The organism is Streptococcus sp. Marseille-Q3604 (genome assembly GCF_916619785.1).
Taxonomy (GTDB): Bacteria; Bacillota; Bacilli; order Lactobacillales; family Streptococcaceae; genus Streptococcus.
The window spans coordinates 855,343-970,685 of the sequence record NZ_CAKAKM010000002.1 but is presented as its reverse complement, the minus strand read 5'-3'; the positions used below and the strand labels follow the sequence as shown (position 1 = coordinate 970,685).

Genomic DNA, 115,343 nt, shown 5'->3' with positions numbered 1-115,343 from the left:
GATTAACTTTTCTGAGCCAGTAGATAGCTCAGGGCAAAAACAGTTAAAGGAACAAACATATACCATTACTGGTTTTGTTAATTCCTCTGAACTTCTCTCTAGGAACCGTCTTGGTAATGCCAGCGCTGGTACGGGGAAACTAGATGGCTACGCCATTGTGCCAGAGACGGACTTCACCTCTAATGATTACATGATTGCCCGCATCCGCTACAAGGATTTGGAAAATGTTAGTCCTTTTAGTGAGGAATACGCAAATAAGATTTCTGAACGAAAGGCTGAACTTAAGAAACTCTTTAAAGATGAACCTGAGAAACGCCTAACTGAGATCAAGTCTCAGTCTCAAGCTCAAATTACTCAAGCTAAACAAGAACTTGAAACAGCTCTCGCACAGACCCAGCAAATGGCTACAAGCAACGCTGCTGAAGCTGCTAGTGTCAAAGAAGCTACTACCAAGATTGAAGCCAAGCAAAAAGAACTCGAAGAAAGTCAAGCAATGGTTGATAATTTACCAGCGCCCAGCTATCAATTCTACTCGCGTCGAGAGATTCCGGGTTCCGAGGGATATGTTGCTTATGAAAGTAATATTAACATCATTCACGATGTGAGTAACATCTTCCCTGTCGCTCTCTACTTTATGGCAGCTTTGGTTACCTTTGTAACCATGGGACGCTTTGTTGAAGAAGAGCGTGGTAAGGCTGGTATTTTCAACGCCCTAGGCTACAGTAATTCGCGAATTATCCATAAATTCGTCATTTATGGTTTGATAACGAGTATTACTGGTACAACCGCAGGTGTTATTACCGGTCATACACTACTTCCGATTCTAATTCACAACACTTATAAGAGCGATTTGCAGCTTCCTGCTTTTGAATTGCACTTCTACTTAGGACTTACCCTTGTGGCCTTCCTTTTAGGTCTCTTATCTGCTGTGCTACCTGCCTTTGTGGTCGCCAAGAAAGAGCTCTGGGAAAAACCTTCCCAACTCCTCCTTCCAAAACCACCTCGAGCAGGAGCTAAGATTGTCCTAGAGCGCATCACACCGCTTTGGAAACGTCTCAGCTTTACGGAAAAAGTTACCATGCGTAATATTTTCCGCTATAAGCAACGGATGTTTATGACCCTCTTTGGTGTCGCAGGTTCTATTGCACTTCTCTTCGCAGGTTTAGGAATTCGATCTTCTGTATCTAACCTTAACCAGCAACAGTTTGAAGACATCATTCACTATGATATGATTGTTGCCAAGCAACCAAATGCGTCAAGTGCTCTGGATGAGGAACTCACTAAACTCCTCGATGGCAAAGACGTCAAAGAATACTTGAATGTCCATTTTGAAACCTTGCAAAAAATTGCCGGTACCAATAAGGACACCCAAGAAATCTCAACCCTTGTCTTTAACGACCGTGACGAAAAACTCATTGACAGTTACGTTAGCTTACATGACCGAGACCGCAATAAGACTCTAAGGCTATCTAATGACGGAGCAATTATCTCTGAAAAAATGGCAAAACTTCTAAACCTCAAGGTCGGAGATACCATTACTGTGCAAAACAGTCAGGATGAATCTGTCAAGATTAAGATAGCTGGTATCACTGAAATGTACATGGGGCATTTTCTCTTTATGAATGCTAGCTACTACCAAAAAGCTTTTGGGACACCTTCAGTGAATAATGCCAACCTTGTTACTCTCGCTGAACCAACTAAGCAAAATGTTGAAAATATGGCAGCCAAATTCATCAACTTGCCAAATGTTTACGGTGTTGTTCAAAACAATAACCTTAAACTGCAAATCAGCACTATGGTCAATTCATTGACACAGGTTATTGGTATTTTGATTACGGTTTCCATTCTCCTTGCTGTGGTTGTTCTCTATAACCTAACTAACATCAACGTTTCAGAACGTATCCACGAACTTTCAACCGTTAAGGTTCTTGGTTTCTACAATAATGAAGTATCCCTCTACATCTATCGTGAAACTATTTACCTGTCTATCATCGGTATCTTCGTAGGGTTTGGTCTTGGACAAGCACTCCACCAATATATGGTAAGCATCATTCCGCCAGATCGTATCATGTTTGATCCATCGATCGGATTGGCTACTTACCTTCTACCAGCTGTTCTTATCGGCTTCATTCTTATTATCCTTGGCTTCGTTGTTAATAACCGCCTAGCCAAGCTTAATATGCTCGAAGCTCTAAGTTCAGTTGAATAAGCTAAAAACGCCTGAGAAGTAATTCTCAAGCGTTTTTTTATATTCGATAAATTTATTTCGTTTTAGTCTTAGCCAACTCCAAACAGTAGGTCTTTACATGACAATGAGGACAAGTCAACTTACGAGTCCTTGGTGTATGTCCGGCAATGGCAAATTCTTTAAAACTTGGATCAAAGGTCCTATGACAATTAGGACAAAGGTATTCAAACTGCTTTCTATAGTGAAACATCACTAAATTCACTACTATAATATAAGCAGGACAGACAACAAACAAACCTCTAGGATCCTTAAAATAATAAATGACTATCAGTAGGGCTATGATATAAAGAAGACTCGCTAGACTGATGCTCCCAAATATTCTCAACTGCAAATGACGCCATGATTTTTGATTTTCCATAAGACGTGAAATGTCTGACAAATCTTCCAACGAAAGTTGATGTCGTTTAGCAGTTGCTTTTTGCAAGTGACGGGCACGTTTTAGTTTGACCTCTATTTCCTCTGAAGACTTTTCCAAGCTCTCGATTTGATCTGTCAACAAAAGCTCTAAAACCTGTTCCCTATTCTCCTCTTGCAAGAGTTTTTTGATTTGATTAATTGAGAAATCCAAATCTCTTAAGAAACAAATGACTTGCAGGCGTTCCAAATCTGAGTCGTGGTAGATTCTCCGACCACCTTCTGTGACTTCAGATGGCGTCAAAATACCACGTTGATCATAGTACTGGACAGTCCTAACAGACACTTCTGCTGCCTTAGCCAACTCTCCTGTTGAAAACTGCGACATCTCAGTCACCTCCTTTTAAGATTTTCTATCAAAGGAGGACTTTGGCCACCCTTGATACCTAGATTCTACCTTATAACGCAAGGTAATATGCAAGCCCTAACCCTAGAGGATTTTCTTTTCTTACAGAAAAAGTTAGCTATCACTCTTTACACCCTTTACAGCTTCTGTAAAGCCCTAGTCGAAAAGGCCACCCAAACCTAAGGCAGCAAAAGGATTGTTACTGACTTCTTCCTGTTGCTCCAAAAGTTTGGCATTCTCATCTAATTCGAGAAACTTCTCGTAAATCTGTGCGGTCATACGAGCATCCTCCAAGCTGTTATGACCGTGTCCCTTGATTCCAAAGAAATCTGCCACACTAGTCAACTTGAGGTTAACAATACCGTTCAAATCAGAAGCACGACGGTCAAAGGCCTCATCGAAAACATCTAAAGCATATTGCTCTTCCAAATCTAAACCATTTTCAGCTAGAATAGGCAAATCCGACTTAAGGGCATTGTAACCGATAAGTGGTGTATCACCAACAAATGCCTTAAAATCCGCTAGAACGGACTCTAATTTCGGTGCCTTGGCAATCTTATCAGCTGTAATCCCTGTCAAACCATTGATAAAGGACTGCAAAGGAACATCCGAATAGACGAAAGAGTCAAACTGTCCCACTTCCTCATGCCGGTCCATCTTAACAGCTGACACCTGGATGATATGGCTAACGCCATCCACCGTGTTGAATTCCAAATCAAAGGCAATATAAGTTTCTACATTTTCCATCTTTATCTCCTACAATAGTTAAAGCTGAGACTGAGTCCCAGCTTCTTTTTTATTTTCCAAATAGACGTCCAAAGAAACCTTTTTTAGAAGCTTCTTCTTGTTTGGTCTGGATTTCTTCCACTTGGGCCTTGGCTTCGTCAACCTCAACCTTAGCCTCATCAAGTTCCAGTTTAAGCTCTTCCTTGTCCTTCATAGCAGTCAAGGTCAATTGTTGCTGTTGATCGATTTGCTTGTCCTTTTCGGCGATTTGAACGTCTTTGACACGCAATTGGTCATCCATGTTAGACAACTGCTCGTCCTTAGCCTTCAACTGAGCATAGAGACGGGCAATCTCAGAGTTTTTCTCGTCTACAAGAATCTCCAGCAACTCACGTTGTTTTGTTTCTTCATCGATTGGCTCATCGTCAAAGATGGTTTTCTTGTAAATTTCCTCCAACTTAATTAAGCCACTGCGTTTAACGACAGTAACCCCTTTAGCATTTTTTTCTAGATCTTCTTCTGGAAGTTGTTTGACACGATTATTGACTGCTTGACGACTAACACCAAGGATTTCAGCAATCTCGCTGACTGTCTTTTCAATACTCATAATAGCCTCATTTTCTCTTGAAATGTCTTACTATGAGAATATCACAATCACTCCTTTCTGTCAATTTGACTAGTTATTCTGGATACCTGAAGGACTTTTTTCCTTTCACTCTTCAAACAATTTACTTGATAGGAAGCTAAGCTTTTGGTAAACTATGTGTGGGTATAAATGTATATAGAAGGAAAGTCTTTGACTTAAACAATCGGTACTTCCAAATTGGGTTTGGTCGGTATCAGATCTGTTGTATCTAGGAATGGTGGGAACAATTCCACAAGGTTTGGGATTTTCATTCTTGCTCCAATTTTTGATGGTATTCGAGCAACCTTGGTTGCAAAACGACTTGATATTGAAGCATAAATCACATTATCTTCAACGGTTTGACTGTTGGAGTTTTTTTATTGTTACTTTACTCGCATACTAAAGCCTCATATTGCCATCCGAGATTGAAAAAAGCCCTAAATTATGCCATAATAAACAAAAGCAAAATAGAAAGAACGAGTCCTATGAAAAACTTCCGTGATGATATTAAGGTCAATGATTTGGCCCAGCCCTTCTTAGAGCCAATCGTCGAACAAATGACCACTGTATTCGATTCTGAGATTGAGCTAGACATTTACAACCTTGGTTTGATTTATGAAATCACTGTCGATGAAAATGGCCACTGCTACTTCCTTATGACCTTTACTGATACTGGTTGTGGCTGTGAAGAGACTATGCCTTATGAAATCGCTGAAAAGCTAAAATCCATTGACGGTATTAACTCTGTCAAGGTGGAAACCACTTATTCACCGGTCTGGAAGATGACACGCATCAGTCGTTATGGACGTATCGCTCTTGGTATCTCACCTCGAGGCGGAAAATAAAAGGAAAACCGGTTGGACATTTCCAACCGGTTTTTTACTAGAGTAACAACAGACAAACCATTACTTGTCATCACACTGCCAACAACTGTCTTAGAAATTAATATCAAAAAATCACATCGAACAAATGTCCGGTGTGATTTTGTTGATATCATTTCATTAGGCTTTACCTGATTTATCCATATTCCAGAAGTCGGTAACGGCACCACGTGACGCTGAAGAAACGATGTGAGCGTATTTACCGAGGACACCACGGCTATAAAGTGGTGGCAACTCAGTTTCCGCTTTACGTTTCGCCAACTCTTCGTCTGAAACGTGCATCGTAATTTCTTTGGTATCTTGGTCAACTGTAACCATATCACCTGTACGGAGGTAGGCAATAGGTCCACCAACCTGAGCTTCAGGAGCAATGTGACCAACAACGAGTCCGTAAGTACCACCTGAGAAACGTCCATCTGTCAAGAGGGCAACCTTGTCCCCTTGACCTTTACCAACGATCATTGAAGACAATGACAACATTTCTGGCATACCAGGACCACCCTTAGGACCTACAAAACGTACAACAACTACATCGCCATCAACGATTTCATCAGAAAGAACTGCTTCGATGGCATCTTCTTCTGAGTCAAATACTTTAGCAGGACCAGTGATGTTACGAACTTTAACCCCTGATACTTTGGCAACCGCACCTTCTGGAGCCAAGTTACCTTTCAAGATAATCAATGGACCATCAGCACGTTTAGGATTTTCAAGCGGCATGATGACTTTTTGACCTGGTGTCAAATCATCGAAGGCCTCCAAGTTTTCTGCAACAGTCTTACCAGTACATGTGATACGATCACCGTGAAGGAAACCATTCTTAAGAAGGTATTTCATAACGGCTGGTACACCACCAACATTGTAAAGATCTTGGAAGACATATTGACCTGAAGGTTTCAAGTCAGCCAAGTGAGGCACACGCTCTTGGAAATCGTTGAAATCTTCAAGTGTCAAATCAACGTTAGCTGCATGAGCAATAGCAAGCAAGTGAAGTGTCGCATTTGTTGAACCACCAAGTGCCATTGTGACAGTGATGGCATCTTCAAAGGCTTCACGTGTCAAGATATCTGATGGCTTAAGACCTAGTTCAAGCATCTTAACAACTACACGACCTGCTTCTTCGATATCTGCTTTCTTCTCAGCTGATTCTGCAGGGTGAGATGATGATCCTGGAAGGCTCATCCCCATTACTTCGATTGCTGTCGCCATTGTGTTGGCAGTATACATACCACCACAACCACCAGGGCCAGGGCAGGCATTACATTCAAGATCTTTAACCTCTTCTGCGGTCATATCACCGTGGTTCCATTTACCGATACCTTCGAAAACAGAAACCAAGTCGATATCCTTACCGTTAAGGTTACCTGGTGCAATGGTACCACCATAGGCAAAAATCGCTGGAATATCCATGTTAGCAATGGCAATCATAGAACCAGGCATGTTCTTATCACATCCACCAATAGCAACAAAGGCATCGACGTTGTGACCACCCATAGCTGCTTCGATTGAGTCAGCGATGATATCACGAGATGTCAATGAGAAACGCATTCCTGGTGTCCCCATGGCAATACCATCTGCAACAGTAATCGTACCAAATTGAACTGGCCAAGCACCCGCGTCTTTAACACCTTCTTTGGCAATTTGACCAAAACCGTGCAAGTGGATATTACATGGTGTGTTCTCAGCCCAAGTTGAGATAACCCCAACAATAGGCTTTTCAAAACTATCATCCGTCATCCCAGTCGCACGAAGCATGGCACGGTTAGGTGATTTAACCATACTATCGTAGACAGATGAACGGTGTTTCATGTTATTTTCAGACACGATATTTTCCTCCATAGTTAATAACTATTCTAATTTAAACTTCTACTCCTATTCTAACATAAATTATCTAAAAAAACTGACCATTTACAAACTATTCTCCCTTTTTAAATTATGCTAAAATAAAGGCATGAAACATTTTGATACTATCGTTATTGGTGGGGGGCCTGCTGGCATGATGGCGACCATTGCCTCAGCCTTCTACGGCCAACAAACCCTTCTAATTGAAAAAAATAAACGTCTCGGAAAGAAGCTGGCTAGTACTGGTGGTGGACGTTGTAATGTTACTAACAACGGGACTTTAGACGATCTTCTAGCAGGTATTCCAGGTAATGGCCGTTTCCTCTATAGCGTCTTTTCACAATTTGATAACCACGATATCATTGCTTTTTTCGAGGACAATGGTGTCAAACTAAAGGTTGAGGATCACGGACGTGTCTTCCCTAAGACAGATAAATCACGGACCATCATCCAAGCTCTGGAAAATAAGATTCAGGAACTTGGTGCTAGCATCCTCACCAATACAGAAGTTGTCTCCGTCAAAAAGGTTGATGAGCAATTCCAAGTTAAGTCTTCGGACCAGACTTTTACCAGTGATAAACTCATCGTTACAACTGGAGGAAAATCTTATCCATCGACTGGTTCAACTGGTTTTGGACATGATATTGCCCGCCATTTTAAGCTCCAGGTCACTGATCTTGAAGCTGCGGAAAGTCCACTCCTAACCGACTTCCCCCACAAGGCCTTACAAGGAATTTCTCTTGATGATGTCACTCTGTCCTATGGCAAGCACAAGATTACCCATGACCTTCTCTTCACCCATTTTGGCCTATCTGGCCCAGCTGCCCTACGTCTTTCCAGTTTTGTCAAGGGTGGTGAGATAGCCCATCTAGATTTTCTTCCTAACCAAAGCCAAGAAAATCTCAAAATCTACTTTGAGGAGAATCGCGAGAAATCTGTTAAAAATACTCTCAAAGGTCTAGTGCCTGAGCGTGTCGCTGAATTCCTAGCAGAAGACAAGGCTGATAGCAAGGTTAAACAACTGCATCCCAAAGACTTAGAAAACATTATCAGTCAGCTTAAGGGCATGGAAATTCCAATCACAGGTAAAATGTCACTTGCCAAATCCTTTGTGACTAAAGGTGGCGTTGACCTTAAGGAAATTAATCCCAAGACTCTAGAAAGTAAAAAAGTCCCTCACCTACACTTTGCAGGAGAGGTCCTTGACATCAATGCCCATACTGGTGGCTTTAACATTACTAGCGCCCTCTGTACTGGTTGGGTAGCAGGGATTCAGAGGCCTTGGGACTAAGGATTGAGTCCTCCTATCATAAAAAGCTGTTAAAACCATCTTCTTTTTTATTACTATACCTAAAAAGTGTCCCTTCTAAAACGGAAGGGACACTTTGTCTATTTCTCAAAGGAGAGGAGGGGATTCGAACCCCCGAGCCCCGTTAAGGACTACACGCTTTCCAAGCGTGCGCACTCGGCCTCTATGCGACCTCTCCACATCAAACGATTAGCCATCAATAGGCTAATCGTTATTTTTAATCAAGTTTTCAAGAGTTAATCTTTAAACTGGGCCTCTACTCGATAGATGACCTGACCTTTTTCTGAGAACTTACGCTCGTATTCAGTCATGACGTTGCCTTCATAATCACTGGCATGAAGGTCCAACCAAACTTTGTTGAGAACCATTCCATACTGTGAAAAGCTCGCCAAACTGTATTCAAAAAGTCCACGATTGTCTGTCTTAAAGTGAATCTCTCCATTTTCAGGCAAAATTTGCTTATAAGTATCTAGGAAAGTCTTGTATGTCAAACGACGTTTCTCGTGGCGACTCTTAGGCCATGGATCTGAGAAATTCAGATACATCATATCCACTTCGCCATCTTCAAAATAATTGGTCAAGGCTGAACCATCCACGCGCAAGAGTTTGACATTTTCAGCACCCGAAGCCAAAACCTTATCCAAGGCATAGCTCAATACAGACAGCTGAATATCAATACCAATGTAGTTGATGTCAGGGTTTTGTTGGGCCATACCAGTAATGAAGGCCCCTTTACCAGATCCTACCTCGATATGGATAGGATTGTCATTACCAAAAAGCTCATGCCACTTACCTTTAGCAGCCTCCGGCTCAAGGATAACGTACTGAGGATGGTTAGCTAGGTGTTCCTCTGCACCTTTACGTTTTCTAACTCGCATGTCTACTTTCTAATATCTGTGCAAGGTCTCTCTGAATTTACGAAGTTCATAAATTTCTCGGTTGGCATGTTCCATATCACGACTATCAAAGAATTTTGAAATCTGTGTCAAATATGAAAACTGCCCATACCAATAAATCTTGTCCATCACAAGGTCGTTGTTCTTATAGCCATAGTATGACAACCACTGTGGCCAATGTGCCAATGGAATGTAATGGCTGAGGATCTGCGCCACATCATACATACGATCTGTTAGACGTACAGAATCCCAATCAACCAAATAAATCAATCCTGAGGTTGTGATGACAAAGTTACTATGACGAGCATCTCCGTGAACAATTGTTGCAATTTCCGCACGAAACTCTGGAAGATGACGTTTCAAATCTCTAACAACGTCTTGAAGGAAGCCATTTTCACGCAATTGGTAAGCGGCATTTTCCTCCCACTCGTGTAGAAGATCGAAAGGATTTTCAATATGATAATCCAACTGCAAGAGTTGATTAACCAAGTGTTTAGAGCGGTGCAAATTACCAAGAATTTGGATAATCTGTTTACTGTTCATGTCATGTTTGGTCAAAATACGACCATCAAGCCACTCCTGTGCACTCATCATGTCACCATTTCCCAGACGCTTAGCCCACAAGAGCTGTGGTGCAATCTGTTCCTTGGCAAGAGCTGCCAAGATTGGTGTTGTATTCATCTTCACAAAGACGCGATCTCCGTTTGGGTAAGTTCCCATATAGGCCTTACCACTATTTCCTTTGAGAGGAGTCAGGCTCAAATCTTTATCTGTTGATGTCACCTAGGCATCTCCTTTTTCTTTAGTCATTCGTTTCTATTTTAACTTATTTAATAGGTGTTAGTCAATCATCTTCTTAAGCTTGGCTGGTAGGTAAACAAGGCTCAGAACTAGCATCATTCCAACCAAAATCAGGCTAAACTTAAGGTCGAAGAGACAAATAGCCTGTACCAGAGTCATCCCAAGTACAATCTGGCTAATCAAGCGCTTAAGATTGCTTACCTGCATGTCTTTTCCAACTGGCATAAGGTTAGCCATTCTCTGATAAGCAAAGTGCGATTTAAGTGCCGTGAGCTGAAAGAGCAAGAGGTAATCAAAAACAACCACAAGCACCATAGCCAACCATTTTTCAGGAACCAAAAAGATAACTAGAAGTGTTAGGGCAAACAGGCGTAAACTAAGGGCAAAGTAATCCCCAGAACGCAAGAAGGCTCTTAGGTAAAGATTGTACCAAGTATGTTCCTTGTCTTTCTTTGTACGTTTGAGAATACCATCCAAATAAGCACGGCGTTTAACACTCGACGTAATCCCTTTAACATTGGTAAAGAGTGAAAAGAACTTCAGAATCGATTGTTGACGCTTATTTTCCGCTGCAATAGCCTCAGTCCAATTCAGTCCAGACTGCTTATAAAAAGGTTGAGCCTTTTTCTGAAAAATGAAGTACTTAAGAATAGCCATAGCCACAGCTACAAGGATAACTCCCCAAACTGGAAGTCCCAAGGCTAAAAAGAGAGGAATAACCAAAATAAAAATCAGGGTTTGTACTATTAACCAAAATCTAAAAGCACGTCCTGTTGCCTTCTTAACATGGTCTAGTACCTCTTCTTCCTTAACCAAAAGGTAGTGCTTGTCCGCAGGTTCTAGATAAGTCGCAATATTCCCCCAGAAAGGTAATAACAGACAAAGCACAAGCAAGCCAAGAATGATTGCCCACGGATTTTTTGGAAAATGCTTCAGCAACTGGGTATACTGAACCAAGACAAAGCCTAGCAGAAAGAGAAGAACCAAGATAAAATGATCATTAAAAACGTAGCGACTATACTTAGCACAGCGGGCATTGAATCGCTTGCTACGCTCCTTAAATAGCTTAGCTATCATGACAATTCTCCCTTAGTTAACTGCATGTAGATATCGTTAAGACTAGCACTATCGTCGCCAAAAGTCTGACGGAGCTCCTCGAGAGTCCCCTGTGCTAAGACCTGTCCATGGTGCAAAATCACAAAGCGATCACACATTTTCTCAGCCGAATCCAAAACGTGGGTAGACATGAGAATCGCCTTACCATTCGCTTTTTCCTCAGCCAAAAGCTCAATCAAGTCCGAAATCGCCAAGGGATCCAAACCTAGGAAGGGCTCATCAACAATGAAAAGACTTGGATTCACAATAAAGGCACAGATAATCATGACCTTCTGCTTCATCCCCTTTGAAAACTGAGTCGGGAACCAATCTAGCTTTTCATCTAAACGAAAGAGCTTAAGGTACTTGTCCGCACGTGCCATTCCTTCAGTCACATCAAGACCATAGGCCATCAACACCGTTTTCAAATGTTCACGAAGCGTCAATTCTTCATAGAGGCTTGGCGTTTCAGGGATGTAACCAATCTTCTGACGATAGCTAGCTGAATCTTGCTGAATGGTTAACCCATCAATGGCAATCTGTCCCCCATAAGGTGTTAAGAGACCAATAATCTCGTTAATTGTTGTTGATTTCCCAGCACCATTAAGACCGATAAGACCAACTAATTCGCCATCAGCCACCTCAAAAGTCACATCTTTTAGGACGGGAATATTAGCGTAACCACCCGTCACCTTTTCTAATTTAAGCATTATCTTTTCTCTCTTTGGTATGATATAATCTATTATAACAAAAACTCATGGAAAGGTCGTTATTATGGATAATTGTATTTTCTGTAAAATTATATCTGGAGAAATCCCTTCATCAAAAGTCTACGAGGACGACAAGGTTCTAGCCTTCCTCGATATTTCACAAGCTACAAAAGGACATACCTTGGTTATTCCTAAAGAGCACGTTCGTAACATCTTAGAAATGTCTGCTGAGACTGCTGAGACTGTCTTTAGCCGTGTTCCAAAAATTGCTCGTGCCGTGCAAAAAGCAACTAGAGCAATCGGCATGAATATCCTTAATAACAACGAAGAAGTTGCTGGACAAACCGTCTTCCACGCTCATATTCATCTCGTTCCTCGTTACGGTGCAGACGATGGTATCCACATGGGATTTGACGAACACGAACCAGACTTCGCTGCCCTGGCTGACCTTGCTGACAGCATCGCTAAAGAGGTAACAGAATGAAAATTGGACGCTTTCTAGCTCTTGGAGCCCTCGCCTACGGTGCCTACTACGCCTATAAACGACGTGAAGACATCAAAGAGGAAATCCTAGACCTCAACCAATCACGAGAAAATATCTCCTACGATTTGGACAATATCAAACGCAACCTTGACATCATCAAGGAACAAAACCTTGTTCTTGCTGACATTAAGCAAGACCTCAACTATAAAACACGTGTCTTCAAGAAAGACCTCGAACCCCGACTCAATATCATCCAAGAACGCTTGCAAAAGTATCAAGGTGATGATAAAGAATAAAGGTAAGTAGCCTGTGCTACTTACCTTTTTTATCAATGATGAAAACTTATAAAAAGTTTATGGATAGTGTAATAGTCACTCAATGTTCCTTTTTTTCACAACAGAAAGTACCATTCAATAATAAAAGGCACCACTAATCAGATTAAAGAGAACACTACTAAACCTATTTTCATATAATTACTATTTCTTTTTTAAAGCATTAATAATAGAACGTGTTGCTGATTTCGTTAAGCCTTGATTTTTAGGATGTGTCCTTAAATAGGAATGGACTTTGGTACCAGTATCTGAACGTGTGTAACCATTTGTATTAACAATCTTATTACTTAACAGTTTATCCAATAAATCCATTCTGCATCTCCTCACAATTAGTAATTAAAATTTATACTAAATGAATTCATTGTATCATAGTTACCATTCTGTATATTAGCAGTCCACCCAATATTTTCACCGCTCTTCATTTTATTCTTATAGTAGTTTGCTTTTTTTGCTTTTTTTGCTTTTTCGTCTGATTCCTCAACTTTCTGTCCTGGATTAACTGCAACAAATTCTGATATAGATACTGACTGCTTTCCTTTCGGATTAATTCTAGATTGTGACGAACTAAATGGCTTTGCTTCAATACTATTGTTAATTACAAAAGTTGATTCAATATTAATTTCTTTATCCGTTAAGTTATCAATAATAATATTTCCACCAGTTCTTGTTATTTTAATATTTTTATCACTATATAGTTCTTCCGCTTTTGCTACTGTTTTTTTCGAACCCATAATACTTTGTCCTACTTTTGACGTATTATTGCCATTAGTAGAATTTTCATTCGAAGAATCTCTAATAGCCAAAAAAATATTAACAATGTAAATATAAATCCAAAAACCGCTAATACATAAACGCTAACATTAAAAATTTACTTTAACATATCTTTTCCTCACCTTTATTTTTGAGTTTCAATTGTCACTTTTGCCTCGTGGTCCAAAGATTTAATCATTGTAGAGTAGTACTTCTCGGCTGACTCCTTTAATAATTTTTTATTGTCCTTTATAAAACCTTGTTGTTCCTTATTTGAAAAACCTTCTGCAACAGCCTCACCAGTATCTATGTCTTTAGTCGAATAACTAAGAATCCCTCCACTAGTATCGTAGAGTGTATAAGGTTTGTCTTTATCTAATTCAACACCAATAACTTCAAATTTGGGTAATGTAACTTGATAATTATGATTACCATTATCTTTAATGGTTACATCATTCTTAATACCGAATTTTGCCGTATAATTTAGAATAATGAGTGCTTTCTTTTCTGAACCAGGTATTACAAAGTTACTACCAAATAACTTTGTATTATTTTCTATTGACTTAACTTTTTGAATAGATGCATTGAGTAAAACTAACTCACTGACCTTTTCCAAAGATTTTACATTTACTATGATTTCTGTCTTTGGTTTTTGATTACCAGATGACTCACTCCCTTTATATACGCTAAGAAAAATGAATCCTACGACAATCACTAATAAAATCGCTAAAATACCATATATTATCTTTTTCATACTTTTTTCCTATTAACTCATTTCTTCAAAAACAACTGGATTAACAATCCTGCAATCACAATACCAGCTGCAATTAGGGGGTTCAACATTGCTATTCCTACAAGAAGTAGAATAGCCAAAATCCATAAAACTACTTTTAACATTATTTCTCCTTATCAAATAACAAAAGATTGTAATATTAAACCCAAGAAATCACTAACTAAAATTTAATTTTACACAAAAATTATATAGCGATATGAATGCGTTGTCAACGCTTTCTTGAAAATAGAATATATTTTTAACTATTTACCATATTATCATAATTTAAACAATTTTATCTCATTTTATATTTAAGAATAAATATAAAAGTCACAGCTATACACAATACAAGACTTTCCGCTGTGCTAAAAGTGAGAGAAGCAATAATGTTTCCCTCACTCGGAAGATTTGAGACCCAGGCTCAAATCTTAGAAATGGAATTCCGTTAGGAAGTAGCTTCCGTCCGTAGCACCCAAGGAAAGTCTTAAATAAAAAAGAAAAAAACAGAGATGTCTACTAACATCTCTGCTTCATAAATAGGATTAGGAGGTTTTATGCCTTTTATTTAGCATCTTTTTCTTTGATAACCAAGACACCATCTTCCATATCAGCTTCTAGGTGTTTAGCATCAAGGTTATCCAAGTGGAAGTCTGTGACTTTGTCACGGATTTGTTGTTCAACCACACGACGGAGTGGACGAACACCCATGACTTCGTCGTAGCCTTCTTCAGTCATGTATTCTTTAGCAGCTTCGCTAACTGCCAAGTCAATGTCTTTCTTAGAAAGCGTCTTGTTAACTTCAACCAACATAAGGTCGACAATCTTAGAAAGATCTTCTTTGCTCAAGTGTGAGAATTCGATGACAGCATTGAAACGGTTAAGGAATTCTGGACGGAAGTAAGGTTTCAAACGATCCATAAGTTCTGGTTTATCAGCATCTTCTGTCAAGTTAGCTTCGTAACCAAAGCCTGCGTTTGAAGTTGCGATAATCACAGTATTCTTGAAGTTTACAGTGTTACCTTGACCATCTGTCAAACGACCATCGTCCAAAACTTGGAGGAGAAGGGTGATGACTTGAGGGTCAGCCTTTTCAATTTCGTCGAGAAGAACGATTGAGTATGGGTTACGGCGAACACGTTCTGTCAAAGTATTGCTATTGTCATCATAACCAACATAACCAGCTGTTGTACCAATCAATTTAGAAACGGCTGTGCGGTCGCTGTATTCTGACATGTCCAAACGGATAATGGCATCTTTGGTTCCGAACATATCAAGAGCCAATTGTTTAGCCAACTCAGTTTTACCAACACCAGTAGGTCCTACAAAGAGGAAGCTACCGATTGGACGGTTACCTTCGTCAAATCCTGCACGGTTACGACGGATGGCACGTGCCACTGCTTCAACGGCTTTATCTTGACCGATAACTTTAGTTTGCAAACGGTGGCCCATATCTTTCAAACGTTCGATATCAGTTGCTCCCATTTGCGATACTGGGATACCAGTCATACGTTCTACAGATTCAGCCACATCGTTAACAGTTGCAGTGACTTTAAGGTCTGCTGTATGGTTAGCAATTTTCTTTTCAAGTTCTTCAATACGAACCTTAGCGTTTAGAGCTGCTTCGTAGTCTTCTTTGGCAGCTGCAGCTTCTTGTTTAGCTTTTTCTTCTTCAATTTCATGTTCAACAGCATTCACATCAGTCACTGGGTGTTGAGCAGCCAAGTGAGCAGCTGTTACATCGACAAGGTCGATAGCCTTATCTGGCAAGCTACGTTGTGGAATGTATTGTACAGAGAAATCAACCGCTGCTTTCAAGACGTCATCTGGCAAGATAACATTGTGGTGTTTTTCATAAAGATCACGGATACCTTGGAGAATCTTGAAAGTATCTTCAGCAGAAGGAGCATTGACCTTAACTTCGTTGAAACGACGAGCTAGGGCAGCGTTCTTCAAGATAGTGTTACGATATTCATCTTGAGTTGTTGCACCAATCACTGTCAATTCACCACGTGAAAGAGCTGGTTTCAAGATATCAGCAAGACCTTTAGACCCTTGACCATCGCCAGTGCTTCCGGCACCAAGAATTTGGTGGATTTCATCGAAGAAGAGGATAATGTTTCCAGCTTCTTTGACTTCGTTTACCAAGTTTTGAATGTTTTCTTCAAAGCTACCACGGTATTGAGTACCAGCTTCAAGTCCAGAAATATCAATTGAGATGATTTCCTTGTTCTTGATAGCAGCTGGGACATCACCATTGACGATGGCTTGAGCCAAACCTTCAACTACGGCTGTTTTACCAACCCCAGCGTCCCCGACAAGGACTGGGTTGTTCTTGGTACGGCGAGCCAAGATTTCGCAAGCTTCTTGGATTTCTTTGTTACGTCCGATAACAGGATCCAATTTACCTTCGCGAGCTTCTTCAGTCAAGTTACGACCAAGTTTAGCAAGAATACCATCTTGTTTAGGTCCTTTACCTTGTTGTTGAGTTGGGTTCACTGCTTCACCTTCATTACCAGGCAATTGACCTGTTTGACGGTAAATCGCAAATTCTTCAGGTGTCACTTCACGACCGTTAATCATGTAGCGACGGTTTTCTGAACGGTAACCACCCATGTTACCCATCAATTGATTGAAAAGATCGTCCATATTGTTAAAGTTGTTGTTCATATAATTACCTCGTTTTGTGTTTTCTTGTGAATTTTTTTAAGTGTTATTTTTATGTTAATGTGTTTTTTGACTTTTACTGACCAAAACCCTAAAAATTTTTAGTAGCTTCAACTACTCTTCTAATAATCTCAGGTTTTGCTCTTGGTAGGAGACTGAGAACTTTCACAGTCTTAAATAAATTGTCATTTAGCATAAGAGCCACCTTCTTTCTGTGAATCTCTCAATATAGCTAACTTCCAAGCCTCTTTCAGAAAGAAACTTGTAGATTAAGGAAACCTTTTTCCTTATAGCTTTATCATATACCTTTCATTTGACCAGGTCAAGAATTTAGTTTTGACTTTTACTGACCTTTCAGATGAAAATTTTTGCAGACTAGCTGCAATCCTTTTTATTGGTATATGGGCTATTGACACAGCCTTCATAAGGATTTCATTTCCTTATGTCTATATTGTACAACATTGGTCAGTAATAGTCAATAGTTTTTTGACTTTTTTTGACCTTTGTCATAAACTTTTTTGCAGTCAAACCAAAATAACTTTATGACAAGTATTTAGGCAAGCACTGCAAGATTTATAAGGAAGCTAAATCCTTATGAGATTATCATACACCATTAGTCAGTATAGGTCAATAGTTTTGTTTGATCTTTTTTGACCTTTTGGAAAATAATTTACGGAAAGTAAAAAAGCCTACCAAAGGTAGACCTAATAATGATCTTTAAAAGAGAGAAAGGCGACACTCTTACCATCAATCATATAAATCAAACGATTTTCAGCATCAATTCGCCGAGACCAAGCTCCTTGAAAGTCATACTTCAAGGGTTCTGGTTTCCCAATACCTGAAAAAGGATCCCGTTGAATGTCTTTAATCAGCTTATTGATTCGCTTAAGTGTCTTCCTATCCTGATTTTGCCAATAACAATAATCCATCCATGCATCTTCAGTGAAAGTGAGTAACATTTTCTACTCCTTTAGTGCATGCTCTTGAGTCTCTCCAGCGCGTACCTGAGCCATTCCTCTTAAAACCTTGTCTGATAGTTCTTTATTTTGAACAATACGCAATGTTTCTTGAATGCTATCCCACTCACTCTTTGAGACCACTACAATATCTTCATCAGGATTTTTATTGACTACAGCTAGAGGTTCAAATTCATCATTAACCTTTTTCATATAATCCTTCAAATGATTTCGAAACGTTGAATAGACGACTGCTTCCATTAGCATACCTCATTTTCCTCTTTTCTTTTATTATATACCAAAAGTATAAACTTGTACAAGTTCCTGACAAGTTTATACTTTCTACAATATTTATTCGAAAAAAGATTTAAAAAGCCTACCAGAGGTAGACCTTCTATAAAACTATTTTACTCTAATAGGTACACGTCCAAAGTTTTGTTCGCAAAGCTCGGGGTTACCTAATTGATAAACATTATCCGCTCGTTGTGTAAGCATATCCCAAGGTTCCCTTCCAATCCGAGCCACTATATCCACAGTCTTTTTCACAGATTTAAGATGAGACTGCCCTTTTTGAGAAAATCCAAGGACATGAATGGATTCAGGCAGAGGGTTGTCCACAGCTCCGACAAGGATATAGGTCAAAATACGACGTACACGAGCCTTTGTATAGCGTTTAGTTGCTACCTTATCCACTAGTTCCTCCACAGAAGAAATCTCACGGATAGCAGCTTTTAAACGTCTAGCAATCTCTTCATTCACTTGGAAAATACTAGTCAAATCGGGGTTTGTAAGAATCTGATAAACCAGCAATTGGAAATAATTATCCCAAGAGACCTGTGGAGATGTCTGAAAAAGTTTACTATCGGGCATGAACTTATCCACAAAATCACTATCTTGCTTGTGGAGACGTAGGCTGGTCGCTGAGGCGAAAGATACTTCCTTATCTGAGGAATGATAGCCGGCTCCTTGTCTCTGGATAGGATTCAACTTAATACCCTTACCAGCACAAGCTTTGGCATAGGCTAAGCCTAGGATATGATTGGGTGTATTGCCAGTAAAGGCTACACCAGCAAACTTTTCCCACATTTTTTGTGTCTTCTGTGGATAAGATAGGTCACTCGGCAAGTTTTCCACAAAGGCTTCCATGTCCTCTGACTTTTCAGCATAGACATTTGCTATTGCCTGGTAATCTAGGACTTCTTCCGTGCCAAAAGTAAGGCTATCAATCCCCAGTCGGGACAAGATATGGACGGCCCCAGCAGCAAAATAATCGGCAGACTGGACTGACGTCAAGAAAGGCAACTCAACCACGAGGTCTGCCCCATTTTCCAAAGCCATCTGAGTCCTAATCCACTTATCCACAATAGCTGGCTCACCTCGCTGGACAAAATTCCCGGACATGGCAACGATTTTTACGCCTTCAGCCTGATCCAAGAGATACTTGTGGCCGTTATGAAAAGGATTGAACTCAGCAATAATACCTGTAACTGTCATAGGCTCTTATTTTTGGGCCACAAAGAACCAACGGGCACTAGTTTCAGTCGGTTCCTTGTCCTCGAAATCAGCGTAAAGTTTGAAGGATTTGAAGCCAGCCTGCTCCAGCAAGATATCATAAGTCAAGACCTCATAGGTGCGTTCCTCATGGACCTCATCATGACGGCTAAAGCTTCCATCTTCCTCTTGGACAAAGAAAGTTAATTCATGGACAATAGAATGCGGAGCCGCATCCTCATAGGTATCCCAGAGCATAGCAAAGTCTTCTGCATTTTCATGGTAGGAATAGCCCGGGAACACTTCATCCGTCTGATAGGTTGAATGCACATCAAAGATGAAGACGCCATCCTCATTAAGAGCATTGTAAACTTCCTTGAAGACGTCCCCAACCTCAACTTCATCCTGCATATAGCAGATTGAATCTGAGTAGCAGGTCACAAAGTCATACTTGCCCGCTTGCGATAAATCCAACATGTTGCCTTCAATAAAGTCAATTTTCTGTTTGGCAGAAGAGGCACGCTTCTCCGCAATCTTCAACATATCAGCACTCAAATCGAGTCCAGTTACATCGAAACCAGCTTGAGAAAAGCGTACAGACTGAATTCCAGTTCCACAAGCCAATTCAAGTAATTTCTTTTTATCCTTAGTCTTTGGCAAATGACGGAGGGAAAAATCCGTCCACAAATCGTAAAGACTATCATCCATAACAGCGTCGTATACCGCCGCGAAAGTTTCATAAGTAGCCATAAATCAAGATACAAAGAGCGTCAAAAGCACAGAGAAAATAGGAAACTTTCTGACGTATCGCCGGATACAAGGAAAGTTTATCTTTTTCTCACTGCTTTTAGCTCGTGTTCAGTTGACAAGCCAACTAAACACAAGGCTCTATCCTTCCTATTAAATCTTTAGTTTAAGCAACAAAACCCAGTTGTCGCCAACTGAGTTCAATTTTTATGCCAAATAAGCTGACACATCCACCATTGGTGCTTCGTGCCATAGTTTTTCAAGGTTATAGTGAGCACGTTCATCTTCTGTAAAGATGTGAACAACGACGTCGTTAAGATCCAAAAGAATCCAACCACCCTTGTTGTCACCTTCCATGTGACTAGCATCAAGGCCAGCTTCTTTCACTTTCTCACGGATGTTGTCAGCAATAGCTTCCAACTGACGGCTATTCATTGCACTCAAAATAACAAAGTAATCTGTTAGGCTTGTAAGGCCGTACAAATCAAGGGCAACAATGTCTTCAGCTCGCTTTTCATCAGCAGCTTTGACAACCAATTCAAGTAATTCTTCTTTAGTCAATGATATTCTCCAGTAATTGTTATTAATCTTTTAAGTAATGCACAAAAGCATTATAGGTTTCCAAGGTTTGCGGGAAAATCGGCAAGGTCTGATGAGCCAAGTGTTCCACGGTATGAACTGTCTCAAAAGCAACGGCCTTATCCAAGGATTGCTCTGCTACTTGTCTAGCTTCCTCTACCAAAGGGAAATTACGGTTATGCTCAATATAATCAGCCACATAGACAATCTTATCTAGGGCTGACATTTCATGGCTTCCGACGGTATGGATTTCAATACTGCGTAGAATCTCAGGATCAGTCAAGCCCAAATCTTCTTGGATTTTGTAAATCCCAACCATGCCATGCCAGACATTGTTTCCCCATTTTTTCAATTCAGGATCAAGCTTATATTTATCAATAAGCCCCAAGAATTCCTGATCTGGAAGTTCCTTGGCATAATCATGAAGCAAACCAGCTAGGCCAGCTTTCTCAGTATCATATCCGTACTTTTCAGCAAGAGCAATAGCAGCTCGCTCAACACCCAGAACATGATTGAAGCGTTTAGGGCTCATGACCGCTCGAACTTTTTCAAGAAGTTCTTCACGAGAATAGTCTAGGTATTTTTCATAGGTCATTTATAGAGCCCCGCTTTCTTGATGTAGGCAAGTACAGACTGTGGCACCATAAAGTTAGGTGTGCGATCCTTCTTAATGTAGGCTCTAACTGCACTCGAACTAATATCCATAAGGGGCACATCCACCCAAATAACTGGGTAAGACGTTCCAGCCTTATACTTAGGACGCTGAACACCAACAAATTGTACCATCTCGATAAGTTCATCAATACGATGCCACTTAGGTAGGTATTCGACCATATCCGCTCCAATAATAAAGTAATAATCCGTATCAGGATTGGCTTCCGTCAAGAGCTTCATGGTGTCATAAGTATAGCTGATTCCCTTACGTTCCAACTCAATGGTTTCGATGTCCAATCCTTCGATACCGTTAATAGCCAACATAAGCATATTAAGACGGTGTTTTTCATCAATAGTCTCTTTTTTATCGACATGAGGTGGCTCATATTCAGGCATGAGAAGAACTTCATCGAGACCTAACTGCTGACGCACCTGATCAGCAACAACCAAGTGGGCATTATGAACAGGATTGAAATTTCCACCTAATATTCCCACTTGCTTACGGCCTGTATCTTTGATTTCTTCCTCTAGTTGAACCTTTGTAAATGGGGTTACGAGATCTAGTGCCATGTACGCCTCCTCTTTCTCAAGCATTATACAACTGACTTAAGGCTAGCTTTAATGCTTCAAAAGTGTTTCTATACCTTAGTTTGTCCTTCATCGAGCAAAGTCAGTAACTATTTTTGGATAGCTTTGACCTTTGGTGACAACTTACGATTTTCTTTTTTAGCTGATTCTTTATAGAGAATCAAGATACGTCCAATCTTAAGGACTGTATCACAACCAATTTCTTCTTCCAAGATTTCAGCAACCTCATGAATATCTTCCATAGTATTTTGGAGTAGGGTTACTTTAATCAATTCACGGGCATCAAGGGCGTTGCGAACGCTAGTTTTGATGTGGTCGTTAAGACCGTTTTTCCCGATTTGTACAATAGGTTTAAGTGTGTGTGCTTCCGATTTGAGGAAGGCACGTTGTTTTGATGTTAATGACATGTTTATTCCTTTTAATTTTTTTGCTGTTTTTCTTAGGTGATACGGACGCTAGCAAACCTTCGGTTTTATAGCTAATTTTTGAGCCTAGGGTCTCAAAAATTCCGAATCCAAGTAACATAAAATGTAACTTGGATTACTATCACAGCGAAAAACACATCGTTTGCTCATGACGTAAATCTAGGCAAACTTCATGTTCATTGAAAAGACTCTTTTATACTTTTAACTACTTTATTAAGTTTAAATAATCGCTTTTCGTACGACGACGCCAACGCCTTCTGGTGCCCAGGCAGCAACGATGGTTGGTTGGTCAGCTTTTCCTTGGACACGAATCCATCCTAGTCCTGAGAAGACAATATCTGTCTTATCTTTGACAGTGAATTCGTGACGGACAAGTTTTGGAAAATCGGCAAGATCCTTTGGCCCAGGAGGCATGAGGAGACTTCCAACATGCTTATCATAGAAGGCATCTGCGCCTTCAAGTTTGGTACGATGAAGCTTCAAGTTATTATCAAAGAAGGCTGTAAAACCTTGCTTATTCCCATCAATAAAGTCAAAACGTCCAAGACCACCTAGGAATAGGGTTTGGCCTGCATTTAACTGGTAAGTTTTTGGCTTAATTTCCTTCTTAGGACTAACGTACTTGAGATCCTTCGCTGACAGATAGTGTGCCATCTGGTGGCGATGGATGATTCCTGGTGTGTCAAAAATGTAAGTACCGTCATCCAGAGGAATTTCAATCTTATCAAGGGTTGTTCCTGGGAAACGAGAAGTCGTGATAATATCTTTATCACCTGTAATTTCCTTGATAATCGCATTAATTAAGGTTGATTTACCAACATTCGTAACACCAACAACATAGACATCACGACCCTTACGGAGTTTTTCAATACGTTGAATCAACTCTTTAATGGCGTGGTGATTTTGGGCAGACGTCAACATGACATCCACCGGACGCATCCCTTCTTCGTGGGCACGTTCTGTCAACCATTGGGTTACCTTACCATCTTTAACAGATTTAGGCAGGATATCCTTTTTATTTCCAACCAAGAGCACATCATTACCCGAAACAAAGCGTGATAAGCCTGGTATGATTGATCCATTAAAATCAAAAATATCAACGACATTGACAACGAGAGCATCACTATCACCAACTTCATGAAGCAATTTTAAAAATTCATCATCTGTGATGTGGACATCCACAATCTCATTGTAATGACGAAGACGGAAACAGCGTTGGCAGTATAACTCACCTGTTTCTTCGGCCTTTTTAATAGAGCTAGCAGGTGTGAAACCTGCTTTTTCTTTATCTTCTGTTTGAATTTGAGCTCCACACCCAATACAAAATAATTCTTCCATTAAATTCCTTTGTTGAAGGTCATTGGACCATATGCTTTTTCAATCTTTTTCCACATGCGACGTTCACGCCAACGGTTAAACTTGGTTACCCAAGCATCTGATTTCACCAAAGGCTTGACCAAAATCGAGCGAATTCCAGCTCTGTGGCTAGCTCTGATGTCAGTCATTAGCTGGTCTCCCACCATAACAACCTCGTCTCGGTTAAAGTGGTAACGCTCAATCGCTTCATTAATGCCTTTAGTGAAAGGCTTCATGGCACGACTCACGAAATCCACATGGAAATTGGCAACCGCACGTTCAACACGTTCATATTTATTGTTAGAGACCACAACTACCGGAATATCAGCCTCTGTCATCTCATCCAACCAAGCACGTAGCTCAGGAGTCCCATCAGGGTTGTTCCAAGCAATCAAGGTATTGTCCAAATCGACCAAGACGGCACGAATACCGTGTTCACGTAACTGGTCAGGTTTCAAATCATAAACAGCCTCCACCATAAAATGGGGCCTATAATCGTCTATAGTCATTTTCTCTCCAAAATGTTAGTTTACCTCTTATTCTACCATATTTTTAAGGTTTATGTGTGGGACTTAAGTCCTATTTTTTAAGAACATCCTTTACATAACAATAAAGAAAAGAGCCACAATCACTCAGGCTCCAATATTATCTTTGAATTTTTTCTTGTTTTTTAAGGGCAACTAAATTCTTAAGCGATATGATGATAACAGCAAGAACAATTAAAAACATTCCAAGCACATCAATGGCAAAGAAGTGGTCACCCATGATTAAGACCGTTAAAATGACCGATGCCACTGGTTCTACCGATGCCAGAAGACTTCCTTTTACAGCGCCAACCACGGTTGTTCCCTTGAGGAAAACTGTATAAGCAAAAACTGTCCCAATGAAGACCAAGCCAAAGAGTGCTAGAAGATTTCCACTAGTCAAGGGTCGCTCGTACTTCCAGGCTTGGATAACAATCGGAAAGATTAAACCACCGAGCAACAGGCCTAAACCAATGACAATCAAACTTCCCCATTTTTCAATAGCCTTAGCAGGCAGTAAGATATAAAGTGCATAGGTCACCGCCGAAAAGAGACCCCAGAACAAGCCCAGAGGTGTAATCGCCAGCTCCCTTATCTGACCATGCGTTGCGATGGTAAAGGTTCCCACAATAGCCATGATAATCGCCACTAGCTCTGCTGCTGTTGGGAACCTACGATATTTTGCACATACAAAAGCCAGGATGATAACTGGGGTGACATACTGCAAGACCGTCGCTGTCCCAGCATTAGTGTATTGAATAGCACTGAGATAGGCGTACTGATTTAGTACCAGACCAAAGAGAGCAAATAAGGCGATACTTACTAAGGTTTTTCTATCTTTAATAGCTTGTACTAATTTGTCTCGCTGCCTAAAAAAGACCGAAGCCGTTAGTAAAATACCAGACAAAAGCAAACGTAAACTCGTCAAAAGATTGACATTAACACCATGAGCCATTAGGTATTGACCAGAAACTCCTGAAAATCCCCAGGCAATTCCTGCAGTTATGACCATCAGACTACCTTTTAGCGTCTTTGACATAGTCACCTCCCAAATCTATTTGTTTCTGTTATTGTAACACAAAAAGGTCGAAACAAAACGGTTTCGACCTTTATCTATTCATTCGACCTTTATAAACTTATTCTGGTTGAACCAAGATTTTAATTTGAGATTTATCTTGGGTTAATTCAACAAAACCTTCTTCAACGATATTCTCCAATTTAATTTTCTTAGTAACCAATTTATCAGCAGGGAAGTAGCCTTGTTCCATCAATTCCAAAACTTTAGGGAAGATGTGACGGTAGGCAATAATTCCTTTGAGAGATTTTTCTTGGATGGCGAATTCATTTGGATTGATGCTGGCTTCACGTTCCCAGATAGATACGACCATACATTCTCCAGCTTTATGAACAGCTGCAAGGGCTTGGCCTAAGACAACTGGAACCCCAGTAACTTCATAAGAAACGTCTACTCCACCACCTGTCAAACGATGGATAGCTTCTACGACTGTTTCCCCTTCTTCTGGGCGAACTACGATTGCCCCCAATTCTTCTGCTTTGGCTTGACGTTCAGGAGACAATTCAACCGCATAGATTTTTGATGCGCCTGCTGCACGAAGGGCTTCAACAATCAAGAGACCAATTGGTCCCAATCCAAAGATGACTGCTGTATCCCCAGCTTTCAAAGCAGATTGACGGACTGCATACACAGCTACAGCAGCAGGTTCTGTAAGAGCAGCTTGTTCATAGCTCAAGCTATCTGGAATCACATGGACAAGATCACCATCAAGGACACAGTATTTCGCAAAACCACCATCTGCAGCGAGGCCGACGAAGTTCAAGTTTGGATCAAGGTTATAATCGCCAATCAAGTTGTGCTCTGCAAGAATTGGTTCGATGGTTACACGATCGCCAACTTTGACACGAGTCACATTACTTCCGACTTCTACAATCTCACCAGAGAATTCATGTCCCAAAGTAACCGGTGCTTTTTGACCAGAATACACATGTTCTTCTGTTGGAATGAAGATTGGTCCATCCAAATATTCATGCAAATCTGTACCACAGATTCCTGTGAACTTGACTGCCACTTTTACTTGATGAGGCTGTACTTCAGGTACTTCCACTTCTTCGATACGAACGTCTTTCGCTGCATGCCAGCGAGCTGCTTTCATAGTAGCCATATGATGATCTCCTTGTTTTCACAATTTTTGGTTTTCTTTTCAGGAAACATTATACATCAAATTGTAAACGTTTTCTTTTTACTTGTCAAGGAAAAACTGGACAAAAGAGATTAGGGAAGCACCCCATAAGATACTTCCCTAATCTCAACTTTATTTGTGTTATTTCTTTTTGATTCGAGACACCTCTAGCCACCAACCTACAACCCAGCCAAGGACTAAAAGATAATTTTCAAGTGCACCTATGGCGTTGACTGAGTGATGATGTTGAAGATAGCTAAGGAAATGATTAGTCCCAATCCCGAGGCCTCCAATAATCAAAGCTATCAGTACAGCTCTCAAATAAAACCAATCGTATTTGAGATTAACGGCAATCAGGATGACAAGGACTGCCACATTCCAGATACCAATCTCCCTCTGCCAGCCAACTGAAATACCGTACCCCGAATGACTTCCCATATAAGTTGGGAAGAACAGCTGAAAAATAATAGCACCAGTCATGGCGAGAATGACGAGGATAAATAGGACTCTTAAGAATTTGTTCATGGGGTTGCTCCTAAACTCTTTTTTTAATGTTCCCAACTAGTCTAACACAAATATTGCAGATAAAAAACCAACCTTTCGGCTGGTTCTTTATCTATTATTCTTCTTTCAACTTCGCCAATTCTTGGGCAAGTAACTTGAGGGCTACTTGTGGGTTGGCTTGACCTTTGGTTGCTTTCATGAGGAAGCCTGTGAAGGCCTTGTCAGCGTTACGTTTACCTGACTTGAAGTCGGCTACGGCTACTTCATTGTCTGCAAAGACTTGGTGGATGATTGGGATCAAGACTTCAGGGTCTGAAATCTGTACCAATCCAGCTTTTTCGACGTATTCACGCGCACCTCCACCGTTTTTCGCCAAATGAACGAAGACTTTCTTAGCAATCTTAGAAGAGATGGTTCCATCTTCGATGATGGCAATCATTTCGACCAAGTTTTCTGGTGTCAACTTGATTTCTTCAAGCGTTTTACCTTCTGCGTTCAAGAATTGAGCGACTTCACCTTGGAGCCAGTTAGACACTTGTTTAGCGTCTCCGCCAAGGGCTACGGCTGCTTCAAAGAAGTCAGATGTGACCTTAGTAGCTGTCAATTGGTTGGCATCATAGTCAGACAAGCCAAGCTCTGCCACATAGCGAGCACGGCGGTCTTTTGGAAACTCAGGCAATGATGTACGCATTTCCTCAATCCAGTCATCTGAGATTTCAAATAATGGTAGGTCTGGTTCTGGGAAGTAACGGTAATCCGCTGCCCCTTCTTTGACACGCATAAGGATAGTGCTCTTGTTGGCCTCATCATAACGGCGTGTTTCTTGACGAATGACACCACCTGAACGCAAAATTTTTGCTTGACGCTCCACTTCGTATTCAAGACCTTTACGCACGTTTGAGAAAGAGTTCAAGTTCTTCAACTCCGTCTTGGTACCAAATTCCTCTTGACCGTAGGGGCGAAGGGAAATGTTGGCATCGACCCGCATCGATCCTTCTTCCATCTTGACGTCAGAAATACCTGTGTATTGGATGACTTCTTTCAAAGCTGTCAAATAAGCATAGGCTTCTTCCGGAGAACGCATATCTGCTTCAGATACAATCTCGATCAATGGAACCCCTTGACGGTTGAGGTCTACATAAGAGAAACCGTCTGTTCCGTGGGTGTTCTTACCGGCATCTTCTTCCAAGTGGGCACGTTCAATCCCGATTTTCTTAGTTGAGCCATCTTCCAATTGCACTTCAATCCAACCGTTGTAACCGATTGGTTCGTCAAATTGCGAAATCTGGTAGGCCTTTGGATTATCAGGGTAGAAATAGTTCTTACGGTCAAAGTGCATGTGCTGATGAATATCCATATTCAGGGCCAAAGCAGCCTTGATACCAGCGTCCACAACACCCTTGTTCAAGACAGGAAGCACCCCTGGGAAAGACCAGTCAATCACATTGGTATTGGCATTTTGCTCGTTCCCAAAATGAGCAGAGGTTGGTGAGAAAATTTTTGAGTTTGTATTCAATTCAACGTGGACTTCAAGTCCGATGACTGTTTCAAAGTTCATTAATTGTCACCTCCGAAAATAAGGGGTTGTTGCTTGTGATAGTCCGTTGTTGCTTCAAAAGCAGCTGCAGCTTGGTAGATGGTTTCTTCCGAATACTTAGGACCAATCAACTGCAAACCAACTGGAAGTCCTTGCGCAAAACCAGCAGGAATCGAAATCCCTGGAAGACCTGCCAAGTTAACTGGAATGGTCAACAAGTCCGCCAAGTACATGGCAACCGGATCATGGTTAAGCGAATCCAAATCAAAGGCCACGCTTGGAGCTGTTGGACCAAGGATGAGGTCGTAATCCGCAAAGACTTTTTCAAAATCTTGGATAATAAGACTACGGACTTGACCAGCTTTCTTGTAGTAAGCATCGTAGTAACCAGATGACAAACTAAAGGTTCCAAGCATGATACGGCGTTTGACTTCATCACCAAAGCCTTGGCTACGAGTGTTCACATAGATGTCATCCAAATTCTTGGCATCTTCCGCACGGAAACCATAACGAATACCATCGAAACGTTGCAAGTTTGATGAAGCTTCAGATGAAGCAATGATGTAATAAACGGCAACCCCGTATTTAGAATGAGGCAGGCTGACTTCTTCGACAGTTGCTCCCAATTTCTCAAAGTGCTTCGCCGCATTAAGGATAGTTTCTTTGACTTCTGGGTCAATTCCTTCACCGAGGTATTCCTTAGGAAGGGCAATCTTCATGCCCTTGATGTCTTGACCAATCTTAGAAGTAAAATCGGCTACGCGTACTGGCGCTGAAGTTGAATCTTTGGCATCTTCACTGGCAATGACATTGAGCAATTGGGCATTTTCCTTAACGGTTTGTGAGAAGGTACCAATTTGGTCAAGTGAGCTACCAAAGGCAATAAGACCGAAACGTGAAACAGTTCCATAAGTTGGTTTGAGACCAACAATCCCGTTGAAGGCAGCTGGTTGGCGGATAGAACCACCGGTATCAGAACCAAGAGACAAACGAACTTGCCCTGAAGCGACAGAAGCTGCTGAACCACTAGAAGATCCACCAGGCACCTTGCTGTGGTCCCAAGCATTTTTAGTCGCCCCATAGTAAGATGTTTCACCAGATCCACCCATAGCAAATTCATCCATGTTGGTCTTACCGATGACAATCATATCTTTGGCTTTTGCATTGGCAACAGCTGTCGCATCAAAGATAGGCTCGTAGTTGTAGAGCATTTTTGATGCCGCAGTCGTCAAGATACCATCTGTTGAGATATTGTCTTTGACAGCGAGTGGAATCCCTGACAGGAGGTTATCTTTATCGATTCCTTTTTCGTCAATAGCCTTAGCTTGGGCAAGTGCTGCTTCTTCAGCCACCGTCACAAAGGCATTGACTGCTTCTTCACGCGCCTTGATATCCTCAAGTGTCGCTTGGGTCAATTCGGTTGCTGAAATTTCCTTAGAGACAAGGAGGTCGTGCAACTCTTCAATGGTTTTATGGTTGAATGACATTAGGCATCTCCTCCATCTTCTAGGATAGCTGGTACCTTAATGTAATAGCTATCTTTTTCAGGTACATTTTTAAACAAGCGGTCACGGTCTGTCCCTTTTTCAGCAACATCCGGACGCAATACGGTCTTACGATCAGCCATAGTCGTTGTTGGGGCCACACCGGTTGTGTCCACTTCTTCCAACAATTCCACCATGTCGACAATTTTAGACAAGGTTGTCGCAAACTCAGCTGTCTCTTCTGGAGAGAATTTCAATTTTGAAAGATTGGCAACGTGGGTTACCTCTTCTTGCGTAATTTTCATCTTGCTTCCTTTCGTGAAATGATGATTTTTCAATACGTTCTATTTTACCATAATTAGGCCTATTTTGCTTGGAGGATAAAAAAACTGTAGTAACTTTTTTGTCACTACAGTTTACAGAGATAGAGCTTTTTCAAAACACTTATCGTATGGCTATCAAGAGCTTTCTCCAAGCCTCTAGGATTTCTGGTTTCAAATACTGTTTTGCCAGGTCATATGAGACTTGGTGCATAGACTCAAGATCACTTTCTAAGGCAAATACAATTTTGTCTGCCATCTGAGAAACAAGTAGGTTCTCATCCATAGTTTCGCTATAAGGAACCAGAAAGCCGTTTTTACCATCTTTGATGAAGGTTGGATTGCCATAACGGGCGTCAAAACCAACCAAGGCTAGACCTGCTCCCACAGCTTCCATCAGAGTCAAGCCAAAGGTCTCCCACTGAGAGGCGGTGACATAAAGTTCATACTGTGGGTAAACTTCACGCAAATCCGCATGTCCTCTAAGTTGGATGTAATCATTCGCCCCAAGAGTATCAATCAGATCTTGTAGATTCTCTTGCTCGCCACCTTTACCGTAGATGTCAAAGTGAAGATTTGGCTCTTTTTCATGAGCAAGGGCGACTGCTCTTATAGCTAAATCCAAGCGTTTACGTGGGTCCAATCGCGAAGCGGTCATCAAACTAAGAGGCTTCCTCTGCTCCTCTGGAAAACTAAGGTTATCCAAATGTCCCACTGCTAGGTCATGAATACTAGCATCTGTTACACCTTGCTTTTTCAAGGTATTCTCTAAAACAGCCTTTTGTGCCTCCGTAGCTGTAATGAAGAAATCAAAACGTTGGGCGTACTTAAAGATGTAATAATACTCATAGTAGAGGTCGCCATTTTCAAACTCATGCTCTGAATGAAAAACGAAGCCTAACTTTGCAGGTGTATCCAATTCATAAATCGGTCGCATAAACTCCATCAAGGAGGCCCTATCCAGCAACAAGGTATCCGCAGTTGTCAGTGGAAGTCTTGCTAGAAAACGACGCATGACCTCTGTTTTTGTTACTAAAATCTCAGTTCCCAACCTATATAACCAGCTGGTCCCTTGCTTGAGTTCTTCAAAGGCGATGCGACCATCTTTATTGTGATAACTTCTCCTGATGATAATGCCTTTTTCAAAGTATTCTGTGACTAATTTACTTGTTCCATACCACTCACGCTTTAAAAGCATACCATTGACGTGGTAATCCACATACCGCACACAACCTTTTTGGTAGGAATCCATCTTAAAGACTAAAGAAGTGCCATCAGAACAGATATAAACAGAGTCTGTTTCGCTTTGACTCTTCAAATCTAGACGGGTCAACTTAAATTTTTGCTGCAAGGCCCCCACTGTCAAGGATGGGATATGACTGTCTTGATCTGTAAAGCTAAGATAGGCATGGAGGAGTTCCTCGTAGCGATGCCCTAAAGAAAGATAATAGTCTAATTTATAGGGTTGTGGCCAGGTCGTAAAGACAAACTTAGCAGGCTCATTTAATTCACGTAGCATCAAAGCCCTCGACGCCTGGGCCACGTCCACACCATTAGGCTCAAAGCCCACCAATAGGTTAAAGGTGTAAATTGTCATCTTCTTCCCCCTCCAATCTAGTAAAGAAAGCTAAGATTTCTTCCCTCTCAGCAAGTTTCAAAACCTCTTTCTGACTTTCAAGAACCTTAGGATAAAACTCTGGTTGCTGTAAGAGTTGTCGGAAATCTTGCTCTAGTTCCTCTAAGGAAGTATAGACCGTTGGTAAGTCCTTATAGTAGTGACGATGAACCGTTGATTCCAAGCCATAAAGTAGCTGCCCATTTTCAATCGCATCCAATGTTGCATCAGACACTTCACTTCCATAATTCAAGTCTAAATAAATGAAACATTTCCTTAGTAGCTCTTGATATTTCTCCTGACGAATCCCTGGGTAAAGATGGACATTTCCCTTATCTTCGAGACAAGTCAATTTAGGTCCCATACTAGTTTGGGCTCCGATGTGAAAGTCAATATCCGGAAAAGCATCAACCAAGTCAGCAAGTCCCTCAATATTTTCAGAAGCAGTCATCACCATAGCCTGAGGCACAAAAGTCTGAGAACCTTCTTGTTTAGCACCAGCTAAATAAATCATGCCTGACCAACGTTCCTCTTGTGGATAATAATTAGTAATCAAAACATGATTCACTTGACTTTGAATAAACTCAAGACCATCATGACTGTCGGAGCAATAGACCAGACGATTAGCATTCAAGGTCTGCAAAATCGGGATTAGATTGGAATCCATACAGATGATAGCTTCGTCTGACTTTAGGATTTGATTCAAAACAACCTTAGTTAATTCTTCCCTACCCGAGAAAATCCTATCTCTTCCTTCAGATCCCTGATCAATCAAGTACCCATCTTGAATATAGTGAAGCAAGACCTCTTCTTGATTACGATTAAAGTAAATATCCATAATGCCCTGTCCCTGATCATCCAGAAGACGCTGTTTGGTACGCCAGCCATAGCGATTATAGTCGTCTATCGCAACAACTTTTTCCCCTTGTCCAAACCATTGGACTTGTTTGACCGTACGTTCCTTTAGATTGTCACGAAAAATGACACTAGCACGACGGTCTTGACCATCAAAAATATAGGTCGTAATCCCCAAAGTCCACAATTCCCAATATAGAGGAACGGACAAATCGTTAAAAAAGAGTGGTTTTCCTTGATAATCTTCCTCAGAGGAGTAAATAAATGATGATGCTAAACTAATAGTGTCCTTATCAATATCCGTTTCAAAATTCGTGTAAAACACACGCGACTGAATACCAAAGGAGTCTAGTGATCTTCTCAGTTTTTCCGTTGCCTGACTGGGTTCTTGTGCAATAATGAGCATAGTTATCCTTTCTGACTAATCCAAGCTATAAATAGCTTAACCCTCGACCTTTATTGCTCCAAAAATCTCAAGTTAACCTGTGCCGTCATATAGGTCTCAGTATCTTGAAGATTAGCTTCTTCCATTTTTTCAATCGCCCGTTTTAGACGCGTCTTATAAATATAACGGTGCCAGGTCAAATCATAGCCCAACATACCTAGCAAAGCTAATTTTTCATTTTTGGCTTCCATCTCATCTAAAACACGCTTTTCAGTCCAGACCTGTGACAGCGTATCTTTACGTCCCACTCGATACCAGTAGATACATTTTTCAGTATGGACAACACGATTTGCTTTTAACAATAGTTTATACATAAGGAAGTTATCTTCGACATTCTTACCAACAGGAAAACGAAGATCCTCGAATAAGGAAATCTTGTAGAGTTTCATCATGGCACAAGCCCAAGCCATATCTCGTGTCTCTTGAATGGCATCCTGATCTATGATGTCTCTTCCTTCATAGAGGGTTTCAGAATAATCGTTCTCCGTTACCTTAATCAAAAACTTACTTGTACTCTCATTGAACAAGTTATAGTTGGCAATAGAAACATCTGCTTCATACTTTTTAAGCTGAGTGTATAAGGTCTCCACATAGTCCTCTGTTACCCAGTCATCTGGGTCTACAAAAGTGATGTAATCACCTGTGGCTAAGTCAATTCCTGTATTTCGGGCTGCAGATAAGCCCCCATTAACTTGTCGCACATAGCGAATACGCGAATCTCTCTTGAAAAATTCCTTGCAAATCTCCTCTGAATTGTCAGGAGAACCATCATTGACAAGAATGATTTCAAGGTTTGGATAAGTCTGATTCACTATCGTTTCCAAACACTGCTTCAGGTAAGCTTCCACATTATAAATGGGAATCACAATACTCACTACTTCTTTATTTTCCATGGTCTATCTCTCAATCGTATCTATATAGTCTTGAACTACCTCTACCATTTGGTCTACTTGGTCATTCTTGAACACTTGATTTTTTCCAGTGTGGTCATGATTGGTCCCTTCAAAAGAGAAAATTGGAAGACCCAACTGATGAATCGTTTCTGTGATATGATCAACCTCGTCAAATGGGTTGATATCCAAATAAAAATCTATTTTTCCCAAAACCTTTCGACTAGTCAATGGATCAAAGGACGGATAGAGAATAAGGTTTGGATACTGCTCCAATTTCACCAAATTAAACCCAAAATGAGAATGAGCCAAAACATGAAAAGCTACATCTGGAAGAGCCTGCAGCAAATGTTCCAATTCAAAGATGTCTGCCGTATTAGTATAAATAGCCGTATGGTATGGAAAATCACCTACCATATCACTAAAGCTAAGCTTTAAGGATGGCTTTCTCAATAAGATGTCTTCCCAAGATAGGGCATAATAAAACCACCAAATATCTCTGAAACGGTTGAAACGCTTAGAGGTCCAAGGTTTATTGTGAGAGGTGTAATGAATAACCGCTGGCACCCCTTTAAAAACATCATACCAATCCAAGTCCCCATATCTGTACTGATCCTTGTCAGAGCCTACTTGGAGATTATAAGTCCATGGAAGTTGGTGCCAGGCGTCTTTAAAATAAAGATTCAAAATCCCTTGATCGCCATAAACATTTTGGTGATGTTCCTTAGTTAATTCAAAAAGAGACTCTGTCACCTTGTGTTGTCGCCACCAATCGATGTCAATAACCATCAAACCAGCGTTAAAACCATCTGTCGTCGTCGGACGATCCACTACCGCTCCAATACCAAATCCGCCCAGATTCACTTCAAAAAGTGGTGACAAATCCTGCGTGAAGATCATATCACAATCCAAATAGAGAACACGATCTTCTTGAACAAACTCGGGAATCACATAACGGAAAAAAGTCGCATAATGAATATGCGCACTTGGAAGCGAAAATTGTTTAAAGCTTTCTGCAGACACACGACAATTAAGAATTTCAGAATCAATAGCTTCTAAACGACGATTCATCAACGTAAACCATTCTGTTGGTAAATTCTCATTTAGCACATAAATTTTCCACTGCCCTTGATGTGCACACAAAGATTTAAGAGCTACCTCTAACTTTTCCATATAGGATAGCTCAGCTACAAATACAACTGATTTTTTACCCATGTTTTCTTCCTCTCAAACTCTAACAAGAATATCATTTTTTAGAAAACATTACAATTTCTATCCCTTACAAAAAAGCCAACCCTAAGGCTGACTTTAAATGGAGATCAATTTTCTCTTAGTGCTCCTTATATGCGTAAAACAGGATTCAGACTAGCACGTGGCTTAAAACACCGAACACCTCTCAACTCATAGACTATTCTACAGAGGCACCGTTACTTGCGATAACTTCTTTGTACCAGTTAAATGATTTCTTCTTAGAGCGTTTAAGACTACCATTACCATCGTTATCTCGATCCACATAGATGAAGCCATAACGTTTCTTCATTTCACCAGTTCCAGCAGAAACAAGGTCGATACAGCCCCAGGTTGTGTAGCCCCAAAGCTCTACACCATCTTCATTAATAGCATCACGCATAGCCTTGATGTGGGCTGCCAAGTAGTCGATACGGTAATCGTCTTCAACATAACCATTTTCATCTGGCGTATCCACAGCACCAAGCCCATTTTCAACGATAAACATCGGTTTTTGGTAACGATCCCAAATAGCATTGAGCGTAATACGAAGGCCTAGTGGGTCAATTTGCCAGCCCCACTCTGAAGCTTCCAAATAGGGATTTTTAATAGAGGCAAAGATATTTCCAGCAGTCTTTTCATTAACTTCTGGATCACCTGAAGCCACACGACTTGCATAGTAAGAGAAGGAAATAAAATCAACAGTATGCTCTTTAAGAAGGGCCAAATCTTCTTCCGTCATCTCAAGCTCAATGCCATCACGTTCCCACTGTTTCTTAGCATAATTTGGATACTCTCCACGAGCTTGAACATCAGTAAAGAAATAGCTACTACGGTCTTCTTGCATAGCTGCCCAGTAGTCACGTGGATGGGCTGTATTTGGATAATATTGACCTGCTGCCAACATACAACCGACCTTATTTTCAGGGTCAATCTCATGAGCCAATTTCGTCACCATAGCTGAGGCTACCAACTCATGGTGAGCAGCCTGATATTTAACCTGCTCCTCATTCTCACCCTCTTCAAAGCAGAGTCCTGCTCCCATAAATGGGGCATGGAGAATCATGTTGATTTCATTGAAAGTGAGCCAGTACTTAACCAAACCTTTAAAGCGTGTGAAAAGGGTACGGCAAAGATTTTCATAGAAGCCAAGCATCTTACGATTACGCCATCCTCCATACTCGGTAATCAAGTGCATTGGACAATCAAAGTGTGTGATCGTCACCAAAGGTTCAATGCCATGCTTGTGACATTCCTTGAAGAGGTCCTCGTAAAAGGCAAGCCCAGCTTCATTTGGCTCAGCCTCATCACCCTTAGGAAAAATACGTGACCAAGCAATAGAAAGTCGATAAGTCTTAAAGCCCATTTCACCAAAGAGAGCAATATCTTCCTTGTAACGGTGGTACATATCGATGCTTTCCTTAGCTGGATAAAAATAACCATCCTCAAAATTAAACATCTTGCGACGTCCAGTGATAATGGAAAGGCGATCCTCACCAATTGGCACCACGTCAACATTGGCTAAACCACGCCCATCAGCATCATAGGCACCTTCACATTGGTTGGCTGCTGTCGCTCCACCCCACAAAAATCCATCAGGAAAAGTTAATTTTTTAGTCATTATTCTACCTCTTATGATTTTATTTCAGTAATAGTATATACTAATCTGGAATCGCTTTCTTATAGTAAACTACGAAAAACTGATACTATCCTATGATTTTAGACAAAAAATTGAGAGTGGGACAGATTCCCACTCTCAATCCTCTCTCCATTATGACAATGATAAAAAAGAGTAAGAACTAACTCTTACTCCACAATTGTTGCTCCAAGCACATTTTTAAAATGCCCGATAGCAAAGTCATGAGCTTCAGGTGTCAAGGAGGCTGTTGCACTCTCTACCACCTCGATATCATAGCCCAAATTATAAGCATCAATGGCCGTATGTAACACACAAATATCTGTTAAAACTCCCGTCAAAACAACTGTCGTCACACGACGCTCACGTAAACGAATATCTAAATCCGTTCCGGAAAAGGCTGAATAGTGTCGCTTGTCCATCCAAAAGACACGATGGTCGTCCTTGATGGCATCATATACACTAGCTAACTTACCATAAAGTTCTCTCCCAGATGTCCCTGCAATGTTGTGAGGTGGAAAGAGTTTAGTCTCAGGATGGAAGGTATCTCCTTCATCATGTCGATCCATGGCAACAAAGATATAATCCCCATTGTCATAGGCTTCTTGAGTTACCTGAGCAATACGATCTTCAATGGCTTGGGCAGGCTTACCAGCCGTCAACTTCCCATCATCTGCCACAAAATCATAAGAGTAATCAATTGATATCAATGCCTTTGTCATGCTACTTTCTCCTTTTAAAAAAGTGGGGCAGGTCCTCCTACCTCACTCTCTTTCAGTATTCTTCTTATTCGTATTCTTTCAATTTGTCGTAGATACCTTCGTTAAGGACTTTAAGATAAGTCCCTTTCATACCGAGTGAACGGCTCTCAATAATACCAGCTGATTCCAACTTACGAAGGGCATTAACGATAACTGAACGCGTAATTCCAATACGGTCAGCGATAACAGATGCTGTCAAGCGACCTTCCAAACCGTCCAACTCGTTCAAGATAGCTGAAACTGCCTTGATTTCTGAGTAAGACAAGGTATTAATAGCCATGTTAATAGCTGTTTGTTTACGAATCGTTTCTTCCAAGTTCTCTGTTTGAAGGTTCAACAACTGCAACCCAACTACCGTAGAGGCTATCTCAACCAAGATAAGATCTTCATCCACAAAATCATGATCGTTACGCCAAATGATGAAAGAACCAAGACGCATACCACCACCATAGATAGGGGCAATTGTAGTCAAACCATCTGGGAAGTCATCTTTTGACTCCACTGGGAAAATGGTCAAGTCACTGTCAATACCAATGTTTTCTTGAGTATCATAAACACGGCTGATACCACGTGTGTATTCTTCTGGAAGTTGTTTAGCTTCAAAAAACTCTTCCACTCGATCATTGTTGGTTTTGTACTTCATGGCAAAACCAAGGAGAGCACCACCACCATTAACGATAGCAGCGTTACAATCAATGATATCCGCCAATTGAGCAGCCATGTTGTTGTATGGAAGATCTCCTTCCAAGCTGTCTACTGAGCGTTGCAAGATAGATGTAATTTTACGTGTTTTAGCCAGCAAATTTGCCATATTTATTGTCTTCACTTTCTATTGTAGTCATAATAATATCAAGCCTTGTACTAATCTTCTGCGTCAAGACTCACTAGCCCTATCATTATAGCACACTTAACCCAGAAATTGCAAACAATTGTCTGAAAATTATTTATTATTCTACTATTCATTATATTAAGTATATTATGGCATTTTTAGGAAGAATGTTCGGATTTTCCCAAATATATCTCCCTTTTAGAAACAATAAAAACCGGACAAGCATTATTGTCCAGTTTTTTAAGGAATTAGCGCTTGTAATATGACAAGACTCGTTCGATTTTATTACCGAGATCAGCCAACTCTTCCACTCGAGGAAGATAGACAATACGGAAGTGATCTGGTTCATTCCAGTTAAAGCCTTTACCTGGAACTAGGAGAACCTTCTCCTTCTTCAAGAGACGAAGACAGAATTCTTCATCATCTTCAATATCATACATGTTACGGTCAATCCTAGGGAAGATGTAAAGCCCTGCATCTGGCTTAACAGCTGATAGCCCTGGAATAGCGTTTACGGTATTCGTGATAAACTCACGTTGTTCATAGATACGCCCACCAGGAATCAAGAGCTCATCAACGGATTGGTAGCCACCAAGTGAAGTCTGAATAACGTGTTGAGAGAGCACATTGGCACAGAGACGCATGTTAGCCAACATATTAAGCCCTTCAATATAGCCTTTGACATTCTTTTTAGGTCCAGAGAGAACCATCCAACCCACACGGAAACCACAGATGCGGTGAGACTTAGAAAGACCATTCATAGACACGCAGAAGACATCTGGTGCAAGACTAGCGATTGCAGTATGTTTCTTACCATCCATAACCAAGCGGTCATAAATCTCATCCGCAAAGATAATCAAATCATTTTGTCGAGCAATATCCACAATCTGTTCAAGAACATCCTTAGGATAGAGCGAACCTGTAGGATTATTGGGATTGATGACTACAATTGCCTTAGTATTTGATGTAATCTTTGATTTGATATCATCAATATCTGGATACCAGTTAGATTTTTCATCACAGACATAGTGTACGGCATTACCGCCTGCTAGACTGACACAGGCTGTCCAAAGAGGATAATCTGGCATTGGGACCAAGACTTCATCTCCATCATCAAGCAAGGCCTGCATAGATATGGAAATCATCTCTGAAACACCATTACCAATATAAATATCATCAATATCTACATTTGGGAATCCCTTTAACTGGCAATACTGCATAATCGCCTTACGAGCTGAGAAAATCCCTTTACTATCCGAATACCCTTCACTGTTACGAACATTCATAATTAAATCACGAATGACTTCATCCGGTGCTGTAAAGCCAAATTCCGCAGGATTTCCCGTATTAAGACGAAGAATCTTTTCACCGTTAGCAATCATACGGTTGGCTTCATCCAAAACTGGTCCACGAATATCATAGGCAACGTGTTCCAACTTTGATGATTTATCAAATGTTTTCATAAGTTAATCCTTTCAAAAGATACTAAAAGCAGATACATCTAGCATAAAATAAGAAAATTCAACACCTGATGGGGATTTCCACTTTTATTGACACCAACTTTATTTAGGCTCAGCCATTTGGTATCATTTCTGAAGACTTGTCTTCCTATTGTTTAATTATCATGTTTCTTACGAAGCTAATAACAGATTGTATTATACCTCTTTTTCATGCAATCTTCAATTTTTAGATAATACTGAAATCTTCACATTACTACAGACATCCTAAAGTAAGCAGTCAAAAAAAGATTTCAGAAAATCCATAACAACGCTTTCATTTTTTAGATTAAAGGAGTATAATAAAGCTAAAGATAGGAGGTAGAGCTTATGTCTCAACAATATGAACGTATTATGGTAGCTATCGACGGTTCTTACGAATCAGAACTGGCCTTTATTAAAGGTGTGCACGTTGCAAAACGTAATAATGCTCAGTTACTATTGGTACACGTTATCGATACACGCGCCCTTCAAAGCGTTGCGACTTTCGACTCTTATATCTATGAAAAACTAGAAGACGAAGCTAAAGCTGTTTTGGCTGACTTTGAACGCCAAGCCAGAGAAGCTGGTTTAACCAAGATTCGCAAAGTTATTGAGTTCGGTAATCCTAAGAGCCTCTTGGCTGTTGATATCCCTGATAAGGAAAATGTTGACCTTATTATGGTTGGTGCCACTGGTCTCAATACTTTTGAACGCTTGCTTATTGGTTCATCTTCTGAATACATTCTCCGTCACGCAAAAGTTGACTTGCTCATTGTTCGTGACTCTGAAAAAACACTTTAGTCACCTCTCACAAGCACCTCTGGTGCTTTTCTCATACAAAAAAGAACTGAGAGTTATAATCTCGGTTCTTTTTTGTTCTATTTTTCAGACTTTGCTGATTCAGACATCACTTCTGACTCTGAAGTTGACTGACTTTCTTCGACCAAGTCTTCACTAGCAGATTGACTTGAGGCACCTGCTTGCTCCAAAGCAAGGCTAGTTGAAAGGCTCTCACGCTCTGCTTCCTGACTAAGGCTAGCTTCAACAATCATGAGTTCCTTTTGACGTTCTGTTTCACGAAGGTATTCACGTTCTTCTAGCTCTTCCTGACGACGTCTTTCCTGCTCAAGTCTTTGAGCTTTTTGACGCTCACGCTTAGCATGACGTTTTTGCGTCTCATCAATCAAGACCTTAGTGTTGTCTTTAATATGCATCCACTTAATAAGACGAACTAAGAGTCTCCATAGGAAAACAATAATCGATTCTGCGAAAAGAAGAATCTCAACCAGAATAACACCTAGCAAGCTCCAAGCCATGAAGAGTGTAATCAATAATTGCGTGAAAATCTTCTTCAAGTCACCCAAATGATTGTTGTGAATATTAAGAGTCTCAAGGAAAAGATCTAAAATTCCTTGCAAGAGGTGTGATTTAACAGATTTGTCTCCCTCTAAGCTCAAGTCCGTTTGAACTTCTGCCGGAGTAACAACGGTCAAGTCCCCATCTTGGTAGACATCAATACGGTCTCCTAATTTTATATCAAAATCAAAAAGCGTGCGATCTATTTTCTTAAGTCGCCCGTCAGGATGACTGAGATAAACAAAGTCATCATCAAATTTTAAAATACGAAACATAATTTACCTACTCTTTATTGCTCCCTAAATAATAGCAAAGTTAAAAAGCTCTTGTCAAGAGCTTCTTTTTCAATCCAAGGTTTTAACACCGATACGATTTTTATACTCTTGATACGTTTCAGTGTGCATGAGAGCTTTGGCATTTTTAACCCGATCTGCCGTTGGTGGTTTGACCCCTTCCAAAGGATATGGAATACCGAGCTCACGCCATTTGAACTCACCCATTGTATGATAGGGAAGAATTTCAAATTTATCGACATTTTTCAAGGTTTTTACAAACTCACCAAGCTTAACCAAGTGTTCGTCAAAGTCTGTCAAACCAGGTACCAAAACATGGCGAATCCAGACTGGAACTTGTTTATCAGACAGATATTGAGCAAATTCCAAAATATTTTTATTAGGTTGACGGGTCACAAACTTGTGTTGTTCAGGATCAATCTCTTTGATGTCAAGTAGGACCAAGTCAGTAACAGCCAAAAGTTTGTCAACAACTTCATGATACTCAGGAGTATTGCGGTAAGCAAACCCACAAGTATCAAGCGTACAATGAATCCCTAGCTTCTTAGCCTCTGTAAAGAGGGCAGTGACAAAATCAATCTGAAGCATGGCCTCACCACCTGATACAGTGATACCACCATGCTCACCCCAGAAATGACGGAAACGAAGAGCCTCATCTAAGACATCTTCAACTGTACGTTCAACAGCCTTATTTGACTCCATAGCCCAAGTATCTGGGTTATGACAATATTGGCAACGCATCTTACAGCCTTGCATGAAAACAATAAAACGGATACCAGGACCATCTACGGATCCAAAACTTTCGGTTGAATGAACAAGTCCAGTCACCTGACTGTAATCAATTTCTGCCATGGCAGCCTCCTTGAAAACGCTTTTTACATGTTTTTATTATACCTCTTTTATCAGAAACATGCTCCATATCTGCCTGAATTCAGGCAAAGGTTATACTATAATACATCTGAAATTAAGGAATATCTATACTATACCAGAAGAAAAACAAAAAAACTGGAAAAATCCAGTCTTTTATCATCTATATTACTAGGCACGTTTCTTAAGCCCCAAAAAGGCTGCAGCAGCAAGGAAGAATGTTCCTACCATTGTCAAGATTACTGTTGATGCTTCACCAGTCTTAGGAAGTGTAACTTCCTTACCTTTAGCATCTTTACCAGTCAATGTACCGTCAGCGTTCACTTTGAATCCTACTGTTTCAGGAGCAACAACACTTGTTGTACCATCAGTGTTAGCGATAACAATTTGGCTATTTTGTGTAGACACAATTGTTTGGCCAGCTGCAGTGATAACTGGAGCTGTCGGTGTTACAGTAACAACAGGTTGTCCATTAACATTCACTGCTGGAGTTTCAGGGTTTTGAGGTGCTTCGCTTGTCCCTTTATCAGTTGCTGAAGCTGGGTCTTCCGGCTTATCGGCTGGTTTCTCAGTTGGTTTATCAGCTGGTTTTGTAGATGAATCAGCTGTTGGAGCCGGTGTCGCAGGTGTTTCTGGAGTTGCTGGTGTTGTTGGTTCAGCTGGTACTTCAGGAACTGTAGGTGTTGGTGTTGTTGGCGTTGCCGCACCTGTGTTTGAATCATTGCTACGAGCCAAGTCACCATCACTTGGGGCTGTTGAAGGACCTGTTGCTGCACGATCTGTCGTTGGTTGTGTAAGAACAGCATCATTTGTCGCAATACCGTCGTCCGCAAAAGAAGTTACTGGTACAAAAGCTCCTAGGCTAAGGGTGAGTAAAAGCAAGCTACTATATATAGATTTTTTAGAAGCCATTAAGATTCTCCTTTTTTTCATTTATCAGTTAATTTATATTCTACCATAAAAAAAGTAATAAAAGACTGTTTTAATTAAAATCTTATTTATTTTTATTCTAAATCTATCAATACGCTAAAATATGTTAGAGTATCTCCAAAATTATAGTTCCTTTTATGACAAAGTCTAGCAGTTTGGATAGGTAAAAAAGGCTTTATAACGTACTTTATAGGCGTTTTCTAATCTTATTATTTTGATAAGCGGATATTCCAAGATAGATAAGAAAAAGCACTTTCACTCATAATGAGAGAAAGTGCCTAATTAGTAAATAGTCGCTTTTAAGTTTCAATATTTTCTAATAAAAACATGTAGAAAACTATTCTTCTGCTTCTTCTGGAGCGGCTGTGATGATTACCTTAAGTTTGGTTACACGACCATCCTTAACCTTATCATTGATAAACTCGAGGTGTTTGTCCTTGTTGATAACTGAATAGTGTTCCTTGACTTCTTGAGTTGGGATGGCCCCCACACCAGTCAAATAATAACCTGCGATAGTATCAACGTCATCACTCTCAAGTTCTGTATCAAAATGTTCATTGAAGTCGTTAAGAGTCATAGCTCCTTCGACAATATAAGTATTCTCACCAATTTCACGAACTTCCACACTAGTTTTATCTGTTTCGTCGTCAATCTCACCAACGATTTCTTCCAAAAGGTCCTCGAAGGTAACAAGACCAGCAACGCCACCGTATTCATCAAGCAAGATAGCCATCTGATTATTGGTGTTACGAAAGGCCGCCAAGAGATCATCTACGAAGATAGTCTCTGGAACAAAGAGAGGTTCGTTCATGATTCGACGAAGTTTGATATTTTCAAAACCAAGTTCAAAACCTGCTTTTAGAAGGTTTTTAGTATGAATGACACCGATAATCTTATCCTTGTCATCCTCGTAAACAGGGATACGAGAGAAACTTTCCTTGAGAATAGCTTGGATATTTTCTTGAGTATTGTCTTCAATATCAATCATGAAGGCATCTGTACGAGGGACCATAACCTCACGTGCCATCAATTCATCAAGAGAGAAAATCCCCTGGAGCATTTCAATTTCTTCAGCCTCAAGTGTATCTTCACTCTTGGCCAACATGTACTCAATCTCATCCCGAGTCATCTGCTCATCCGCATCATCAAAGGTCATAGGCGTCAAATGAGACACAAGATTTGTCGATGCTGAAAGAATCCAAACAAAGGGACTAACAATCTTACCCGTAACAATAATAACTGGTGCTGAGTAGATGGCTAGATTTTCCTTGAGGTTCATAGCAATACGTTTAGGATAAAGTTCCCCAAAAACAATCGAGATATAGGTCAAGACAACCAAAGAAATCATGCTACCTGCTGTCTTAGCCCAGGCTGCATGACCAAACCAAGTCGCTATCACTGCACCTAGTGAAGCGGAGAGACTAGCCCCTTGTAAGAGACTGATAAAGGTAATACCAACTTGAATGGTTGATAAGAAGTTATTTGGATTTTCAAGAACCTTGAGCAGGCGAATAAATTTCTTGTCGCCTTCTTCAGCCTTTTGTTCCACACGTGAACGGTTTAGTGATACTAAAGCCATCTCTGATGCTGAGAAAAAGGCCGTAAGCAAGGTTAATATTAGTAATAAAATAGATTGAAATAATAAGGACTGACCACTGGAGTCTTCCATTTTTTCTTCTCCTCTAAAAAAATTCTGACTTCCATTATATCACAATTTCCCAATATAGGTTCCTATTTTATGCTATAATTAGAGTAATTTATCATCGAAGGAGAGACTTATGTCACTTATACGCTTAGAAAATGTCAGCTTGGCCCGCCAAGGAAAAACACTTTTGTCTGATCTTAACTGGACAGTTGAAAAAGGACAAACCTGGGCTATCCTGGGACTTAACGGTGCTGGAAAATCAACCCTCCTACGTTTGTTGACAGCTGAATTCTTCCCTTCTGAGGGAAAGGCTGAGATACTAGGCTACACCTTTGGGAATGGAGACATCACAGGTCTTCGTCAACATATCGGTATCGTCAGCTCCTTCATCACTGAGCGTTTGCCTAAGCATATGACTGCTGAAAAAATCGTCCTTACTGGTAAATACAAGAGCTCAATCCTCTACAAGGCATATGGGGATAAGGAGTTGCAAGAAGCCAAGGACATGCTGACCTCACTTGGTGCTGGAGATTTGATAGGTCGTAAATACCATGGCCTGTCTCAAGGAGAAAAACAAATTTGTTTGATTGCTCGCAGTCTCATGGAAGATCCTGACATCATTATCCTTGACGAAGCGACTGTTGGCTTGGACCTATTTGCCCGCGAAAAACTCTTACGTCAGATTGACCGTATCACCTCGCTTCCACATGCTCCATTGGTTCTTTACGTCACCCACCACGCTGAAGAGATTACTGAAAAAATGGACCACATTCTCCTACTCCGTCAGGGAAGAATCGTGGCACAAGGACCAAAAAACGATATTATCACACCGGAAGTTCTAGCTGACTTCTACCAAAATCCTGTTCAAATTATCCCAATTGACGACCATCGTTTTTACATTAACCCTCTTCTATAAAAATCGCTCAAAGAAACAAGTCCCCCAGATAAGGTCTAGGGGACTTGTTGTTTTATGGCTACTCCTCTTTTATTTTCGATACACCGTACAAAATTAAGGCTGGAACGATGAGCTGTTCTATAGAGCTTCTTGCAACTAAAATAAATAACATAGCAACTATATATAGACGGTTTTTGTCAGCAGTTCTTATGGCATTTGGAAGCATCACAGTAGGAATAATAATTAATGGAATCATCACGATGAAGTACATAAACCAACCGATACCTGCTAAGGGATTGGTTTCATCAGTAGGATAATTGAAAACTGCAATTATATTAAAAACTAAATTCCTCAAGGATAGAATAAAAGCTGTCCAAAGCCAAGGAGAATGAAGACTTTGAGGATTTGGTTGTCTTTGGCTCTCCGCATAATCATAAACCTTACGCTTTTCAATGACTGGTTTGGTTCTTTTCTCCACCAGCAGATCATCTTCACTCAACTCAACCCCATACTTCTTCTGCCATTTTTCAACTAGTGTGGAAGTGTTGCCGTTTGTACGATAGACAAGATAGGATGATACTACTAGTAGAAAAAGAGAGACATCAGTAATGATATGGTCAACCAAGAAACCATAAACCAACTCAAGTAAACTAGTAACTATGATAAGGATTGAAGAAATTCTTAATTTCTTTTGAGTTTTTTCAGTCATCAAGTTAAGTAGTAGGAAGATACTGGCACACTCTAGTATAGGATACAGTATGGAAGTAAGACTAGTTAAATCTTCTAAATCAATATTTATATAGTGTGTGCTCCATACTACGGCGACCATTCCTAGGCCAATAAGGGGAACAGAGGACTGCCAAGCTGACGAACTTTTAAGGGAGGCTAAGAGTGTTGGAAGCTCTGTCTTCCTAATCGTAATGACAAGCCAAATTAGGCACATAATAGTTAAAACTGGGGAAACCAACCAAGGCTTAAAAATGGAAGCCGGTATTATGAAATAGGTAACTAGCTGACAAATATGGAAGGCAAGCACAGCTAAGACGCCCTCAGCTTTACGCTTGTCCTTCAAAAGCCTAAAAACAAACCATACTAAAACGACTTGCTGTGGAAGTTGAGAACTTAGTACAGATACAAAATTGAGCGTTTCATACTCAAAATGCAAACCATAAGACCTAAGCATAGAAAGAGCTAACAATACTTCAAAAAAGATAAGTATATAATACCAAGTTTTTCTGGACATACAACCACCCCACCTTTCATTTAATCTTAGAGAAAACATCTTTCAATATCATTATACTCCTTTTTATGTAAGCGTTTTCCTTTACAGTAAAATATTTCCTCTTTTCTTTGCTTGATTACAAAACGCTCCTTTTTTGACCGAATAGATTCTAGAATGAACCACATAGACAAATGATATTGTCCGCAAGTTAACCTTTTGATAATTTAGTAGGTGTTAAAGCAAAATATCTTTCAGATATAGAAAACGAGGTAAAAACATGACTAAAGTAATAGGTATTGGATTAATCGGTACAGCAGTAACAGTTATTACTTACAGTATTCTCGGCTTCCCAAAATTGGAGGTGTCCCTTTGGCCACTCTTTCCAGTCGCTCTTTTTGCTTTCTTTGCAATAGAAAATCTTATCAAAAAAGATTATAAATCTAACCTCATGAGTACTTTGATTGGTTTAATGATTGCTAATGCAATCTATGACTTGCTCCCTATCTCAAACAGTATCCTGATTGTTGCAGGAATCCTAACATGCCTAGGACTGGGCTTTCTTTTTCCAAACCACGATAATGAAAAAGAGAGACATTAAAAAGAAGCCAAGAAAAATCTTGGCTTCTTCACTTAAGCTCGACCTCGAGCCAGATTAATCATATCATAGGTTAAAGTGTTGCTAGTTTCTTTGAGAGAGTAATCCTCCAAAGTATTGACTTCCTTACGAAGCTGCTTGGCATAACGGCTAGAGATAAGCTCAGCCTGCTCGTACTCGTTGATAACCTTACGTTCCAAATAGTAGCCTCGCAACATTTCGTCGACATTGTCTGGATGAAGGTGAGTGATAACCCTCTCAACAAAGGCACCTGATTGAATAATCTCAGCCTCTTGAAGTCGATTACGCTTCAAATAAGACAAGAGTTCTGAATGATAAACACCTTCCAGATTACTCAAGGCTTCTAAAATCTGCTCCGTATTTGTTAAATAAAGTTCAGCCATATGGTCACGGTTTTCTTCCGTCAACCTAGGACCCCTCCTAGTTTCATCCTGATTAATACGAAACTTGAAAGTAAGAGCCAAGTGCAACAATCTACGAAGGCCACGCACAAAGACAGCTAGAGCGTAAGAAAGACTAGAGACAAAACCACGGTTAATACGACGCTCTAAGCTCTTGATATAACGTTGGTAGAGATTGTATTCGAGTTCTGAAATCTTACCCTTCTTGTAGGCATATTCCAGACCCTCACTCTCAATTTCCATAATCATGACTCGGATATTAGCCAACTCTTCTTTGACATTATTTGATTCCTGCTCCAAGATTAAATCTTCCAAGCGTTGATTGTAGTTGTCAATAGTAGCATAGACAGCTCCTTGATTAGTTGACTGTTTTAGATCTTTTTCCAACTCACCGACCACATCATTAAGAATGGCAATCTGCATATAATGGTTGGTTGTGTGCGCTGGTCCAGTGGCTAGCTTAGGTAGGACTAGGATACCTGTTAAGAAACTTAATAAAGTGACACCCGCTACCGTAAAGAGCAAGAGACTATGTTCCAAAGCCGTCATATTGGCAACCGGAAGCAAAAGGATGGTTGCAATTGAGACCGTTCCTTTGACACCAGAAAAGGTTAAAAGAGTTGCACCCTTCCAGATTTTTTTCAGTGATCGTTTGGCCCTCCAAGCTCTTTGGGCAAATACCGCACTAATCATAACAAAACGAATGCCAAACATGGTCGCTGTTAAAAGGACGATAGCAAGAAGCATCCAGAGATTATCGTAGGTAGTGCTACGCAGTACTGGGGCTGCTAGGGTTGGAAGTTCTGTTCCCAAGAGGAAAAAGACCATGCCATTAAGCATGAAGGTAATGGTTCCCCAAATCGTATGGGAAACACTATCCAACTTGGCATCAAAAACAGTGATTTTTTTAAAGCGACTGGCAAGTGAAATCCCTGCTACGACAACAGCAATAATTCCGGAAGCATGAATTTCCTCGGCTACAAAGTAAGAGGAAATCGGTAGTACCAACTCTAGTAAGAGAGCACCTGTGACATCTGCAGCATCCATATTATCCAAAATGGTCAAAAAGAGACGATTAAATAAGGCTGTAATCAAGCCAACCAAAAAACCACCAATAACAGAAATAACCAAATTCCAGCTCGCATCAAGGAGGGAGAAAGCACCCGTTGTCAAAGCGGTCACCGCCACCTGAAAGGCAACCAAGCCAGAGGCATCGTTTAGGAGTCCTTCACCCTGCAAAATATAGCTAATCCACTTTGGAAAACTAAAGCGTTTAGAAATAGCTGAATAGGCCACCAAATCCGTTGGTCCAAGGGCTGCCCCAATGGCTAGGCAGGCAGACAAAGGCACTGAGGCAGGCAAGACAGCCTTAGCAAGATAACCGATTCCCAGCGTAGACACGAAGATGACTGGAAAAATCAAAAATAGAATGAGTTTCCAGTTACGTAAAATACTGGTAATATCACTTTCTTCACCCTCACGAAACAGCAAGGGAGCAATAATAAAGGCCAGAAAAAGTTCCGTTTCAAGCTCGAAAGTACGTCCCTTAAAAAGAAAACCGATACCCACTCCAAAAATAATTTGAATCAAAGGTAAGGGAAGACGTGGAAAGACACGGTTGATAACGTTCGATAAAATCAAGCTAAAAAGAAGAACAAGCAAAGCTAATGATAAATGCATAGCTCCTCCTACCCTTCCTTATGACAACAGTTTGAGAATAGTTCTTTTTGCTTACTAATTTTTTTATCTATGGCAGTGACATCTTCCTTGGCCAAAAGTTTATGGCAACGTTCGACCTCAAGACTAGCTAACTTTTTCTTAATTTTAGCCGTTTTACGATTATCAACCTTATTCAAAGTACCCTCAGCACTTTGCTTATCTATATATTTGGCCTGCATATCTGCAAGCTTTTCTTTAATATCTGTAATCATTGTAACTTCTCCAACATCACCAAAAATGGTGGGGTATTAATTTGATTAAGAGGTTGGTAAAGCATGGCTGTAAAATCACGCTGGTCCAAACCGATAACGTACTCAAGCACAGCATCCTTCTCCATATCACCACCATCATGACCGTAGTAAATCATAATAGCCAAGCGCCCACCAACCTCTAAGCGGTCAAGAATTTTCTCAATTGCCTCAAGAGTCGTATGGGGCTTAGTGATGACACTTTTGTCTGCAGATGGCAGGTAGCCCAGATTGAAAATAGCTGCTCGAATAGGTTCCGTGACATAATGGTCCAGATTTTCGTGACCATCTAAAATGAGTTCCGCATTTTCAATTCCCAGGTCTGACAAGCGTTGACTGGTCTTTTCAAGCGCCTGCTCCTGCACGTCAAAGGCATAAACCTTCTTGGCAAGGCCAGCCAGAAAGGCTGTATCATTGCCGTTTCCCATGGTCGCATCGATAGCTACACTCTCATCATCCAGCACTTCTGCTAAAAAGTCATGAGATAGATGAATGGGTCGTTTAATCATGCTTTTTCCTCCTTCTCGCTAACGACTTTGCACCCTTGCCATGAGTCACGACGTTCCATCTCTTTGTCAATGGCATTAAGGACTTCCCACTTGTTGAGACTCCACATAGGACCAATCAACATATCTCGCGGCGCATCACCAGTAATCCGATGAATGACGATATCCTTAGGGATGATTTCCAACTGGTCACAGATGATGGACACATACTCTTCCTGACTCAGCAATTTAAGACGCCCCTCGTGGTAATCTCTTTGCATACGCGTATTGGTCATCAGGTGGAGGAGGTGGAGTTTGATTCCCTGAATGTCATTGTCCGTCACACAACGGCGAACATTTTCCACCATCATCTCGTGGGTTTCCCCTGGCAATCCATTAATCAGGTGCGATACAATTTCAGCCTTTGGTGCACGCTCACGCAGACGCTTCACGGTCTCCACGTAGAGTTCATAGCTGTGTGCTCGGTTAATGAGTTCTGACGTTTCTTCATAAGTCGTCTGCAAACCAAGTTCAACAGTCACATGCATACGTTCTGTGAGTTCTGCCAGATAATCAATCACATCATCTGGCAAACAGTCTGGGCGGGTACCGATATTGATGCCAACAACACCAGGCTCATTGATAGCCTGTTCGTAGCGTTCCTTGATAACCTCAAGCGGAGCGTGGGTATTGGTAAAATTTTGAAAATAAACCAGATATTTCTGAACTTCTGGCCACTTGCGGTGCATAAAGTCAATCTCATGATAAAACTGCTCACGAATCGGCGCCTCAGGAGCTACAATGGCGTCCCCAGACCCTGATACCGTACAAAAGGTACAGCCACCGTGGGCCACTGTGCCATCACGGTTGGGACAATCAAAGCCCGCATCTATAGGAAGTTTGAAAATCTTTTCGCCAAAAATTTCACGATAGTAATCATTGACTGTTCTATAACGTTTTTTCATAAAGACTATTATAACACTTTGACCTTAAAAAGAGAGTAAGACTAGGACAAAAATCATGGATTTCTGCCTGTCCTACTCTCTCTTCTTATTTAGTCTTTTTCAAATAATCAATAGCTTCTTGAGCTGTTTTAACAGGGACAATTTTCATCTTGGTCCCCAGTTTCTTGGCAGCTTCCTTGGCCTCTTGATAGTTAGTCTTGGCATCCGGATCAGCCTTTTTCATTTCCTTAGTTACTGGATTATTTGGCACGAAGAAAATATCTGCGCCACTATCAGCCGCTGATTTCACCTTGAGGTAGGCCCCACCGATATCACCGACAGCTCCATCCTTTTCAATAGTGCCTGTTCCAGCAATTTTACGGCCAGCCTTGAGGTCTTGACCAGACACCTGATCGTAAATAGCCAAAGTAAACATAAGTCCCGCACTTGGTCCACCGACACCATCAAGTTTAAACTTCACGTTTTCAGGACTCTTGACCTCAGTATGATCCGTCAAACCAATACCGATACCATTTTTACCATTAGCAATCTTAATGATCTTACCAGTAGCAGTCTTTTCTTTGTCCTCTGTCGTATAAGTAACCTTGACTTTTGAACCCAACTTAAGTCCTTGGACGTATTTAATCAAGTCAGTAGAATTGTCAAAGGTCTTGCCATTGACAGCCGTCACCGTATCCGCAATATTAAGGACACCCTTGAAACTAGAATCATCAGCCACCTGAAGCACATAAACACCCATATACTCCAAGCTAGCCTCCTTACCAGCCAGAGTCAAGCCCTGATAAATCGCCTGGTTTTGGGAAGTCTCCATGTAGAATTGATTGATACGCATGAAATCTTCATCAGAGTAATTTCCAGTCGCCTCTTCAGCCGTTTGAAGCTTTGCAAAATCATTAAGCTGAGCATAGAGCATGAGGGCCAAAGTTGCCTTGGTTTGAGCCACCGCCACAAAATTGTAGGATCCTTTTGAATCATCAGCTTTCATATCTACAGTCAAGACTTCCTTAGTATCAAAAGCCCCACCTGGAAGCTCAACATAATAATTATTTAGCGGGAAAAAGAGGGAAAAGAGGAGGAAAAGTACCGTAAAAATACTTAGCAACCACCACTTAATACGCCAAATTTTCCCTAATAGTGATTTAGATTCGTTCTTGTTTGCCACGCTTGGCCTCCACTTCCTTAACAACTGCTTGCGGAACATAAGAACTAATGTCCCCCTCAAAATAAATCAACTCACGCACACGACTCGATGACACTGGCGTCACCTCATGACTAGCAATCAAATAAACCGTTTCAAGCTCAGGCGCCAGCCACTTATTGAAATAATCCATATTAGCCTCATAGTCAAAATCTGTCGCATTGCGAAGACCTCTAACCAGATAAGTCACCCCAAGATCTCTGGCAACATCTACAGCCAGACTATCGTGAGCCGTTATAACCTTGACATTGGGAAGATCTGCTACAACCTCTTCCAAGATACGCTTGCGAGTCTCAATGTCCCAGAAGCCCTGCTTATTTTTATTATAAAATAGTCCAATATAGAGCTCATCAAAGAGCTTTCTGGCTCTGGCAATAATATCCATATGCCCATTGGTAATTGGATCAAAAGACCCCGTAAACATAGCAATCCTTGTCATAGCATTCCTTTCTACAACTTCCCTATCAAAGGCTAACGCACGTAAACGGTCACCTTACTGATACCATAGGTTTTCTGCTTCCAAATCCCAAAGTTTGAAATTTCTTCAGGCAAGTCCACAGCCTTATCCGTCTCGCAAACCAACATAACTTCTTCAGCCAAGAGCCCTTGCTCCTCTAACTGAGTAATATTAGCCACAATCTGCTCTTTGGCATAAGGTGGATCTAAAAGCACCAAGTCAAATTGACCTGTCAATTGTGTCAATGCACGCGCTGCATCCATCTTCAAAAGCTGAAACTGCTTCTCACTCTTGGTCATCTTGATATTTTCCTGAATAACAACCTGTGCCCGACGATCCTTTTCCACGAGGACAGCAGACGACATACCACGACTGATAGCCTCAATAGCCAGGCTGCCGCTCCCAGAAAAAAGATCCAAAACACGCCCTCCATCAAAGAATGGACCAATCATATTGAAAATGGCACCCTTGACCTTGTCCGTTGTTGGACGAGTCGTTTTGCCTTCTAACGTTTTAAGCGGACGCCCGCCAAAATCACCTGCTACAACACGCAAGTTGGTCACCTCGTTTTTACTGATTTTTAGTAAGACTTTTCTATTATAACAAAAAATTACACATAGATGTTGCCACAAAAAAATCTAGTCATGCTAAATACCTACAAGACCACACAAAAAACTCGAGAACCTCCCGAGTTTCCATTTATTTTACTTATCACCAAGTGCAGTCACGTAGTTGTAGGCTTCGATACCAGCTGTGGCACCATCTCCTACGGCTGTTGTAATTTGGCGAAGGTCTTTCTGGCGGACATCCCCAATGGCAAAGATACCAGGAATACGTGTTGCCATCTTATCATCTGTAATTACCCAACCATCTTGGTCAGTGATGTCGAGACCTGTCAAGTAATCTGAAACTGGATCAAGTCCCACATAAACAAAGACACCGCCAAATTCGTGGTTAGTCACCTCACCAGTTTTGACATTCTTGATATCAACACTGCGAACCTTGATATCATCACCCTTGATTTCTTCAACGACTGAATCCCAGATAAACTTGACCTTCTCATTAGCGAAGGCACGGTCTTGAAGAACCTTTTGGGCACGCAATTCATCACGACGGTGAACAATGGTCACGCTATTGGCAAAGCGTGTCAAATAAATTCCTTCTTCAACGGCAGAGTCTCCACCACCAACAACCAAGAGGTCTTGATTACGGAAGAAGGCACCATCACACACCGCACAGTAAGATACACCACGGCTGTTGTACTCTTCTTCACCAGCAACACCAATATGACGGTGTTTGGCACCAGTCGCAATGATAACTGTCTTGGTTTGGTACTCCTCATCACCAGTTTTGACAACTTTATAGTCACCCTTGTCTTCGATACCAGACACAATACCATAAAGATTTTCAACGCCCAATTTTTCCAAAGGTTCAAACATCTTCATTGACAATTCTGGACCAGAAATACTTTCAAAACCAGGGTAATTTTCAATATCAGACGTGTTATTCATCTGTCCACCAGGAGCACCTTGCTCCAAAGTTGCCACTTTAAGGTTGGCACGAGCTGCATAAAGTGCTGCAGTCATCCCCGCAGGACCAGCTCCAATAACAATTGTATCGTACATGAGTAACTCCTTATATGATTTTCTTGTAGAGATATCTTACACCTAATGTGCCAACAAAGCTAGAATTATGCATTCAGCACGATAAGAATCGCCATGAAAGCAAATGCCAAAACTGGAATCGAAACCATCGACATCATAATAGCATCATAGAGGGCACCTTGACGCTCCTTAACAGTTTTGTCTGCACGACGTAAGGCACGCCATCCAAGCCAAATGGCACCAATCACCAAGCACACAAAGAAAGCAATCACAAGGCCTAAGAGATAAAATTTAAAAATATTTAATAACATAAATCATCCTAAAGTGAGAAATAGAAAAGGCTGAGATAACATTCTCCAACCTCTAAATTCGACTAGTAATAACTGCACGATGCAGCCTCTGATTGGACTATAGTCGCCTTTGAAACATTCAAAAGTTCCTAATCATCCTTGTGGGATTTTGACTATGGACTAAACTGTAGTCCACTCCCACTACCTTTTCTATTGTAACAAAAATCCCATCTTAAAGATATTGTTTTGAATAAGAAGCGAAAAATTCTTTTGTTCGTTCTTCTTTTGGATGGTTAAAGATTTCATCAGGTGTTCCTTGTTCAAGGATATGCCCTTTTTCAAGAAAGAGCACCTTGTCAGCTACTTGATAAACAAAGTTCATGTCGTGACTGACCAAAATCATGGTTTGACCTGACTTAGCCGCATCAGCGATTGATTTTTCAACCTCACCAACCAACTCAGGGTCAAGGGCAGATGTCGGTTCGTCAAGCAAGAGCACATCAGGCTTCATTGCAAGGGCGCGGGCCAAAGCCACACGTTGCTTTTGACCACCTGACAAGTGACGTGGGTAGTGATTTTCACGATTAGAAAGCCCAACCTTAGCGAGCTCTTCTTTAGCAATCTTGGTAGCTTCGTCGTCAGAAAGTTTCTTAACAATCTTAAGACCTTCCTTAACATTATCCAAGGCTGTACGACGTTCAAAGAGGTTGAACTGTTGGAACACCATGGACAACTTACGACGAAGAGTAAGGATTTGTTCTTTGGTAATTGTTTCGAAATCCACCTTGAAATCATCAATGGTAATGGTACCAGAATCAGGTTGTTCCAAATAGTTTAAGCTACGAAGAATTGTTGATTTCCCTGCACCAGAGGCACCAACAAGAGCTACAACTTCACCCTTTTCAATGTCAATATCAATGCCATCGAGAACCTTTTGTCCTGAAAATTCTTTGGTCAAATTTTTGATACTAATCATTAGTGGTCACCTCCAATGCCAGAAATGTCAGTCGCTTCAGGAGCCTTAATGGCCATGTGATTTTCAACTGAACGACCAATGTACTCAATCAAGATTGAGATTGCCCAGTATACAAGGGCAACTGAGATATAACGTTCAAAGTAACGGTAGTCGGCACCACCCAAGATTTGAGCCTGTGCATACATTTCGACGATACCTGCACTAAAAGCAAGTGATGTTCCCTTAGTCAAACCGATCAAACTGTTAATCAAACTTGGTGTCGCAATAACTGCCGCATTTGGAATGATGACACGACGGTAAACTTGTGCTGATGTCATCCCAAGAGAACGGGCAGCTTCAATTTCCCCAGCGTCAACAGCCTGAATCGCTGCACGGATGGTCTCACTCATGTAAGCTGCTTCATTAAAGGCAAAGGCTGTAATAGCGAAGATAGCTGGTGGAATCTCATTAATGTTCCAATCTAAGCCGAACTCACCATTCAAGTAACGAAGGAAGAGTGGAATACCATAGTAAGTCAACATGAGTTGTACAAGGATTGGTGTCCCACGCAAGAAGCTCACAAAAACGGCTTGAATTGGATAAAGGATACGTACTCGATTGATTTTAACAACCGCAAAGACAAGGGCCAAAATCAAACCGAAGAAGGCACCTGCAATAGTCAATCCCAAAGTTAAAGGCAAGCGTTCCACAATCTTAGGAACAGCATCGAAGACAGCCTTCCATGAGAAGAGCTTACCAGCTGGCATCCAAGATGAAATCCATTTGAAGACAACCGTAACCAGTTGCAAAACATAGCCCCAAAGGATTTCCACTAGCCATGATAAGGGAATGGCTAAAGCAACAGCTACTGCCAAACCAACCAAGCCAAGGATAACTTGGAGATACCAAGGTGACCGATTAAATGCTTCTATACTCTTTTTCACAATGTCGCCCTTTCTTTCTAAAAAAGTCGGTTAGCCTAGTGCTAACCGTTCAAATATCTTATCATAAATTTTATAATATTCATTTTAGCACGACTCAGAAAGTCTGTGAAATAGTCTTTTCTTATCAAAGTGATAAGGAAATCATATCACTGATAATTCAGCTTTATTAACGTCAAAAAGCTGAGACAGCAGTCTCAACTTTTAACCGTATTATTTCAAATCACTGACGTAATCGCCACCGAAGTATTCCTTGCTGAGTTTGGCAAGTGTTCCATCCTTCTTGAGCTCTTTGATACGTTTATTGACAAAAGTCTTGAGTTCCTTACCTTGCTTATCATTTGAGAAAAGAAGATATTCAAGACCATCAGTCTTCATACCGATATCGTCTTTAATCTTGTTTACAGCCAACTTATAGCCTTGATCTTTGACAATGTACTCAGACGAAATGGCATCGTAAAGGATAAAGTCAATTTTTCCTTCTTGAATGTGTTGAACACGTGTTGAAAGACCAGTTGAGCTAGAAGCGTAGTTGATTGTAATTGGTGTCTTGTCCGCATTGGCATGGTTCCAATTTTCAAGCAATTGAGCATAGTTAGAGCCAGGAAGCACCTCTGTCGTCTTACCAGACAAATCGTCTAGGCTGGTATACTTGGTCCCCTCAGCACTGGTGATGGCATAGTTAGAACGTGAAATTGGATCTGAGAAACCATATTTCTGCGCACGCTCTTCATTGTAGTTGAAATCATTAGCCGCAATCTGATAACGTCCAGAATCCACCCCTGTCAAGATGGAATCAAAAGGTGTCGTTACAAACTTGACCTCATACTTATCAGAGTCCTTGAAAATAGCCTTGACCAAATCAATATCATACCCCTTGAAGTCGTCACCTTTTTTGAAAGTGAAAGGCGCCGTATCAGAGTCTGTCGCAACAGTAATCGTCTGCTTCTCACCAGATGCCTTACCGTCACTCTTGTTTCCACAAGCAGCCAAAGTCAAAACTGACAAGCCAAGAATCCCTAAACCTGCAAGCCATTTTTTCATATCTATATTCCTCGATACTTTCATTAATAGTTAGTGATAACAGTTTACCATCTTCATCCCAACTCGTCTAATAATAAAATCCTAAGTGGTGATAGATAAAGGTTATAGGGGGTGAGAGGAAGAATAACAAGATAGAAAAGAGTTGCCACTGATGTGACAACTCTTTTCGTCCAAAACAGCTTTCCGTACATGTTTAACATCAAATCCACTAAAACACTACTTATCCTTATCTGATGACTTACTGCTTGAGTCGCTACTGTCTTCAGGTTGATAGTCTGACAAATTCTTATGGATACGTTCGGCGTAAACGGCTCTGCTTCCTGATTCGTCATGGTCGACCAAGGCTTCGGCAAGCTCTTTATAATCTTCTACAGAAATAGTCCAGTTTCCACCATCATCTTTGGTAAGCTTGAAGGTCTTTTCCAGATTATCAGCACCTGTCAAAGGTGTATAGGACATTTCTTTATCAATATCCTTAAATTGCGTCAAATCACCGTTAAAGTTTTCACCATAAAGGAATTTCGTTGTGAGATCTTTGGCCTTCCCCTTTTCCACATCGTTGTTATCAGCTTGATTCCATTGTTTCAACTTGTCAATGTCGTTGTCATAGAGACTCATAAGGAGAGTACGAACAGCAGCTGCAGCTCCATAGGCACTAACAGAACGCGAAGTAAAGGTAACTGTCGCATCATTTCCCTTAACTTTGACATCCTTCAGCTTATAGTCCTGAATCTTACCAATCATATTACGACGGACCTTAAGGAACTTAGAAAGTACTTGAGTTGGAGTCTTGGCATCATAGCCTTCAATGTATTTAAACGTATACTTTTCTTCCGGTGTATACCCCTTCTCTTCAATAGTGTCTGCAACCTGTTTTTCAAAGACATTCGTTTCAGTCCAGGTTTCGTAATTTTCACCGTAGAGTTTTGAAAAACCGTTACTTGATTTTCCAAGCATGGTGTCAATCAAAATCGTCGCATCAGCTTTAGCACGTTCTGTCGGAGTTGGTGTCGCCTTTTTCTTCTCAGCTGGTTTATTGGAAGCACAGGCTACAAGAACCAAACAAGCTGCCAGAATCAGTCCTAAATAGGTAAGAACTTTTTTCATTAAGATTATTCCCTCATTTCTATTGGTTACTATTTAAGATAGCATAGGTCTGATGATTCTTCAAGGTCACTTTTCAGAGTATGAAGCAAAACTCTACCTATTATATTGTTTTGTTTCTAAATCATGACTCCAAATCATCCAAATCTAACTGCCTACCCTCTTGGTCCTCTAAACCTGTCAGGGTAACACCTAAGAGACGAACACCACTGCTATTTTCCTCCAGTTGATCAAAAATGGTGTGAGCAATCCTTTCGATGGTGTCGAAATCCTGGGTCGATTTGTCCAAGGTCATACGCTTGGTTAAGGTTGAGAAATCCGAATAACGGACCTTGATGACAATAATTCGACCGACTTTTTTAGTTTTCTGAGCACTTTCAGCTACTCGCCTAGCATTCTTAGTCAACTCAGCCTTGATGTCATCTTCATTATAAAGAAGCTTGCCGTAGGTTCGCTCACTTCCGATAGATTTACGGACACGATTGGGCCTAACAGGACTATTGGAAATCCCCCTAGCCTTTCGAAAGAGATCAAATCCAAAACGTCCAAAACGATCAATCAGAGTCATCTCAGGAACCTTCAGAAGATCGGCACCGGTGTAGATGTCCATGTCATGAAGACGTTCAACTGACTTTTTACCTACCCCATGAAACTTTTCAATAGGGAGCTTTTCCAAAAATTCCTGAGCCTCCTCTGGAAGTACCACCGTCAAACCAGCAGGCTTTTGAAAATCAGAGGCTAGTTTGGCGATAAATTTATTATAGGAAACGCCTGCTGAACAAGTCAGGTGAAGTTCCTGCCAGATATCATACTGGATAAGTTTGGCTACCTTAACCGCCGATTTGACACCAAGCTTATTTATCGTCACATCAAGATAGGCTTCATCGATAGACATAGGCTCAACCAAGTCAGTATAGCGTTTAAAAATCTCACGAATTTGCATCCCTACCTCTCGGTAATGGCTATAATTTCCTGAGATAAAGACAGCGTTAGGACAACGTTCATAGGCTTCCTTAGAAGACATGGCTGAATGGACACCATATTTTCTAGCCTCATAATTACAAGTTGATACCACACCACGTCCCCCTGTTTTTCTAGGATCATGACCGATAATAACCGGCTTGTCCTTAAGACTGGGGTCATCCCTCATCTCGACCTGAGCAAAAAAGGCGTCCATGTCAATATGGATGATTTTCCGACTGGTATCATTTATTAGAGGAAACTCTAACATGGCTCCCTGCCTCCTTTCTCAGATTTATCTCATTGTAAAGCTTTTCACATAAAGCTTTGGGCCTACAAAGCATTCTCCCCTTATGATACCAAAATCTATCAAAAAACAGAAATTTATAATACAGATTTGTCGTTTTCAAAACTGTATTATAAAAGAATGTCTCTAAAAACAGAGTTTTAAAGTTGTGTAAGCGTTTACTGTGTGATAGAATACTTCTAGAGAATGTAACAGATAATTTTGTTACTAGAATTATAGGAGATCCAAACTATGGCAACGGTTAAAACTAACACAGATGTTTTTGAAAAAGCGTGGGAAGGCTTTAAAGGTACTGACTGGAAAGAAAAAGCTAGCGTTTCACGTTTCGTTCAAGCAAACTACACACCTTATGATGGTGACGAAAGCTTCCTTGCAGGACCAACTGAACGCTCTCTAAAAATTAAAAAAATCGTAGATGAAACTAAAGCAGGCTATGAAGCTGAAGGACGTTTCCCAATGGATACTCGTCCAACTTCAATTGCTGACATTGACGCAGGGTACATTTCAAAAGAAGATGAACTTATCTATGGTATCCAAAATGATGAACTCTTCAAATTGAACTTCATGCCTAAAGGTGGTATCCGTATGGCGGAAACTGCTTTGAAAGAACACGGTTATGAACCAGACCCAGCTGTACACGAAATTTTCACAAAATACGTGACTACAGTTAACGATGGTATCTTCCGTGCTTACACTTCAAACATCCGTCGTGCACGTCACGCTCACACAGTTACTGGTCTTCCAGATGCTTACTCACGTGGACGTATCATCGGGGTTTACGCTCGTCTTGCCCTTTACGGTGCTGACTACTTGATGCAAGAAAAAGTTAACGACTGGAATGCTATTAAAGAAATCGACGAAGAAACTATCCGTCTTCGTGAAGAAGTTAACCTTCAATACCAAGCACTTCAAGATGTCGTTCGCCTTGGTGACCTTTACGGTGTAGATGTTCGTCGTCCTGCCTTCGATACTAAAGAAGCTATCCAATGGACAAACATCGCCTTCATGGCAGTATGTCGTGTCATCAACGGTGCCGCTACTTCACTTGGTCGTGTGCCAATCGTCCTTGACGTATACGCAGAACGTGACCTTGCTCGTGGTACTTACACTGAATCAGAAATCCAAGAATTCGTTGATGATTTCGTTATGAAACTTCGTACAGTTAAGTTTGCTCGTACAAAAGCTTACGACCAATTGTACTCAGGTGACCCAACATTCATCACAACTTCAATGGCTGGTATGGGTGCTGACGGACGTCACCGTGTTACTAAGATGGACTACCGTTTCTTGAACACTCTTGACAACATCGGTAACTCTCCAGAACCAAACTTGACAGTTCTTTGGACTGACAAATTGCCTTACTCATTCCGTCGCTACTGTATGCACATGAGCCACAAGCACTCTTCTATCCAATACGAAGGTGTGACTACTATGGCTAAAGACGGATACGGTGAAATGAGCTGTATCTCATGTTGTGTATCACCACTTGACCCAGAAAACGAAGAACAACGCCACAACATCCAATACTTCGGTGCTCGTGTTAACGTACTTAAAGCCCTTCTTACTGGTTTGAACGGTGGTTACGACGATGTTCATAAAGACTACAAAGTATTTGACATCGATCCAATCCGTGATGAAGTTCTTGACTTTGACACTGTTAAAGCTAACTTCGAAAAATCTCTTGATTGGTTGACTGACACTTACGTAGATGCCCTTAACATCATCCACTACATGACTGATAAGTACAACTACGAAGCTGTTCAAATGGCCTTCTTGCCAACTAAACAACGTGCTAACATGGGATTCGGTATCTGTGGTTTCGCAAATACTGTTGATACATTGGCAGCAATCAAATACGCTACAGTTAAACCAATCCGTGACGAAGATGGCTACATCTACGACTACGAAACAATCGGTGAATACCCACGTTGGGGTGAAGATGACCCACGTTCAAACGAATTGGCAGAATGGTTGATTGAAGCTTACACTACTCGTCTTCGTAGCCACAAACTCTACAAAGATGCAGAAGCTACAGTTTCACTTCTTACAATCACTTCTAACGTTGCTTACTCTAAACAAACTGGTAACTCTCCAGTTCACAAAGGGGTATACCTCAACGAAGATGGTTCAGTGAACTTGTCTAAATTGGAATTCTTCTCACCAGGTGCTAACCCATCTAACAAAGCTAAAGGTGGATGGTTGCAAAACTTGAACTCACTTGCAAGCCTTGACTTCGGTTATGCAGCTGACGGTATCTCACTTACTACTCAAGTATCACCTCGTGCTCTTGGTAAGACTCACGACGAACAAGTTGACAACCTCGTAACTATCCTTGACGGATACTTCGAAAACGGTGGACAACACGTTAACTTGAACGTTATGGACTTGTCAGACGTTTACGAAAAGATTATGAGCGGTGAAGATGTTATCGTACGTATCTCTGGATACTGTGTAAACACTAAATACCTCACTCCAGAACAAAAAACTGAATTGACACAACGTGTCTTCCACGAAGTTCTTTCAATGGACGACGCTTTGGGATAAAATAACTAAAGAGCTCGCAATAGCGGGTTCTTTTCTTTTTGTAAAACACTTATTTTCATTATATTTTTCTAAATCTACTATAATTTACATTTGACTTTTTCTCAGATTAGCTATAAAATAAAAGCGTTTCCGTTTGGTTTCTCCAAACACTTCACTCTCAGAAGCACCTCAGAGAAATGACACTCTATCACTGTCTAACTGCTAGTTTACAAATAACAGGTCAACTAGTATGACAATAAAATAAAAGAGTACAAGGAAGAAAGATGAATAAGAAAAGTTTTAAGCTAATTGGATTAGTAGCTCTCGTAGCAAGTACAGTCCTACTCGTAGCCTGCCAATCCGAAACAAAAACCAAAAACTCAAAGTCCAAGGACGTTCAATGGGGTTATACTGGCTCTACTGGTCCAGACCATTGGGGTGACCTTTCGAAAGATTATGAACTCAGCAAAAATGGTAAAGAACAATCTCCGATCAATATCACCGGAGCTGAGGACGTTGATCTTCCTGAACTAATCCTTAATAATCAAGAATCAGAAGCTCAAGTTGAAAATAACGGGCATACTATTGAAGTCAGCTTTAAAAATCCAAAGAATACCCTAACGATTGGTAACGAAGTTTACAAGTTGCAACAGTTCCATTTTCACGCACCAGCTGAGAATAAAATTGATGGTCAGACTTATCCCCTAGAGGGGCACTTCGTATATAAGACAGATAATGGGAAAATCACAGTTATCTCCGTTCTCTATAATTATGGCGATGAAAATCAAGCCTTAAAACAAATCTGGGACAAAATGCCTCAGGCGGCCAATACTGAAACTGAGCTTTCTCAGGCCATCTCACTTGATGATTTCTATCCTGAAGACAAGGACTACTACAACTTTGAAGGTTCCCTAACAACACCTCCATGTACTGAAGGTGTTAACTGGATTGTCTTCAAGAATCAAGAAACTGTCAGCAAGGAACAAGTGGAGAAATTCACTCAAACCCTTGGATTTGAAAATAACCGTCCTATCCAAGATACAAACGGTCGAAAGATAAAAGAATAAAACCTATCAAAAGCTTGATGACTACTCCTCTCATCAAGCTTTTTTCATTGACGATATACTAGAATCTTTGTTACACTGGTTCTATGATTATCAAACATACAAGAGATACACTATCAGAGACTTATCTAGATGCTGTGGCTATTCGAAACACCGTTTTCGTTAAAGGCCAAGGAGTTCCTCACTCTATCGAGATTGACGCAAATGAAGCCTACTGTATTCACTTTGTTTTATACGATGATAAAGACAAGGCTGCAGCAACCGTACGCCTACTGCCTAATAAAGATTTGACTCAGCTTACCCTCCAACGTATGGCGGTGCTCGAGGCCTACCAAGGTCAAGGTCTGGGGAGCATTCTCCTAAAAGAAGCTGAAGATTTTGCACAAGAGCAAGGCTTCCAGACTATTTCTCTCCATGCTCAACTAGGGGCACTTAAGTTCTACCTCAATAATGGCTATCAGGAAGTCGGTAAAATCTTTAAAGAGGCTGGTATCCAACACATTACTGTTGAAAAACCATTACTAAGTAAAAAAGCTTAAGCAGTAGGTCAACTGCTTAAGCTTCTTCTTTTGTCGCAAATATAGGATAGCCATGCTCGACAGCAAGAACTGATACATATTCTCTTTTCTTTAATGTCTCTACGATCTTTTTCCAGTATTTCTGCCCTTTAAAAAGAAGGACAAACACTCCCATGCAGACCAAAAAACCAAGAAATTGTTTATATTCAGAAGATGACAGTTTTGATTCTAGTTCTAGGAGCTCAAACAGTCCTCTCAATAGAACTGTAAAGGTAATCATTATAAGGCTAAGTCCACTAAAGTATCCTAAACATATAAGCAAATACCCTATTTGAAGCTTCTTGGAACGCTTCTTGTAGAGTAACTTATAGTCCTGACTGTACTTTTCAAATACAGGAAAGTGAATATCAAATCCTCTCCTCATACGAATGACTTTCAAATCAGGTTGGGCACGATAACCAAGGCAATGAATCAATTTGTATAGTATCTCTCTTATCAAGATATAAGAAGAAGCGATTATAGGGACTACTATACAAGAAAATACAAGAACACCTAAATAGAAGGAATCTTTATCAAATGCCAACAAGTCGACCATCACCCCAAAAAACATACCACAGACAAAGAGACTACTCCCGTTAAGCACACAAAAGAGGAGACTCAAAAACCAAGGGACAAGTTTGCTTTCCTTAAAGTGTCTACTCGACCGTTTCACAAATCAGCTCCTTCTTCATTATCTCAATCAAAGCATCTCTGTCCTTAATCCATTGAGCCCTCTCATCCCTATAATAGGTACGATTACTGAGGAAAATAGCTGCACGTTGAGCTGGGATATTGATAAGCACAAAGGTACCTGTATAACCAGTATGAAGAATCCAATCGCCTTGAAGGTCCCAAGCGACACTGCGCTCCTTATTGGATTGGCTGATATTCTGTGTCATATTTTTAGCAAAATCATCCCTCAAATAATGGTCAACAAAGATTTCTAAGTCCTTTAGGGTTGAAAAGATGCCTGCTGAACCTGTATGCTCTTTGAGCACTCGAGCCTTGGGATCGTGAACAGTTCCTCCCGGAATTCCCTCAACAGTTGGAACAGCAACCTCAACTGGCCCAAACCGTGTTTCAGACATACCAAACGGTTGAAAAATCTCGCTGTCAAAGAGCCTGTCCAGTCTTTGTCCAGAGACTTTCTCAAGCATCAAGCCTAGGAGAATAAAATTAATATCGGTATACAAGAAAGGTTTATCAGACTTAACTTTGATGGCATTAATAGCAGAAATCAAGCCAGCTTGGTCTAACTCATCACGGTTTGGAATAAAAGGATCAATGCCGCTACTGTGAGAAAGAAGCTGACGAAGGGTTAGCGTCTTATCCACTACTGCAGGATAATAGGTCGATAGTTTCTCGTCCAAGTCCAATTTTCCCGCTTGCAAGTAGAAAAGACAGAGGGTCCCAACTCCCACCACCTTGGAAACACTAGCTAGATCATAGGTCAGTCCTGGAACTACCGGAATATTTCCATCCTGGGTTCCTAGATAATGCTCCTGCCAATCTTGTCCGTCATAAAGTGCAAGGCTGGCACCCGGGAAGATGTCAGCCTTGATGTAGTCTGTAATTGTTGACAATATTTGTTTAAAATTAGTCATTATTTTGTTAGCCAAACCTCAATATTACTCATATCAGTCAGTGCGAGTAGGCTTTCTTTAGTATCTAGATAACTTGAGAACTGTTCCTTTTCAAGTTTCTCATGCAAGGCAACCAAGTCGTAGTCTTCAGCTACCTTAAATTCTAGAATTTCCAAATCCCAAGTCTGGTCTGGACTCACTTGGAGGTCAGGACCTTCTGCTTTCTCAAAGTGGATAGACAAAGGCAATTCTTCACCAAAAAGATTGTCGTAAAAGAAAGCAGCTTGAGCTGTATCAACAACGTTCAAGGTCAAAGACTCGACCGTAAAGTCTGACACTCCTTTGAAATCTTCTTTTTCTTCAACATCTGCGTATTCAACTGTCTTGAGAGTAGACAAGTCATCTTCGGCATGCATCAAAATAAGACCATTCTCAGGTGAGATTGTTTCAAAAGCATACCCTTTTTCCCCTTGGAAAATAGCCTTGGCTTGGTGATCATCACGCGCCAAAAGGTACTCAATCTCAAGTGGATTTGAAACCTTGATAACTACTTTATTAATTTTCTTAGGGCCTTCAACCGCACGGCAACGGTAAGCTGGTGACTCCTCAATCACAAAAAGTGAGTTACGGTCTGTCCAATCTGTGAAGACCGCAAGGGCATTTTCCTCAGTCAAAAGCTTAAATCCTAATGTATTTTGGTAAAAATCAATATTTTCTTGTCTGTTATTCACACGAAAGATTGGTGTGTGAAACTTAAAATTCCCTGATTGCGTCATGACAACCTCCATTCTTTTCTATTTTATCCGAAAAGAGCCTGTGTGACAAGGATTTTCCTAAGAAAAAACAGGATTGTAATTTTTTCACATTCTTTCACATAAATTATGAAAATCATTATATTATATTTACCTTAGGACTAGCTATTTCCTCATTTTAGAGTATAATAGAGACTATGAAAACTCTCGTCAATCATTTGGCGTTTAGACATACCTATCAGGGACTCTTTTTACTGCTGATGATAGCTATCCCAAACCTGGCTTTAGGTATGACAACGTCGTATAACAATCAGACTGGGTTGACCTTCACTAGCCTTGAAAGCTGGGGAATTATCGCTGTCAATCTCATTATTTTTTACATTACCTATCTTTGGGCTAAAAATGAAGGTTTGCTTACTCGCTTTAAACTAGACCGAAAGGATACTAAAGCTATTATCTGGGGCTTTGTTCTTATTTTTCTGATGGGAGTTATTGGGAGCAATCTCATGCTACTGACCCACACCAACTACCATGCAGAACTTCAAAGAACTCTTACGACAACGCCTATCCTACCAGTAGCCATTAGCATGATGACCACAGCCTTCTTACAAGAACTGCTCTTTCGTAAGTGGATTTTCTCTTGGCTGGCTCCTTATTCGACAGTTGCTGTTTTAGTGAGTACCGGTCTCTTTTGCCTATTCCATATGCCTACCAACCTTGCCCACCTTCTCCTTTATATTGGAATGGGCTTGGCTCTCTCTATGATTTACCAAAAAAGAGAAAATCTATCAGCGGCTATCTCACTTCATGTCCTATGGAATCTTTTCACCTTAGGTGCTACAATCCTAGCTATAACTACTCCTATGTAACTGAGAAAACTTTCTCAGTTTTTTTTGCTACTTTCAAAATTTTTAGCGTAAAAAAATCTGAAGCACTAACTTCAGATTTTTTGTTATTGATTAAAGGTAGAGGGCTTTGAACAAGTATACAGCCAAAATTCCTGCAAGGATTGGAGCTACAACTGGAACCCAAGCATACCACCATTTAGAATCACCTTTGTGCTCACCAAGAACTGATGTTGGCAAGATGTGGTGAAGAAGACGTGGCATCAAGTCACGGGCTGGGTTAAGGGCTGGTCCTGTAGGTCCACCAAATGATAGAACCAAGGCACAAACCAAGAAACCAACACCAATGTGAGCTACAGCAAGAGATCCATTCGCCATTTGGCCTGTTACAGCTTCTTTATCATACCCATATTGGACTGCTTGTGAGACCAATTTGTGACCAAAGTAGTTGTTAGTCAAGGCAAGGGCACCAAAGAAGAGAAGGAATGAACCTGCAAACTCATTGGCAAAACCGTTAGCCCATGCACGATTACGATTTTCTGGAGTATCATCATGATCGTCAACTGCTGAGATCGTTGAGAAAGTACCAAGAATATTGTTTGGATTCTCAGTCTGTACATAGTAAGGTTGGTGAACCCAAACCACGATAGCTTGACCTACAAAGGCACCAAGAAGTTGTGCAATAAGGTATCCAGGAACGCCTACCCATGAGAACAAGCCAGAAGCAGCAAGTCCAAGTGTGAAAGCAGGGTTGATGTGGTTACCAGAAACATCACCAAACATAAGGGCTGGCATCATAACACCAAAACCATAACCAAAGGCGATAACAATCCAACCAGATTTGTTACCTTTTGTTCCCTTAAGCTCAACGTTGGCAACAGCACCATTACCAAGGGCTACAAGAAAAGCAGTCGCGATAAACTCAGTGAGGTATTTCAAAACCCATTCACTGGTGAACGCTTCTTTTAGAAAATCATTCATTTGTCTCTTTATTTCCTTTCGATTTTACAATAATTTAGACATCTATCATTTTATCAAGTATAATGTCTGATGTAAAGATATTTCTGAAATGTTTACGTATTATTTTTGAGGTTTTTGAATATGAAATTTAATCAGTTTAGTTACATCCCAGTTAGTCCTGAAATAGCTTGTCAGGAACTTCGTTCTTTAGGCTTTGAAGTCTCTCTAGATGCTAGTGCCAAAGCCAATTTTGAGGCCTTTGTTCGCAAGTCCTTCCTCTTCTTTGAAGACACCGACTTAGCTTTGAAAAATTGGATTGCCGATACAGAGACTGACCTCCTGACCTTTTTCCAATCAGACCGTCCTTTGACTGCTGATGTCTTTGGTTTGGTGGCTCTTCAACTGCTAGGATTTGTCCCTAATGTGGACTTTACAGACAGTGCGGCTTTCCTAGAGAAAATGGCCTTTCCAATCACTTTTGATGGTAGTCTTAACAACCTGCATCAATTGTTGGCGACACGCACACAGTCTGGCAATACCTTAATTGATCAGTTAGTAGCTCAGGATTTAATCCCTGTAAGTAATGACTACGTCTTCTTTAATGGTAAGAGCTTAGCAACATTTAACACTAATCAGCTTCACCGTGAAGTGGTTTATGTCGAAACACCTGTAGACACCGATAAAGATGCTCAGTTAGACTTGGTCAAGGTGACTATCTTACGTCCTGATGTGGACTTCCCAGTTCCAGCCATGATGACCGCAAGTCCTTATCAACAAGGGACTAATGAGCCTGCTTCAGATAAGCTCACCCACAAGATGGAGGGAGACTTGCTCGTCAAATCAGCAGGTAAAATCTCTCTTAGACAACCTGAAATCAAGGCACCTGAAGCAGACCTTACGCCTATCAATCCTGTCACAAAGGCTCAGGAACGTTTTGCTCACACAGATACCTACACACTTAACGATTACATGTTAGCTCGTGGTGTGGCCTCTATCTATGTATCCGGTGTTGGTACCTTCAACTCAGAAGGTTTCATGACCTCTGGAGACTATCAACAGGTTCTGGCCTATAAAGCTGTCATCGACTGGCTCAATGGTCGTGCACGCGCCTTTACTAGCCGTAGCAGACAGCATACAATCACTGCTGATTGGGCTTCTGGTAAGGTGACTACTACAGGACTGTCATACTTGGGTACCATGTCGAACGCCCTAGCTACAACTAGCGTTGACGGTTTGGAGATGGTAATCGCTGAAGCAGGTATTTCTTCTTGGTACGACTACTATCGTGAAAACGGCCTCCTCGTTAGTCCTGGAGGCTACCCTGGTGAGGATCTCGATACCTTGACTGAGTTCACCTATTCTCGTGCCCTATTAGCTGGAGAATACCTCCGCCACCAAAAAGACTACGAGACCTACCTCAAAGAGCTAAGCAAAGCCATTGATCGTAAGCATGGAGACTATAACCAGTTCTGGCATGACCGTAACTATGTGCAATTCGCAGATCGTGTCAAAGCCACTGTTGTCTTTACACATGGTAGCCAGGATTGGAATGTCAAACCGATTAACGTCTATCAAATGTTCAATGCTCTTCCAGACTCTCTTGAAAAACACCTCTTCTTCCACAATGGTGCCCACGTTTACATGAATGCCTGGCAGTCTATTGACTTCCGAGAAAGCATGAACGCCTTGATTTGTCAGAAACTCCTTGGTTTGGAGAATGGCTACACACTACCTACTGTTATCTGGCAAAATAACCAGTCTGAGCAGACCTGGGAAGTTCTCGATAACTTTGGACACGACAATGGTAAAAACATTCAGCTTGGTCAGGCTGAAGCTAGTATCGCTAACCATTATGAAGAGGAAACCTTCACCAAATACGGTAAAGCTTACCAAAGCTTCAAGGATGACCTCTTTGCAGACAAAGCTAATGCCATTACCTTGGACTTTGAACTGGACCAAGACATCCAGATTAATGGCCGTGTCCACCTAGAGCTCAAGGTTAAGTCTAGCACAAACCGTGGTCTCATTTCGGCCCAAGTTCTAGAAATGGGTGACAAGAAGTATCTCGCACCTATTCCCGCACTCAAACGCATGAATCTAGATAACGGCCGTCTCTTCAAGGAAGAAGCCTTACGTGAATTGCCATTCAAGCAGGCAAAATACCGTGTCATTACCAAAGGACACCTTAACCTGCAAAATCGCAAGAACCTCCTTAGCATTGAGAATGTCACTCCAAATGAATGGATGACTATCGGTTTGGACTTGCAACCAACCATCTACAAACTCAACAAGGGCGACAAACTCCGACTCGTTCTCTATACCACAGACTTTGAGCACACTATTCGTGACAATAGCGACTATGAATTAACTGTGGACCTAAGCCAAAGTCAGATGACATTGCCTTATTAGTCTTTATCGCAAAAATCCCATAGGATGAGAACTCCCATGGGATTTTTTGATTGTGTAGAAATAAACAAGATTTAGACTTCAATTTTTACGATTGATTTTAATATTATTTAAACAAATGATGTAGCCAAGACAATGGAATAATACAAAGATATGCCAGTAAAAATAGAGCATAAAGCTATCAGATTTGATTATCGTATAAAAAAGAAAATTTGCAACTAATAAAATAGAGAACCACAGCGTCTTCTTAACGAATAACAAATATTGATGCCATATCTCTTTATCCCCCAAAGTAACTTTAGATTTTTTGCTTAGGAAAAGATGCATCAAGATCTCTACTAGACTGCTAAGTACTGTTAAAACCAGAATCTTACTTAGAGGAATACCTAAAAAGAATCCCACCCACTCAATAAGCAATTGGGACAAAACAATGGTCGTAAGGGCACGTAGATTTTTTGACATAAAACATAAACCTCACACTTCTCTTAAACAGAAAGTTTTCACTATATTGAATTACACCTACAAAGCATAGATAAACACTATTTTTATAAGCATATCTATCATAAACTGCTATTCTAACTTCGTTCACTTTGTTTAATGACTTTAAGCACTCTAGGTGTCAGAAAAGCTAGTAAACAAATATCCAAAACAACCACAACAATAATGATTAGGCGCCATTCAGCATCCCTCACCATCAGCAAACGATAAACACCAGCTAAAATAATAGCCAAATGTGCCAAGCCCATACCAGCGTAAATTTGTTTAGGAGTAAACTATCGTTCTTCAAGTGGACGACGGTCAAGCTCTCGCTTAATCAACAGGGGCAACACAAGTAAAAAGATTGATAGCAATGCCAAAGGCAACAACCATGAGTCGTAAATAAAGTAACGTTCCTGAACGAAGTCGGTTAAGATAAGGCATCGCACTCTCCTTTCATCACAATCACTTGTCCGCTTGGCATAATCATAACTAGGACTTAAGGATCTTTCTCTGCTCCTCAACAGATTGGAAAAGAACCTTTTTGCCCCATCTTCCTTTTCTCACTGGACAACTCAACCTTAAAACCAAGAAATCCTCCCTAATGACATCAATAGCCATAACGAATCGCTAGCAATTTTCGCAACTCTGCTATTCGCTCCTCGATAAAGGGAGACAAGGTCAGCTGGTCTTTTCTGACCACTTCGGATATTTCCAGTGACATCCTGCTTAAGATATAGGGAGTGGCTGAACGAGAGTCTGCAAGTTCCGTTCGGTAGGAGTGCAGGACCTGCTTCAAATCAGCATAATCTGGCTTATCTCCAATAGTTTCAATTACTTCATCGATAATAGCTACTGCTTGTTCTCGTCTCTCTTTGCCTCCTGCAAACCATTTAAGTCCTGTCATTAAGAAAACCTCCTTATTTCTTTCAACTAATTTTTCAATCACATCTTTAGTATAGCACACTGATAGTCATTTAAAAGCCAGCGTCCCAAAAAGTGGCTATACGTCCTGAATGGTCATTCATATACAAAATGAAAAAAATTGAGGGAGATACTCAATCTTTTTACCTATTTAATATAATATCTCAGTGCTAACATGAGTGAAGCTAAGATTGCTAATGCCCCCACAAAAGAGACAAGTGATTGCTCACCGTCATTTGTTTTAGGGAATTCTTTTGTGTCTGCTACTTTATCAGTCATTGGTGCCATTTGCCCTGTTTGAGCGTTCAGTTCCTTCTGAACCGCTGAACCCTCTTATGATTGACCAAAAAGCCACGATTTCTTAATTCTAAATGTATCCGACGATAACCATAATTTCCCTTGTGTTCAGTAAAAATAGATTGGATTTCAGCTTTAAGCCCTTGATCCTTATCTGGTTTGTCTAGCTGTTTCAAGTGATAATAGTAGGTCGAACGAGCAAGTTTAATAGCTTTTAGAAGAATATCTAACGAAAACTCAGTGATTAATTCTTGAACAATTTCTGTCTTTCTCTTTGCTCTTTCTCGTCCCTCAATCGGAGTTCTCTCAACTTTTTTAGAACAGCGTTCTCCGCTCTCAAGTACTCATTTTCTGCTTGAAGTCGCGCTCTAGCTCTGTCATCTCTTCAGGTTTCTTCTTTGGCTTACGTCCCATTTTAGGCGGTCTCCCTCTTGTTTTCTCAACAATAGTATACCCATTTTTTTGTATTGTGCTATCCAATTGTTGAGCAATCCTTGATTTGAGAGGCCGTAGTCCAGGCAAACACTTTGTTGGGAACAACCTTCAAGTAGAACTTTACAATCATTTCTCGTTTTAATTTAGGAGAATAGTAACGATTCTTTCCCTTTTTGACGATGTTTATTCCATAACGGTCAATTAATTTCACCATGTACTTTAGACCAGAAACGTTCACCCCAAATTGATTTGAAAGTCGTTTAAAGTTTTCTCCTTGCTTTCTCAGTTCGTATATTTGAACTTTATCTTCATAAGTCAATTTCATAATAAAAACACCCCAAGTTAGATTTTTTCTGTCTAACTTTTGGGGTGCAGTTCAGTTCGGGTAATAAGGGGGACTTTTATATTCTTATCAAATGAGAGTTGTCATTTCAAGTTCTTACATAATAGCACAGACAGGTAAGTATACCATCGGATAGGCTTCGTCTCGTGGATGCCGAGGCAGTGGCACTAGGGTTCCTTTAAAAGGGTCACCCTCCTTGTTATTCACATTTGGCATACGACAGACAGCGCCACCTTGAATAGCTTCAAGTTCTTTATATGTTAGTTCTATAAGCATTAGTTTACCTCCTTATGGTACGACAGAAGTGTATTGATATAAGGGCAGAATTTATTCCTCAAGGTGTCACTAGAGATACTAAGTTAACTCTAGGCCCCATTATTCCTGTAGATTACTTTTCCTTTCTGATTATTTTTAACACTTTGGGAGTTATATAAGCTAAGTAACAAATGTCAAGAAAAAGTAAAATAACCATATAGTTATTCCATTCTTCATCAGTACTGATACAAATACTGTAAATCGCGTATAAAATAACACCTAAATTAACCAGTCCTAGCACTGCATAAATCTGTTTAGGTGTAAAGTTTTGTTCCTCTACTGGACGAAGGCTCAGTTCTCGTTTAATAAGCAGTGGTAGATAAATCAGGAAAAGTAACGAAACCAGACCTAACGGCAACCAAAAAAGGAATGAATAACCATTAGAAAATAACTCAAGACAAATATTCCCACCTAGTAATCCTAAAGTGACAATTATTAATCGTAAATAACGTAAAGTACTTGAACGAAGTCGGTTAAGATGCAACATTTCATTATACCTCAAAGTCAATCATACGTTTCTAGAATCACGGTAACTATTAGTGAGTTCTAATAATCACCCATGTGCCCCCACAATATTGTGCACCTAATACTGCTCCACCAAGCGCTCCCGGTACAGCACCAAAGGCACCTCCAATAATAGCACCTGCTGTGGCACATATTCCAAATGCATTCCCTACCTCACCTGCAGAAAGATTACCTCCTTCAATATTAGAAAGAGTTGTATCGTTCAAGTTCAAGAATTTTTCAAGTTCTTCAGTTTTCATTATTTTTTCTCCTTAAATAAATTTAGCTTGCTCTAGTGTGGAAAGAAGGCTCCGACCACCGCTCCAATGCCAGCACAACCAACAACAGTATACGGTGTGAGAGCTCCAACGCCAGCACAATAGTAAACTCCTTCAGCAGCACCCCCAACAGAACTTAAAAAGACATCTGCTGTTCTTTTCCCTCCTCCTTCAACACTAGCAAGTGTTTCAAGGTCGAGGGTGTTAAAGTTTTCAATTGTTTGAGTTGCCATGGCAACTACCTCCTAAAATTTTTATCGTGTGATCTCTCAATCACATCTTTAGTATAGCATTCAAGTGTCTCTATCAGAGCTAGCGTCCCAAAAAGTGGCTATACGTCCTGAATGGTCATTCATATACAAAATGAAAAAAATTGAGGGAGATACTCAATCTTTTTACCTATTTAATATAATATCTCAGTGCTAACATGAGTGAAGCTAAGATTGCTAATGCCCCCACAAAAGAGACAAGTGATTGCTCACCGTCATTTGTTTTAGGGAATTCTTTTGTGTCTGCTACTTTATCAGTCATTGGTGCCATTTGCCCTGTTTGAGCGTTCAGTTCCTTCTGAACCGTTGACATCGGCTGTGGTTGAACAGTTGGCAAAGATTTCTCTTTCGTACTCTCTTCGGTTACTCGTGTAGGACGAACAGTTTTAGTTTGAGGTTCAGAGATGGTTGTTTGTTCCTGATTCAAAGTCATAAAACGTGGACTAGAGCTGGCTAAATGGTCATAAACTGTTTGAGCAGGTCCACCACCAACCCATCCTGATAATAGCTGACCATTTTCCAGATAAAGTAGTGTAGGTGTACCTGGAATACCAATCTCACCAAACACATAGTTTCGGTCAAAATCCTCACGATCTGTATCGTAATACTCTAAACGACCATCCATCAGTTGGTTCAAGACCTTCAACTCTGGTGAAAATTGACGACAATAGTAACAGGTTCCACGTCCAAAATAAATCGTATGTGCCTGACCATCCTCGGTAAAGGCATTACGCACATCATCTAAACTTACTTTAGGTAAATCAGCAACATTAGCGTCGTATTCCTCACGAGATACTGCTGGGATATCATTTGTAGTCTCCTCCTCAGACTCAGCCAAGGTTACTGATTCAGTCGCTGCTGGTGCCTCTTTATCTTCAGGAAGCGACTGCTCCTGACTATCTGATGGTTGTTCTACTGGAGTAGGTTCAGTTGCTTCAACCTTTGGAGAATTATCAGCTCCCGTTTCTACCACCTCATCCGCTAAAGCAGTTCCTACCGATAGATTCAGTAACAAGGCTGAACTCATCAGCCATAGCGTTAATGTCCGTTTTTTCATCATAAACTCCTTTCGATTACTTAGTCTAGTTTAACAATTTACAACTCTCATAGAAGCTAACGTCCCAAAAAGTGACTATACGTCCCGAATGGTAAGAATATAAAAAATCCCACTATCACCAGAAGGTTCGGGTAATAAGGGGGACTTTTATATTCTTATCAAATAAGAGCCTTTAAATTAAAGTTCTTACATAATAGCACAGACAGGTAAATATACCATGGGATAGGCTTCACCGCTTCGATATCTAGGTGGTGATACCCAACCGTCTTTAAGGGGGTCACCCTCCTTGTTATTCACATTTGGCATAAGACAAACAGCACCACCTTGAATTACTTCAAGGTCGTTATGAGTTAATTTTATAAACATTGCTTATACTCCTTATTTTGTCAATTACTTACTTCTCTATATTATGGTTGATATACTTGATGCCCCATAAAAATAGTACGAAACCCAATAATGAAAAAAAACCTACAAATATAGCGATAACTTTTTGATAATAGAAATCTGTTGTCAAAAAACGAAGGCAACTAAGTGTCAGTAACAAGAAACAAGCTAGGGAAGCTTTTAATTGATTTAACACAGTTGGTTCTTCTCTTCTTGTCATTATTTTTCGAATGAGCAATATATCAACCACAACCACTAAGAGGGCTGCTACGATGTAGACCAATTGGAATACGGATGATAAGTTATGAAGTAATTGACTAAAAAAAAGTACCAGTAAGGATATGCTAACTACTTGGGCAATGACAAATAGCACTATATCCCTTTTTGAAACTCTATGTGTCATTGTTGTTCTCCTTAACAGCCAAGTAAGGCTACTCCACCTCCAATAGCTGCACCTACTGCACCAGTTCCAATTGCATACGGTCCAATGAAGAAAGCCGTTCCACCTGCAGCTGCAGAGAATCCTTCTGAAGCACCTACGGCGACAGAGGCCCCACACATTCCCCATCGTTCCCAATTGACTCGTCCTCCTTCAACACTAGCAAGTGTTTCGAGGTCAAGGGTGTTAAAGTTTTCAATTGTTTGAGTTGCCATGGCAACTACCTCCTAAAATTTTTATCGTGTGTTCTTTCAATCACATCTTTAGTATAGCACTCTGATAGTCATTTAAAAGCCAGCGTACCAAAAAGTGGCTATATGTCCCGAATAGTAAAAAAAAGACTGAATATCATTTTTGATTCAGTCCATGTCTTATTGAAAAAGCTTTAACTAATTCTTTCTATACTGCCTATAGACTCCAAATAAAAAGAAAAAGAATCCTATTGATGCTAACAAAAGTTGATAGATATTTCCTGATGACAATAGTACTTTGCTATATAAATATATCATCGCAATAGTCGAAAAAATGATTAGGTATTTCTTCATTTGTATCACCTATCTCAAATGAAGATTATTCAGCTGTACCATAACAAAATGCTGTGCTACCGCCTGCAAATCCAGCTCCTGCACCTGCGATGCCAAAGAAAGCTGCACCGACAATCGTCATTCCGGCAGTACCAATAACACATTGAGAACCATAGCCTTGACCACTTACATTAGACAATGCATTTGTATCCAGTTTTTTAAATCTTTCAAGTTGTTTATTATTCATAAATTCCTCCCATACAAATTAGAAACAGTATAAGGCTGCACCTCCTGCAGCACATGCAAATACACCATAAGGAACAACTAATAAACCTGAATCACCACAAATTAGAAGTCCTTCAACAGCTCCCGAAGCTCCATTTAATATAGCATCAGACGCACGTCGTCCTCCCCCTTCAACACTAGAGAGCAATTCAAAATCTAGTGTTTTAAAATTTTCTGTTAATATTGTCATCATAACAACCTCCTTTATAATTTTTTTGTGATATCTCAATCACAATTGTAATATAACAATCTTATTAAAGAAAATTAAATATTGTCACAAACTACCAATATATGTCCTAAATGGTATTGATAGATAATGAATCACATTTATTTCTAATCTTTTTAAGAATAGTTGGATGGAATATGTAAATTATGGTATAATATTACATATTTATGAGTATAAAAACAACAGCATACAAAAATTTGGAGGGAACTACAATTGGATATATATATCTTAGAGGACAATCTCATTCAACAAGGAAGACTGGAGATGGTATTGTCTCAAGAGTTAAAAAAATACAACAAAGACTTATCTATTGTCCACACGTTTGATAAGCCTAAGCAACTTATAGAAGCGTTTGAGTCAACAACTTCTAACCAGCTCTTTTTTCTTGATATCGAAATTAAAGGAGAAAAATTAAAAGGGCTTGATATTGCTAAAATCATTAGGGAAAAAAATCCCTATGCTACTATTATCTTTGTCACTACTCACTCAGAGTTCATGCCACTAGTTTTTGATTACCAAGTATCTGCCCTAGACTATATCGACAAAAGTCTCTCTGAAATAGAATTTAGGAAAAAGATAACCAGAGCTTTAGCTATAACTATGAAACCACTTGGAATAGAGAATGACGAGATGTTTGATTTTCAAACACAACATACAGCTATTCACATCCCTTTAAACCAAGTTATTTATATTGAAACTTCTCCTCAAAAGCATTATGTAATACTTCATGGTACAAACAACCAAATGACCTTTCGTGCAAATCTAAAGGATCTTGAAAAAGCTAGTCCTTCACTCGTATCTTGCCATCGTTCGTATCTCATTAATCCTAAAAACATTATAAGAATCAACAAATTAAAACGTGAAGTCGAAATGACTGATGGTAGTATCTGTCCTTTTTCACGTACCAAAGCTAAAATGCTGATAGATACTTTTAAAAGAAGGAACCTTCAATGATTATTTTTTTATTTTTGCTTACTGTTGTCTCTGAATGTTTCAATATTTGCCTATTTCTTTACTTAATAAACAAAAGAGTTTCAATTGGGCATTTTCTTATTATCTTATTTTGTCGCATAGCATATACCAAAATATGTAACAGTCTATCCTGGAAATTCTTATTCTACTTTAACGAAGAAATATTCTATCTTTTATTATCTTTTTTTATATCACGAAAGCCCTACTTACAATCAAAGCTTAAAATATTCAATGCTCTTCTCCTCACAACTCTTAATAATATCAGTTTTAGAGTAATCATTTTCTTTATATTTCCTTTGTTTGGAATCAGTGTTGAAACAATAAAAGTTAATTATCTTATAGCTGTCTCATCTTCTTTCCTAACTATTTTACTATCCTTTCTTTTAATAAAATTATTCAAAGAAAGCTTTGGAGTTATACAAAAAAGACGATTAGCCCCTCTCATATCAAAGAGTATTATTGTTGCTGATTTCATTATGATTGGTTATACATTTACCCAGCAATATCTCGTCTACCTCGAAAACACTACTCATACATCCACTCTGATAATCAGAAAGTTAATTGTGGTTATTTATCTAGTCTTGTCCTTTATCATGCTTATCTTACTAGATAGAAATATCCGAGCAACAATACAAAGTCAATTGGACTTTCAAAAAGACATTCAACTATCGCATCTTAAGAATTATAACAAACAGATTGAAAACCTCTATCAGTCGGTTCGAAGTTTTCGTCATGATTATGCCAATATTTTAACAACACTCAAACTTGGTATCGAACAAAATGATATAGCTATTGTAAAAGAAGTCTACGACTCAGTTTTAAAAGATTCCGATAAGCATTTAAAATCGAAAACATTTGATTTAACTCGCTTAATAAACATAGAAGATAACACTATTAAAAGCCTACTTGCAGCTAAGTTCCTAGAGGCAGAAGAAAATAACATTGATGTCTCCTTAGATATTCCTGAAACTATCAAACTCGAGGGTATGGAGATGGTCGATTTTATTACTGTCATTTCTATCTTTCTAGACAATGCGATGGAAGCATCGATTCAGTCTGACATACCAAAAATGCATATTGGCTACTTCAATCATGGTAATAAGCAAATCTTTATTGTCCAAAACTCAACCCAGGAAGAATTTATTCCTATCTCATCACTTTTTGAGAGAGGTGTCTCCAGTAAAGGGGATCATCGCGGTATAGGTTTGGCCAACGTTAGGAATATATTAGACAACTATCAAAATATTTCTTTAAAAACTGAAAGTATGACTTTTGCATTTACACAGGAACTTAATATATCGAAAAAAGCTTGACTAGTTTCAAGCTTTTAAAATTTTTAACTATAACAGATTTTTACTGCCATCTGAAAGAAAGTATTTATAATCCTCTTTTAAATAGCTTGACAGATAATTTGCCCAACTGATTCCTCCATATACCTGTTCAAGCTCATGGTCACTGAGCTTTTGAAACTCAGTGACATTTCTTTGTTTTTTCATTTTCCACTCCTTGAATTTAATTAAGCTGATTAAATAACTTATCTTTAAGATAAGCAAAGTAGCTTTTTTTATCTATTATACTAGTTACTCGCCCTTGAAAACCATATTTAAGACTTCTAGATTCTTGAGCAGTTAGTTTTGCCTTTGCTTTAACTCGAAAGATATTTCCTTTCTCTGTTTCAATTGCTGAACTATCAATGCTCTCAATCTTACCTAAAACCATCATATTATGATTACCAACCTCATCAAGTGTTAGTCTAACTGACTGACCTTTTTTTAATTTAAGGATATAATCTGAACTAACATAATAACTAATAAAAACTTCCTTAGTAGACTCTATTTTAGGATAAATCTGTGCTAGTTCCTTACCTGTTGAAACCGTTGACAGATTTTCATAAGATTGATTAAGATGTATTATTCCATCTTCAGGTGCCTTTATTGTTGTATTAGACAATAGTATATTCGCTTGGTTAAGTTTTCCCTCTACTTCAGACTTCTGTATTTGAACAGTTGCTAATTGTTGTCCAGCTTCCTTAAGATACTGAGCTTTCAATACCTCCCTTTGACTTGATAAATCAGTATCGTATTGACTATCCAATGTAAGTGGGATAGACTTATAACTATTTCTCTTAGAAGTCATCTTATGATTCTTATTTGTTTTTGATAATGTCTCAGATTGAACTGGAAATCCACTGATTTCAAAAGAACTAGCAGTATCTGTTTCATTACCCAAATTAGTTTTGGGACTTGATTCCCGATTAGAACTATTAACACCTTGACCAATAGAATCGTATTGGGCTAAGAAAGTAGTAAATGTGCTTTGATAGCCAAATTCATCATTTTCTTCCTGAAAAAGGCTAGTTCCTTGATTGATACTATCTTCTAAGGTTTTTAGCCCTGTCTCCTGACGACTTAAAAGATCAAATTGTTTTTGAAGACTCTCTTTCTGAGAGCTTTCCATTTTTTCGGAATATTGAATCAATAAATCACCTTTTTTGACTTCTTTATTGGACCTTAACTGATTCTTTATAATAGTATTGTCACTGGTTGACTGGATTGTTGCAACAATACTTGTAGGCTCTATCGTTCCTGTGACTTCAACTGTTACCTCTTTTTTTGCCCAAAGTAAAAACGAAAGAAGGAACATTATCAAAAGGACTAATGGAAATATAATAATTGTTGAGAAGTTTTGATACCTTTTCTGATAAAATTCCGTACTTTTAAATAATTGAGAATTCATTTTTCTTCTTTCTATTTCTTAAATAAATGATAGTAAAAACCATGCCTAGACATCAACTCACTATGTGAACCACTCTCTATTAAACGCCCCTGTTCTATTACTATTATCTTATCAGTCCTTTGAGCAATACTAAGTCTATGAGCTACAAAAATAATCGTCTTTTGAGTTAATTTCAATAAATTATCTATAACTTTCTTCTCCGTTAGGACATCTAATCCACTTGTAGCTTCATCTAAAATAAGAACTGGAGCTTTAGTTAATAGAGCACGCGCTAAAGCAATACGTTGCTTTTGTCCTCCAGATAACCCTGAACCATCAGAAAGCTCCGTTTGAAATCCCATTGGCATTTCTTCAATGTCCCTCCGAATTTCAGCGATATCACACGCTCTAAGAATATCTTCCTCTGTTACAGTTATATCGGCTCCCAAAGTCAGATTTTCCAAAATACTTCCACTAAAAATATAGGACTGTTGAGGGAGATAGTTAATCTTCCTACGAAGACTTTTTTTATCGATTAGATTGATATCTTGACTACCTAGGCTAACTTTGCCTTTATAAGGTTGGTAAAAATTCACTATCATCTTCGCTAATGTGGTTTTTCCCGAACCGCTGACTCCAACAAAACTTACCTTCTCACCTCGTCTAATAGTTAAGTCAATGTCAGATAATGTATCCTGTCCAAATCCATACTTGTAGGACAAGCCTGAAATAATAATATCTCCATTCATTGGCTGTTTTTGATATATATTACCATTAGTTTCTTTAAACTCCGATTCAACAAGGTAGACCTCATTGAGACGTGCATTAGCAACTTTTGCAGATTGGAGTTTGGTCTGAAGATTAATTATATTTTCTAACGGCTTTGTAAAATATGACAATAACGTATTGAAGGTTATAAGTTGCCCAACTGAGATTTTATTTGACATAACTAACTGAGCACCTGTCCAAAGAATGAGCACATTTAAAATCAACTGAGCTCCTTGTTTTAAAGATGTCTGTAAAATAGATAATTTTGACAAACGAAAAGAATTTTCTAAATAGTCTATAAACTCACCATCAAGCTTTTGGTAACGAATTTCCTCACTAGTTAAAGATTTAATCGTTTCAATGCCATTGATATCTTCAATAATAGCCGAGCTTACCATAGCATTACTTTGCATGACCTTATGATTCATTTTCTCAAAGGGCTTCATGAACACAAGCACTATTATTGTATAGATAGGAACTGAACAAAGAACTATCCAGAACAAACTAACATTTTGTAATAGTAATATACTACCAATAACAACAAGAACAGAGACATCTAAGAAGAGAGACAAAATAGTTGATGCTAGTGCGTCAATAATAGAGTTGGCATCACTAAAACGTGAGGTAACTTCACCGGTTTGCCTAGTCGCAAAAAAAGACATCGGAAGATCAAAAATATGTCGTACGTAAGACAAAATAACATCAATCGTAAAACGCTGACTGAGGATAGTCAGTAGATAATCCCTAGCATATGTCATCATCTGCTGTAAAACATAACTAACAACTAGGCCAATGGAAATAATTCCTAGTGTTGACCTCATCTGATGAGGAATATAGTCATCTAAAATACCCTGAAGATAATACGAACCAACAATATTTACCAAAGTAACCAAAAAACTAGCTAATACAATATTAGTAATTAATGATTTTTGCTTAAAAATGAGAGGAAGAAAAGCCAACAGACCGATTCCTTTTTCCTTATGTGGTTTGTAACTTGGTTCTGGTCCTATAAATAAAGCGACACCCGTCCACTCCTTTTTAAATTGCTTTTTAGACATTTTAGTTACTTTGATACTAGGATCAGGGTCACCAATAACTAGCTTATTTTTTCCATTTTTATAGACCACATAATAATGCTGAAGTTTACCTTCTTTGTTTACATGAGCGATGAAAGGATAAGGAACATCATCCATGTTAAATAGAGACATGTCAGCTTGAATAGCCTTTGTTTCAAATCCGATTTTCTTAGCAGCTTCAACAATTCCTAAAGCCGTCGTACCTTCTTTGGTTGTCTTTGCTAATTCTCGAAGATAAGCTAAAGAATAGTCCGACCCATAATACTTGGCAATTGAAGCCAGAGCTGCAACACCACAGTCTCTAATATCCATTTGGGGAACAAAGGTCCTACGATAAAGAAACATGAAATTCCCTTTCATTTAGTTTTTATTTATAGTATGACAAATTCTTATCTGTAAAATATCTCTTGTCACAAATGACCATTATATGTCCTAAATGGTAGGTTTTAAGTGACCTTTAAAGTCTTTTTCCTCAAGATAGTGCCAAAACACAAGTAATCGAATTATCTAGAACCCGACATTATTTCTTAAACTGTGCCCATTTTTTAAAAAGCAGACTATAAAGAAGCAAGGTTATCCCCAACAAGTTAATGGTATGGTGGACTGCATCCAAACTTCTAAATAGATTAGCGAGGCCCATTCCGATGAGAATGGTAGCCAGTAAATACGGTTTTGAGTTTTTGAACATACTTTTCTCCTTAAAGTGTTTTTAGCGTTCTGTGTTCATGCTATTCACAGACTAGCAATTGACAAGGTATCTCAATTAGGATTTCTTTTTAGCTGAATTGGTAGCTTTGTGTTTTTCAAGAAATGACATAATAGGCTTATCCAAAAAAGTCATCACAGCCATGCAAACCATCCCTAAAATATAACTTTTCAAATCAAACATAATCATCACCACCTTCAACGTTTGCAAGTGCCTCAAGGTCAAGGAGTTCAAAATTGTTAATTGTTTGCCTTGTCATAGCAATACCTCCTAAACTATTTTTTAACTTCTTTCTCTCAAGCTATGATTTTATTATAGGGTGGTAGCCAACAAAAAAGTAGTGACATAAATGTCACCACTCGATTTTGTGTTTTAGTAACTCTACATTTCGAATACTTCTATTTTTTGAGTCGCTCCCATTTGCTAAAAATCAAACTATAAGTGATTAATGTTAACCCTACCAAATTAATGATATGATGAACAAAATCTAAATTTCTAAAAAGGTTAGCAATACCAAATCCTAAAAGGAAAATTGCTAGTAAATACATTTTTTTATCTTTAAGCATAGAGTCACCTAAATATTAGCAGAATGTAGCATAACCAACTAAAGCTCCTCCCCAGTAACCTACTGGGCCTCCTGCTGATCCTACTAGAGCAGAGCCAATTGTGCCGGCATAACACTTAACCCATCCGCCACCTTAAACGTTTGCAAGTGCCTCGAGATCGAGTGTTTCAAAATTGTTCATTGTTTGTGTTGTCATTCTAACAACCTCCTAAAATATTATTTTTTAGCTTTTTCTCTCAAGCTATGGTTTTATTATAAGTTGTAGGCCAACAAAAAAGTAGTGACATAAATGTCACTACTCGATTTTGATTTTTAAGAAATCTTTTCGAATATAGAAGCTATGGTCTAGATTATCTTAGGCTCCTTCCATTGCGCCTGCTTGTAGGCTGTACATCTTATGATAGGTACCACCGAGGGCTAGGAGTTCCTCGTGGCTACCGTGTTCGATGATGCGGCCCTTGTCTAAGACATAGATGCAGTTGGCATCTTGGATAGTCGATAGGCGGTGGGCAATGGCAATGGTTGTACGTCCTTGACGCATTTTTGCTAGAGAGTTTTGGACAATAGCCTCTGTCTCCGAATCAATATTGGCTGTCGCTTCATCCAGGATTAGAATTTTAGGTTGGCTAGCAACGGTCCTAGCAAAGGCTAGAAGTTGGCGTTGGCCAGTTGAAAAACTTGAACCTCGTTCAGAAACTGGAGCATCGTAGCCTTCTGGAAGTTTGTCGATAAAGTGATTGGCATCCACAAACTCAGCGGCTGCTTTAATCTCTTCATCAGTTAAATCCTGATACATGGCAATATTGGATTTGACTGTACCATGATAGAGAAAGGGTTCCTGAAGGACAAGACCAATGTTCTTACGCAGCTCTGCCTGACTATAATCGCGAATATCCACACCGTCAAGAAGAACTCGGCCTGATTGGAACTCATAGAAACGCATAAACACGTTGATAATAGAGGATTTTCCGGAACCTGTAGAACCAACAAAGGCGATGGTTTCACCTTTATTGACAGAGAAGGATATGTTATCTAAAATCTGGTGTTTACCATCATAGGAGAAAGAGACATTTTCAAAACGAATACTCCCCTCAGTAACCTTGGCATCTGTGTCTCTCTGTTCAGGCTCATAGGTACGCTCGTCAATCAAGGCAAATACCCGACCTGCTGAGACCATAGAAGTTTGCAAGGTTGAGAAGTTTTGTGTCACTTCAATCAAGGGATCAAAGAGGCGGTTAATATACTGGATAAAGGCATACATGGTCCCTGCTGTGATGCCCAAATAGATACCTCGGTAGCCAAAGTAGGCCATGAGAACAGCATAGCCCAGAAGCTTCAGTAAACTCATGGCTGGGCGTAGAAAGAGAGAATCCAGTGACATGGAACGGCTAGCATAAATCAGGTGTTCCTCATTAATAGCATCAAACTCTTTTTTGAGACGTTTCTCTTGGTTAAAGGCCTGAATGATGCGAATCCCTTCGATACTCTCTGACAGTTTGGCATTTATATCTGAAAGCAAGGCTCTGGTCTTTTCAATAATGACCACTGATTTTTTGCGGTAGAGATTAACCAAAAGAACAATCAGAGGAAGAAAGAGCACAATAAGCCCGGTCAGACGAATGTCCAAGATCATCATGGTGTAAAGGGTGGTAACAAAGATAAAAATAGCCGAAATAAAGCTAGACAGAATCCCTGAGAACATCTCGCTAATAGTCTCTGTATCATTGGTCAAGCGGGAAACGATAGAGCCTGCTGGAGTTTTGTCAAAGTAAGACATACCTAGTTTCTCCATATTGGCAAAGGCATCTCGGCGAATATCCCTGACAATACTGTAGGACACACGCGCAAAAAAGAGATTTCCCAAATACTGGACTAGCGTCTGCAAGAGATAAAGACCATAGTAACCAATCAGAATCAAGCTTGCCGCCTGATTCACATCATGCAGATAGTGGTCGATAAAATAAGAGGCCACAAGGGGAATGATACTCTTGATAACCGTAGTGGACAAGAGGAAGGTCAAAGCTAGAAAGGTCAAGAATTTGTAAGGCTTGAGATAAGTCAAGAGACGCTTAAACACAGACCATTGGTTTTGATTAGGCATCAACTTCTCCTCCTTCCATTTCTAACTGTTGGGACTCATAGGTCTTGGCATACCAACCACCCTGAGCTAGTAAGTCCTCATGACGGCCCCGTTCAATGATACGACCATTTTGCATGACTAAGATGAGGTCAGCGTGCACCACCGCACTAAGACGATGGGCGGTAATGATCGTCGTCTTGTCCTTGCGGGTATGTTTAAGATTGTCAATAATGGCATGTTCTGTCTTGGCATCAACCGCAGATAAGGAGTCGTCCAAAATCAAAATATCTGGATCCAAAATCATGGTACGACTCATGGCCAGACGTTGTTTTTGACCACCTGATAGACTGACACCCTTTTCACCAATGATTGTTTCAAAGCCTTCAGGCATAGCCTTGATATCCTCATAAACTTGAGCCAACTTAGTCGCTTCTTCTACCTTTTCAAAGGCGAGGTCAGGATTACCAAAACGAACATTGTCTAAAATGGAACTGGCAAAGAGAAACTGGTCTTGAGGAACATACCCCATCAAGCTACGTAAATCTGATAGGCGATAGTCTCGGATGTCATGGCCATTCAAATAGATGGCTCCTTGATTGACATCGTGCTCCCGCAAGAGTAACTTGACAAGGGCCGTCTTTCCTGAGCCAGTCTGTCCAACCAAACCAAGGGTTTGGCCCTTGTCCAAGGTGAAATGAATATCTCGCAAAGTATCCTCATCCTCAAAAGCAAATCGGTCAATCGCATATTCTAAGCGACCATTTTCGATACTTCGGAGAGGATGTGCAGGATCTTGAACATCTGATTCCTGCTCCAGAAGATTTTCAATACGTTGGTAGGATACATTTCCCCTCTGTGTGATATTAAAGAGGAAACCAATGGCCATCAAAGGCCAAACCAACATATCCAAATAGGTAATGAAGGTTACTAAATTTCCGACCGTTATCTGATTAGCCTGAATCATAAAGGCCCCGACAAGAAGGGTTAAAACATAAGATGAGCCAACAAAGAGCAAGACCAAAGGATCAAAAAGGCTGTCATACTTCATGGTATGCATATTCTTTTTAAAAGTCATCTTATTGGTCTCTTGGAAGGACTGAAGCTCAGCCTCCTGATAGCCAAAAGACTTTGTTACCTTGATCCCTGATACCGACTCCTGAACCTTATTATTAAGTTCTGAAAAGGCTGCCTGGGATTCTCCAAAAGCTTTATGGGTCTTGCGTCCCAAACGACTAGTCGCAAAAGCCATGAAGGGTAGGGGTAAGACAGCCACCAGGGTCATCTGCCAGGAAATGCTGAAGAACATGGTGATTAAGGTTACCAAGGCTGTGATAGACGCATCTACGGCTGACATGACACCCCCACCAGCCAAGCGGGTTAAGGAGTTGATATCATTAGTTGCATGGGCCATGAGATCCCCAGTTCGGTACTTTTGGTAAAAAGAAGGCGACATCTTGGTAAAATGCTCAAAAAGGCGTGACCTCATAATCTGACCCAAGCGATAAGAGGTCGCTAAGATATACATCCGCCAAACATAGCGCAAATAGTACATTCCTAAAGCTGCCAAAAGCAAATAAACGAGATTCAGAAGCAAGATCTGATTGGTCAATTTTCCCGATGTGATAGCATCAATGACCCGTCCCATAACCATAGGAGGAATCAGATTGAGAACCGAAACCAGACTCAGTGCCAAAATCCCGACAATATACCGGCGTTTTTCCAACTTGAAAAACCACCAAAGTTTTGCAATGATTGATTCTTTAAAAGACAAGTTACTCCTCCTATCCTTACAAATGGTTAATAATAGACCTCGTATAAGTCTCGTATGATAAGGTTATTTCCAATAGCGATAAATTGTACCATCTTCTAACTGAAAGTAACCAATATAAGTCAATTTTCCAAAATCAGTAGACTCTGGCAATTGATAAGCAAAGGAGTCAAAATTATAGACCTTGTGCCCATCATCCATAGAGTAGCTATCCTTATCGTGGATAACTGATTCGTCCTTCTTGGGGTTCCAAATGCGTCTGATTTCATCAGATGTCTTATACTCTCTGACAAAATTGTATAATTCAAAGTTAGTTGCCTCACTGAGATAGCGACCATCGGTGTTGTAGTTAGCTAATTGAGGCTCTCTCTTAACCTCAGAATAGTTCCAAACCTGCCCTCTTTCTCGCATAATATCGGCATCACGTCCGCTTTGATAAACATCTGCTTTAACCATTGGCATTGTTGCTCCTAGTGTCAATACGGTGACTACTGTCATCATTAAGTGTTTCATTGTTTCTCCAAAAGTGTTTATTCATTTTTCCCTCTTTTGAATGTGTTGTATTTATATGATAGAAAATAAGTGAAACCTGAGACGCGTAGGGTCCCAGGTTTTTTACTCTTTAAAATGCGTTTGAATCAGTTTTACAAGGAGGCGGTAGACTCCTAGTGCCACCAAACCTCCCAAAGTATTGGTCCATAAATCATCTAACTCAAAGACACGATTAGCATCAATGAGAAGGTCTAGAATGACTTGTCCAACCTCAATCGTCAAAGACATGATAAACGTGGCTAAAAGGACCTTTTGCCAAGACCTAAATCTGGGGTACAAGGCTAAAAGTCCTAAAATCAGCGGACTCAGCAAGAAAATGTTGGTCACATTTTGCCCAAGCACAAAGACAATCTCTTTAAGACTATCCAACTGATAAAAGTTGGTCAAACTATTGAATGGGGTCAAGAGGACCACCACACGACCAAAATGTTTAATCCCAGGAGTTTCAACACCTTCAACTAGTCCATACTGGGGTGTCCAACATAGGAGCACTAAACAAAGGAGATAAGCACAAACCAAAACTTGGCTTACCTTTCTTCCTTTTGATGTTAATTCTCCGTCCTTATCTACCCAAGTCGTCAGCTGAAACATCTTACTTACCTTCTGATTTACCAGAAGCTTCTGCTACAGCCTTTTGACGGTCACGTTTCATAGTGTTTGAACGCAATTGTCCACAAGCAGCATCGATATCTGTACCGTGTTCTTGACGAACGACACAGTTAACCCCGTTTTTCTTGAGCACATCGTAGAAGGCCGCCACACGTTCCTTAGTTGAACGACTATATTGGTCGTGCTCTGATACTGGGTTGTAAGGAATCAAGTTGATGTATGACAACTTACGGATTTTCTTAGTCAAATCAGCCAACTCTTGAGCATTTTCAGGATGGTCATTGACCTCATTAAGCATGATATACTCAAAAGTTACACGACGGTTGGTTGTTTGGATGTAGTACTCGATAGCTTCAAAGAGTTTTTCAAGTGGGAATGAGCGGTTAATACGCATGATGCTTGAACGAAGGTCATTGTTAGGTGCGTGAAGTGACACGGCAAGGTTAACTTGAACACCTTCGTTAGCAAATTCCTTGATTTTTGGTGCCAAACCAGATGTTGACACGGTAATGTGACGCGCTCCAATAGCAAGACCATTGTCATTGTTAATGGTACGCAAGAAACGAAGCACATTGTCATAGTTATCAAATGGCTCACCGATACCCATAACAACCACGTGGCTTACACGTTCACCGTCGCCACGATCGTCAAAGTATTTTTGTACCAACATGATTTGCGCCACAATCTCACCAGCAGTCAAGTCACGTTGTTTCTTAATCAAACCACTGGCACAGAAAGTACAACCGATGTTACATCCAACCTGGGTTGTCACACAGACAGACAAACCATAGTGTTGACGCATCAAAACCGTCTCAATCAACATACCATCTGGCAATTCAAAAAGATATTTAACGGTACCATCTTTAGATTCTTGAACGATACGTTGTTTCAATGGGTTCACACAGAAATTCTCATTCAATTTAGCAATGAAATCCTTAGAAATGTTAGTCATTTCTTCGAAAGATTGCACACGCTTCTTGTAGAGCCAATCCCAAATTTGAGTAGCACGGAATTTCTTTTCACCGTGTTCCATAGCCCAATCAATCAACTCGTCACGAGTAAGACCATAAATAGAAGGTTTGTAGCCTTCCATATCCTCTAACTTCTGACGTTTACGACGTTCTGGTTTTGCTTGTGTTGTTACTTCTGACATAGTTTAATTTCCTTTTTTTCTGATTGTGAAATGCTGACCATCTGACTTGGTCTGGCTTTGTTTCTTCGATGGAGTGTTTTGACCTTTAGAATTTGGAGCTTGCTTCTGACTCTTCTTGAAGTTAGGCTTACGCTCACGACCACCATCCTCAGATCTAGATTTGAACTTAGGACGACGCTTGATTTTCTCAAAGCTTGGACCCTCTTGATCCCTATCTCTTCGTTTGGACTTGTCTGGCTTTTGCTTAGCAGAAGCTTTTTGCCCCTTATTCTTTTGAGAAGCATTGCGCTCTCTAGATTCCTGAGAAGCATTACGACGATTATTAGAACGACGGCGCTTGCGACGAGGCTCAGTCTCCTCTTCAAAGACAATTAATTGCGGCTCTTCATTTTTCAAAATAAAGTAGGCACAACCAAAGGCACAGTATTCACGTAAATACTCTGACAATCGGCTAATGCGGTCTGTCTTACGCGTATTAGGGCGCTCGTCCTCGTAAAATCCCTTAAGGCGAAGCTGGTCATTAGACCAGTCCCCAACGATATAATCATACTTGAGCATGATTTCAGAAAAACGTTGCCCAAAGCGGGTAGCGTCTAAAGCATCCTTGTGATTTTCAAGAACTGTAAACTGACAGGCATCTGATTTCAGAAGATCAGCCACATACACAAAGTCTGGCCCTGGATATTTATTATAATTAAACATTTCTGGCAAGATTTCTTTACGCATGTGCCATCCTTTCTGCTCTCTCTTATTTTCTATCCTGATGCTGTAATAATGTCTCTATATCTTATCCCAGTTGGCACCATTTTTTCCTAAATACTTGGCCACAAGTTCCCTTAACAAATCTGGAAAAAGAAGAGTAACTTCCTTTTCCTTAATTGTAGGGAAGTAAGAAGCAAAGTAGTACTGGTCCACAAGGACCAAACTAAACTTCTCATTGGAATCTACAACCCTTCTATTATACAACAAATTACCGTTTTTGTAAGCAAAATTCCCCGTGATTACTTCACCAAATGTCTTCCCTCTAAATCCCATACCTTTAATAGCTTGATTTTTAAGGAGTTCAGCCTTAGTAAAAACTTCCTGACAGATTTCTTTGAGCTCTTGTCCTGTCACGACTAGACGTGCCATCCGCATCTGGTGAGGAAGGGCTTCTTGCAGGTCTGCCATGGTCACTTGAGGACCTAGTGTTTTCATGATAAGTCCAGTATTTAAAAGCGTTAATTGGCTATCTGTCTCCTGACAAGCAGCCTGTAAAACCAATTGACAGGTCTCATCAAAATCTAGTTTTCGACCTAGATTAGCCACTTTTTTCTGAGCTAAACGACGATGACCTTCCTCACGCATGGCCTTGATAAAGGTTTCGTCCTCCTTGTCTAAATCCAAGATATAGGACTTGGTGGGGATAGCCTCAATATGACATTCTATCAATCGCCCATTTTCCACAGTAAGGTCAATACAGCCAAGATAATAGCCATATCTGTCAGCAGCTGCCAAATAAGTCTCATTAATCAACTTGCCCTCTTCAAAAAGGTGATGCGTGTGGCTCCCGATGACAAGGTTTACCTGAGGATAAGTCTCCGCAATCTGCTCATCATAACGTACACCCAGATGGCTAAGAACGACGACTATGTCTGCATCCTTTACCTCAGGGCGAGCCAAATCCTCTTCCAACTGCGTGAGTGGATTCAAAACCTCCCAACCGTTGGGAGCATAGGTGATGTAATAGGGAAAGGTATAGGCCAAGAAAGCAATGTTTGTACCTGCTTTAGTTTTATGGATAAGATAGGGCTTGGCCCATTCAGGCTGTCTCCCCTTATCCTTGAGATTTCCTATGATAGGTTGAAAATCAGCTTTCTCATAAAGATAGTCTAGCTCATCCTTAGCCAGACCAATCCCCTCGTTATTTCCAATAGTCGCATAGTCTATCCCCAGCTCATTCATCAGGGCTACATTAAAACGCCCAGCGGTCGCATCAGATAGAGGATGAGACTTATCCACATTATCCCCAAGATCTACCTTAATCAACTCTCTATCCGTCTGACTCAAATCATCCACAGCTCGCTTGAGTTGTGGATACTGTTCAAAATGAGAGTGTAAATCATTAATATGAAGAATTCGAATCGTGTCTTTCATGACTCCTATTGTAGCACTTTTGCTATAAAAAAACTTGACAATCATTCTGCCAAGTTTTTACATGTGAGACGATGCTTCTTGCTATCTAATTTTTTATAACTGAAAGGCTTATGATTAATGATGAATTTTAGTATAGAGAAGGACCACGAAACCTGCAACTCCTAAAACATCTATCATTGTAATTAACCAATGATGAGGGACACACAACTGATAGCAACCTGCTAGAATGAAACACACACAAATGAGAATGCTCGGATCATTTTGTTTCTTCAAATTTCTAACTAAACTCCGCAAAATGTAGCCATTCCAAGGCCGGCTCCTGACCATGCCCCAAATGCTCCACCTGAAACAGTCCCAACAATTGGAAATATAACAGTTCCAACTGATGTTCCAGTCAAAAATCCAAGTCCAGCAGATTCAGCGGTCCCAGCTACACAACCAATCACACCACCACCTTCGATAATAGAAAGATCTTCGGAATTAAGTGAATTAAAATTGTTAATGATTTGTGTTGTCATAGTAACAACCTCCTTTAAAATATTTTGTTCTACCCTTTTCTCAAAAGCTATGATTGTATTATAGATAGACAGCCAACAAAAAAGTAGTGACATTAATGTCACTACTGGATTTTTGAGAGTTGACTCAACTAGTAACCTCAAACTTACAAATTATTTTACTTTAAATGGAAGCTTCTTAAAAATAGCTGTGATAAAACTATTTAAAATCTGTCATAGTTTCAGTTTTTAAGAAATACTTAATTATTTTTCCAACATATACTGAGACTTTCCAAAAAGTTTGATAATAATCAAAAAAGCTGAAACACTTTGGTTTCAACCTCTTGAATTTTTAAATTAAAATTTGCTCTCACCTAGAAGCCAATACTTAGAAACTTTGCTTCTTAGCTTTACGCTCAGCACGTCCCTTAGCACGGTTAGCTGCACGGCGTTCACGTTTGCGTTTTTCGTCAACCTTCCACTGAATTTTCTTCTTGTAGCCAGGCTTGATTTTTTTCTTTTTCTTCTTAACCAAACCAATCATTTCCGTATCAAGTTTTTGATAGGCTTTTTCACGGTTGGCACGACGGTCACGGTCATAGGTATCTTGAAACTCGCCGTCCTTATAGACTTTCGGCTCAAAGGTAATCCCCATCTTTTCAAGCTCACGAATATCTGAGTCATCACTTGGTTGATAGAGGGTGATGGCTGTTCCTGACAAGCCATTACGTCCAGTACGTCCCACACGGTGAACAAAAAAGGACAAGTCTTGAGGGATGGCGTCATTGATTACATGGCTAACCCCTTCAATGTCAATCCCACGCGCTGCAAGGTCAGTCGCTACTATATACTCAAACTCAAGCTTCTTAACTTGATTCATGATACGCTTACGCTCACGTGGTGGAATACCTCCATGAATTTTTGCAACTTTAAGACCATTTGACACTAGGTAGCTGTGCAAATCGTCAGCACGTTCCTTGGTATTAACGAAAATCATTGCCAAATATGGCTGCATTCCCTTAAGCATCTCAAGAATCTGCTCATTCTTATTGCGCCCCTTAGTAGATACCAACCAGTTATCAATGGTATCTGCAATAACTGTTGAAGTTTTGATTTGTTCCATGACTGGATTGGTCAAATACTTCTTCAAGAATGGCTGTAATTTTTGAGGAATGGTTGCTGAGAAGACCAAAATTTGAACTTCTTTAGGCAGACTTGCCGCAATCTTGTCCACAGTATCCAAGAATCCCATGTCCATGGTCATATCAGCTTCGTCAACAACAAAGGTATGGGCCTTGTGGATAGCCAAGTCACCAGACTTAACTAAGTCATAGATACGCCCTGGTGTACCGATAACAATATGAGGTTGGGCTACCTTTAGTTTCTCAATCTGACGTTGCTTGTCTGTACCACCCACATAGTTAACCACACGAATTTCAGTCTCAGAGTGTTTGGCAATTTGTTTTGTCGCTTGGTAAATTTGTGTCGCCAATTCACGTGATGGTGCTGTAATAACAACTTGAACATCGCCACTCTTTGGATTGAGTTTCTCAAAAATTGGCAAGAGGAAGGTATGTGTTTTCCCTGAACCCGTCTTTGATTCACCCACTAAATCACGACCTGAACGAACCACTGGAATCAATTTCTGCTGAACAGGTGTTGGCTCCTTAAACTTAATCTCGTCAAGAGCCTCCTGAATAAATGTTTTAAAATTAAAATCTTTAAATGACATGTTTATTTACTTCTTTTCTATCTAGTCTATCCCTATCATTATAACAAAAAAAGAGCATTTCTGCTCTTTTCATTTATTTCATAACATTTCCAAGAACCATCCAAAGGGTAATGGCACTTGCAAGCGCTCCAACTGCCCAAAGGAAAGCATCAACCTTCCACTCTGACCATTTGTCACCCTTACCTGAAAGACCACCCAATTCGAGGTGATGGTGGAATGGTGTCATACGGAAAATACGACGACCTTCACCATACTTACGCTTAGTGTATTTGAAATAGCTGACCTGTAGCATAACAGAAGCTGTCTCAAAGACATAAACCACACCAATCAAGAGTAGGGTCCACTCTACACGTAGGGCAATAGAGATAACCGCAAGCATAGCTCCAAGTGACAAGGAACCAACATCTCCCATAAAGACCTTGGCTGGCTTATGATTAAAGACGAAGAAGCCAAGAAGTGCCCCAATCATAGTGATAATGATAGTCAAGATAGCGAACTCACCCTTGACAAAAGCGATAATTCCATAGGCAATCAAGCTGATAACCACAGAGATAGAAGCTAAACCATCAATACCGTCTGTCAAGTTCACAGCATTTGAGAAACCGACAATCCAGAATAGGACAAAGAGAACATAAAAGACACCGAGATGAATGGTTAATCCACCAATAGCTAGGCTATCTGTCCCACTAGGGAGTACGTGGATAAAGTAGAAAAGCAAACCCGCAATAATCTGCAAGGCCATCTTTTGCCAAGGTTTAAGTCCCTCATTGATTTGACGGAAAATCTTAAGGAAATCATCAAGGAAGCCGATAATTCCATAAATCAAAATTACAAAGAGAATCCCTACTGTAGCACCATAGGCTTGGTGGCCCTCGCTAAAGACGTGGAAGTTAAAAATCAAGCTAACCAAGATGGCAACCACTAGGAAGACTGTCCCTCCCATAGTTGGTGTTCCAGCCTTAGCCAAATGCTGCTTCACATCTTCATGCATTTGTTGGCCACCGATTTTCTTGATTTTGTAGTAAGTAATAAAGTGAGGCATGGCGAGCACCGTCAACACAAAGGCGGCCACACCTGCTATCAGACTCATAGTCATCTTAGTCTCCTAAAGTAATGGTAATCTTCTTGGTTTTAGACAGGGCTTTTCCTGCCGCAACACTTTGTTTGGTAACAGTCCCTGACTTGCCACCCTTATAAGTAACTTTAATGCCTTTCCATTTGGCAAAGGTTTCAACGTTCTTCTTGGTCCAACCATACATGTCTGGAAGTTCTGTGAAATCATTGGTCATGATAAGAATCTGTTCATTAGCCTTGATATTGGCTTTGGAATCTACAGAAACCTTCTCAATCTTATCACCAACACCCAGAACAATCGGATGAATCAAGTTTTGACGAAGGGTGTTAGCTGTCTCGCCCGTACTCTTACCGATAATATCGCCGGTTTGATAGCTCGTTTCATCGGTCTTTCCACTACCTTCAGAAACAGAGCTATCAAGCGTATCACCCATGGACATGGCTTCTTCTAGGACAGGGTTAACCACCGTCGCATAAAAATTATTATCCCAGGTCTTAGGTTCCTGAACCGTTACATACATGACATATTGTGGATCATCAGAAGGAACCATAGCTACAACTGAGTTGAGCGTTTCGTTGGTCCCATCTTTATAGGTTCCTGTCTTTTCATCAGCCACTTGGGCTGTTCCTGACTTAACCGCAACATCATAGTTACCAACCTTAATGATTGGCGAACCTTCGGACTTGTTGTACATGGTACCAAACTCTGGGTCTGTACCAACAGAAATCATATAATTACGGGTCTCAGAAGCAGTCTGCTTGGAAACTGGCTTACCAATAACTTCTTTCTTAGCCGTACGAACAGTGCCTTGGTTGACATCCGCAACTTGTTTGATAAATTGAGGTTCCAACATAACACCATTGTTAGAGATGGCTGAAAAAGCACGAAGCATCTGAACCTGAGTCACTGAAATCCCTTGTCCAAAGGATGATTGAGCAATATTCACAGAGTTTCTTGAGACAACCCCTGAAGATTCACCTACCATCCCAAAACGAGTTGGAAGTCCAAATTTGTAAAGAGATAAGTAGTTAGACCAAACCTTGTCTCCCATCTCTTGTTCTAGTATGGTCGTAGCAACGTTACTTGAATAAGAGAAGCCTTGAGCAAATGTCATGGTACGACCTGTTGAGATACCCTCATTGATTGACCAGTCATTAGTTTCAACGTCGTCAACCTTAATACCATTAGCATTACTGTAGGTCGCATTCGGGTTGAAACTTCCATTGTTAATAGCAGCTGACAAGAGCATGACCTTAAAGGTTGATCCAGGCTCATACTGAGCTTCGTAAAGACGGTTAACCCAGTCATAGTTTTTCTTAGCCTGTCCCTCAAGAGTATCAGAATTATAGGTCGGACGTTGTGTCGTTGCAAGAATCTCACCTGTCTTAGCATTAACAACTGTCGCTGAAGCATTGACACCTTGCGTCTGCTCCATAAAGGTATCCATCTGCGTTTCTAAGAAGGTTTGGAGAGGCGCTGACAAGGTTGTATAGATGTTCTTACCATCGATAGCTTCCTTGGTAATGGTTTCCGTACCTAGAAGCGTATTACCGTTTTTATCCTTCTCATAAATGGCCTCTCCATCTGTTCCAGTCAAGAGGCTATTGAGCGAGCGCTCCAAACCAGTTTGACCAATCAAAGAATATGAGCCGTCTTTTTTATTTTCAACAGCTTCGGCACGACCAAGAAACTCTGACGCGAAGGTTCCATTAGGATACATTCGTGACGTTGTTGCTTCAAAGGCCATCCCCTTAATTCCCGCATCTTTAAAGGCTTTCTCTAGTTCTTCTTTAACAGAGTAGGTAATTCCCTTCCCTTTTAGTCCAAAGGAAACCTGGTAGGCACCCTTAGTACGCAATTGGGCCAAGGAATCACTCTTTTCAATTCCTAGCTTATCCTTTAGAATATCAGCAACCTTGTCAAACTGACTATCTTGGACATAGAGTTTTTCTTGAGTCGCTGACACATAGCTAGTCGACACGATTGCGTAAATGGCATAACTGGTTGAATCTTCAGCCAAAACATTTCCATTTCGGTCGTAAATCGTCCCACGCTTGGCAGCCACTGTGGTCTTAGTGTTATAAGATTTAGCAGCCTGGGTCGACAAATCAACACCAAACTTACTGTCTGCCCCGATAATCACCACAAAGTTGATAATAAAGACGAAAAAGATAAAGATGCTGAGAACCATAAGGTTCTGACCAACGTGCTGTCGATTCTGGGCTGGCTTTCGCCTATCCCTAACGACATAGTTTAGAAATAAATGTTTAAGTTTTCTTAATCTGTTCATTGGTTACCTCACACTCTTAATACTATCGTTATTAATAGACAGGCCTGCCTTATTAGCAATCTCTTTAATACGGTCAGAGTTAGTCAACTCATTAACCGCCTGCTTAGCATTGTTAAGCTCTGTTTTTTCATCACTAATCTTGCTATTAAGGTCTGTGATTTGTTGCTTGATAGCCTGATTACGCCCTTGTAAAAATACAACTGCAATACTCATCACAATAGCTGTCAAAACAATTGCCGAATAGAAGGCCTTTTCCATACGCGTCATAAAACGAATATGGTTTCTAATGGCTCTATTGACAATCTGATGTTCCTTATTTTCCATAATTATTTCCTGATTTTTTTAGCCACACGCAATTTAGCAGAATGCGAGCGGTTATTAGCTTCTAATTCTTCCTGACTAGGTAGGATTGGCTTGCGATTAACTAAGGCTACCTTAGGTTGGAGGTCTTCAGGAATAAAAGGTAGACCTTTAGGCACATCTACCGTACTGGCTTCCTTGAAAAGCTGTTTAGTCAATCGATCCTCCAAAGAGTGGAAGGTAATGACCGAAATACGACCATCTACAGCAAGTAAATCCAAGGCCTCTTGAATAGACTCATCCGCAGCACCAAGCTCATCGTTCACTTCGATACGAATAGCTTGGAAAATTTGCTTGGCTGGATGGCCCTTCTTCTTCAATTCCTTAGCAGGCTTAGCTGATTTAATGATTTCCGCCAGTTCCGTCGTGGTCTCAATTGGTTTAACCTGACGGGCCTGTTCAATCTTACGTGCAATTTGTTTAGAGAACTTGTCCTCACCATACTTGAAGAAAATGCGCACCAAATCGTTGTAAGGATAGGTATTGACCACATCATAAGCGGTCAGACTCGCCTCCTCATTCATACGCATATCTAGCTTGGCATCCTGTTTATAGGAGAAACCACGCTCACGCTCATCCAACTGTGGGCTAGAGACACCCAAGTCATAGAGAATGCCATCAATTTCAGACACCCCCATGGCTTCAAGGTTGGACTTGAGATTACGGAAATTATCCTTGATGAAAGTCACCATACCCTTATCAATATAGTCCTTGAGACGCACTTGAGCATTATCAATAGCCTTTTGGTCCTGATCAAAGCAGTACAAATGACCCTTTTCAGATAATTGCGACAAAAGATAAGACGAATGTCCTGCGCCACCCAAGGTCGCATCAACATAGATGCCATCGGGCTTGATATCAAGCATATCAACAGTTTCGTGTAAAAGAACGGTTACATGGTGAAATTCATTAGTCATAACTTTTATTATAGCACAAGAATAGAGAAATTGTCTCGTTCTGTAAGTTAACAGGATAGTAAAAGAGCCAGATCCAAGGCCTGACTCTTTAGTTTCTATATCATTTGATAAGATCAATCCACTCGATAAAAATAACTTTCCACAGATGGCATCCCATTCGTCGCTATAATACGGTCCTTACTGTTATCTCCCGCATCACTTGCATCACTAACTCCCTTAGGACAAAGCTGAATTGGGGTATTCCCAACTGGACTAGAATCAACATAAGTTAAGGTATATATACCAGACACATACTGATTCGGTGAGACTTTGTCGATAGGATAAGTATAGCCCCAGAAATCCAACTGTCCATCCGAAGTAATGGTGATGGTCTTTCCATTTGAAGATTTCCATGTTCCTACAGCTGATTTGTAATTGCCATTTTTGAGCTCATCAGGCTTAAGAGCTGATGAACTTGTTTGCGTTTGTGACGCTGTGCTAGAGCTACTAGTAGAGGCGCTGCTCAGGTCCTTCCAACCCCAATTAGAGAGATCAACCTTGTCTGCACCCGAATCACTGTCATCTTTTACAAGAGACTGGCCATCACTACTAAAGTGGTAGCCAGAACCTCCACCAGCCATAGCACCAGCACTACCATAGTAGCTGAAGGTGTTATCCATGAGGTAGGCCAATGTCATACGCTCACCCAACATGCCCAGTTGTGGACCTTCTGTCAGACGAATCACCTGACCACTATCCTTAGAGATAGTGTAAATATCCGTAATCACATGTTCTTTAAAGAGTTTACCTGGCTTAAAAGCAAGAATCAACTCATCAACACCATTACCATCCAAATCACGGTAAGTATAGACCGTTGAGGCAGGACTTGTTTGAGAATTAGCATAGGTCACAATGAGAGAATTAAGTGAGGCATCCGTTTGATTGTCAGCTACAGCCGTTTGGTACTTACTAATGATGCTATCATAGGCAGATGTATCTACCTTTTTCTCTTGACTAGAGCTTGAGCTAGTACTCGTGCTAGAGCTTTCACTACTACTTGATTGTGACTGCTCTACTGATGAAAATGAAGTCGACGCTGTTAAGCCATTCTGCAGGTTTGAACAAGCTGTCAAGAGGACTAAACTAGACAAAGCCGTCACTAACACTAAAACTTTACTTTTCATTTTTAGTCTAACTTTCCTTCTCTTTGACTCTTATTCTGCTGTTCCAGAGCTAACATCTGCGCTGTAGGCAGGGGCTGTATAGCTTGAAGCCTCACTATGTGACTCGGTATAAGTTGTTGGTGGCACATAGTTATACTGAGGAGCTTGATAAGTCTCTTGTGCTGAAGAAGGCGTTGGCGCCGATGCTACCGCAGGAGTTGAGCTTGCTTCTGTCTGACTAGCTGCTTCTACCGTTGAGCTTGATGACGACGATTCGCTTGAAGATTCACTCGAGGTTGAAGAAGATGACGATGAACTTGAGCTCGATGACTTGGATGAAGACTTAGGTTTGCTTGATGATGACTGCTTAGTCCCCACCTTAACTTGAACTTTTGCATGATTGTGTGCGGGCTGCAAAAAGACGATAGCCAGAGCCAATAGGATAGCCGGTAGGGTAAATGCCAAAATAAGGTAACGTTTTTCTTTTAAATGACGAAGTAGTTTCATAGAATATTCACATTTCTTAAATATATTTTTAGTATCAATTAGTCTCAGATAAGATTATATCAGAAATATTAAAATGTGCAACATTGACATAAAACTTTTTTGACATTAGAAAAACCAACTCTAAGAGTTGGATGATTTGCATTATTGCTGTGGGTTATCGACGTTGTTCAATGGCACTTCTACTTTTGTTGGTTGACATAGTAGAAAAATAAGGATAAAAATACCGACAAATGGGATTAAAGGAATAAAAATATATGCCCAATGATAGCCAGCATCACGCAAACGACGAACCGTTATAGCAATACCAGGTAAAATCGCAGCCACACCATAGGCAAAAAAGATAAGTAGGAAAATCACTTCATTAGTAAGTAAGGATGTTTCATCTACCGCCATTCTTTGAAATACTGCTAGGAGCAAATACCAAGTAAAGAAAATCAATACATGTGCCGAACATGCAAACCAGTAATCTGAAGGTGTTGAACGGCCCTTAAAATCAACATAGCCCTTCCAAAATTTTTTGTAGGCTTCAATCATAATAAAATCCCCCTTTTTTATGTTACTCTCAGTATAACAAGAGAAGAGGAGGTTGACAAATCAACTAAAAAACAGCCTAGTGAGGCTGTTAAGTCATTATTATTGCTGTGGATTATTGAAGTTGTTAAATGGATACTCAACCTTAGTTGGTTTACACAACAACACAATTAAGATAATACCACCTACAAATGGGATAAATGCAACAAAAATATACGGCCAATTGTAGCCAGCATCACGCAAACGACGAACAGTTACAGCAATACCAGGTAAACACGCAGCAATACCATAGGCAAAAAAGATAAGTAGTAGGATAAGTGAAATAACAGCTAAAAAGCTTGAATCAGTTGCACCTGCAATTCCTCCAAATACTGCTAACAACACATAAAAAGCAACGACAGTTAACATATTTGCCAAATATGCAAACCAGTAATCTGAACGTGTTGAACGTCCCTCAAAATCTACGTAGCCCTTCCAAAACTTCTTATAAGCTTCGATCATAATAAAATCTCCTCATTTTTTGATAATACTACTATACCAAAAGACCGGTCTTCTGGCAAATTGACTAAGGAGCAGCCTATAAGGCTGCTAAGCACTTTTATTGCTGTGGGTTATTGAAATTATTAAACGCTACTTCTACCTTTGTTGGTTGTAAGGTTAAGATAAAAATAATAAAACCACCAAGATATGGAATTAGCGATAGGAATATCAAGGCCCAGTGGTAACCTGCATCTCGTAAACGACGTACTATGATTGCAATGGATGGTACAAGTGAGGCTAACGCATAGACTCCAATTCCTAACACTACAATATAGACCAAAATCATTTGAAAACTATATGGATCAGATGTATACGTAGAGGAGTCTCCTCCTAAAATCATGATTAGTATGAGTAAGAAACTAAACAATAAATAAACCAAGCATTGCGCAAGAACATTAAGCCAATAATCTGAACGCGTTGAACGTCCCTTAAAATCTACATAGCCCTTCCAAAATTTTTTGTAGGCTTCAATCATAATAAAATTCCCCTTTTTTTATGATACTCCCAGTATAGCAAGAGAAGGGAAGATTGACAAATCAACTAAAAAACAGCCTAGCAAGGCTGTTAAGTCATTATTATTGTTGTGAATTATTGAGCTGGTTGAAAGGAAATTCTATTTTTGTGGGTTGACAAAACAAAACCAACAGAACGATATCACCTATAACAAAGGCAAAACGTAAAAAAATCAAGGCCCAGTGATAGCCTGCATCGCGCAAGCGACGTACCTGAAGGGAAATGGATGGGATAAAGCTAGCAGGAAAATAGGTCATTACAAGCAGATACAGTAAGTTGAGAATAACATGGTAAGGACTATCGGGACTATCAAAAACAATTACAACTATAACTATGCTAAATAAAATGATAGTTACTATAGTATTTGCTAGAACTGCTAACCAATAATCTGAGCGGCTTGAACGTCCCGTGAAATCGACATAGCCCATCCAATACTTTTTATAAGCTCTAAACATCACAAAAGCTCCTCATTTTTGATACCCCCAGTATAGCAAAAGCTTTATACTCTAGCAAATAGACCAAAAAAGCCCCATCATGGGGCTTCATTGTTTATTCTCTAATTTGTCCTTGTCCGTTAATATAGAACTTGGTTGAGGTTAGGGCCTCAAGTCCCATTGGGCCACGGGCGTGCATTTTTTGGGTTGAGATTCCGATTTCAGCCCCCAATCCAAAGACGAAGCCGTCTGTGAAGCGGGTTGAGGCATTGACATAGACCGCTGCAGCGTCTACATCGTCTTGGAATTGCTCCGCACGACTGATATCCTGAGTCACGATAGCCTCTGAATGCGATGTCGTGTAAGTATTAATCCAATCAATGGCCTCATCAAGGCTGTCTACCACTTTAACAGACATAATATAGTCAAGAAACTCTGTCGCAAAATCTTCTGGTGAAGCTGGTACAGCTTTTTCCATGAGTTTCAGAGCCGTTTCATCTGCACGGAACTCAACAGCTTGAACTTTTGAAATAGCTTTTTCCAAGTTAGGCAAGAAGTCTTCCGCAATATCAGCATGAACGACGAGAGATTCTGCAGCATTACACACGCTTGGTCGCTGGGTTTTGGCATTGATAACAATCTGTGTCGCCATATCTAAGTCAGCATATTTATCCACATAAATATGACAGTTACCAACACCCGTTTCGATGACAGGAACCTTGGCTTTTTCTTTAACCGTTTGGATGAGACGGGCTCCACCACGAGGGATGAGCAAGTCTACATACTTGGTCGCCGCCATGAGTTCTTCTGCTACCTCATGAGAGGTGTCTTCAACCAGCTGAACAGCATTTGCTGTGATACCTGCATTTTCCAAAGCCTTACGGGCTACTGTAACCAAGGCCTTGTTGGAATTGATGGCATCACGTCCTCCTCGGAGAATGATAGCATTATTGGTTTTAAAGGCAAGGCTAAAGGCATCGATTGAGACATTGGGACGGCTCTCAAAAATCATAGCGATAACACCCATAGGAACACGCTTTTGAACGATTTTGAGACCATCCAGATTCGTATAGCCACGAACTACTTGACCGATTGGGTCCTGAAGATCTGCCACCTGACGGACACCCTCAGCAATCCCTGCGATACGGTCTTCCGTTAAGAGCAAGCGGTCTTGCATAATCTCTGAAATACCATTTTCCTTGGCATTGGCCATATCCTTAGCATTTTCAGTGATAATATAGGCACTCTCAGCTACTAGAGCTTTAGCTACCTGATTTAGAAGGTCGTTTTTAGCTGCTGTTGATAATTTAGCAATCTGACGACCTGCCACCTTGGCCTGTTGGCCTAGTGTATCGATATATGTCATCTTAGTCCTCCTGTTTAAAGAGTGTACCAATCTTGGCTCCTTCTAGGACACGAAGGATGTCACGTGGATTTTCACCATTCATCAAAACCATTTGGCTATGATTTTCAAAAACCATCTGAGCGGATTTAATCTTACTCATCATACCACCCGTACCAAATTTACTACCGGCACCACCAGCTGAGGCCAGAATTTCCTCAGTAATCTCTGGAACATAGCTACGAAGGGTCGCATCCTCATAAACATTTGGGTTCTTATCAAAGAGCCCATCAATATCTGACAGCATGATGAGTAGGTCTGCACCAACAATCTTAGCAACAATAGCAGACAAGCGGTCATTGTCCCCAAATTTAGTCGCATGATCCATTTCATCTACGCTGACAGCGTCATTCTCATTAACAACTGGGACAACCCCAAGCTCGAAGAGGCTCTCAAAAGCATTGATGGCATTGGCCAAACTCTCGGGATACTCAACCACATCACGCGTCAAAAGCAACTGAGATACCTTGGTCTGGTAATGTGAAAAGACCTGAGAATATAGGCTCATCATAGCCACCTGTCCTACACTTGAGACAGCCTGTTGCTTACCGACTTCAGCCGGTCGCTTGTCTAGGTCTAGGACATTGAGACCAAAGCCCATGGCACCAGAGGATACGAGGACAACCTCAATTCCTTTATTATGCAAGCTAGAAATAACAAAAGCTAATTGATCGATTTTTTCAAGATTAATTTTCCCTGATGGCAAAACCAGAGAGCTAGTCCCGATTTTGATAACCAGGCGTTTTACTGAGTCAAAATTTCGTTTCATGTTTATGATTATACACTAAATTCAGGTATTTTAACATATATAATGCATAAGTTTACATATTAAGGATTTTCATTAAAAAAGAATCCCTCCAATCGGAGAGACTCTTTAAACAGTTTGTTCTAGGCAAAAAACATGGCTCTAATACGTTTCCAACGTCTGCGATCAACAAAGAGATAAACGATTAGGACAACTAAAGCTATAAGCCCAGATACTATAGCATTGACTACTAGGGCAATCCAGAACTTACTTGCAAAGAAGACAATACCTCCTAGCAAGGCAGCAATGAAAATTGTAAGAATAAAGATACCCATAAAGAGCCACTGTCCGCCACCTCGATTGAAAAGCTGGGTAACTTCCTGCCAATTCACTTCCAGCAATTTAAGGTCACGTTCAAAGTAATAGCCACCTACAAGATAGGTTGTTACGAGAAAACCAAGAGTGAAACTTGCTACCAAAATAGGATGGAGATGAGCCAAGAATATTAAACCAAGTCCTCCTAATAAGAGGGAAACACCAACTTGCAAGCCATAGAAAAGCCAGAACTTTTGACGAAGATAGTCACCCGTATTGATTGGTAGGCTACGAATAAAGTCAAAGTTTGTCCCCTCTAGGGAAGTTGCTACACCAAGAAAGCTTGTTGGTTGAGCTGAAAAGAAACCAAAGGCAATTCCGACTAAAAGCATGAGCCCGAAATAGTCTGGACCTAAATCTTTCAAAAAGAACGCACCTCCACCCAGCATGATCATATATAATACTGGTACCACATAGGTATTGATAATGAGGGTTGAGTTTCCCAAAGTAGATAAATGATGGCGAACCAAGACCTGTCTTTGACTTCGAGTAACAACTTTTACCTGAGTCTTTCTAGCCTTTTTGTTATAAATGGCTTCGTGGAAATAACGAGGCATTCTGACTTTATAAAACCAAAAGCCCAAGATAAGCACTAAGATAAGAGGAAGATAAAAATTTAGTAGAGCCTCCGGAGATAGAGGAGCAGCTACCACATCATAGTAACCTCTTAGATAAGGCAATAAAGGAAAATCAATATGTCCAGCACCCTTAATATAACCATTAAGAAAACCAACCATCATGATAGGGAACATAATCAATAGGGTTGACAGGGTCATCAAAATAGTCGAATAGAGCTTTTGATGTGAACTGCGAACAATCAGCGTTCCAATACTATTAGACAGAATCACTGAAAAAACGAGATTGATAAAGAGAGAAACGATAAAGGATAGCAGCCCCACGACTATCCCCAGTGGGCCAATAAATTGCCAGTAAGCTAGAATGAGAAGACTAAGGATAGGTACCATGAAGGTCATCCCAACCATAGAACCTGACAAGGTCTTGGCCAAAAAGACTTCTGATGGCTTTAAGGGAAGAGGCAGATAAGCCTTGCTATCCTTACTATCGTAAAAGGTACTATAGAGAGCCGTAAAAGTCTGTAGAAGCCCCATGATTGAAAATGTCAAAAGATATAGGGTTAAGACTCCAGGATTGGCCTTATAATCGACACCTACAAAAAGATAGCTATATACAACCGTAAAAATAATTAAAATCAAGAATTGTTGTCTAAGCATGGCATTAACGATGGAGAAATTAGCCTTTTTCTTTTTCTCCTGACGTTTCTGTAGGTTAGTTACCGCTTGAGGATTTGCATAGAGGAGATTAATTTTAAAAAGCTCCCAAACATGGTTCCAGTTCATGACTATACCTCCTCAATCTTACGTCCAGCCATTTCCAGATAAATGGTTTCCAAATCCTTGTCAGGGTACTGAGACTTCAGTTCGGCTAGAGACCCTTGGAAGATAAGTTTTCCTTTCTTCAAAATAGCAATACGATCACAGAGCTGCTCAGCTACACTTAGAACGTGGGTTGAGAAAAGGACACTATTGCCCTCCTTGGCATGATGACGCATAGCTTCCTTCAAGTCAAACGATGCCTGTGGATCCAGACCAGTCAGAGGCTCATCCAAAACCCAAATCTGTGGATTAACCAAAAGTGCACCGATAACGACAACCTTCTGACGCATACCATGAGAGAAGGAAGAAATGAGGTTATAACGACTCTCCGTCAAGTCAAAGGTAGCCATGAGATTAGTCAAACGTTCCTCGACTTGACTAGCTTCCAAATCATAGATACGTGTCAAGAAGTACCAATAGTCATTGGCAGTCAAATTTAGGAATAGGTCTGGTGAATCTGGCACATAAGCGATTTTTTTCTTGATGGCATCACGATGTTGACTGAGGGCCATATCATCAACGTAAACTTCACCGTAGCTAGCTTCAATGATAGACGTCAAAATGGAAATCGTCGTGGTCTTACCAGCCCCATTGTGACCGATCAGACCAAAAATCTCACCATCTCGAATCTCGAGGTTAAGATCTGAGAGAGCATCTTTATCTTCATAACGTTTCGTTACATGTTCAAAACGAATCATCTTTTATCCTTTCTTGAGAATCTATTTAACAACAGTCTCATTTTGCAATTTATATTAAATTATAAATTAGAGTTATTGCTATGTTTTTCATGAACAATACTCTAATAATGCCGACAATAGGTTTAGATAAGGCTATTTCGTTACCTTCTCATTTATTGTATCATTTCAAAGGTACAATTTCAAGAAAACGTTTGTATAAACGGGACAATTTTGCATTCGGTCTTTGATAATGCTAAACTTATAGTATTTAGAACAATAGGAGGAAAATCACTGGTGCCAACTGGAATTATCATCAACTCGCTATCTATTATCTTAGGAGGAATCGCTGGAGGACTCTTTGGGGATTATCTCAGAGACGATTTCAAGGACAATCTTAACCTTATCTTCGGCCTAGCCTCTATGGTTATGGGGATTAGTGCTATTATGAATATGGTTAATATGCCTGCAGTTATCTTTGCAGTAGTTATCGGTACCATTATTGGACTGGCCCTAAAGTTTGGGAACCTCATCAACAAGGGGGCTGGGCTTATGGAAAAAGGCTTGTCCAAGATTACACCAAGCAAACAAACAGGGTTAGCTCACGATGAGTTTTATGCACAGCTCTTGACAGTTATCGTACTTTTTTGTGCGAGTGGTACAGGAATTTACGGGAGTCTTGAGTCTGGGATGACAGGCGATGCTTCTATTTTAATTTCTAAATCTATCCTAGATTTCTTTACGGCTATGATTTTCTCTTGTAGTCTAGGCTACATCGTCTCCATGATTGCCATTCCACAATTTATCGTTTTCTTCCTCCTCTTTGTGACTGCTGGTTTCATTCTCCCTCTAACAACAAAAGCCATGATTGGAGACTTTAAGGCTTGCGGGGGCTTCCTCATGATTGCGACCGGTTTTCGTATTATGAAACTGCGTCAATTCCCAACAGCAGATATGATTCCATCCATGATTCTGGTTATGCCTATTTCCTGGGCCTGGGTCAATTGGGTGGTGCCTTTGATTAGTTGACATTAGGATTAAACTAAACAAATACCGTCAGTCTAATGCTGGCGGTTTTTGTCTCTATTTATTGCCGTTATGGATCCAAAACTATTAAAAAATAGCCATATTTATTGCGTCTAATTCTAATTTTTCTAACCTTGTTTAGACTGATATGAGTTTGTTATAATAACCCTTGTAGGCCTAAGCAACCTACAAGATACTTTTTTTCATAACTATTTCCATCCTCTAATATTTTAACGAACTTACAATACTGATGGAAATCTATCTGAGAAGACTGGTGTGTGCACACCGGTCTTTTTTGGTGGGATTGAGACACAAAAAACCACTCTTTCACTCTGAAAGAATGGTTAGGCTATAGCTTATACTTCTACGACTTCCAAGTTTTTTCCACCTAGGAGAATAAGGTATTTATCAATCTTATCTATTTGATAGGCTTGGCTAAGTGCTTTAGCATAGAGGCTCATTTGCCCTTTGTAACGTTCCTTAAGTTCACTAGGATGAGTGAAGCGGTCCGTCTTATAGTCAAAGAGGACAATACGGTCTTCAAGAAGAAGGTAGCCATCGATGATACCACGGACGACAAAATCTTCTTTACTAGCGGGATCTTCTGCCAACATAGCAAATGGTGCTTCACGACGCAACTTACCACGGTTAGCTAGAATGAGCTCCCCAAGTTCGGTGTCAAAGAAGCCTAGTAGCTTTTCTAACTGCACACGCGCCTTGACTTGATCATCTGCAGATACCCGACTCAAGGCCTGTGTCAAATCTTGGAGGGTCACCGTATCAGAAAGAATCAAGCGTTGCATGAGTTCATGGGTGGCTGAACCAACTGCAGCTCCAGTGACCTTAGTTTTTTGCCCAAAGTCTGGAAGTTCAAAGATAGTGGTAGTCTCAAGAGGTTGCACCTCCTCTTTCTTATCCATGATGTCCACCCCTTCGGTATCCATGACAGGTTCGTAGAAGGCTTTGAGCTGGCTCGGCGTACGCACAGATGGTAGGTCAATCGCTGGTGCATAAAGCTGGTTGAGTTTTTCAACACTTTCTAAGACAGTTAGAGCACGCTTAATGTCTTCCGTCTGGCGATTGTTAGATAAATCATCAGCATTTACTGCCGCTTGAACTTCAACCTGACCAATAGCCTCTGGAGTCAACTCCTCAGCCTCAACAAAGCGAACAGTAAACTTGAGATCCTTTCTCATAAAGGCAGTATCCAAAGCCATAACCCAATCCTGATAAGTAGCGATTTGGTCACGTAGAGCTACTGGTAGGCGATTATTTTCAACATCCGTGCCAAACTGCTGGGTCAATTTTTCCTTACTTCCCTTACCAACTAGGTAGAGTTTTTTCTCTGCACGGGTCATTGCAACATAGAGCAAACGCATCTCTTCTGAGATACTTGCTCGACGCTCTTCCCTACGATTTTCCTGGAAGGTTAAGGTTTCGAGAACAACATTTAACTTAGGCAAATTAGTGTTTACCTGGTCTTTGAGGTCAGCTAGATACTTAATGCCTAGTCCTTTTTCACGGTTGATAATGTACTTACCACTTAGTCCATCCTTGCTGTGACCAATAAACTTGCGATTCATCTGCAAGACAAAGACATACTTGAACTCTAGTCCCTTGGACTTGTGAATAGTCATAAGGCTAACGGCATTTTTGGGAACCAAGTCTGTCACTTCCTCTAGGTCGTTACCGCTAGAAATGATCTTATCAATCATGCCAATAAAACGGGAAAGTCCCTTAAAGCCAGTCTTTTCATAGGCATTGGCACGCAAGGCAAGGGCGTAGAGATTGGCCTGACGTTGCTCAGCTCGTGGAAGACTGCCAACATAATCATAATAGAAACGATCGTCGTAAATCTTCCAGATGAGGTCATAGAGCGAGTGCCACTTACTGTAAGCACGCCAATCTGCCAGAGTTTCAATGAAGAGAGTCAACTTTGCCTCAAGTCCTTGGGTGACAACTTCTGGATGAAGTCCTGATTTAGTATGAGATGCAAGAAGCTTGTCATAGAATTGTCCTTTGTCAGCCTGAACAGCAATCCGAGCCAGGTCGTCCTCGTTGAAGTTAAACATAGGTGAACGAAGGAGGGCAACCAAGGCGTAGTCATTGAGAGGATTATTGATGGCACGAAGGGTGTCCAACATAATCATAACTTCTAGTGACTCTAGGTAGCTTGACTTGTACTCATCAGGAACCAAGGGAATTCCGTGCTCCTCAAAGCTTGCCATCAAGTCCAGATAGGTGTTGCGAGTTGGTGCTAGGAGGGTAATATCCTCAAAACGTACACCCTGCTCGTGAAGTTTGATGATTTCTTTGATAACCAAGGAAATCTCGCCGCTACTAATAGGTTGATCAGCACCTTCTTCGTCAGGAGTCACACTCGCTTCATCACTATTGTAAATCAGAACCTCTGTCTCATTTTCAGGATGGGGTTCTTTTTGCTTCTGGCTACCCGCTACCAGCATGTGAGTCTTGTCATAGAGGATATCCCCGATTTCCTGGTCCATGAGGTGGCTGAAAACACCATTAGTCGCATCAAGAACTTCAGATTGACTACGAAAATTCTCTTTAAGGAGAATCAGCTTACCTGCATCTGGATTTTCAAGGAAAAGCTGGAACTTACCATTAAAAATCTGAGGGTCTGCCTGACGGAAACGATAGATGGATTGCTTGATATCTCCCACCATGAATCGGTTGTGGCCATTAGAGAGGAGCTCCAACATGCGTTCTTGGGTATGGCTATTGTCCTGATACTCATCTACCATCACTTCATGGTAACGGTCACGGTAGCTAGCTGCCACCTCTGGATTATCCTCCAAAATACGGATAGCAAAATGGGCAATATCCGAGAATTCAAAGGCATTTTCCTGAATCTTAGCCTGTAAATACTGGTCCGAAAAATCAAGTACAAAGGCCTGAAGCAACTCCAACAGAGGTAGGATGTCATCATTATGCTTGGTCAAAACCTCGAGGACCGTTAGCTGGGTATCAACCTCTCGCAACTGGGCCACAAACTCATTTTTGGTCTTGTTGTAAGCTTCCTTGTAGGCCTTGAGTTCCTCGTCTTTAGGACGGGTCATATTGGTCAAACCAGTCCCTCCTGACAAAGTCAAGAGTTGTTTGAGCAAGTCCTCCATATCCGTTTGGTCATTGGCCAAGGCTCCCTCAAGAAGGCTAATGGCATCTGACACATTATTTAGATATTTGGCCTTGGCAAATTCACGCTGAGCTAGACCTAGATGGTCTCTTAAGAAGTCTAAGAAATCAGCCAACAAGCCATCTTTGAGACCCTCTAAAAGCTCAGCTTTAGCCTTGTCTGGATTGGCCTCTGCCTGCCCTTTTAAAAGATTTTGACGTAGCCATTTTTCAGGACCTGCAGTAGCCTGAGAAAAGTTATAGACATCGTAAACTAAATCACGAAAAGCCTTACTAGTCTTGCCATTTCCTACGAAGTTGCGGACCAATTTTTGGAAAAGTTGGGCATCCTTTCCTTGCATATAATCGTTAAAGAGATCAGCATAAACCTCATTTTTCATGAGTGTCTGCTCGGCAGGATCTGTCATAATGCGGAAAATAGGTGACACACCCAGAAGATAGCCATACTGATTGACCAATTTCTGGGTGAAGGCATCCATAGTTCCAATATCAGCCGTCCCAATCTTGGCAATCTGATCTGAAAGAAAGGCACGCTCTTCATCCGTCTCAACTTGTCCAAGTTGCTCTGTCAGACGCTTTTCCAGACGCTCTTTCAACTCACCTGCAGCCTTTACCGTAAAGGTTGAGATAAAGAGTTGGTCAATACCAACGCCACGTCCAATCATATCAAGGATACGCTCAACCATGACAAAGGTTTTTCCTGATCCGGCCGAAGCTGACACAAGAATATTGCTACCATTACTGTAAATGGCCTCAATCTGCTCAGGTGTTAACTTGCGTTCCTTGTCAGAAGCTGCTTCTTGGGCAATGCGTTCCTTAATCTCTGTTGGACTTAAAAAAGCTTTAGTCAACATGGTTGTCCTCCTGGTCTTTTTTGTCTGCTTTTACAGCTTGATCAGTGACTGGAAAGGGGATGATATTTTCAGCAACTTGCATCTGATTATTGTCCTCGTCTTTTGTCATCAGCTCCAAATAGGCTTCTTTCTTGCCCTTACTTGGTAAACGCAAGAGTTTACGAGCCTGTCCCATGTGGCGGTCGGCCTCAAAATGAGTAATAGCCTTGATTTGATCCCCTTGAACAGACTTGCCATCCTCGGTATAAGGATTGACCGCAAAATTCCCACTTCGAATAATCTCAGCAGCATCTGTAAAGAGCTTAATATTGTAGTCTAACAAGGTTTCTAGGTCCTCCTTGTCATAGGTGACAGTCTTTTGTAAATCATAGTTTCCACCAGCCAGATGCTCTGTTTCTGAAGCTACAAAGAGCCCCTTATAGGTCAATTCCTTATTAGCCTGAGCTGCTAGCTTATCCAGACCAAACTGGACTAGGTTAAGTTGTGGGTCCTGCATGTGAAGATACATGGCACCAAATAGCTGGTCAGCATCGACCTTATAGGTTTGTCGAAGGGCCTCCAGATAGGTCACCAATTGCGGACTGAGGCCATTGTAGAATTTCTGAATGTCAAAGACATTTTTACCTGATTTGTAGTCAACGACACCCAGAGCCCCATCCGTTAAACGGTCCACTCGGTCAATAATCCCTGTAATCTTGATGCTATTTGCAAAAAGCAAGTCAAACTTGGCTTCCTCACGCTCACCCTTAACCGCCGCATTGTCACGCAAAACACTGGCAGTTGAACGGGCGATATCTTCCAAGATCTGACGAGACAAGCGACTCTCTTGGTCCTCGGTATAGAGAATTTCAAAGGGTTGTTCCTGATTGGTCTGAGCAATAGCCTTTTCCAATTTATCATCGAAGTTTTCTGACGAAGAATCACCCATCACACGCTCAAAGACACGGTGTAAATAAGTCCCGTGGTGTCGGGCATCTGGATGGATGGATTCCAACTCTTCAAGTCCCAAAACATAACGCAAGAAATAAAGATATTGGTTGTTATAGAAGGTCGTCAGAGCCGAAGCTGATAATTTTAGTGGTTCTTCCCCCGGAAAGACCAGCTGCATGACCTGATCATCCACCTTGGTCGTCGTCACATCGTCAATCACATTTGGAATCAAGACTTGGTCCTCATCAAGTCGCTTACGGAGATAACGCACAGCAACTGACCAGAACGTCTGCGTTTCCTTATCTAAATCAGCATCTAGATGGCTGCTGTTAAGGGCAATGATAGTCGATAGGAGGTCCTTGTAGTTCCCAATCTGGTCACCCTTAGCCTCGAAACGATTACGTCCCTTTTCAACCAAAGGAAGACCAAGGTCAGGAAGTTCCTTCAAATAAACCGACATGTCATCCTGCGTCTCATTGAGAATTTGTGGCTGACTAAGCACCAATTGTTCACTAGCCGCATTGAAAAGCGACATAGCCACAAAATGCCCCCGCTGACTATTACTCTGCGTAACAATATCCAAACTCCTATGCTCATCCGTCGCCTCATTGATACGACTACGCTCCTCATCAGACAGGAGACTCTTATTTTGCCCAACCTTTGGAAAATGCGACTGAGTCATGCCTAAGGCAAAAACATAAGGAGCTGAATGTGGTTGAATCAAATCGTATTTCTTCACATTGACCACATCAACAGTGGCTGGGACCGTACGGTAATCACAAGCCAACATTCCCGAACGCAAAATTGACAAAAAGTCATCCACTGACAGTGTTTCTTCTCCAAAAATAGTCTCAACCTGCTCCAAGAGTTGGGTGAAAGACTTCCAGACCTGTTCATTCTGCTCTTTTTCAGCTTCACTGGCCTTGACAGTCAAAGCAGCCATCTGACTTGGCACTTGTACAGCCCCTAAAAAGACCGCAAGTTTCTTAAGCAGACTAGAACCCTTTTGTTTGCGACTGTTAAGCAACTTGTCCAAGGGCTCTACCAGTTGTGAGCGCAAGGCATTAAGCTGGTCTAAATCATACTTATCACGACTATTGGCCGTAAAATCAGACAAGAACTTGTGACGCCCTTTGATATCTGCAAAATTGACATAATACTCAAAAAGGTCTAAGTCCTCTTGAGTAAAACCGCCATAGAGACCTGATT

Annotated in this window: 120 protein-coding genes, 1 tRNA gene and 1 pseudogene (2 of these 122 only partly in view); 16 read left to right on the top strand and 106 right to left on the bottom strand. The window is 40.4% G+C overall.

The window, feature by feature from the left end:
* A protein-coding gene (locus LG375_RS09360; RefSeq protein WP_225745689.1) for an FtsX-like permease family protein crosses the window boundary here: on the top strand, positions 1–2,209 show its 3' portion. The gene continues 434 nt to the left of window position 1, outside the view; 2,209 of the gene's 2,643 nt are visible here — the last part of the coding sequence; its start codon lies off the left edge, out of view; the stop codon is at positions 2,207–2,209.
* Positions 2,210–2,261: 52 nt separating this feature from the next.
* Here the strand turns inward: LG375_RS09360 and LG375_RS09355 are convergent, their stop codons facing one another.
* From LG375_RS09355 to LG375_RS09345, 3 genes are all read right to left on the bottom strand, one after another.
* The gene (locus LG375_RS09355; RefSeq protein WP_211181059.1) at positions 2,262–2,990 is read right to left on the bottom strand and encodes a MerR family transcriptional regulator; all 729 of its coding nucleotides are present in this window, start codon (positions 2,988–2,990) and stop codon (positions 2,262–2,264) included.
* Between the two features lie 174 nt (positions 2,991–3,164).
* Positions 3,165–3,755 (bottom strand): 3'-5' exonuclease, encoded by a 591-nt coding sequence (locus LG375_RS09350; protein WP_211181058.1) that lies wholly within the window; start codon positions 3,753–3,755, stop codon positions 3,165–3,167.
* A 49-nt stretch (positions 3,756–3,804) separates the two neighbouring features.
* The gene (locus LG375_RS09345) at positions 3,805–4,341 is read right to left on the bottom strand and encodes a DUF536 domain-containing protein (protein WP_002884601.1); all 537 of its coding nucleotides are present in this window, start codon (positions 4,339–4,341) and stop codon (positions 3,805–3,807) included.
* Between the two features lie 503 nt (positions 4,342–4,844).
* On the opposite strand from LG375_RS09345, the gene LG375_RS09340 reads away from it, so the two are divergent.
* Positions 4,845–5,204, top strand: coding sequence for a metal-sulfur cluster assembly factor (locus tag LG375_RS09340; RefSeq protein ID WP_070839138.1), 360 nt, complete (start codon positions 4,845–4,847; stop codon positions 5,202–5,204).
* Between the two features lie 156 nt (positions 5,205–5,360).
* On the opposite strand, the gene ilvD is transcribed toward LG375_RS09340, so the two are convergent.
* On the bottom strand, positions 5,361–7,079 hold the full coding sequence (gene ilvD, locus LG375_RS09335; protein ID WP_155222567.1) for a dihydroxy-acid dehydratase: 1,719 nt from the start codon (positions 7,077–7,079) through the stop codon (positions 5,361–5,363).
* 112 nt (positions 7,080–7,191) lie between these two features.
* On the opposite strand from ilvD, the gene LG375_RS09330 reads away from it, so the two are divergent.
* Positions 7,192–8,373 carry an NAD(P)/FAD-dependent oxidoreductase gene (locus LG375_RS09330; protein WP_225745688.1) on the top strand — a complete coding sequence of 394 codons (1,182 nt, stop codon included), beginning with the start codon at positions 7,192–7,194 and terminating at the stop codon, positions 8,371–8,373.
* A 109-nt stretch (positions 8,374–8,482) separates the two neighbouring features.
* On the opposite strand, the gene LG375_RS09325 is transcribed toward LG375_RS09330, so the two are convergent.
* The 5 genes from LG375_RS09325 to LG375_RS09305 form a co-directional block, all read right to left on the bottom strand.
* A tRNA-Ser gene (locus LG375_RS09325) sits at positions 8,483–8,569 on the bottom strand.
* 58 nt (positions 8,570–8,627) lie between these two features.
* Complete coding sequence (gene trmB / locus LG375_RS09320) at positions 8,628–9,269, bottom strand: tRNA (guanosine(46)-N7)-methyltransferase TrmB (protein ID WP_003096317.1); 642 nt, start codon at positions 9,267–9,269, stop codon at positions 8,628–8,630.
* A gap of 9 nt (positions 9,270–9,278) precedes the next feature.
* The gene (ccrZ, locus tag LG375_RS09315; RefSeq protein ID WP_002884270.1) at positions 9,279–10,070 is read right to left on the bottom strand and encodes a cell cycle regulator CcrZ; all 792 of its coding nucleotides are present in this window, start codon (positions 10,068–10,070) and stop codon (positions 9,279–9,281) included.
* Positions 10,071–10,127: 57 nt separating this feature from the next.
* Positions 10,128–11,165 carry an ABC transporter permease gene (locus LG375_RS09310; RefSeq protein ID WP_225745687.1) on the bottom strand — a complete coding sequence of 346 codons (1,038 nt, stop codon included), beginning with the start codon at positions 11,163–11,165 and terminating at the stop codon, positions 10,128–10,130.
* Positions 11,162–11,893 carry an ABC transporter ATP-binding protein gene (locus tag LG375_RS09305; RefSeq protein ID WP_070437832.1) on the bottom strand — a complete coding sequence of 244 codons (732 nt, stop codon included), beginning with the start codon at positions 11,891–11,893 and terminating at the stop codon, positions 11,162–11,164. Before LG375_RS09305 ends, LG375_RS09310 begins: the two co-directional genes overlap by 4 nt.
* Positions 11,894–11,957: 64 nt before the next feature.
* Here LG375_RS09305 and LG375_RS09300 point away from each other — a divergent pair, with 64 nt between their 5' ends.
* On the top strand, positions 11,958–12,377 hold the full coding sequence (locus tag LG375_RS09300) for an HIT family protein (protein ID WP_037599159.1): 420 nt from the start codon (positions 11,958–11,960) through the stop codon (positions 12,375–12,377).
* Entirely contained in the window at positions 12,374–12,673 is a 300-nt protein-coding gene (locus LG375_RS09295; RefSeq protein WP_060972580.1) for a hypothetical protein, read from the top strand. Before LG375_RS09300 ends, LG375_RS09295 begins: the two co-directional genes overlap by 4 nt.
* Positions 12,674–12,853: 180 nt before the next feature.
* Here the strand turns inward: LG375_RS09295 and LG375_RS09290 are convergent, their stop codons facing one another.
* From LG375_RS09290 to LG375_RS09155, 29 genes are all read right to left on the bottom strand, one after another.
* Positions 12,854–13,021, bottom strand: coding sequence for a hypothetical protein (locus LG375_RS09290; protein ID WP_162837453.1), 168 nt, complete (start codon positions 13,019–13,021; stop codon positions 12,854–12,856).
* Between the two features lie 17 nt (positions 13,022–13,038).
* Positions 13,039–13,512, bottom strand: coding sequence for a hypothetical protein (locus LG375_RS09285; RefSeq protein ID WP_225745686.1), 474 nt, complete (start codon positions 13,510–13,512; stop codon positions 13,039–13,041).
* Positions 13,513–13,604: 92 nt separating this feature from the next.
* A complete protein-coding gene (locus LG375_RS09280; RefSeq protein ID WP_002884297.1) occupies positions 13,605–14,213 on the bottom strand; it encodes a DUF4230 domain-containing protein in 609 nt (202 codons plus the stop codon).
* A gap of 17 nt (positions 14,214–14,230) precedes the next feature.
* Positions 14,231–14,356 (bottom strand): hypothetical protein, encoded by a 126-nt coding sequence (locus tag LG375_RS10545; protein ID WP_002884447.1) that lies wholly within the window; start codon positions 14,354–14,356, stop codon positions 14,231–14,233.
* A 436-nt stretch (positions 14,357–14,792) separates the two neighbouring features.
* Entirely contained in the window at positions 14,793–16,898 is a 2,106-nt protein-coding gene (locus LG375_RS09275; protein ID WP_004183275.1) for an AAA family ATPase, read from the bottom strand.
* Between the two features lie 701 nt (positions 16,899–17,599).
* Complete coding sequence (locus LG375_RS09270; protein WP_021143706.1) at positions 17,600–17,854, bottom strand: Txe/YoeB family addiction module toxin; 255 nt, start codon at positions 17,852–17,854, stop codon at positions 17,600–17,602.
* Between the two features lie 3 nt (positions 17,855–17,857).
* Positions 17,858–18,112 (bottom strand): type II toxin-antitoxin system Phd/YefM family antitoxin, encoded by a 255-nt coding sequence (locus LG375_RS09265; RefSeq protein ID WP_060971904.1) that lies wholly within the window; start codon positions 18,110–18,112, stop codon positions 17,858–17,860.
* A 141-nt stretch (positions 18,113–18,253) separates the two neighbouring features.
* On the bottom strand, positions 18,254–19,345 hold the full coding sequence (locus LG375_RS09260; protein WP_225745685.1) for a nucleotidyltransferase: 1,092 nt from the start codon (positions 19,343–19,345) through the stop codon (positions 18,254–18,256).
* A 6-nt stretch (positions 19,346–19,351) separates the two neighbouring features.
* Positions 19,352–20,092 carry a class I SAM-dependent DNA methyltransferase gene (locus LG375_RS09255; RefSeq protein ID WP_013991077.1) on the bottom strand — a complete coding sequence of 247 codons (741 nt, stop codon included), beginning with the start codon at positions 20,090–20,092 and terminating at the stop codon, positions 19,352–19,354.
* Between the two features lie 204 nt (positions 20,093–20,296).
* Positions 20,297–20,650 carry a ribosome silencing factor gene (rsfS, locus tag LG375_RS09250; RefSeq protein ID WP_014632696.1) on the bottom strand — a complete coding sequence of 118 codons (354 nt, stop codon included), beginning with the start codon at positions 20,648–20,650 and terminating at the stop codon, positions 20,297–20,299.
* Positions 20,651–20,672: 22 nt separating this feature from the next.
* Complete coding sequence (gene yqeK / locus LG375_RS09245) at positions 20,673–21,263, bottom strand: bis(5'-nucleosyl)-tetraphosphatase (symmetrical) YqeK (protein WP_225745684.1); 591 nt, start codon at positions 21,261–21,263, stop codon at positions 20,673–20,675.
* The gene (locus LG375_RS09240) at positions 21,260–21,892 is read right to left on the bottom strand and encodes a nicotinate-nucleotide adenylyltransferase (RefSeq protein ID WP_002884372.1); all 633 of its coding nucleotides are present in this window, start codon (positions 21,890–21,892) and stop codon (positions 21,260–21,262) included. Before LG375_RS09240 ends, yqeK begins: the two co-directional genes overlap by 4 nt.
* Before the next feature lie 107 nt (positions 21,893–21,999).
* A complete protein-coding gene (gene yhbY / locus LG375_RS09235; RefSeq protein ID WP_002884193.1) occupies positions 22,000–22,317 on the bottom strand; it encodes a ribosome assembly RNA-binding protein YhbY in 318 nt (105 codons plus the stop codon).
* A 237-nt stretch (positions 22,318–22,554) separates the two neighbouring features.
* The gene (gene yqeH, locus LG375_RS09230; RefSeq protein ID WP_049546030.1) at positions 22,555–23,673 is read right to left on the bottom strand and encodes a ribosome biogenesis GTPase YqeH; all 1,119 of its coding nucleotides are present in this window, start codon (positions 23,671–23,673) and stop codon (positions 22,555–22,557) included.
* Positions 23,673–24,200: a YqeG family HAD IIIA-type phosphatase gene (locus LG375_RS09225; protein WP_002891674.1), complete on the bottom strand. Its 528-nt coding sequence runs from the start codon at positions 24,198–24,200 to the stop codon at positions 23,673–23,675. Before LG375_RS09225 ends, yqeH begins: the two co-directional genes overlap by 1 nt.
* 136 nt (positions 24,201–24,336) lie before the next feature.
* The gene (locus tag LG375_RS09220; RefSeq protein ID WP_225745683.1) at positions 24,337–25,254 is read right to left on the bottom strand and encodes a DMT family transporter; all 918 of its coding nucleotides are present in this window, start codon (positions 25,252–25,254) and stop codon (positions 24,337–24,339) included.
* Between the two features lie 97 nt (positions 25,255–25,351).
* Entirely contained in the window at positions 25,352–26,395 is a 1,044-nt protein-coding gene (locus tag LG375_RS09215) for a 2,3-butanediol dehydrogenase (RefSeq protein WP_225745682.1), read from the bottom strand.
* Between the two features lie 159 nt (positions 26,396–26,554).
* Entirely contained in the window at positions 26,555–26,938 is a 384-nt protein-coding gene (locus LG375_RS09210) for a hypothetical protein (RefSeq protein WP_021146370.1), read from the bottom strand.
* A 94-nt stretch (positions 26,939–27,032) separates the two neighbouring features.
* Complete coding sequence (gene gatB / locus LG375_RS09205; protein ID WP_201041646.1) at positions 27,033–28,475, bottom strand: Asp-tRNA(Asn)/Glu-tRNA(Gln) amidotransferase subunit GatB; 1,443 nt, start codon at positions 28,473–28,475, stop codon at positions 27,033–27,035.
* On the bottom strand, positions 28,475–29,941 hold the full coding sequence (gatA, locus tag LG375_RS09200; protein WP_183137314.1) for an Asp-tRNA(Asn)/Glu-tRNA(Gln) amidotransferase subunit GatA: 1,467 nt from the start codon (positions 29,939–29,941) through the stop codon (positions 28,475–28,477). The genes gatB and gatA overlap by 1 nt, the downstream gene beginning before the upstream one ends.
* Positions 29,941–30,243, bottom strand: coding sequence for an Asp-tRNA(Asn)/Glu-tRNA(Gln) amidotransferase subunit GatC (gene gatC / locus LG375_RS09195; RefSeq protein ID WP_183137315.1), 303 nt, complete (start codon positions 30,241–30,243; stop codon positions 29,941–29,943). Before gatC ends, gatA begins: the two co-directional genes overlap by 1 nt.
* 139 nt (positions 30,244–30,382) lie before the next feature.
* Positions 30,383–31,855 (bottom strand): glycosyltransferase, encoded by a 1,473-nt coding sequence (locus LG375_RS09190; protein ID WP_183137316.1) that lies wholly within the window; start codon positions 31,853–31,855, stop codon positions 30,383–30,385.
* A complete protein-coding gene (locus LG375_RS09185; protein WP_225745681.1) occupies positions 31,836–33,134 on the bottom strand; it encodes an accessory Sec system glycosyltransferase GtfB in 1,299 nt (432 codons plus the stop codon). The genes LG375_RS09190 and LG375_RS09185 overlap by 20 nt, the downstream gene beginning before the upstream one ends.
* Before the next feature lie 50 nt (positions 33,135–33,184).
* Positions 33,185–34,066, bottom strand: coding sequence for a glycosyltransferase family 2 protein (locus LG375_RS09180; RefSeq protein WP_183137318.1), 882 nt, complete (start codon positions 34,064–34,066; stop codon positions 33,185–33,187).
* A 3-nt stretch (positions 34,067–34,069) separates the two neighbouring features.
* Positions 34,070–35,278 carry a glycosyltransferase family 8 protein gene (locus tag LG375_RS09175; protein WP_225745680.1) on the bottom strand — a complete coding sequence of 403 codons (1,209 nt, stop codon included), beginning with the start codon at positions 35,276–35,278 and terminating at the stop codon, positions 34,070–34,072.
* Positions 35,279–35,471: 193 nt separating this feature from the next.
* Positions 35,472–36,911, bottom strand: coding sequence for a 6-phospho-beta-glucosidase (locus LG375_RS09170; RefSeq protein WP_225745679.1), 1,440 nt, complete (start codon positions 36,909–36,911; stop codon positions 35,472–35,474).
* Positions 36,912–37,096: 185 nt separating this feature from the next.
* Positions 37,097–37,648, bottom strand: coding sequence for a cysteine hydrolase family protein (locus LG375_RS09165; protein ID WP_014634960.1), 552 nt, complete (start codon positions 37,646–37,648; stop codon positions 37,097–37,099).
* Positions 37,649–37,712: 64 nt separating this feature from the next.
* A complete protein-coding gene (codY, locus tag LG375_RS09160) occupies positions 37,713–38,498 on the bottom strand; it encodes a GTP-sensing pleiotropic transcriptional regulator CodY (protein WP_002884784.1) in 786 nt (261 codons plus the stop codon).
* 266 nt (positions 38,499–38,764) lie between these two features.
* Positions 38,765–39,979 carry a pyridoxal phosphate-dependent aminotransferase gene (locus LG375_RS09155; RefSeq protein ID WP_004183315.1) on the bottom strand — a complete coding sequence of 405 codons (1,215 nt, stop codon included), beginning with the start codon at positions 39,977–39,979 and terminating at the stop codon, positions 38,765–38,767.
* A gap of 363 nt (positions 39,980–40,342) precedes the next feature.
* Between LG375_RS09155 and LG375_RS09150 the strand changes: the two genes are divergently transcribed.
* On the top strand, positions 40,343–40,795 hold the full coding sequence (locus LG375_RS09150; protein ID WP_002891687.1) for a universal stress protein: 453 nt from the start codon (positions 40,343–40,345) through the stop codon (positions 40,793–40,795).
* A gap of 77 nt (positions 40,796–40,872) precedes the next feature.
* Here the strand turns inward: LG375_RS09150 and LG375_RS09145 are convergent, their stop codons facing one another.
* The 4 genes from LG375_RS09145 to LG375_RS09130 form a co-directional block, all read right to left on the bottom strand.
* Positions 40,873–41,625: a hypothetical protein gene (locus tag LG375_RS09145; RefSeq protein WP_004183318.1), complete on the bottom strand. Its 753-nt coding sequence runs from the start codon at positions 41,623–41,625 to the stop codon at positions 40,873–40,875.
* A gap of 69 nt (positions 41,626–41,694) precedes the next feature.
* Positions 41,695–42,495, bottom strand: a complete 801-nt coding sequence (gene pflA, locus LG375_RS09140) for a pyruvate formate-lyase-activating protein (protein ID WP_021143691.1) — start codon at positions 42,493–42,495, stop codon at positions 41,695–41,697.
* A 186-nt stretch (positions 42,496–42,681) separates the two neighbouring features.
* Positions 42,682–43,422 carry an LPXTG cell wall anchor domain-containing protein gene (locus LG375_RS09135; RefSeq protein WP_225745678.1) on the bottom strand — a complete coding sequence of 247 codons (741 nt, stop codon included), beginning with the start codon at positions 43,420–43,422 and terminating at the stop codon, positions 42,682–42,684.
* Between the two features lie 355 nt (positions 43,423–43,777).
* On the bottom strand, positions 43,778–45,109 hold the full coding sequence (locus tag LG375_RS09130) for a hemolysin family protein (protein WP_013991098.1): 1,332 nt from the start codon (positions 45,107–45,109) through the stop codon (positions 43,778–43,780).
* A gap of 109 nt (positions 45,110–45,218) precedes the next feature.
* Between LG375_RS09130 and LG375_RS09125 the strand changes: the two genes are divergently transcribed.
* Positions 45,219–46,001: an ABC transporter ATP-binding protein gene (locus tag LG375_RS09125; protein ID WP_225745677.1), complete on the top strand. Its 783-nt coding sequence runs from the start codon at positions 45,219–45,221 to the stop codon at positions 45,999–46,001.
* A 58-nt stretch (positions 46,002–46,059) separates the two neighbouring features.
* Here LG375_RS09125 and LG375_RS09120 read toward each other — a convergent pair whose 3' ends face one another.
* A complete protein-coding gene (locus LG375_RS09120) occupies positions 46,060–47,223 on the bottom strand; it encodes a hypothetical protein (protein ID WP_225745676.1) in 1,164 nt (387 codons plus the stop codon).
* Between the two features lie 256 nt (positions 47,224–47,479).
* Between LG375_RS09120 and LG375_RS09115 the strand changes: the two genes are divergently transcribed.
* Entirely contained in the window at positions 47,480–47,800 is a 321-nt protein-coding gene (locus LG375_RS09115; protein ID WP_225745675.1) for a hypothetical protein, read from the top strand.
* Between the two features lie 32 nt (positions 47,801–47,832).
* Here the strand turns inward: LG375_RS09115 and LG375_RS09110 are convergent, their stop codons facing one another.
* The 14 genes from LG375_RS09110 to dinB all read right to left on the bottom strand — a co-directional run bounded on the left by LG375_RS09110 (position 47,833) and on the right by dinB (position 60,460).
* On the bottom strand, positions 47,833–49,899 hold the full coding sequence (locus LG375_RS09110) for a cation:proton antiporter (protein ID WP_225745674.1): 2,067 nt from the start codon (positions 49,897–49,899) through the stop codon (positions 47,833–47,835).
* Between the two features lie 8 nt (positions 49,900–49,907).
* A complete protein-coding gene (locus LG375_RS09105) occupies positions 49,908–50,150 on the bottom strand; it encodes a hypothetical protein (RefSeq protein ID WP_179969538.1) in 243 nt (80 codons plus the stop codon).
* Entirely contained in the window at positions 50,147–50,695 is a 549-nt protein-coding gene (locus LG375_RS09100) for a tRNA (mnm(5)s(2)U34)-methyltransferase (RefSeq protein ID WP_002891698.1), read from the bottom strand. Before LG375_RS09100 ends, LG375_RS09105 begins: the two co-directional genes overlap by 4 nt.
* The gene (locus LG375_RS09095) at positions 50,692–51,636 is read right to left on the bottom strand and encodes a TIGR01212 family radical SAM protein (RefSeq protein WP_155222579.1); all 945 of its coding nucleotides are present in this window, start codon (positions 51,634–51,636) and stop codon (positions 50,692–50,694) included. Before LG375_RS09095 ends, LG375_RS09100 begins: the two co-directional genes overlap by 4 nt.
* An 85-nt stretch (positions 51,637–51,721) precedes the next feature.
* Positions 51,722–52,798: a SepM family pheromone-processing serine protease gene (locus LG375_RS09090; protein WP_225745673.1), complete on the bottom strand. Its 1,077-nt coding sequence runs from the start codon at positions 52,796–52,798 to the stop codon at positions 51,722–51,724.
* On the bottom strand, positions 52,776–53,273 hold the full coding sequence (gene coaD / locus LG375_RS09085) for a pantetheine-phosphate adenylyltransferase (RefSeq protein ID WP_225745672.1): 498 nt from the start codon (positions 53,271–53,273) through the stop codon (positions 52,776–52,778). The genes LG375_RS09090 and coaD overlap by 23 nt, the downstream gene beginning before the upstream one ends.
* A gap of 32 nt (positions 53,274–53,305) precedes the next feature.
* Entirely contained in the window at positions 53,306–53,869 is a 564-nt protein-coding gene (gene rsmD / locus LG375_RS09080) for a 16S rRNA (guanine(966)-N(2))-methyltransferase RsmD (RefSeq protein ID WP_316583251.1), read from the bottom strand.
* 126 nt (positions 53,870–53,995) lie between these two features.
* Positions 53,996–54,949 (bottom strand): thioredoxin-disulfide reductase, encoded by a 954-nt coding sequence (trxB, locus tag LG375_RS09075; protein ID WP_255296714.1) that lies wholly within the window; start codon positions 54,947–54,949, stop codon positions 53,996–53,998.
* 32 nt (positions 54,950–54,981) lie between these two features.
* Positions 54,982–55,206 carry a DUF4059 family protein gene (locus tag LG375_RS09070; protein WP_002884393.1) on the bottom strand — a complete coding sequence of 75 codons (225 nt, stop codon included), beginning with the start codon at positions 55,204–55,206 and terminating at the stop codon, positions 54,982–54,984.
* A 211-nt stretch (positions 55,207–55,417) separates the two neighbouring features.
* Positions 55,418–56,161 carry an amino acid ABC transporter ATP-binding protein gene (locus LG375_RS09065; RefSeq protein ID WP_002891704.1) on the bottom strand — a complete coding sequence of 248 codons (744 nt, stop codon included), beginning with the start codon at positions 56,159–56,161 and terminating at the stop codon, positions 55,418–55,420.
* Positions 56,161–56,907, bottom strand: coding sequence for an amino acid ABC transporter permease (locus LG375_RS09060; protein WP_225745703.1), 747 nt, complete (start codon positions 56,905–56,907; stop codon positions 56,161–56,163). Before LG375_RS09060 ends, LG375_RS09065 begins: the two co-directional genes overlap by 1 nt.
* A gap of 387 nt (positions 56,908–57,294) precedes the next feature.
* Positions 57,295–58,125, bottom strand: coding sequence for a transporter substrate-binding domain-containing protein (locus tag LG375_RS09055; protein ID WP_021143679.1), 831 nt, complete (start codon positions 58,123–58,125; stop codon positions 57,295–57,297).
* Between the two features lie 216 nt (positions 58,126–58,341).
* A complete protein-coding gene (locus tag LG375_RS09050; RefSeq protein ID WP_175057760.1) occupies positions 58,342–59,232 on the bottom strand; it encodes a peptidase in 891 nt (296 codons plus the stop codon).
* 121 nt (positions 59,233–59,353) lie between these two features.
* A complete protein-coding gene (dinB, locus tag LG375_RS09045) occupies positions 59,354–60,460 on the bottom strand; it encodes a DNA polymerase IV (RefSeq protein ID WP_013991108.1) in 1,107 nt (368 codons plus the stop codon).
* Between the two features lie 267 nt (positions 60,461–60,727).
* Between dinB and pflB the strand changes: the two genes are divergently transcribed.
* The 3 genes from pflB to LG375_RS09030 all read left to right on the top strand — a co-directional run bounded on the left by pflB (position 60,728) and on the right by LG375_RS09030 (position 64,622).
* On the top strand, positions 60,728–63,040 hold the full coding sequence (gene pflB / locus LG375_RS09040; RefSeq protein ID WP_004183340.1) for a formate C-acetyltransferase: 2,313 nt from the start codon (positions 60,728–60,730) through the stop codon (positions 63,038–63,040).
* A gap of 263 nt (positions 63,041–63,303) precedes the next feature.
* Positions 63,304–64,086, top strand: coding sequence for a carbonic anhydrase (locus LG375_RS09035; protein ID WP_225745671.1), 783 nt, complete (start codon positions 63,304–63,306; stop codon positions 64,084–64,086).
* An 83-nt stretch (positions 64,087–64,169) separates the two neighbouring features.
* Entirely contained in the window at positions 64,170–64,622 is a 453-nt protein-coding gene (locus LG375_RS09030) for a GNAT family N-acetyltransferase (RefSeq protein ID WP_225745670.1), read from the top strand.
* A 16-nt stretch (positions 64,623–64,638) separates the two neighbouring features.
* Here the strand turns inward: LG375_RS09030 and LG375_RS09025 are convergent, their stop codons facing one another.
* The 3 genes from LG375_RS09025 to LG375_RS09015 all read right to left on the bottom strand — a co-directional run bounded on the left by LG375_RS09025 (position 64,639) and on the right by LG375_RS09015 (position 66,999).
* Positions 64,639–65,184, bottom strand: a complete 546-nt coding sequence (locus LG375_RS09025; protein WP_225745669.1) for a hypothetical protein — start codon at positions 65,182–65,184, stop codon at positions 64,639–64,641.
* Positions 65,185–65,296: 112 nt separating this feature from the next.
* Positions 65,297–66,244: a serine hydrolase domain-containing protein gene (locus LG375_RS09020; RefSeq protein ID WP_225745668.1), complete on the bottom strand. Its 948-nt coding sequence runs from the start codon at positions 66,242–66,244 to the stop codon at positions 65,297–65,299.
* Positions 66,244–66,999, bottom strand: coding sequence for a CppA family protein (locus LG375_RS09015; protein WP_201552351.1), 756 nt, complete (start codon positions 66,997–66,999; stop codon positions 66,244–66,246). The genes LG375_RS09020 and LG375_RS09015 overlap by 1 nt, the downstream gene beginning before the upstream one ends.
* 173 nt (positions 67,000–67,172) lie before the next feature.
* On the opposite strand from LG375_RS09015, the gene LG375_RS09010 reads away from it, so the two are divergent.
* Entirely contained in the window at positions 67,173–67,844 is a 672-nt protein-coding gene (locus LG375_RS09010; RefSeq protein ID WP_225745667.1) for a CPBP family intramembrane glutamic endopeptidase, read from the top strand.
* Between the two features lie 90 nt (positions 67,845–67,934).
* On the opposite strand, the gene gla is transcribed toward LG375_RS09010, so the two are convergent.
* Entirely contained in the window at positions 67,935–68,801 is an 867-nt protein-coding gene (gene gla / locus LG375_RS09005; protein WP_037602504.1) for an aquaglyceroporin Gla, read from the bottom strand.
* Positions 68,802–68,921: 120 nt separating this feature from the next.
* On the opposite strand from gla, the gene LG375_RS09000 reads away from it, so the two are divergent.
* The gene (locus LG375_RS09000) at positions 68,922–71,189 is read left to right on the top strand and encodes a Xaa-Pro dipeptidyl-peptidase (RefSeq protein ID WP_225745666.1); all 2,268 of its coding nucleotides are present in this window, start codon (positions 68,922–68,924) and stop codon (positions 71,187–71,189) included.
* Positions 71,190–71,761: 572 nt separating this feature from the next.
* Here LG375_RS09000 and LG375_RS08995 read toward each other — a convergent pair.
* From LG375_RS08995 to LG375_RS08935, 13 genes and pseudogenes are all read right to left on the bottom strand, one after another.
* Positions 71,762–71,932 carry a hypothetical protein gene (locus LG375_RS08995; RefSeq protein ID WP_225745665.1) on the bottom strand — a complete coding sequence of 57 codons (171 nt, stop codon included), beginning with the start codon at positions 71,930–71,932 and terminating at the stop codon, positions 71,762–71,764.
* Between the two features lie 341 nt (positions 71,933–72,273).
* A complete protein-coding gene (locus tag LG375_RS08990; protein WP_013991117.1) occupies positions 72,274–72,570 on the bottom strand; it encodes a bacteriocin immunity protein in 297 nt (98 codons plus the stop codon).
* 164 nt (positions 72,571–72,734) lie between these two features.
* Entirely contained in the window at positions 72,735–72,875 is a 141-nt protein-coding gene (locus LG375_RS08985) for an LPXTG cell wall anchor domain-containing protein (RefSeq protein WP_225745664.1), read from the bottom strand.
* A gap of 23 nt (positions 72,876–72,898) precedes the next feature.
* Positions 72,899–73,644: pseudogene (locus tag LG375_RS08980) on the bottom strand (IS3 family transposase); the annotation flags it as partial.
* A 114-nt stretch (positions 73,645–73,758) separates the two neighbouring features.
* The gene (locus LG375_RS08975; protein ID WP_003096170.1) at positions 73,759–73,938 is read right to left on the bottom strand and encodes a hypothetical protein; all 180 of its coding nucleotides are present in this window, start codon (positions 73,936–73,938) and stop codon (positions 73,759–73,761) included.
* A gap of 575 nt (positions 73,939–74,513) precedes the next feature.
* Positions 74,514–74,741 carry a bacteriocin class II family protein gene (locus LG375_RS08970; RefSeq protein ID WP_003094351.1) on the bottom strand — a complete coding sequence of 76 codons (228 nt, stop codon included), beginning with the start codon at positions 74,739–74,741 and terminating at the stop codon, positions 74,514–74,516.
* A 32-nt stretch (positions 74,742–74,773) separates the two neighbouring features.
* Positions 74,774–74,992 carry a Blp family class II bacteriocin gene (locus tag LG375_RS08965; protein ID WP_003096164.1) on the bottom strand — a complete coding sequence of 73 codons (219 nt, stop codon included), beginning with the start codon at positions 74,990–74,992 and terminating at the stop codon, positions 74,774–74,776.
* Positions 74,993–75,158: 166 nt separating this feature from the next.
* Positions 75,159–76,085 (bottom strand): thioredoxin family protein, encoded by a 927-nt coding sequence (locus LG375_RS08960; protein ID WP_107372336.1) that lies wholly within the window; start codon positions 76,083–76,085, stop codon positions 75,159–75,161.
* Between the two features lie 186 nt (positions 76,086–76,271).
* Entirely contained in the window at positions 76,272–76,451 is a 180-nt protein-coding gene (locus tag LG375_RS08955) for a bacteriocin transporter (RefSeq protein ID WP_225745663.1), read from the bottom strand.
* A 28-nt stretch (positions 76,452–76,479) separates the two neighbouring features.
* Positions 76,480–76,872: a hypothetical protein gene (locus LG375_RS08950; protein WP_003094909.1), complete on the bottom strand. Its 393-nt coding sequence runs from the start codon at positions 76,870–76,872 to the stop codon at positions 76,480–76,482.
* A gap of 11 nt (positions 76,873–76,883) precedes the next feature.
* Entirely contained in the window at positions 76,884–77,123 is a 240-nt protein-coding gene (locus LG375_RS08945) for a Blp family class II bacteriocin (RefSeq protein ID WP_011681565.1), read from the bottom strand.
* A gap of 355 nt (positions 77,124–77,478) precedes the next feature.
* The gene (locus LG375_RS08940; protein WP_225745662.1) at positions 77,479–77,679 is read right to left on the bottom strand and encodes a Blp family class II bacteriocin; all 201 of its coding nucleotides are present in this window, start codon (positions 77,677–77,679) and stop codon (positions 77,479–77,481) included.
* Between the two features lie 18 nt (positions 77,680–77,697).
* Positions 77,698–77,910: a Blp family class II bacteriocin gene (locus LG375_RS08935; protein WP_225745661.1), complete on the bottom strand. Its 213-nt coding sequence runs from the start codon at positions 77,908–77,910 to the stop codon at positions 77,698–77,700.
* 297 nt (positions 77,911–78,207) lie between these two features.
* Between LG375_RS08935 and LG375_RS08930 the strand changes: the two genes are divergently transcribed.
* Together LG375_RS08930 and LG375_RS08925 are read left to right on the top strand one after the other, a co-directional pair.
* Positions 78,208–78,897, top strand: a complete 690-nt coding sequence (locus LG375_RS08930) for a LytR/AlgR family response regulator transcription factor (RefSeq protein WP_225745660.1) — start codon at positions 78,208–78,210, stop codon at positions 78,895–78,897.
* A 581-nt stretch (positions 78,898–79,478) separates the two neighbouring features.
* Positions 79,479–80,228 (top strand): sensor histidine kinase, encoded by a 750-nt coding sequence (locus tag LG375_RS08925; protein ID WP_225745659.1) that lies wholly within the window; start codon positions 79,479–79,481, stop codon positions 80,226–80,228.
* A gap of 27 nt (positions 80,229–80,255) precedes the next feature.
* Here LG375_RS08925 and LG375_RS08920 read toward each other — a convergent pair whose 3' ends face one another.
* The 30 genes from LG375_RS08920 to LG375_RS08775 all read right to left on the bottom strand — a co-directional run bounded on the left by LG375_RS08920 (position 80,256) and on the right by LG375_RS08775 (position 108,192).
* On the bottom strand, positions 80,256–80,411 hold the full coding sequence (locus tag LG375_RS08920) for a ComC/BlpC family leader-containing pheromone/bacteriocin (protein ID WP_079119906.1): 156 nt from the start codon (positions 80,409–80,411) through the stop codon (positions 80,256–80,258).
* A gap of 16 nt (positions 80,412–80,427) precedes the next feature.
* Entirely contained in the window at positions 80,428–81,651 is a 1,224-nt protein-coding gene (locus tag LG375_RS08915) for an HlyD family efflux transporter periplasmic adaptor subunit (RefSeq protein WP_225745658.1), read from the bottom strand.
* A gap of 11 nt (positions 81,652–81,662) precedes the next feature.
* Complete coding sequence (locus LG375_RS08910; protein WP_049527519.1) at positions 81,663–83,819, bottom strand: peptide cleavage/export ABC transporter; 2,157 nt, start codon at positions 83,817–83,819, stop codon at positions 81,663–81,665.
* Between the two features lie 175 nt (positions 83,820–83,994).
* Positions 83,995–84,162, bottom strand: a complete 168-nt coding sequence (locus LG375_RS08905) for a hypothetical protein (RefSeq protein ID WP_171963547.1) — start codon at positions 84,160–84,162, stop codon at positions 83,995–83,997.
* Between the two features lie 75 nt (positions 84,163–84,237).
* Positions 84,238–84,363, bottom strand: a complete 126-nt coding sequence (locus tag LG375_RS10540) for a hypothetical protein (protein WP_263974087.1) — start codon at positions 84,361–84,363, stop codon at positions 84,238–84,240.
* Entirely contained in the window at positions 84,356–84,439 is an 84-nt protein-coding gene (locus LG375_RS08900; protein ID WP_225745702.1) for a ComC/BlpC family leader-containing pheromone/bacteriocin, read from the bottom strand. Before LG375_RS08900 ends, LG375_RS10540 begins: the two co-directional genes overlap by 8 nt.
* A gap of 139 nt (positions 84,440–84,578) precedes the next feature.
* A complete protein-coding gene (locus LG375_RS08895; protein ID WP_225745657.1) occupies positions 84,579–84,746 on the bottom strand; it encodes a hypothetical protein in 168 nt (55 codons plus the stop codon).
* Between the two features lie 354 nt (positions 84,747–85,100).
* On the bottom strand, positions 85,101–86,846 hold the full coding sequence (locus LG375_RS08885) for an ABC transporter ATP-binding protein (RefSeq protein WP_225745656.1): 1,746 nt from the start codon (positions 86,844–86,846) through the stop codon (positions 85,101–85,103).
* Positions 86,839–88,596 carry an ABC transporter ATP-binding protein gene (locus LG375_RS08880; protein ID WP_225745655.1) on the bottom strand — a complete coding sequence of 586 codons (1,758 nt, stop codon included), beginning with the start codon at positions 88,594–88,596 and terminating at the stop codon, positions 86,839–86,841. Before LG375_RS08880 ends, LG375_RS08885 begins: the two co-directional genes overlap by 8 nt.
* Positions 88,597–88,659: 63 nt before the next feature.
* A complete protein-coding gene (locus LG375_RS08875; protein WP_225745654.1) occupies positions 88,660–89,106 on the bottom strand; it encodes a hypothetical protein in 447 nt (148 codons plus the stop codon).
* Positions 89,107–89,208: 102 nt separating this feature from the next.
* Positions 89,209–89,736: a VanZ family protein gene (locus tag LG375_RS08870; protein WP_225745653.1), complete on the bottom strand. Its 528-nt coding sequence runs from the start codon at positions 89,734–89,736 to the stop codon at positions 89,209–89,211.
* Position 89,737: 1 nt separating this feature from the next.
* Positions 89,738–90,847, bottom strand: a complete 1,110-nt coding sequence (gene rlmN / locus LG375_RS08865; RefSeq protein WP_096832658.1) for a 23S rRNA (adenine(2503)-C(2))-methyltransferase RlmN — start codon at positions 90,845–90,847, stop codon at positions 89,738–89,740.
* A 63-nt stretch (positions 90,848–90,910) separates the two neighbouring features.
* Positions 90,911–91,633 carry a YutD family protein gene (locus LG375_RS08860; RefSeq protein ID WP_048674861.1) on the bottom strand — a complete coding sequence of 241 codons (723 nt, stop codon included), beginning with the start codon at positions 91,631–91,633 and terminating at the stop codon, positions 90,911–90,913.
* A 54-nt stretch (positions 91,634–91,687) separates the two neighbouring features.
* Positions 91,688–93,043 carry a bifunctional metallophosphatase/5'-nucleotidase gene (locus tag LG375_RS08855; protein WP_225745652.1) on the bottom strand — a complete coding sequence of 452 codons (1,356 nt, stop codon included), beginning with the start codon at positions 93,041–93,043 and terminating at the stop codon, positions 91,688–91,690.
* A 281-nt stretch (positions 93,044–93,324) separates the two neighbouring features.
* Positions 93,325–93,561: a Blp family class II bacteriocin gene (locus LG375_RS08850; RefSeq protein ID WP_225745651.1), complete on the bottom strand. Its 237-nt coding sequence runs from the start codon at positions 93,559–93,561 to the stop codon at positions 93,325–93,327.
* A 364-nt stretch (positions 93,562–93,925) separates the two neighbouring features.
* Entirely contained in the window at positions 93,926–95,269 is a 1,344-nt protein-coding gene (locus tag LG375_RS08845; RefSeq protein WP_060971666.1) for a DEAD/DEAH box helicase, read from the bottom strand.
* Between the two features lie 73 nt (positions 95,270–95,342).
* A complete protein-coding gene (gene mraY / locus LG375_RS08840) occupies positions 95,343–96,365 on the bottom strand; it encodes a phospho-N-acetylmuramoyl-pentapeptide-transferase (protein ID WP_014632644.1) in 1,023 nt (340 codons plus the stop codon).
* Between the two features lies 1 nt (position 96,366).
* Positions 96,367–98,634, bottom strand: coding sequence for a penicillin-binding protein PBP2X (gene pbp2X / locus LG375_RS08835; protein WP_225745650.1), 2,268 nt, complete (start codon positions 98,632–98,634; stop codon positions 96,367–96,369).
* A 3-nt stretch (positions 98,635–98,637) separates the two neighbouring features.
* Positions 98,638–98,958: a cell division protein FtsL gene (gene ftsL / locus LG375_RS08830; RefSeq protein WP_002884540.1), complete on the bottom strand. Its 321-nt coding sequence runs from the start codon at positions 98,956–98,958 to the stop codon at positions 98,638–98,640.
* A 2-nt stretch (positions 98,959–98,960) separates the two neighbouring features.
* The gene (rsmH, locus tag LG375_RS08825; protein ID WP_118184935.1) at positions 98,961–99,911 is read right to left on the bottom strand and encodes a 16S rRNA (cytosine(1402)-N(4))-methyltransferase RsmH; all 951 of its coding nucleotides are present in this window, start codon (positions 99,909–99,911) and stop codon (positions 98,961–98,963) included.
* 113 nt (positions 99,912–100,024) lie between these two features.
* Entirely contained in the window at positions 100,025–101,074 is a 1,050-nt protein-coding gene (locus tag LG375_RS08820) for a hypothetical protein (protein ID WP_225745649.1), read from the bottom strand.
* 30 nt (positions 101,075–101,104) lie between these two features.
* Entirely contained in the window at positions 101,105–101,560 is a 456-nt protein-coding gene (locus tag LG375_RS08815) for a Wzz/FepE/Etk N-terminal domain-containing protein (protein WP_225745648.1), read from the bottom strand.
* Positions 101,561–101,701: 141 nt separating this feature from the next.
* Positions 101,702–102,094, bottom strand: coding sequence for a DUF805 domain-containing protein (locus tag LG375_RS08810; RefSeq protein ID WP_225745647.1), 393 nt, complete (start codon positions 102,092–102,094; stop codon positions 101,702–101,704).
* Between the two features lie 99 nt (positions 102,095–102,193).
* Entirely contained in the window at positions 102,194–102,592 is a 399-nt protein-coding gene (locus LG375_RS08805; RefSeq protein WP_002884632.1) for a DUF805 domain-containing protein, read from the bottom strand.
* Positions 102,593–102,689: 97 nt separating this feature from the next.
* Complete coding sequence (locus LG375_RS08800) at positions 102,690–103,106, bottom strand: DUF805 domain-containing protein (RefSeq protein ID WP_049545893.1); 417 nt, start codon at positions 103,104–103,106, stop codon at positions 102,690–102,692.
* 100 nt (positions 103,107–103,206) lie between these two features.
* Entirely contained in the window at positions 103,207–103,599 is a 393-nt protein-coding gene (locus LG375_RS08795) for a DUF805 domain-containing protein (RefSeq protein ID WP_225745646.1), read from the bottom strand.
* 94 nt (positions 103,600–103,693) lie between these two features.
* Positions 103,694–104,944, bottom strand: coding sequence for a glutamate-5-semialdehyde dehydrogenase (locus LG375_RS08790; RefSeq protein WP_225745645.1), 1,251 nt, complete (start codon positions 104,942–104,944; stop codon positions 103,694–103,696).
* A 1-nt stretch (position 104,945) separates the two neighbouring features.
* The gene (gene proB / locus LG375_RS08785; RefSeq protein WP_004183407.1) at positions 104,946–105,749 is read right to left on the bottom strand and encodes a glutamate 5-kinase; all 804 of its coding nucleotides are present in this window, start codon (positions 105,747–105,749) and stop codon (positions 104,946–104,948) included.
* Between the two features lie 119 nt (positions 105,750–105,868).
* Complete coding sequence (locus LG375_RS08780) at positions 105,869–107,458, bottom strand: DUF4231 domain-containing protein (RefSeq protein WP_225745644.1); 1,590 nt, start codon at positions 107,456–107,458, stop codon at positions 105,869–105,871.
* 2 nt (positions 107,459–107,460) lie between these two features.
* A complete protein-coding gene (locus LG375_RS08775; protein WP_014635010.1) occupies positions 107,461–108,192 on the bottom strand; it encodes an ABC transporter ATP-binding protein in 732 nt (243 codons plus the stop codon).
* A gap of 273 nt (positions 108,193–108,465) precedes the next feature.
* On the opposite strand from LG375_RS08775, the gene LG375_RS08770 reads away from it, so the two are divergent.
* Positions 108,466–109,197 (top strand): DUF554 domain-containing protein, encoded by a 732-nt coding sequence (locus tag LG375_RS08770; protein WP_225745643.1) that lies wholly within the window; start codon positions 108,466–108,468, stop codon positions 109,195–109,197.
* A gap of 353 nt (positions 109,198–109,550) precedes the next feature.
* Here LG375_RS08770 and addA read toward each other — a convergent pair whose 3' ends face one another.
* Both addA and rexB read right to left on the bottom strand, forming a co-directional pair.
* Complete coding sequence (gene addA / locus LG375_RS08765; protein ID WP_225745642.1) at positions 109,551–113,204, bottom strand: helicase-exonuclease AddAB subunit AddA; 3,654 nt, start codon at positions 113,202–113,204, stop codon at positions 109,551–109,553.
* Positions 113,194–115,343: the 3' portion of an ATP-dependent nuclease subunit B gene (rexB, locus tag LG375_RS08760; RefSeq protein ID WP_225745641.1), read on the bottom strand. 1,171 nt of this gene lie beyond the right edge of the window; only the last 2,150 of its 3,321 coding nucleotides appear in the window; its start codon lies beyond the right edge, outside the window; it ends in the stop codon at positions 113,194–113,196. The genes addA and rexB overlap by 11 nt, the downstream gene beginning before the upstream one ends.

Bases quoted from the DNA above. Each gene is read 5' to 3' on its own strand.
- LG375_RS08845 (WP_060971666.1), bottom strand. From the start codon at position 95,269: ATGTCATTTAAAGATTTTAATTTTAAAACATTTATTCAGGAGGCTCTT.
- LG375_RS08950 (WP_003094909.1), bottom strand. From the start codon at position 76,872: ATGACACATAGAGTTTCAAAAAGGGATATAGTGCTATTTGTCATTGCC.
- LG375_RS09130 (WP_013991098.1), bottom strand. From the start codon at position 45,109: ATGGAAGACTCCAGTGGTCAGTCCTTATTATTTCAATCTATTTTATTA.
- LG375_RS09345 (WP_002884601.1), bottom strand. From the start codon at position 4,341: ATGAGTATTGAAAAGACAGTCAGCGAGATTGCTGAAATCCTTGGTGTT.
- LG375_RS09050 (WP_175057760.1), bottom strand. From the start codon at position 59,232: ATGAAAAAAGTTCTTACCTATTTAGGACTGATTCTGGCAGCTTGTTTG.
- pflA (WP_021143691.1), bottom strand. From the start codon at position 42,495: ATGGCAGAAATTGATTACAGTCAGGTGACTGGACTTGTTCATTCAACC.
- LG375_RS09190 (WP_183137316.1), bottom strand. From the start codon at position 31,855: ATGACAATTTACACCTTTAACCTATTGGTGGGCTTTGAGCCTAATGGT.
- LG375_RS09115 (WP_225745675.1), top strand. From the start codon at position 47,480: ATGACTAAAGTAATAGGTATTGGATTAATCGGTACAGCAGTAACAGTT.
- LG375_RS09000 (WP_225745666.1), top strand. From the start codon at position 68,922: ATGAAATTTAATCAGTTTAGTTACATCCCAGTTAGTCCTGAAATAGCT.
- LG375_RS09125 (WP_225745677.1), top strand. From the start codon at position 45,219: ATGTCACTTATACGCTTAGAAAATGTCAGCTTGGCCCGCCAAGGAAAA.
- LG375_RS08850 (WP_225745651.1), bottom strand. From the start codon at position 93,561: ATGACAACACAAATCATTAACAATTTTAATTCACTTAATTCCGAAGAT.
- LG375_RS09300 (WP_037599159.1), top strand. From the start codon at position 11,958: ATGGATAATTGTATTTTCTGTAAAATTATATCTGGAGAAATCCCTTCA.
- LG375_RS08965 (WP_003096164.1), bottom strand. From the start codon at position 74,992: ATGGCAACTCAAACAATTGAAAACTTTAACACCCTCGACCTTGAAACA.
- yqeH (WP_049546030.1), bottom strand. From the start codon at position 23,673: ATGGAAGAATTATTTTGTATTGGGTGTGGAGCTCAAATTCAAACAGAA.
- LG375_RS09310 (WP_225745687.1), bottom strand. From the start codon at position 11,165: ATGATAGCTAAGCTATTTAAGGAGCGTAGCAAGCGATTCAATGCCCGC.
- LG375_RS09330 (WP_225745688.1), top strand. From the start codon at position 7,192: ATGAAACATTTTGATACTATCGTTATTGGTGGGGGGCCTGCTGGCATG.
- LG375_RS08930 (WP_225745660.1), top strand. From the start codon at position 78,208: ATGGTATTGTCTCAAGAGTTAAAAAAATACAACAAAGACTTATCTATT.
- LG375_RS09065 (WP_002891704.1), bottom strand. From the start codon at position 56,161: ATGATTAGTATCAAAAATTTGACCAAAGAATTTTCAGGACAAAAGGTT.
- gla (WP_037602504.1), bottom strand. From the start codon at position 68,801: ATGAATGATTTTCTAAAAGAAGCGTTCACCAGTGAATGGGTTTTGAAA.
- LG375_RS08995 (WP_225745665.1), bottom strand. From the start codon at position 71,932: ATGGGCTTGGCACATTTGGCTATTATTTTAGCTGGTGTTTATCGTTTG.
- LG375_RS08860 (WP_048674861.1), bottom strand. From the start codon at position 91,633: ATGCGTAAAGAAATCTTGCCAGAAATGTTTAATTATAATAAATATCCA.
- LG375_RS08960 (WP_107372336.1), bottom strand. From the start codon at position 76,085: ATGAAAAAACGGACATTAACGCTATGGCTGATGAGTTCAGCCTTGTTA.
- dinB (WP_013991108.1), bottom strand. From the start codon at position 60,460: ATGTTAGAGTTTCCTCTAATAAATGATACCAGTCGGAAAATCATCCAT.
- codY (WP_002884784.1), bottom strand. From the start codon at position 38,498: ATGGCAAATTTGCTGGCTAAAACACGTAAAATTACATCTATCTTGCAA.
- LG375_RS08790 (WP_225745645.1), bottom strand. From the start codon at position 104,944: ATGACATATATCGATACACTAGGCCAACAGGCCAAGGTGGCAGGTCGT.
- LG375_RS09105 (WP_179969538.1), bottom strand. From the start codon at position 50,150: ATGATTACAGATATTAAAGAAAAGCTTGCAGATATGCAGGCCAAATAT.
- LG375_RS08900 (WP_225745702.1), bottom strand. From the start codon at position 84,439: ATGACAAGGCAAACAATTAACAATTTTGAACTCCTTGACCTTGAGGCA.
- LG375_RS09055 (WP_021143679.1), bottom strand. From the start codon at position 58,125: ATGAAAAAATGGCTTGCAGGTTTAGGGATTCTTGGCTTGTCAGTTTTG.
- LG375_RS09060 (WP_225745703.1), bottom strand. From the start codon at position 56,907: ATGCCAGCTGGTAAGCTCTTCTCATGGAAGGCTGTCTTCGATGCTGTT.
- LG375_RS09295 (WP_060972580.1), top strand. From the start codon at position 12,374: ATGAAAATTGGACGCTTTCTAGCTCTTGGAGCCCTCGCCTACGGTGCC.
- LG375_RS08940 (WP_225745662.1), bottom strand. From the start codon at position 77,679: ATGAATAATAAACAACTTGAAAGATTTAAAAAACTGGATACAAATGCA.
- LG375_RS08800 (WP_049545893.1), bottom strand. From the start codon at position 103,106: ATGATTGAAGCCTACAAAAAATTTTGGAAGGGCTATGTAGATTTTAAG.
- LG375_RS09035 (WP_225745671.1), top strand. From the start codon at position 63,304: ATGAATAAGAAAAGTTTTAAGCTAATTGGATTAGTAGCTCTCGTAGCA.
- rlmN (WP_096832658.1), bottom strand. From the start codon at position 90,847: ATGGAAGGCTACAAACCTTCTATTTATGGTCTTACTCGTGACGAGTTG.
- LG375_RS08870 (WP_225745653.1), bottom strand. From the start codon at position 89,736: ATGTTTCAGCTGACGACTTGGGTAGATAAGGACGGAGAATTAACATCA.
- coaD (WP_225745672.1), bottom strand. From the start codon at position 53,273: ATGACAAGGATTGCTATGTTTACGGGGTCTTTTGATCCAATTACCAAT.
- addA (WP_225745642.1), bottom strand. From the start codon at position 113,204: ATGTTGACTAAAGCTTTTTTAAGTCCAACAGAGATTAAGGAACGCATT.
- LG375_RS08875 (WP_225745654.1), bottom strand. From the start codon at position 89,106: ATGAAACACTTAATGATGACAGTAGTCACCGTATTGACACTAGGAGCA.
- LG375_RS09305 (WP_070437832.1), bottom strand. From the start codon at position 11,893: ATGCTTAAATTAGAAAAGGTGACGGGTGGTTACGCTAATATTCCCGTC.
- LG375_RS09165 (WP_014634960.1), bottom strand. From the start codon at position 37,648: ATGACAAAGGCATTGATATCAATTGATTACTCTTATGATTTTGTGGCA.
- pbp2X (WP_225745650.1), bottom strand. From the start codon at position 98,634: ATGAACAGATTAAGAAAACTTAAACATTTATTTCTAAACTATGTCGTT.
- yqeK (WP_225745684.1), bottom strand. From the start codon at position 21,263: ATGACCTATGAAAAATACCTAGACTATTCTCGTGAAGAACTTCTTGAA.
- LG375_RS09135 (WP_225745678.1), bottom strand. From the start codon at position 43,422: ATGGCTTCTAAAAAATCTATATATAGTAGCTTGCTTTTACTCACCCTT.
- LG375_RS08855 (WP_225745652.1), bottom strand. From the start codon at position 93,043: ATGAAAGACACGATTCGAATTCTTCATATTAATGATTTACACTCTCAT.
- LG375_RS09030 (WP_225745670.1), top strand. From the start codon at position 64,170: ATGATTATCAAACATACAAGAGATACACTATCAGAGACTTATCTAGAT.
- gatC (WP_183137315.1), bottom strand. From the start codon at position 30,243: ATGAAAATTACGCAAGAAGAGGTAACCCACGTTGCCAATCTTTCAAAA.
- LG375_RS08820 (WP_225745649.1), bottom strand. From the start codon at position 101,074: ATGAAAAGTAAAGTTTTAGTGTTAGTGACGGCTTTGTCTAGTTTAGTC.
- proB (WP_004183407.1), bottom strand. From the start codon at position 105,749: ATGAAACGAAATTTTGACTCAGTAAAACGCCTGGTTATCAAAATCGGG.
- LG375_RS09240 (WP_002884372.1), bottom strand. From the start codon at position 21,892: ATGGCACTAGATCTCGTAACCCCATTTACAAAGGTTCAACTAGAGGAA.
- LG375_RS09175 (WP_225745680.1), bottom strand. From the start codon at position 35,278: ATGGGTAAAAAATCAGTTGTATTTGTAGCTGAGCTATCCTATATGGAA.
- LG375_RS08810 (WP_225745647.1), bottom strand. From the start codon at position 102,094: ATGATTGAAGCCTACAAAAAATTTTGGAAGGGCTATGTTGATTTTAAG.
- pflB (WP_004183340.1), top strand. From the start codon at position 60,728: ATGGCAACGGTTAAAACTAACACAGATGTTTTTGAAAAAGCGTGGGAA.
- LG375_RS09225 (WP_002891674.1), bottom strand. From the start codon at position 24,200: ATGACTATAGACGATTATAGGCCCCATTTTATGGTGGAGGCTGTTTAT.
- LG375_RS09015 (WP_201552351.1), bottom strand. From the start codon at position 66,999: ATGACGCAATCAGGGAATTTTAAGTTTCACACACCAATCTTTCGTGTG.
- ftsL (WP_002884540.1), bottom strand. From the start codon at position 98,958: ATGGAAAATAAGGAACATCAGATTGTCAATAGAGCCATTAGAAACCAT.
- LG375_RS09255 (WP_013991077.1), bottom strand. From the start codon at position 20,092: ATGGCTACTTATGAAACTTTCGCGGCGGTATACGACGCTGTTATGGAT.
- LG375_RS09270 (WP_021143706.1), bottom strand. From the start codon at position 17,854: ATGTTACTCACTTTCACTGAAGATGCATGGATGGATTATTGTTATTGG.
- LG375_RS08795 (WP_225745646.1), bottom strand. From the start codon at position 103,599: ATGTTTAGAGCTTATAAAAAGTATTGGATGGGCTATGTCGATTTCACG.
- LG375_RS09185 (WP_225745681.1), bottom strand. From the start codon at position 33,134: ATGCTCATTATTGCACAAGAACCCAGTCAGGCAACGGAAAAACTGAGA.
- LG375_RS08955 (WP_225745663.1), bottom strand. From the start codon at position 76,451: ATGTTTATAAAATTAACTCATAACGACCTTGAAGTAATTCAAGGTGGT.
- gatA (WP_183137314.1), bottom strand. From the start codon at position 29,941: ATGTCATTCAACCATAAAACCATTGAAGAGTTGCACGACCTCCTTGTC.
- LG375_RS08945 (WP_011681565.1), bottom strand. From the start codon at position 77,123: ATGGCAACTCAAACAATTGAAAACTTTAACACCCTTGACCTCGAAACA.
- LG375_RS09095 (WP_155222579.1), bottom strand. From the start codon at position 51,636: ATGAAAAAACGTTATAGAACAGTCAATGATTACTATCGTGAAATTTTT.
- LG375_RS09070 (WP_002884393.1), bottom strand. From the start codon at position 55,206: ATGTTATTAAATATTTTTAAATTTTATCTCTTAGGCCTTGTGATTGCT.
- LG375_RS09155 (WP_004183315.1), bottom strand. From the start codon at position 39,979: ATGAAAACATTTGATAAATCATCAAAGTTGGAACACGTTGCCTATGAT.
- LG375_RS08990 (WP_013991117.1), bottom strand. From the start codon at position 72,570: ATGACAGGACTTAAATGGTTTGCAGGAGGCAAAGAGAGACGAGAACAA.
- LG375_RS10540 (WP_263974087.1), bottom strand. From the start codon at position 84,363: ATGTTTGATTTGAAAAGTTATATTTTAGGGATGGTTTGCATGGCTGTG.
- LG375_RS08910 (WP_049527519.1), bottom strand. From the start codon at position 83,819: ATGTTTCTTTATCGTAGGACCTTTGTTCCCCAAATGGATATTAGAGAC.
- LG375_RS08915 (WP_225745658.1), bottom strand. From the start codon at position 81,651: ATGAATTCTCAATTATTTAAAAGTACGGAATTTTATCAGAAAAGGTAT.
- LG375_RS09020 (WP_225745668.1), bottom strand. From the start codon at position 66,244: ATGACTAATTTTAAACAAATATTGTCAACAATTACAGACTACATCAAG.
- LG375_RS08775 (WP_014635010.1), bottom strand. From the start codon at position 108,192: ATGATTCGTTTTGAACATGTAACGAAACGTTATGAAGATAAAGATGCT.
- LG375_RS08935 (WP_225745661.1), bottom strand. From the start codon at position 77,910: ATGATGACAATATTAACAGAAAATTTTAAAACACTAGATTTTGAATTG.
- yhbY (WP_002884193.1), bottom strand. From the start codon at position 22,317: ATGTCATTAACATCAAAACAACGTGCCTTCCTCAAATCGGAAGCACAC.
- ilvD (WP_155222567.1), bottom strand. From the start codon at position 7,079: ATGGAGGAAAATATCGTGTCTGAAAATAACATGAAACACCGTTCATCT.
- LG375_RS08805 (WP_002884632.1), bottom strand. From the start codon at position 102,592: ATGATCGAAGCTTATAAGAAGTTTTGGAAGGGCTACGTAGATTTTGAG.
- LG375_RS09340 (WP_070839138.1), top strand. From the start codon at position 4,845: ATGAAAAACTTCCGTGATGATATTAAGGTCAATGATTTGGCCCAGCCC.
- LG375_RS08885 (WP_225745656.1), bottom strand. From the start codon at position 86,846: ATGCCTAATCAAAACCAATGGTCTGTGTTTAAGCGTCTCTTGACTTAT.
- LG375_RS09100 (WP_002891698.1), bottom strand. From the start codon at position 50,695: ATGATTAAACGACCCATTCATCTATCTCATGACTTTTTAGCAGAAGTG.
- LG375_RS09290 (WP_162837453.1), bottom strand. From the start codon at position 13,021: ATGGATTTATTGGATAAACTGTTAAGTAATAAGATTGTTAATACAAAT.
- LG375_RS08985 (WP_225745664.1), bottom strand. From the start codon at position 72,875: ATGGCACCAATGACTGATAAAGTAGCAGACACAAAAGAATTCCCTAAA.
- LG375_RS09210 (WP_021146370.1), bottom strand. From the start codon at position 26,938: ATGAACAAATTCTTAAGAGTCCTATTTATCCTCGTCATTCTCGCCATG.
- LG375_RS09010 (WP_225745667.1), top strand. From the start codon at position 67,173: ATGAAAACTCTCGTCAATCATTTGGCGTTTAGACATACCTATCAGGGA.
- LG375_RS10545 (WP_002884447.1), bottom strand. From the start codon at position 14,356: ATGTTAAAAGTAGTTTTATGGATTTTGGCTATTCTACTTCTTGTAGGA.
- LG375_RS09280 (WP_002884297.1), bottom strand. From the start codon at position 14,213: ATGAAAAAGATAATATATGGTATTTTAGCGATTTTATTAGTGATTGTC.
- LG375_RS09215 (WP_225745682.1), bottom strand. From the start codon at position 26,395: ATGGCTACTATGAAAGCAGCTCGCTGGCATGCAGCGAAAGACGTTCGT.
- gatB (WP_201041646.1), bottom strand. From the start codon at position 28,475: ATGAACTTTGAAACAGTCATCGGACTTGAAGTCCACGTTGAATTGAAT.
- LG375_RS08905 (WP_171963547.1), bottom strand. From the start codon at position 84,162: ATGTTCAAAAACTCAAAACCGTATTTACTGGCTACCATTCTCATCGGA.
- LG375_RS08970 (WP_003094351.1), bottom strand. From the start codon at position 74,741: ATGAAAACTGAAGAACTTGAAAAATTCTTGAACTTGAACGATACAACT.
- mraY (WP_014632644.1), bottom strand. From the start codon at position 96,365: ATGACTATGAGTCTGATAGCAGGTGTGGCCGCCTTTGTGTTGACGGTG.
- LG375_RS09110 (WP_225745674.1), bottom strand. From the start codon at position 49,899: ATGCATTTATCATTAGCTTTGCTTGTTCTTCTTTTTAGCTTGATTTTA.
- LG375_RS09355 (WP_211181059.1), bottom strand. From the start codon at position 2,990: ATGTCGCAGTTTTCAACAGGAGAGTTGGCTAAGGCAGCAGAAGTGTCT.
- LG375_RS09150 (WP_002891687.1), top strand. From the start codon at position 40,343: ATGTCTCAACAATATGAACGTATTATGGTAGCTATCGACGGTTCTTAC.
- LG375_RS09350 (WP_211181058.1), bottom strand. From the start codon at position 3,755: ATGGAAAATGTAGAAACTTATATTGCCTTTGATTTGGAATTCAACACG.
- LG375_RS09170 (WP_225745679.1), bottom strand. From the start codon at position 36,911: ATGACTAAAAAATTAACTTTTCCTGATGGATTTTTGTGGGGTGGAGCG.
- LG375_RS08780 (WP_225745644.1), bottom strand. From the start codon at position 107,458: ATGAACTGGAACCATGTTTGGGAGCTTTTTAAAATTAATCTCCTCTAT.
- LG375_RS08895 (WP_225745657.1), bottom strand. From the start codon at position 84,746: ATGCTTAAAGATAAAAAAATGTATTTACTAGCAATTTTCCTTTTAGGA.
- trmB (WP_003096317.1), bottom strand. From the start codon at position 9,269: ATGCGAGTTAGAAAACGTAAAGGTGCAGAGGAACACCTAGCTAACCAT.
- LG375_RS08975 (WP_003096170.1), bottom strand. From the start codon at position 73,938: ATGCTTATAGAACTAACATATAAAGAACTTGAAGCTATTCAAGGTGGC.
- LG375_RS09220 (WP_225745683.1), bottom strand. From the start codon at position 25,254: ATGTCAAAGACGCTAAAAGGTAGTCTGATGGTCATAACTGCAGGAATT.
- LG375_RS09260 (WP_225745685.1), bottom strand. From the start codon at position 19,345: ATGACAGTTACAGGTATTATTGCTGAGTTCAATCCTTTTCATAACGGC.
- rsmH (WP_118184935.1), bottom strand. From the start codon at position 99,911: ATGACTAATGAATTTCACCATGTAACCGTTCTTTTACACGAAACTGTT.
- LG375_RS09275 (WP_004183275.1), bottom strand. From the start codon at position 16,898: ATGAACAACAACTTTAACAATATGGACGATCTTTTCAATCAATTGATG.
- LG375_RS09145 (WP_004183318.1), bottom strand. From the start codon at position 41,625: ATGTTTCGTATTTTAAAATTTGATGATGACTTTGTTTATCTCAGTCAT.
- LG375_RS09265 (WP_060971904.1), bottom strand. From the start codon at position 18,112: ATGGAAGCAGTCGTCTATTCAACGTTTCGAAATCATTTGAAGGATTAT.
- LG375_RS08920 (WP_079119906.1), bottom strand. From the start codon at position 80,411: ATGAAAAAACAAAGAAATGTCACTGAGTTTCAAAAGCTCAGTGACCAT.
- LG375_RS08815 (WP_225745648.1), bottom strand. From the start codon at position 101,560: ATGAAACTACTTCGTCATTTAAAAGAAAAACGTTACCTTATTTTGGCA.
- LG375_RS09120 (WP_225745676.1), bottom strand. From the start codon at position 47,223: ATGTCCAGAAAAACTTGGTATTATATACTTATCTTTTTTGAAGTATTG.
- LG375_RS09180 (WP_183137318.1), bottom strand. From the start codon at position 34,066: ATGGAAAATAAAGAAGTAGTGAGTATTGTGATTCCCATTTATAATGTG.